The organism is Thalassovita mediterranea (assembly GCF_001458435.1).
Taxonomy (GTDB): Bacteria; Pseudomonadota; Alphaproteobacteria; order Rhodobacterales; family Rhodobacteraceae; genus Thalassobius; species Thalassobius mediterraneus.
The window spans coordinates 112,138-227,480 of sequence record NZ_CYSF01000017.1 but is presented as its reverse complement, the minus strand read 5'-3'; the positions used below and the strand labels follow the sequence as shown (position 1 = coordinate 227,480).

88 protein-coding genes, 4 tRNA genes, 2 pseudogenes and 1 riboswitch (1 of these 95 running past the window's edge) are annotated in these 115,343 nt (G+C 59.8%); of the genes and pseudogenes, 52 read left to right on the top strand and 42 right to left on the bottom strand.

The window, feature by feature from the left end; genetic code table 11:
- Positions 1-86 precede the first annotated feature (86 nt).
- Positions 87-272: riboswitch (cobalamin riboswitch) on the bottom strand.
- Between the two features lie 142 nt (positions 273-414).
- The 10 genes and pseudogenes from TM5383_RS14635 to TM5383_RS14590 form a co-directional block, all read right to left on the bottom strand.
- Positions 415-1,320 (bottom strand): bestrophin family protein, encoded by a 906-nt coding sequence (locus tag TM5383_RS14635; protein ID WP_058319780.1) that lies wholly within the window; start codon positions 1,318-1,320, stop codon positions 415-417.
- A gap of 236 nt (positions 1,321-1,556) precedes the next feature.
- Positions 1,557-1,632: transfer RNA gene (locus TM5383_RS14630), tRNA-Thr, on the bottom strand.
- A gap of 154 nt (positions 1,633-1,786) precedes the next feature.
- A tRNA-Gly gene (locus TM5383_RS14625) sits at positions 1,787-1,861 on the bottom strand.
- Between the two features lie 48 nt (positions 1,862-1,909).
- Positions 1,910-1,984 (bottom strand) — tRNA-Gly (locus TM5383_RS14620).
- Between the two features lie 41 nt (positions 1,985-2,025).
- Positions 2,026-2,100 (bottom strand) — tRNA-Gly (locus tag TM5383_RS14615).
- Positions 2,101-2,288: 188 nt separating this feature from the next.
- On the bottom strand, positions 2,289-2,693 hold the full coding sequence (locus tag TM5383_RS14610) for an MAPEG family protein (RefSeq protein ID WP_058319779.1): 405 nt from the start codon (positions 2,691-2,693) through the stop codon (positions 2,289-2,291).
- A 91-nt stretch (positions 2,694-2,784) separates the two neighbouring features.
- On the bottom strand, positions 2,785-3,228 hold the full coding sequence (locus TM5383_RS14605) for a DUF2314 domain-containing protein (protein ID WP_159438563.1): 444 nt from the start codon (positions 3,226-3,228) through the stop codon (positions 2,785-2,787).
- A 169-nt stretch (positions 3,229-3,397) separates the two neighbouring features.
- Positions 3,398-6,836 (bottom strand): annotated as a pseudogene (locus tag TM5383_RS14600) (pyruvate carboxylase).
- Between the two features lie 217 nt (positions 6,837-7,053).
- On the bottom strand, positions 7,054-8,187 hold the full coding sequence (locus tag TM5383_RS14595) for an alpha-hydroxy acid oxidase (protein WP_058319777.1): 1,134 nt from the start codon (positions 8,185-8,187) through the stop codon (positions 7,054-7,056).
- 56 nt (positions 8,188-8,243) lie between these two features.
- Positions 8,244-10,295: a sensor domain-containing diguanylate cyclase gene (locus tag TM5383_RS14590; RefSeq protein ID WP_231725168.1), complete on the bottom strand. Its 2,052-nt coding sequence runs from the start codon at positions 10,293-10,295 to the stop codon at positions 8,244-8,246.
- Between the two features lie 224 nt (positions 10,296-10,519).
- Here TM5383_RS14590 and TM5383_RS14585 point away from each other — a divergent pair, with 224 nt between their 5' ends.
- Both TM5383_RS14585 and TM5383_RS14580 read left to right on the top strand, forming a co-directional pair.
- On the top strand, positions 10,520-13,012 hold the full coding sequence (locus tag TM5383_RS14585; RefSeq protein ID WP_058319776.1) for an ATP-dependent helicase: 2,493 nt from the start codon (positions 10,520-10,522) through the stop codon (positions 13,010-13,012).
- A gap of 12 nt (positions 13,013-13,024) precedes the next feature.
- A complete protein-coding gene (locus TM5383_RS14580) occupies positions 13,025-13,909 on the top strand; it encodes a homocysteine S-methyltransferase family protein (RefSeq protein ID WP_058319775.1) in 885 nt (294 codons plus the stop codon).
- A gap of 528 nt (positions 13,910-14,437) precedes the next feature.
- On the opposite strand, the gene TM5383_RS14575 is transcribed toward TM5383_RS14580, so the two are convergent.
- Positions 14,438-14,656, bottom strand: a complete 219-nt coding sequence (locus tag TM5383_RS14575; protein ID WP_058319774.1) for a DUF1127 domain-containing protein — start codon at positions 14,654-14,656, stop codon at positions 14,438-14,440.
- Positions 14,657-14,976: 320 nt separating this feature from the next.
- Between TM5383_RS14575 and TM5383_RS14570 the strand changes: the two genes are divergently transcribed.
- Positions 14,977-16,050 carry an Mrp/NBP35 family ATP-binding protein gene (locus TM5383_RS14570; RefSeq protein WP_058319773.1) on the top strand — a complete coding sequence of 358 codons (1,074 nt, stop codon included), beginning with the start codon at positions 14,977-14,979 and terminating at the stop codon, positions 16,048-16,050.
- 84 nt (positions 16,051-16,134) lie between these two features.
- Here the strand turns inward: TM5383_RS14570 and TM5383_RS14565 are convergent, their stop codons facing one another.
- Positions 16,135-18,414 carry a DEAD/DEAH box helicase gene (locus TM5383_RS14565; RefSeq protein WP_058319772.1) on the bottom strand — a complete coding sequence of 760 codons (2,280 nt, stop codon included), beginning with the start codon at positions 18,412-18,414 and terminating at the stop codon, positions 16,135-16,137.
- 880 nt (positions 18,415-19,294) lie between these two features.
- Between TM5383_RS14565 and mraZ the strand changes: the two genes are divergently transcribed.
- From mraZ to TM5383_RS14515, 10 genes are all read left to right on the top strand, one after another.
- Entirely contained in the window at positions 19,295-19,798 is a 504-nt protein-coding gene (mraZ, locus tag TM5383_RS14560; protein ID WP_076400043.1) for a division/cell wall cluster transcriptional repressor MraZ, read from the top strand.
- A gap of 3 nt (positions 19,799-19,801) precedes the next feature.
- Positions 19,802-20,794, top strand: coding sequence for a 16S rRNA (cytosine(1402)-N(4))-methyltransferase RsmH (gene rsmH / locus TM5383_RS14555; protein WP_058319770.1), 993 nt, complete (start codon positions 19,802-19,804; stop codon positions 20,792-20,794).
- Positions 20,794-21,141 carry a cell division protein FtsL gene (gene ftsL, locus TM5383_RS14550; protein WP_058319769.1) on the top strand — a complete coding sequence of 116 codons (348 nt, stop codon included), beginning with the start codon at positions 20,794-20,796 and terminating at the stop codon, positions 21,139-21,141. The genes rsmH and ftsL overlap by 1 nt, the downstream gene beginning before the upstream one ends.
- A complete protein-coding gene (locus TM5383_RS14545; RefSeq protein WP_058319768.1) occupies positions 21,138-22,922 on the top strand; it encodes a peptidoglycan D,D-transpeptidase FtsI family protein in 1,785 nt (594 codons plus the stop codon). The genes ftsL and TM5383_RS14545 overlap by 4 nt, the downstream gene beginning before the upstream one ends.
- Before the next feature lie 58 nt (positions 22,923-22,980).
- On the top strand, positions 22,981-24,465 hold the full coding sequence (locus TM5383_RS14540; RefSeq protein WP_058319767.1) for a UDP-N-acetylmuramoyl-L-alanyl-D-glutamate--2,6-diaminopimelate ligase: 1,485 nt from the start codon (positions 22,981-22,983) through the stop codon (positions 24,463-24,465).
- Positions 24,462-25,895, top strand: coding sequence for a UDP-N-acetylmuramoyl-tripeptide--D-alanyl-D-alanine ligase (locus TM5383_RS14535; protein WP_058319766.1), 1,434 nt, complete (start codon positions 24,462-24,464; stop codon positions 25,893-25,895). Before TM5383_RS14540 ends, TM5383_RS14535 begins: the two co-directional genes overlap by 4 nt.
- An 11-nt stretch (positions 25,896-25,906) precedes the next feature.
- On the top strand, positions 25,907-26,989 hold the full coding sequence (gene mraY / locus TM5383_RS14530; RefSeq protein ID WP_058319765.1) for a phospho-N-acetylmuramoyl-pentapeptide-transferase: 1,083 nt from the start codon (positions 25,907-25,909) through the stop codon (positions 26,987-26,989).
- A 193-nt stretch (positions 26,990-27,182) separates the two neighbouring features.
- Positions 27,183-28,583, top strand: a complete 1,401-nt coding sequence (gene murD, locus TM5383_RS14525; RefSeq protein ID WP_058319764.1) for a UDP-N-acetylmuramoyl-L-alanine--D-glutamate ligase — start codon at positions 27,183-27,185, stop codon at positions 28,581-28,583.
- 85 nt (positions 28,584-28,668) lie between these two features.
- Complete coding sequence (locus TM5383_RS14520) at positions 28,669-29,319, top strand: hypothetical protein (RefSeq protein ID WP_058319763.1); 651 nt, start codon at positions 28,669-28,671, stop codon at positions 29,317-29,319.
- Positions 29,316-30,044 carry a hypothetical protein gene (locus tag TM5383_RS14515; protein WP_058319762.1) on the top strand — a complete coding sequence of 243 codons (729 nt, stop codon included), beginning with the start codon at positions 29,316-29,318 and terminating at the stop codon, positions 30,042-30,044. The genes TM5383_RS14520 and TM5383_RS14515 overlap by 4 nt, the downstream gene beginning before the upstream one ends.
- A gap of 29 nt (positions 30,045-30,073) precedes the next feature.
- Here the strand turns inward: TM5383_RS14515 and TM5383_RS14510 are convergent, their stop codons facing one another.
- A complete protein-coding gene (locus TM5383_RS14510; protein WP_058319761.1) occupies positions 30,074-31,267 on the bottom strand; it encodes a BaiN/RdsA family NAD(P)/FAD-dependent oxidoreductase in 1,194 nt (397 codons plus the stop codon).
- Positions 31,268-31,488: 221 nt separating this feature from the next.
- Between TM5383_RS14510 and ftsW the strand changes: the two genes are divergently transcribed.
- The 13 genes from ftsW (at position 31,489) to recN (ending at position 47,402) form a co-directional block, all read left to right on the top strand.
- Entirely contained in the window at positions 31,489-32,655 is a 1,167-nt protein-coding gene (gene ftsW / locus TM5383_RS14505) for a putative lipid II flippase FtsW (protein ID WP_058319760.1), read from the top strand.
- Positions 32,656-32,795: 140 nt separating this feature from the next.
- On the top strand, positions 32,796-33,893 hold the full coding sequence (locus tag TM5383_RS14500; protein ID WP_058319759.1) for a UDP-N-acetylglucosamine--N-acetylmuramyl-(pentapeptide) pyrophosphoryl-undecaprenol N-acetylglucosamine transferase: 1,098 nt from the start codon (positions 32,796-32,798) through the stop codon (positions 33,891-33,893).
- Positions 33,894-33,920: 27 nt separating this feature from the next.
- Complete coding sequence (gene murC, locus TM5383_RS14495; protein WP_058319758.1) at positions 33,921-35,318, top strand: UDP-N-acetylmuramate--L-alanine ligase; 1,398 nt, start codon at positions 33,921-33,923, stop codon at positions 35,316-35,318.
- Positions 35,319-35,514: 196 nt separating this feature from the next.
- On the top strand, positions 35,515-36,735 hold the full coding sequence (locus tag TM5383_RS14490) for an APC family permease (protein WP_058319757.1): 1,221 nt from the start codon (positions 35,515-35,517) through the stop codon (positions 36,733-36,735).
- Positions 36,732-36,995 carry a DUF2484 family protein gene (locus TM5383_RS14485; protein WP_058319756.1) on the top strand — a complete coding sequence of 88 codons (264 nt, stop codon included), beginning with the start codon at positions 36,732-36,734 and terminating at the stop codon, positions 36,993-36,995. The genes TM5383_RS14490 and TM5383_RS14485 overlap by 4 nt, the downstream gene beginning before the upstream one ends.
- A complete protein-coding gene (murB, locus tag TM5383_RS14480; protein ID WP_058319755.1) occupies positions 36,982-37,917 on the top strand; it encodes a UDP-N-acetylmuramate dehydrogenase in 936 nt (311 codons plus the stop codon). Before TM5383_RS14485 ends, murB begins: the two co-directional genes overlap by 14 nt.
- A gap of 97 nt (positions 37,918-38,014) precedes the next feature.
- The gene (locus TM5383_RS14475) at positions 38,015-38,935 is read left to right on the top strand and encodes a D-alanine--D-alanine ligase (protein ID WP_143570227.1); all 921 of its coding nucleotides are present in this window, start codon (positions 38,015-38,017) and stop codon (positions 38,933-38,935) included.
- Positions 38,923-40,005 (top strand): cell division protein FtsQ/DivIB, encoded by a 1,083-nt coding sequence (locus TM5383_RS14470; protein WP_082645499.1) that lies wholly within the window; start codon positions 38,923-38,925, stop codon positions 40,003-40,005. Before TM5383_RS14475 ends, TM5383_RS14470 begins: the two co-directional genes overlap by 13 nt.
- Positions 40,006-40,009: 4 nt before the next feature.
- Positions 40,010-41,344, top strand: coding sequence for a cell division protein FtsA (gene ftsA, locus TM5383_RS14465; protein ID WP_197407416.1), 1,335 nt, complete (start codon positions 40,010-40,012; stop codon positions 41,342-41,344).
- A 399-nt stretch (positions 41,345-41,743) separates the two neighbouring features.
- A complete protein-coding gene (gene ftsZ, locus TM5383_RS14460; RefSeq protein ID WP_058319753.1) occupies positions 41,744-43,501 on the top strand; it encodes a cell division protein FtsZ in 1,758 nt (585 codons plus the stop codon).
- 225 nt (positions 43,502-43,726) lie between these two features.
- Positions 43,727-44,653, top strand: a complete 927-nt coding sequence (gene lpxC, locus TM5383_RS14455; RefSeq protein ID WP_058319868.1) for a UDP-3-O-acyl-N-acetylglucosamine deacetylase — start codon at positions 43,727-43,729, stop codon at positions 44,651-44,653.
- A gap of 200 nt (positions 44,654-44,853) precedes the next feature.
- Positions 44,854-45,702, top strand: coding sequence for an outer membrane protein assembly factor BamD (locus tag TM5383_RS14450; RefSeq protein ID WP_058319752.1), 849 nt, complete (start codon positions 44,854-44,856; stop codon positions 45,700-45,702).
- Between the two features lie 44 nt (positions 45,703-45,746).
- Entirely contained in the window at positions 45,747-47,402 is a 1,656-nt protein-coding gene (gene recN / locus TM5383_RS14445) for a DNA repair protein RecN (RefSeq protein WP_058319751.1), read from the top strand.
- 72 nt (positions 47,403-47,474) lie between these two features.
- On the opposite strand, the gene TM5383_RS14440 is transcribed toward recN, so the two are convergent.
- On the bottom strand, positions 47,475-48,848 hold the full coding sequence (locus TM5383_RS14440; RefSeq protein WP_058319750.1) for an FAD-binding oxidoreductase: 1,374 nt from the start codon (positions 48,846-48,848) through the stop codon (positions 47,475-47,477).
- Positions 48,849-48,983: 135 nt separating this feature from the next.
- Between TM5383_RS14440 and TM5383_RS14435 the strand changes: the two genes are divergently transcribed.
- On the top strand, positions 48,984-50,672 hold the full coding sequence (locus TM5383_RS14435) for a chloride channel protein (protein ID WP_058319749.1): 1,689 nt from the start codon (positions 48,984-48,986) through the stop codon (positions 50,670-50,672).
- Between the two features lie 58 nt (positions 50,673-50,730).
- Here TM5383_RS14435 and TM5383_RS14430 read toward each other — a convergent pair whose 3' ends face one another.
- The 13 genes from TM5383_RS14430 to pepN all read right to left on the bottom strand — a co-directional run bounded on the left by TM5383_RS14430 (position 50,731) and on the right by pepN (position 67,310).
- Complete coding sequence (locus tag TM5383_RS14430; RefSeq protein ID WP_058319748.1) at positions 50,731-51,204, bottom strand: DUF2269 family protein; 474 nt, start codon at positions 51,202-51,204, stop codon at positions 50,731-50,733.
- On the bottom strand, positions 51,201-52,493 hold the full coding sequence (locus tag TM5383_RS14425) for an SDR family oxidoreductase (RefSeq protein ID WP_058319747.1): 1,293 nt from the start codon (positions 52,491-52,493) through the stop codon (positions 51,201-51,203). The genes TM5383_RS14430 and TM5383_RS14425 overlap by 4 nt, the downstream gene beginning before the upstream one ends.
- A gap of 75 nt (positions 52,494-52,568) precedes the next feature.
- Positions 52,569-52,910, bottom strand: coding sequence for a DUF427 domain-containing protein (locus tag TM5383_RS14420; RefSeq protein WP_058319746.1), 342 nt, complete (start codon positions 52,908-52,910; stop codon positions 52,569-52,571).
- A gap of 199 nt (positions 52,911-53,109) precedes the next feature.
- The gene (locus tag TM5383_RS14415; RefSeq protein WP_058319745.1) at positions 53,110-54,912 is read right to left on the bottom strand and encodes an aminopeptidase P family protein; all 1,803 of its coding nucleotides are present in this window, start codon (positions 54,910-54,912) and stop codon (positions 53,110-53,112) included.
- A 131-nt stretch (positions 54,913-55,043) separates the two neighbouring features.
- Complete coding sequence (gene cobT, locus TM5383_RS14410) at positions 55,044-56,936, bottom strand: cobaltochelatase subunit CobT (protein WP_058319744.1); 1,893 nt, start codon at positions 56,934-56,936, stop codon at positions 55,044-55,046.
- A 174-nt stretch (positions 56,937-57,110) separates the two neighbouring features.
- Complete coding sequence (cobS, locus tag TM5383_RS14405; RefSeq protein ID WP_058319743.1) at positions 57,111-58,097, bottom strand: cobaltochelatase subunit CobS; 987 nt, start codon at positions 58,095-58,097, stop codon at positions 57,111-57,113.
- A 152-nt stretch (positions 58,098-58,249) separates the two neighbouring features.
- Positions 58,250-59,311, bottom strand: coding sequence for an NAD(P)H-dependent flavin oxidoreductase (locus TM5383_RS14400; RefSeq protein WP_058319742.1), 1,062 nt, complete (start codon positions 59,309-59,311; stop codon positions 58,250-58,252).
- Positions 59,312-59,495: 184 nt separating this feature from the next.
- Complete coding sequence (locus tag TM5383_RS14395; RefSeq protein WP_058319741.1) at positions 59,496-60,119, bottom strand: J domain-containing protein; 624 nt, start codon at positions 60,117-60,119, stop codon at positions 59,496-59,498.
- Between the two features lie 151 nt (positions 60,120-60,270).
- Entirely contained in the window at positions 60,271-60,621 is a 351-nt protein-coding gene (locus TM5383_RS14390) for a DUF4177 domain-containing protein (protein ID WP_370695974.1), read from the bottom strand.
- 10 nt (positions 60,622-60,631) lie between these two features.
- Positions 60,632-61,117 (bottom strand): thioesterase family protein, encoded by a 486-nt coding sequence (locus TM5383_RS14385; protein ID WP_058319740.1) that lies wholly within the window; start codon positions 61,115-61,117, stop codon positions 60,632-60,634.
- 176 nt (positions 61,118-61,293) lie between these two features.
- Entirely contained in the window at positions 61,294-62,805 is a 1,512-nt protein-coding gene (gene gatB / locus TM5383_RS14380; RefSeq protein WP_058319739.1) for an Asp-tRNA(Asn)/Glu-tRNA(Gln) amidotransferase subunit GatB, read from the bottom strand.
- A 351-nt stretch (positions 62,806-63,156) separates the two neighbouring features.
- A complete protein-coding gene (locus TM5383_RS14375; protein WP_058319738.1) occupies positions 63,157-64,395 on the bottom strand; it encodes a hypothetical protein in 1,239 nt (412 codons plus the stop codon).
- A 353-nt stretch (positions 64,396-64,748) separates the two neighbouring features.
- On the bottom strand, positions 64,749-67,310 hold the full coding sequence (gene pepN, locus TM5383_RS14370; protein WP_058319737.1) for an aminopeptidase N: 2,562 nt from the start codon (positions 67,308-67,310) through the stop codon (positions 64,749-64,751).
- 229 nt (positions 67,311-67,539) lie between these two features.
- Between pepN and TM5383_RS14365 the strand changes: the two genes are divergently transcribed.
- Positions 67,540-68,319 carry a gamma-glutamyl-gamma-aminobutyrate hydrolase family protein gene (locus tag TM5383_RS14365; protein WP_058319736.1) on the top strand — a complete coding sequence of 260 codons (780 nt, stop codon included), beginning with the start codon at positions 67,540-67,542 and terminating at the stop codon, positions 68,317-68,319.
- Here the strand turns inward: TM5383_RS14365 and TM5383_RS14360 are convergent, their stop codons facing one another.
- Positions 68,320-68,928, bottom strand: a complete 609-nt coding sequence (locus TM5383_RS14360) for a LysE family translocator (RefSeq protein ID WP_058319735.1) — start codon at positions 68,926-68,928, stop codon at positions 68,320-68,322.
- Positions 68,929-69,029: 101 nt separating this feature from the next.
- Between TM5383_RS14360 and TM5383_RS14355 the strand changes: the two genes are divergently transcribed.
- On the top strand, positions 69,030-69,914 hold the full coding sequence (locus TM5383_RS14355; RefSeq protein ID WP_058319734.1) for a LysR family transcriptional regulator: 885 nt from the start codon (positions 69,030-69,032) through the stop codon (positions 69,912-69,914).
- Between the two features lie 5 nt (positions 69,915-69,919).
- Here the strand turns inward: TM5383_RS14355 and TM5383_RS17110 are convergent, their stop codons facing one another.
- From TM5383_RS17110 to TM5383_RS14335, 4 genes are all read right to left on the bottom strand, one after another.
- The gene (locus TM5383_RS17110; protein ID WP_058319733.1) at positions 69,920-72,376 is read right to left on the bottom strand and encodes a Hint domain-containing protein; all 2,457 of its coding nucleotides are present in this window, start codon (positions 72,374-72,376) and stop codon (positions 69,920-69,922) included.
- Positions 72,377-72,783: 407 nt separating this feature from the next.
- Complete coding sequence (kynA, locus tag TM5383_RS14345; RefSeq protein ID WP_058319732.1) at positions 72,784-73,638, bottom strand: tryptophan 2,3-dioxygenase; 855 nt, start codon at positions 73,636-73,638, stop codon at positions 72,784-72,786.
- Positions 73,639-73,823: 185 nt separating this feature from the next.
- Positions 73,824-75,050, bottom strand: a complete 1,227-nt coding sequence (kynU, locus tag TM5383_RS14340; RefSeq protein ID WP_058319731.1) for a kynureninase — start codon at positions 75,048-75,050, stop codon at positions 73,824-73,826.
- 154 nt (positions 75,051-75,204) lie between these two features.
- The gene (locus tag TM5383_RS14335; RefSeq protein WP_058319730.1) at positions 75,205-75,957 is read right to left on the bottom strand and encodes an SDR family NAD(P)-dependent oxidoreductase; all 753 of its coding nucleotides are present in this window, start codon (positions 75,955-75,957) and stop codon (positions 75,205-75,207) included.
- Between the two features lie 313 nt (positions 75,958-76,270).
- On the opposite strand from TM5383_RS14335, the gene TM5383_RS14330 reads away from it, so the two are divergent.
- The 5 genes from TM5383_RS14330 (at position 76,271) to TM5383_RS14310 (ending at position 82,000) form a co-directional block, all read left to right on the top strand.
- Positions 76,271-76,723 (top strand): methyltransferase family protein, encoded by a 453-nt coding sequence (locus tag TM5383_RS14330; protein ID WP_058319729.1) that lies wholly within the window; start codon positions 76,271-76,273, stop codon positions 76,721-76,723.
- 146 nt (positions 76,724-76,869) lie between these two features.
- Positions 76,870-78,441 carry a Re/Si-specific NAD(P)(+) transhydrogenase subunit alpha gene (locus TM5383_RS14325; protein WP_058319728.1) on the top strand — a complete coding sequence of 524 codons (1,572 nt, stop codon included), beginning with the start codon at positions 76,870-76,872 and terminating at the stop codon, positions 78,439-78,441.
- 13 nt (positions 78,442-78,454) lie between these two features.
- On the top strand, positions 78,455-79,888 hold the full coding sequence (locus TM5383_RS14320; RefSeq protein ID WP_058319727.1) for an NAD(P)(+) transhydrogenase (Re/Si-specific) subunit beta: 1,434 nt from the start codon (positions 78,455-78,457) through the stop codon (positions 79,886-79,888).
- A gap of 327 nt (positions 79,889-80,215) precedes the next feature.
- On the top strand, positions 80,216-81,493 hold the full coding sequence (locus tag TM5383_RS14315; RefSeq protein ID WP_058319726.1) for a DUF3422 family protein: 1,278 nt from the start codon (positions 80,216-80,218) through the stop codon (positions 81,491-81,493).
- Positions 81,494-81,598: 105 nt separating this feature from the next.
- The gene (locus TM5383_RS14310; protein ID WP_197407415.1) at positions 81,599-82,000 is read left to right on the top strand and encodes a PaaI family thioesterase; all 402 of its coding nucleotides are present in this window, start codon (positions 81,599-81,601) and stop codon (positions 81,998-82,000) included.
- Between the two features lie 67 nt (positions 82,001-82,067).
- Here the strand turns inward: TM5383_RS14310 and TM5383_RS14305 are convergent, their stop codons facing one another.
- The 3 genes from TM5383_RS14305 to TM5383_RS14295 form a co-directional block, all read right to left on the bottom strand.
- The gene (locus TM5383_RS14305) at positions 82,068-83,006 is read right to left on the bottom strand and encodes an ABC transporter permease (RefSeq protein ID WP_058319725.1); all 939 of its coding nucleotides are present in this window, start codon (positions 83,004-83,006) and stop codon (positions 82,068-82,070) included.
- Entirely contained in the window at positions 82,999-84,006 is a 1,008-nt protein-coding gene (locus TM5383_RS14300) for an ABC transporter permease (RefSeq protein ID WP_058319724.1), read from the bottom strand. The genes TM5383_RS14305 and TM5383_RS14300 overlap by 8 nt, the downstream gene beginning before the upstream one ends.
- 107 nt (positions 84,007-84,113) lie before the next feature.
- Complete coding sequence (locus TM5383_RS14295; protein ID WP_058319723.1) at positions 84,114-85,814, bottom strand: peptide ABC transporter substrate-binding protein; 1,701 nt, start codon at positions 85,812-85,814, stop codon at positions 84,114-84,116.
- Between the two features lie 440 nt (positions 85,815-86,254).
- On the opposite strand from TM5383_RS14295, the gene TM5383_RS14290 reads away from it, so the two are divergent.
- From TM5383_RS14290 to TM5383_RS14265, 6 genes are all read left to right on the top strand, one after another.
- Positions 86,255-88,075: an ABC transporter ATP-binding protein gene (locus TM5383_RS14290; RefSeq protein WP_058319722.1), complete on the top strand. Its 1,821-nt coding sequence runs from the start codon at positions 86,255-86,257 to the stop codon at positions 88,073-88,075.
- A 241-nt stretch (positions 88,076-88,316) separates the two neighbouring features.
- Positions 88,317-89,480 carry an acetylornithine deacetylase gene (gene argE, locus TM5383_RS14285; RefSeq protein WP_058319721.1) on the top strand — a complete coding sequence of 388 codons (1,164 nt, stop codon included), beginning with the start codon at positions 88,317-88,319 and terminating at the stop codon, positions 89,478-89,480.
- On the top strand, positions 89,477-90,820 hold the full coding sequence (locus TM5383_RS14280) for an NAD(P)/FAD-dependent oxidoreductase (RefSeq protein WP_058319720.1): 1,344 nt from the start codon (positions 89,477-89,479) through the stop codon (positions 90,818-90,820). The genes argE and TM5383_RS14280 overlap by 4 nt, the downstream gene beginning before the upstream one ends.
- Before the next feature lie 50 nt (positions 90,821-90,870).
- Positions 90,871-92,031 carry a M20 aminoacylase family protein gene (locus TM5383_RS14275; RefSeq protein WP_058319719.1) on the top strand — a complete coding sequence of 387 codons (1,161 nt, stop codon included), beginning with the start codon at positions 90,871-90,873 and terminating at the stop codon, positions 92,029-92,031.
- 22 nt (positions 92,032-92,053) lie between these two features.
- On the top strand, positions 92,054-93,217 hold the full coding sequence (locus tag TM5383_RS14270; protein ID WP_058319718.1) for a M20 aminoacylase family protein: 1,164 nt from the start codon (positions 92,054-92,056) through the stop codon (positions 93,215-93,217).
- 34 nt (positions 93,218-93,251) lie between these two features.
- Positions 93,252-94,415 (top strand): M20 aminoacylase family protein, encoded by a 1,164-nt coding sequence (locus TM5383_RS14265; protein WP_058319717.1) that lies wholly within the window; start codon positions 93,252-93,254, stop codon positions 94,413-94,415.
- Between the two features lie 101 nt (positions 94,416-94,516).
- On the opposite strand, the gene TM5383_RS14260 is transcribed toward TM5383_RS14265, so the two are convergent.
- Genes TM5383_RS14260 through moaA form a run of 3 tightly spaced genes read right to left on the bottom strand, consistent with a single transcriptional unit; the run spans position 94,517 to position 97,949 of the window.
- Positions 94,517-95,569 carry a glycosyltransferase family 4 protein gene (locus tag TM5383_RS14260; RefSeq protein WP_058319716.1) on the bottom strand — a complete coding sequence of 351 codons (1,053 nt, stop codon included), beginning with the start codon at positions 95,567-95,569 and terminating at the stop codon, positions 94,517-94,519.
- Between the two features lie 49 nt (positions 95,570-95,618).
- Entirely contained in the window at positions 95,619-96,920 is a 1,302-nt protein-coding gene (locus tag TM5383_RS14255) for a 3-deoxy-D-manno-octulosonic acid transferase (RefSeq protein WP_058319715.1), read from the bottom strand.
- Between the two features lie 9 nt (positions 96,921-96,929).
- Positions 96,930-97,949 carry a GTP 3',8-cyclase MoaA gene (moaA, locus tag TM5383_RS14250; protein WP_058319714.1) on the bottom strand — a complete coding sequence of 340 codons (1,020 nt, stop codon included), beginning with the start codon at positions 97,947-97,949 and terminating at the stop codon, positions 96,930-96,932.
- A 114-nt stretch (positions 97,950-98,063) separates the two neighbouring features.
- Between moaA and TM5383_RS14245 the strand changes: the two genes are divergently transcribed.
- Positions 98,064-98,540, top strand: a complete 477-nt coding sequence (locus TM5383_RS14245) for a hypothetical protein (RefSeq protein ID WP_058319713.1) — start codon at positions 98,064-98,066, stop codon at positions 98,538-98,540.
- A gap of 47 nt (positions 98,541-98,587) precedes the next feature.
- The gene (locus TM5383_RS14240) at positions 98,588-99,328 is read left to right on the top strand and encodes a VOC family protein (protein WP_058319712.1); all 741 of its coding nucleotides are present in this window, start codon (positions 98,588-98,590) and stop codon (positions 99,326-99,328) included.
- A gap of 47 nt (positions 99,329-99,375) precedes the next feature.
- Here the strand turns inward: TM5383_RS14240 and TM5383_RS14235 are convergent, their stop codons facing one another.
- Positions 99,376-100,875, bottom strand: a complete 1,500-nt coding sequence (locus TM5383_RS14235; RefSeq protein WP_058319711.1) for a tetratricopeptide repeat protein — start codon at positions 100,873-100,875, stop codon at positions 99,376-99,378.
- Positions 100,876-101,094: 219 nt separating this feature from the next.
- Between TM5383_RS14235 and TM5383_RS14230 the strand changes: the two genes are divergently transcribed.
- Entirely contained in the window at positions 101,095-101,508 is a 414-nt protein-coding gene (locus tag TM5383_RS14230; RefSeq protein WP_058319710.1) for a hypothetical protein, read from the top strand.
- 64 nt (positions 101,509-101,572) lie between these two features.
- Here the strand turns inward: TM5383_RS14230 and TM5383_RS14225 are convergent, their stop codons facing one another.
- Genes TM5383_RS14225 through glmU form a run of 3 tightly spaced genes read right to left on the bottom strand, consistent with a single transcriptional unit; the run spans position 101,573 to position 105,544 of the window.
- Positions 101,573-102,358 carry a DNA alkylation repair protein gene (locus tag TM5383_RS14225; protein WP_082645497.1) on the bottom strand — a complete coding sequence of 262 codons (786 nt, stop codon included), beginning with the start codon at positions 102,356-102,358 and terminating at the stop codon, positions 101,573-101,575.
- Positions 102,355-104,175 (bottom strand): glutamine--fructose-6-phosphate transaminase (isomerizing), encoded by a 1,821-nt coding sequence (glmS, locus tag TM5383_RS14220; RefSeq protein WP_058319709.1) that lies wholly within the window; start codon positions 104,173-104,175, stop codon positions 102,355-102,357. The genes TM5383_RS14225 and glmS overlap by 4 nt, the downstream gene beginning before the upstream one ends.
- 1 nt (position 104,176) lies before the next feature.
- Positions 104,177-105,544, bottom strand: coding sequence for a bifunctional UDP-N-acetylglucosamine diphosphorylase/glucosamine-1-phosphate N-acetyltransferase GlmU (glmU, locus tag TM5383_RS14215; protein WP_058319708.1), 1,368 nt, complete (start codon positions 105,542-105,544; stop codon positions 104,177-104,179).
- Positions 105,545-105,705: 161 nt separating this feature from the next.
- On the opposite strand from glmU, the gene TM5383_RS14210 reads away from it, so the two are divergent.
- The 9 genes and pseudogenes from TM5383_RS14210 to TM5383_RS14170 all read left to right on the top strand — a co-directional run.
- Positions 105,706-106,389 (top strand): HAD-IA family hydrolase, encoded by a 684-nt coding sequence (locus TM5383_RS14210; protein WP_058319866.1) that lies wholly within the window; start codon positions 105,706-105,708, stop codon positions 106,387-106,389.
- The gene (locus TM5383_RS14205) at positions 106,386-107,600 is read left to right on the top strand and encodes a DegT/DnrJ/EryC1/StrS family aminotransferase (RefSeq protein WP_058319707.1); all 1,215 of its coding nucleotides are present in this window, start codon (positions 106,386-106,388) and stop codon (positions 107,598-107,600) included. Before TM5383_RS14210 ends, TM5383_RS14205 begins: the two co-directional genes overlap by 4 nt.
- A 218-nt stretch (positions 107,601-107,818) precedes the next feature.
- Positions 107,819-108,706, top strand: coding sequence for a CREC-EF hand family protein (locus TM5383_RS14200; protein ID WP_058319706.1), 888 nt, complete (start codon positions 107,819-107,821; stop codon positions 108,704-108,706).
- A 177-nt stretch (positions 108,707-108,883) separates the two neighbouring features.
- Positions 108,884-110,047: an isovaleryl-CoA dehydrogenase gene (locus TM5383_RS14195; protein ID WP_058319705.1), complete on the top strand. Its 1,164-nt coding sequence runs from the start codon at positions 108,884-108,886 to the stop codon at positions 110,045-110,047.
- Between the two features lie 4 nt (positions 110,048-110,051).
- Positions 110,052-111,688: pseudogene (locus tag TM5383_RS14190) on the top strand (AMP-binding protein).
- A gap of 131 nt (positions 111,689-111,819) precedes the next feature.
- Positions 111,820-112,215 (top strand): hypothetical protein, encoded by a 396-nt coding sequence (locus tag TM5383_RS14185; RefSeq protein ID WP_143570229.1) that lies wholly within the window; start codon positions 111,820-111,822, stop codon positions 112,213-112,215.
- Positions 112,212-113,816: a carboxyl transferase domain-containing protein gene (locus TM5383_RS14180; protein ID WP_058319703.1), complete on the top strand. Its 1,605-nt coding sequence runs from the start codon at positions 112,212-112,214 to the stop codon at positions 113,814-113,816. The genes TM5383_RS14185 and TM5383_RS14180 overlap by 4 nt, the downstream gene beginning before the upstream one ends.
- A gap of 102 nt (positions 113,817-113,918) precedes the next feature.
- Positions 113,919-114,110 (top strand): hypothetical protein, encoded by a 192-nt coding sequence (locus TM5383_RS14175; protein ID WP_143570230.1) that lies wholly within the window; start codon positions 113,919-113,921, stop codon positions 114,108-114,110.
- 97 nt (positions 114,111-114,207) lie between these two features.
- Positions 114,208-115,343 carry the 5' portion of an acetyl/propionyl/methylcrotonyl-CoA carboxylase subunit alpha gene (locus tag TM5383_RS14170; protein ID WP_058319701.1) on the top strand. The gene runs 799 nt beyond the window's last position, so only the first 1,136 of its 1,935 coding nucleotides appear in the window; the start codon lies at positions 114,208-114,210; the stop codon falls past the right edge of the window.

Below are 115,343 nucleotides of genomic sequence, written 5' to 3'. Positions count from 1 at the left end.
GGCGTTGCTGTTGCAGGAGACAAGGGGGTAGCCACAGCACACCGGGAGGAGGGTGCAGTGCAAAACCAGCCCCCACCGCCACCCGCGGTTTGACGTATCTGCAAGGCTGGTTTCCGGACTTGAAAGAGGGCGAGGCCACACGCTGACACCTTCCCGGGATCCTCCTCCCAGTGGTTTTAGGTCAACGCTTCTCTTCTATACCGTTGCGGGGGCAGTACCGGACTTGCACCGGTTTCCCAATTCTCTACCAGACCGTCTGGCGCGCATGAAATACGCGCATCTGGCCCAGCAGCACCTTACGGGGCCACTCTATTCACAGGCGAATGGGGCGTATAAACACAAGCGACATTTTCCGCGCCAAAACAGACAAAGTGGATTTTGCGCGCGTGGCCTATAGTAAATCCGTGGTGCGGATCAGCTGAGGATGTGGTTCTGTGCGGCCATTGGATCGGGGGTTTCCTGCTCCAACGCCTCAGCCACAGAAATTTCAATGGTGCGGCACATTGCGTCCAGTGGCAGGCCGTTTTGCACATTGCGAAATGGGCGCTCTAGTTCATTGGTGACGGCCTGCAACCCAAAGAAAACATAGGCCACAACTGCAGCAAAGACGGGGGCGAACCAATGCGTTGCCTCGATCAAGGCGAAGGGCAGTAGCCAGCAGTAAAGGTAGGTCGTGCGCCGCACCAATAGCGAATAGACAAAGGGCAGCGGTGTGGTGAAGATCCGTTCGCACCCCGCCTGTGCCAGTGCCAGCGAGGATAGGGATTGTGAAATGGTCATTTTACCAAATCCATCCAGTTCGCCCTGATCCGCTAGCGCACTGATCTGATCAGCCATATCCCGCAGGGCTGCATCCGCAGGGTTTTTGCAGGCCAGCATGGCGTCTGCCTTGTCTGCGCCAATCCAGTTCAGGATGTCCGACCGTACATTGACACCGCGTAGAAAACCGCGGTGCAAATGGGCAAAGGCCACAACCGACGACAGGATCTGCGCGCGCGCTGCACCATTGCCGACAAACACAGACATGTGCCGCCCCAAGGTGCGCACATCCGCAATCATCGCCCCCCACAGTTTGCGCGCTTCCCACCAACGGTCATAGGCAGCGTTGTTGCGAAAGCCCAAAAACAGCGACAGCGCAATCCCGAACACGCCCATTGCGGCAATCGAAATATGCGGCAACGTCACGACAAATCGATCAACCAGCAACACCGCAACAGTCAACAGCGCGATGCCTATGATCTTGCCGATGATCTTGGGGACGACAGAGCCCTGCATAACAAAAAACAGCTGTAGCGACGAAGGTTGCTCACGAACGATCATAAGAGGTGCCTTTGCGATGCGAAGAGTGGGAGGTGGGCTGGCTAGCGACATGCGGGCGTGGGGCAATTAACAACAGACCCCGCAGATATGAAAGGGGCGAAAGCGTTTGGCACATGGCGCGACGGCTAGCACGGTTGTGTATGCGACCGCGCGTTTGGGGGAAATTTGGCGCCGGTTTGGCAAGTCGCATGGTTGTCCATGGAGCGACGTGAAATTCCGGTACTTTCGGGAAATACTGGTGCCCCCACACGGACTCGAACCGCGGACCTACTGATTACAAATCAGTTGCTCTACCAGCTGAGCTATAGGGGCACGGCCAGCGTGCTGGCCTGCGCCTTGGATTAGCCGACAGGGCGGTGGGGTGCAAGGGGGCAAATGCTGGTAGGTGCGGGAAAAATGACAGATTGCTGCATGCGAACGATAAGTCCCACCGATGCAGATATGGTTGGTGTTGTGGGTAGTAAATTGGAGCGGGCGAGGCGATTCGAACGCCCGACCCTAACCTTGGCAAGGTTATGCTCTACCCCTGAGCTACGCCCGCTCCGTTGTGAACACTGACGCAGTTCTGACGCCTCCGGCTGGAGGAAGTTGGAGCGGGCGAGGCGATTCGAACGCCCGACCCTAACCTTGGCAAGGTTATGCTCTACCCCTGAGCTACGCCCGCTTCCTTTTGGTGGTTGGGTGACCACCGTGGGTATACCTAATTGGAGCGGGCGAGGCGATTCGAACGCCCGACCCTAACCTTGGCAAGGTTATGCTCTACCCCTGAGCTACGCCCGCTTCATTAGGTGAGGCGTGGAATACAAACACTGGCGGGGGGCCGCAAGTGGAAAATGTGTGGTTGGTGTAAAAAAGTGTAGCGGCTGAATTGCTCGCCGCGTTCTCAGCTACGCGACGCACTGGCCAGAACGCAAACAGGCCCAGCCGGGGCTGGACCTGATCGGATCATGACAGCTGTGGGGGCTGGGTCAAAGCAGGGTATGCGCCACCAGCCCAAGGCCCGACAGCAACAGCATCACAAAGGTCAGAATCATCCCGCCCTGACGCATGGGGATGATTTGTGGGTGGCGGCCAAATCCAACCGCGTGCAGCACGCGACCTGCGATGAACATGATGCCGAGTGTATGAACTGCCCACAGCGGTGCGCCCTGGAGTTCGACCACCAGCAGTAGGATCAGCGATATGGGCATGTATTCGCCGCAGTTGGCGTGGGTGCGCATGGCCTTCATCATCACCTTGTCGCCGCCATCGCCCTGCATCACCCGCTGGCGGATGCGCACGCGAATGACATGCACACTGAGCGCCAGATACAGCAGGGCAGCGAGGCCCGCATAAAGCGGGGTGGCAGAGAGGGCGGTCAGGTCGGTGGGCATCAGTTTTGTCCTGTTATGGCGGTTTCACCCCCAAGCTGCGAAAGCCGTACAGCCATTGCCAGAGTGAAACCGCTTGGGTGACGTAGGGGCGTTATTGGGGCAGCCTAGGATCTTCAGACAGCAATTGACGCAACTGGGCGGCCTGCGCGGCGTCTAAATGCGGCAGCATTGTGCGGGTGGTGTAGTTCCCATAAAGCGACTGGCCGTCGTAATAGGACCAATCCACGACCTCGGCGCGAGCAAATGTGACGGGGCTGCCCAGACTCGCATCGGGGATGGCGTTAGGGGCATTGGCAAATTGGCCGTGCATCTGGCCGTCCCCTAAATCTCTGAGGCTGTCGATCCAGATCACCTCGGTATTGATGTCGGGGTGTTCGATGGGGAAGCCGACCTTGACCGACAGGTTGGCAGGATAGCTGCCGTCGCTGTAGCGCAGGTAATCTAGCGCCGCGTTTAGACTGGCACGGGCGTCTGCGGTTGCGCGGTTCATTGCTTCATCATCGGTGGCGAATTCGACCACATCATCGCCTGCCAAAGCGGGGAGGGCGGGCAATAGAGCAGTGGGAAGCGCCAGAGATACCACCAGAGAAAGGGCGCGGGCAGATCTGGGAAACATTTGAAAACTCCAAAGAAAAATCGCGGACACAGTGGCCCGCGATTTATTTGGTGTCAACGCACGCTGTGCGTGCGGTGGGTGTGGGGGATCAGCCCAGTTCGACCAACAGGTCTTTGGCGTCGATCTGACCGCCCGGTTGTACGTGAACCGCCTTTACCACGGCCTTGCGTTCGGCGTGGATGCCGGTTTCCATCTTCATCGCCTCGATGGTCAGCAAGAGGTCACCTTCGTTCACCTCTTGGCCGACAGTGACCCCGACAGAGGCAACAACACCCGGCATCGGCGCGCCGATGTGATCAGGGTTGCCCAGCTCTGCCTTAGGACGGGCCGCGGTCGATGCTTTGACCAGACGGTTCGGCACGCGGATCACACGCGGCTGGCCGTTCAGCTCAAAGAACACCTTCACTTCGCCATTTTCGTCGGTTTCACCAATGGCCTGCAGGCGGATTTCCAGTGTCTTGCCGGGATCAATCTCTGCCGTGATCTCATCACCGGGTTCCATCCCGTAGAAGAAGGTCTGCGTCGGCAGGGTCCGTACGGGGCCGTATTGATCGTGGCGCTGCATGTAATCCATGAAGACCTTGGGGTACATCAGGTAGCCGTTCAGATCTTCATCGTCGATCTCGATACCACCCAGATCGGCGCTCAGCTTCGCACGGGTTTCTTCCAGATCAACAGGTGCCAGATGCGCGCCGGGGCGATCGGTGTTCGGTGCCTCACCCTTCAGGGCTTTGGCAACGATGCCTTCGGGGAAGCCACCCGGAGGCTGACCCAGGTTACCGCGCATCATGTCCACGACCGAGTCGGGGAAGGCCACGTCTTTGGCAGGATCTTCAACATCCGCACGGCTCAGACCTTGGGACACCATCATCAGCGCCATGTCACCTACAACCTTGGACGACGGGGTCACCTTCACGATGTCACCGAACATCTGGTTGGCGTCAGCATACATCTGCGCCACCTCGTGCCAGCGATCCTCCAACCCCAGCGAGCGCGCCTGCGCCTTGAGGTTGGTGAACTGCCCGCCGGGCATTTCGTGCAGGTACACCTCGGAGGCAGGGGCCGCCAGACCGCTTTCAAAGGCGGTGTACTGCGCGCGGACCTGTTCCCAGTAGTTGCTGATTTCACGCACACGGGCGATGTCGATGCCGGTGTCACGGTCGGTGTTTGCCAGTGCCTCGACAATGGACCCCAGGCAGGGCTGCGAGGTGCCGCCGGAGAAGGCGTCCATCGCCGCATCCACGGCGTCCACACCTGCATCAGCGGCGGCCAGAATGGTCGCGCCAGCGATTCCGGATGTGTCGTGGGTGTGGAAATGCACTGGAATGGACAGTTCCTCTTTCAGCGCCTTGACCAGCACACGGGCCGATGCGGGTTTGAGCAGACCCGCCATGTCCTTCAGGCCCAGCACATGTGCGCCTGCGGCTTCCAGCTCTTTACCCATGTTGACGTAGTACTGCAGGTCATATTTGGACCGGTTCGGGTCCAGAATATCGCCGGTGTAGCAGATGGTGCCTTCGCAGATTTTGCCTGCCTCGTTCACCGCATCCATCGCCACGCGCATGTTTTCCACCCAGTTCAGGCTGTCAAACACGCGGAACACGTCGATGCCCTTGGCGGCCTCTGCCACGAAGGATTGCACCACGTTGTCGGGGTAGTTGGTGTAGCCCACACCGTTTGATGCACGCAGCAGCATCTGGGTCATCAGGTTTGGCATACGCTCGCGCAGGTCGCGCAGACGCTGCCACGGACATTCCTGCAAGAAGCGGTAAGCCACATCAAAGGTCGCACCGCCCCAGCATTCTACCGAGAACAGCTCCGGCAGGTTGCTGGCATAGCTGGGCGCCGCGCGCACCATATCGATCGACCGCATACGGGTCGCCAGCAGCGATTGGTGACCGTCACGCATGGTGGTGTCGGTTAGCAAGAGTTTCTGCTGCGCCAGCATCCAATCGGCAACGGCCTTCGGCCCCTCAGCCTCCAACAGGTTGCGGGTGCCTGCGGGGATATCAACGCTGTGCTCCGGCGCCTTGGGCAGTTTCAGATCAGCGGCAGGGGCAGGGCGGTCGGTGGTTTCAGGGTGCCCGTTGACCGAGATATCGGCGATATAGGTCAGAACTTTGGTGCCACGGTCGCGGCGCTTGGCAAAGTTGAACAGGTCGGTCGATTCATCAATGAACTTGGTCGTGTATTCATTGCTGAGGAAGGTCGGATGCTTCAGCAGGTTTTCCACAAACGCGATGTTGGTCGAAACCCCACGGATACGGAATTCACGCAGGGCGCGGTCCATCCGGTGAATCGCCGCCTCTGGCGTCGGGGCCCATGCGGTTACCTTGACTAGCAGCGAGTCATAGTACCGCGTGATCACCCCGCCCGAATAGGCCGTGCCGCCGTCCAGACGGATGCCCATGCCGGTGGCCGAACGGTAGGCGGTGATGCGGCCATAGTCGGGGATGAAGTTGTTTTGCGGATCCTCGGTGGTGATCCGCGTCTGCAGCGCGTGGCCGTTCAGGCGGATGTCGTCTTGGGACGCCTTGCCGGTCGCCTCCGCCAGGGTCTTACCCTCTGCGATCTTGATTTGCGCCTGTACGATGTCGATACCGGTCACTTCTTCGGTGACGGTGTGTTCCACCTGAACGCGCGGGTTCACCTCGATGAAGTAGAACTTGCCGGTTTCCATATCCATCAGGAACTCAACAGTACCTGCGCATTCGTAGTTCACATGCGAACAGATGCGGCGGCCCAGCTCGCAGATTTCGGCGCGCTGTTCGTCGGACAGGTAGGGGGCAGGGGCGCGTTCAACTACCTTTTGGTTGCGGCGCTGAACGGAACAGTCGCGTTCCCACAGGTGGTAGATCTCACCGTGGCTGTCGCCAAGGATCTGCACCTCAACGTGGCGGGCGCGGGTGATCATCTTTTCCAGATAGCCTTCGCCGTTGCCAAAGGCGGCTTCGGCTTCGCGGCGGCCTTCCAGCACCTTCTCTTCCAGCTCATCTTCACCGTAGATCGGGCGCATGCCACGACCGCCGCCGCCCCAGCTGGCTTTCAGCATCAGGGGGTAGCCGATTTTGGCCGCTTCGGCTTTGATCGCGGCCATATCGTCGCCCAGAACCTCGGTCGCGGGGATCACGGGAACGTCTGCTGCGATGGCAACCTTACGGGCGCTGGCCTTGTCACCAAGGGCGCGCATGGTTTCGGCCTTGGGACCGATGAAGGTGATGCCGTTTGCGGCACAGGCGTCGACGAAATCGGGGTTTTCCGACAACAGGCCATAGCCCGGGTGGATCGCGTCAGCGCCGCATTCCTTGGCCACGCGGATGATTTCGTCGATCGACAGATAGGCCGCGACCGGCCCCAGACCTTCACCGATGCGGTAGGCTTCGTCCGCCTTGAAGCGGTGCAGGCCCAGTTTGTCCTCTTCGGCAAAGACTGCAACGGTGGTTTTGCCCAGCTCGTTCGCCGCCCGCATAATGCGAATGGCAATCTCACCCCCGGTTGGCAATCAGGATTTTGTTGAACTCAGACATGGTGCGCCCTCCCGCGTTCCGTGAAAATTCTGTGACAGTGCTTGGCACGATGCTGCATCGCAGCGCAACGGTTTTGATCCATATCGGTCACAAAAAGTGACCAAAGATCATTGTTGTGCTGCAAATTTGCATTAAAGGCGCCTCAATGCGAGAATTGTGCGCATTTTTGCACACCAAATTTAGCAATGAGCCGAGTCACCTCACACTGTTGTCGCGCTCACTCTAAGCGGCGGGAGGCCAGTTCGTTTGGTCTGCGCACGCCCATCTGTCCCATATTCGCGACAAGATCGCGGCGTAATATATCCACCAGATGGTCCGGCCCGCAGCGCCCCAGCGCGCCGAGTGCATAATGCCACGCGCGGCCCATCATGACAAAATCCGCCCCCAGTGCCAGCGCACGGCAGATGTCGAGCCCCCCCTCAATCCCGCTGTCAAAGATGACCGGCAGGCGGGTTTGCGCGCGGATCTTTGGCAGGACATCGATGCTGGCAGGGGCGGCATCAAACTGCCGTCCAGCGTGGTTGGAGACCCAGATCCCGTCCACGCCTGCCGCCTCCAGCGGTTTGACATCGCGGGCATCCATCACGCCCTTGACCACCAATGGCCCGTCCCAGGCATCGCGCAGCGCCTGTAGATAGGACCAATCCGGCGAGGTGCGCAGTAGGTAGCCGGCATGTTCGGTTGAACTTAGGCCCGTCACCGCATCCGCGTAGCTGTCGATCAGACGCATGCGCGGCATGCCCATCCGCGCCATGCCCATGGCCCAGACCGGGCATCGTGCTACCTGCGTCATCAGGCGGGGGGTTAAGCGCGGTGGGCTGGTCAGGCCAGATCGCACCTGCCGTTCACGGCGGCTGGCCACTGGCACGTCAACCGTTAGCACCAGTGTGGTAAACCCCGCATCGCGGGCCCGTTTCAGCATATCGGCGCGAATATCAGGATCGCGTGGCGGATAGACCTGAAACCAGCCATTGCCGTCGATGCAGTCGCTCACATCTTCTGGTGTGCGGCTGGCGACGGTGGACAAGCCATAGGGAATGCAGTGCTGGGTGGCGGCGCGGGCCAGGATTCGTTCGGCATTTGGCCAAAACAAACCCGACATGCCCACAGGTGAAACACCAAAAGGCAGTGCATACTGCTTCCCGAATAGATCCACTGACAGATCCACGTCCTGTTCCCCGTGCAGGATTGACGGCATCAGTTGCACGGCATCCAGCTGACTGCGGTTTCTGACCTGTGTGCGTTCATCACCTGTCGCGCTGTCCAAGTATTCAAAAACAAACCAAGGCATACGCTTGCGGGCCTTGGCGCGCAGGTCGGAAAGGGCGGGGTAACGTTGATGCAAATCCATTCCGCATAGTTTTCCCCTGCGCTCGGATTGTCCAGTGCTGAACCGGCGCTTTGTGGTTACTGTGCTGCAATCACTGGCGGGGTGTCTTTGTCGTCGTCATCGGGGCGTTGTTGATCCGCGTTCAGATCGTTTTGCCATGTGGTGATTGCATCAGCCTCGCTTCGCTGAGGGCTTGGGTTGGCTGTGGCGTCACGTGGTTCGGGGGCGGCGCCGGTGGCCTGTTGCACCTGATTGCGGCCGCGCGCCTTGGCTTCATAGAGAGCTTCATCAGCGCTGCGCATCAGATCCTGCGGCATGGTGCCGTGCTGTGGGTAGTGCGATACGCCCAGCGAAATCGTGACTGTTGGCAACGTTTTGTCCCCATAACGCAGCGCGATCGCCTCCACCGCTTGCCGCAGCGCTTCGGCTTTGATCAGGGCATCTTCATCGTAAACGCCGGGCAGGATCAGCGTGAACTCTTCGCCACCGGGACGGCAGGCAACCTGATCGCCATCGCAGGCCTTTTCAAGGGCAGAGCCGACCGCGCGCAGGATCATGTCACCTGCATCATGTCCGTGGTTGTCGTTGAATTTTTTGAAGTGATCTACATCTACCGCAATCAGGCTAAGTGGCGCGCCCGTGTTCTGGCTTTGGCCGATGGCCTTGCGCAGGGTTTCGGTCATGTGGCGGCGGTTGAACAGGCCGGTCAGCGGGTCGCGTACCGACTGATCCTGCAGTTGGTCGCGCATCCGAACGTTGGCAATCGCCATGGAAATTTGTTCCGCACACATGCGCGCCAATTTCTTGTTCTGGCGAAAGTTTGCTTCGTGTCCCTCTGCCGCGCGTAGGTGCATCAGTCCGACGGTTTCACCATGCGCCAGAATGGGGAAGCAGTAGTAAGGGCGGCCGTCATGGGGTTCGGCGTGGTCGCAGACAAAATCAACCTCGGACGCGCCATATTCATAGGTGCGCCCACGTCGCAGGCCCCAGCATTCCTCGGGGTGGATATGCGGCTTCACCGTTCCGCCGTTCCATTTAGCCGACCCATCCAGCACATCGCGAGAATTGGAATAGACATAAACACTGCCCTCTGCGTTGGGCAGAATATGGGTCATGAAACGGGCGACCATTTGAAACAGCTCCTCCAGCGAGTGACTGGATTGTAGCCATTCATTCAGCTCGCCTAGCAGCTGAACTTCGCGGGCAAGCTGCAGTTGCTGATCAATGATTTCGCGCTCTTTGGTGTTGCGCCGGTTCAGCTGGGCAACATGGCGGGAATTGTTCCGGTGCAGCATCCAACCGGCAGATATCATTGTGATCAGGACCGCCCCCACAATCACAGACAACAACAGACGGACACGGTTCATGACGCTTGCGCGCATGTCGGTGACATCGGTGTAGAATTCGATGGCACCATCAAAATGGCCATTGTGCATGAAGGGCACATAAATTTCCGCCACATGCCGCGTGTCGCTGGAGGCCCCTTGAGACAGATAGGCTGGGTCAATTGGGGCGGAAGGTGGGGGAGGACTGTGGTCCTTGCCCTCATCCACATGATCTGCCTCATGGTCATGATGACCAGGTGCTGCATGACCATTTCCGTGATCCGCCGCCTCATGTTGTGCCGGATCCTGCGGAGAGGCAATGCCGTGGTCATGGGGGGCATCAATGTCATGTTCCAATGCGCTGGAGGCCGCGATTTCCCAGGCCGCTTTTTCCTCGGTCTTGTAGAATATCTGACCTTTGGCGACCTTTTGGTGAAAATACTCCCCCTCTTCGACATACCCAACCTTGCCGCCATCGGTGGACCAGAACACCAGACCCTGGCCATTAAACAGATGAAATCGGTAGACATCGGTGGCCTGCACCAGCAGGTGCAGGAACCGTTGATCGTGATCGCTGACGATGGAATTGGTGAAACTGTGTTCGGCATCATCCAGCTGCAGGATCACCTGTCGTTTCCACAGTTCGGCCTGCGCGTGAATGTCATCGCGCACCAGCCGTTCCGCAATTGGGGCCGGCGCCCAGACCACTGCGGCCATAGCCGACAGCAACATTGCGGTTAACAGGGTGATCAATCCCGCCCCGCGTTGCAGTGATTTCAGAAATTCGGTGAATTTGGTGGTCATTGGCCGCCTCTCTTTCTCAACCCCGCTGGCAGCCTGACAGAGAACACTTGCCAAAGAGTTAAGGGCGCTGGACCTTGTCCCTGTATCAACCGCTAAGTTTTCTAGAATTTGATGTTTCCGCGCGCGGCGGCGGGGATCGGAACCATCATTTTTTACCCTTTGTTGGGGTGAACATTGTGCGAACGTCCCTTTTCGTGGCGACTGAATCAGTCTAGGGTCGCGCCATGAACGATTTTGACGAATTCGACGCTTTCGAGGGCGCATCGGCGGGTGGTTCCCTGTCCCAGCGCGCCATGGCAGCGCGTCCCGCCCCGTATTTGGAAGACCTCAATGACGCCCAACGCGCCGCGGTTGAGGCGCTGGATGGCCCCGTTCTGATGTTGGCGGGCGCTGGCACCGGCAAGACCAAGGCGCTGACCACGCGCATTGTGCATCTGTTGAACCAAGGCCGCGCCCATCCGGGACAGATCCTGTCGGTGACCTTCACCAACAAGGCCGCGCGCGAGATGAAGGAACGTGTGGGGCGCCTCTTGGGCCAACAGGTGGAGGGGATGCCGTGGCTGGGCACCTTCCATTCGATTTGTGTGAAAATCCTGCGCCGTCACGCCGAACTGGTCACGCTGGATCTGGCGCTGGGCCGTGCTGAGGATCCGATTGCGCAGCTGCACAATGATGATGCGGTGATCGAGGATCTGGGCGGTCGTCCAATCCCCGGTGCGCAGGGCCCGCTGGGACATCTGAAAAGCAACTTCACCATTCTGGACACCGACGATCAGAACCGCCTGCTGAAACAGTTGATCGAGGCGTCGGGGATGGACGTCAAACGCTGGCCCGCGCGGCAGCTTTCGGGGATCATCGATCACTGGAAAAACCGCGCCTGGACGCCGGAACAGGTGCCCACGGACGAGGCGGCGGCGTTCAACAATCGTGGCATTGAGCTATACGCGCAGTACCAGCGCCGCCTGATTGAGCTGAACGCCTGCGATTTCGGCGATCTGCTGTTGCATGTGGTGTCGATCTACCAGCGCTATCCTGACCTGTTGGAGCAATACCGCCGCCGCTTCCGCTATATTTTGGTGGACGAATATCAGGATACCAACGTCGCGCAGTACCTGTGGCTGCGTCTGCTGGCCGGTGGGCACAAAAACATCTGCTGTGTTGGCGATGATGATCAGTCGATCTACGGCTGGCGCGGTGCCGAGGTGGGCAATATCCTGCGGTTTGAAAAAGATTTTCCGGGGGCGGAGGTGATCCGTCTGGAACAGAACTATCGTTCGACCCCGCATATTCTGGCGGCTGCCTCAGCGGTGATTGCCAATAACTCCAATCGCTTGGGAAAAACGCTGCACACAGACCGCGACACGGGCGAAAAGGTGCGTCTGATCGGCCATTGGGACGGCGAGGAAGAGGCGCGCTGGATCGGCGAAGAGATCGAGGCCGCCCAAAAGGGCAGCCGTGGGATGAAACCTTACAGTTTGGACGATATGGCCATCCTTGTGCGTGCGTCACATCAGATGCGGGCGTTTGAAGATCGGTTTCTGACTATCGGCTTGCCCTACCGCGTCATCGGCGGCCCGCGTTTTTATGAACGGATGGAGATCCGCGATGCCATGGCCTATTTCCGGCTGGTCACATCGCCCAGTGATGATCTGGCGTTCGAGCGGATTGTGAACACGCCCAAACGCGGTTTGGGGGACAAGGCGCAGCAGAAAATCCAGATGAGTGCCCGCCAGAACGGTGTGTCACTGATCGAAGGGGCACGGCTGCTGTTGCAGGACAAGGGGCTGGGTGGCAAAGGCGCCAAGGAACTGGCGCGGCTGATCGACAATCTGGACCGCTGGGGCCGTCTGACAGGGGATGAGGATCTGAGCCATATTGAACTGGCCGAAATGATCCTCGACGAATCCGGCTACACCACCATGTGGCAGAACGACAAAACGCCCGAAGCGCCGGGGCGTTTGGAAAACCTCAAGGAATTGGTTAAGGCGCTGGAACAGTTTGAAAACCTGTCTGGTTTCCTCGAACACGTCGCGTTGATTATGGACAACGACAGTCAGGATGCGGATCAAAAGGTCACGATCATGACCCTGCACGCCGCCAAAGGTCTGGAATTTCCCGTCGTCTTCCTGCCTGGGTGGGAGGATGGCCTGTTCCCCTCGCAGCGTTCGATGGATGAAAGCGGCACCAAAGGCCTCGAGGAAGAGCGGCGGCTGGCCTATGTGGGCATCACCCGTGCCGAGGAGCTGTGCACCATTTCCTTTGCCAGCAACCGCCGCGTTTACGGCCAGTGGCAGGCGCAGATGGCGTCGCGCTTTATTGATGAACTGCCAGAAGAACATGTAGAGGTGCTGACCGGGTCGGGCTATGCGGGCGGCGGTTATGGCGGTGTCAGCCATGACTATGGTGCCTCTTCCATCGATCGGCGGGTGGCGGATGCGGATGCCTATAACTCGCCCGGTTGGAAACGCATGCAGGCCCGCAGCCAGCAGCGCCCGATGTGTCAGCCGAAGGAAAGCCGAAACACCATCATCGACCTGCAAGCGGTCAGCGCCTACACGCTGGGCGATCGGGTGTTTCACCAGAAATTCGGCTACGGCAGCATCACCGGCATCGAAGGTGACAAGCTGGAGATTGATTTTGAAAAGGCAGGGCCCAAGAAGGTGGTTGCCAAATTTGTCACCAGCGCCGATAGCGCCGGTGGGGATGTGCCGTTTTAAGGATCTGAAACCATGACGAACATTACTCTACTTGATGGCGGGATGAGCCGCGAACTGACCGCTTGTGGTGCAGAGCTGAAGCAACCTGAATGGTCCGCAGGCGCGGTGATCGACACGCCCGCGGCGGTGGTTGCAGCGCACTGCAATTTCATCAATGCAGGTGCGCAAGTGATCACCGTAAACGCCTATGCGCTGGTGCCCTTTCATATTGGCGAAGATCGCTTTGCCACCATCGGCGCTGAATTGGCAGACCGTGCCGGACGACTGGCACGTGAGGCGGCTGGTGACAGCGGTGCGCGCGTTGCGGGATGCCTGCCGCCGCTGTTTGGATCCTATGAGCCGCAACGCTTTGACGCGGATCGCGCGCCAGCGATGTTGGATCAATTGATCGCTGCGCAGTCGCCTTATGTGGATATGTGGCTGGCGGAAACAACCTCTAGCCTTGAGGAAGCGCAGGCGGCTGCAATGGCGCTGGCTGGGGATGATCGCCCACTATGGATATCCTTTACCCTGCGCGATGATACGGTCGATGCACCACTGTTGCGGTCCGGTGAAACCGTGGCTGACGCGGCCAAACTGGCGCGCGATGTGGGGGCAGAGGCGATCCTGTTCAACTGTTCCCAGCCCGAGGTGATGGAGCGTGCCATAGCCATCGCGGCAGAGGTGGCAGGTACCGCGCTGCGCGTGGGTGTCTATGCCAATGCGTTTGATGATCACAAGGATGACGGCGATCAGGGTGCAAACGACAAAATCACCGAATTGCGCAAGGATCTGAGCCCGACTGCCTATGTTGACTGGGCCAATATTTGGGTCAAGGCAGGCGCGACCATTGTCGGCGGGTGCTGTGGCATCGGATCCACCCATATCGCTGCGCTGCGGGAACATTTCGCGGATTAAGCCGTAGGGCGATCGCACGGCTCCAAGGGAATTTAAGGGCGCGACATTGTCGTGCCCTTTTTCGCGTCTGCTGCGCGCGTCGTTTTGTGGGGATGCCAACTGTTCCAACCGCCAGACATGAAAAAACGGCGGCACCCAGGGAGGAGGAGGGGCGCCGCCGTCTTCTTCGCGGCATCTTCTAGGGAGGAGGAGGAAGATGCCGTATCCAAATCTGGTCCCAGTCAAAGATGCGGCGACCTCAGGGAGGAGGAGAGAGGTCGCCGCTCTTGACAACGATCCGGGGCAAGGGAGGAGGAGAAGCCCCAGTCGTATTCTGTTGTCCCCGCGGCGGTTTGCCGGGCCGGGGCTGTCAGGTGCGGCACCTCCAGGGAGGAGGAGAGGAGGTGCCGCTCTTGACAACGAAAGACCTCAGGGAGGAGGAGAGAGGTCTGTCGTATCTGAGTGCGGCGCCCTCAGGGAGGAGGAGAGAGGACGCCGCTGATTTCAGACACTTAAGGGAGGAGGAGAAAAGTGTCTGGAACCTGTAACTTACTTGTTGCCGTAGGCCGCTTCCCAAGCGATGGAGCGCAGCTGGCTACGGTTGAAACCCAGATCAGCCAGTTCACGGTTCGACAGAACCGACATCTCGTTGATGGTTTCGCGGTACACCTTGCGGCGTGCCAGACGATCGCGCAGGTCCTGGATCAGCACCGCGGCGCGGTCTGCGATACCAAAGGAGTGGCTGCGATGTGTAACTGCGTGTGCCATTTCAGTGTCTCTTTCTAGCGTGTCAGCGCCGCGTATCGGCACCGTGTTCGTCTCGATGACCTGAATATGGGGGTGTCGCTGCGGATGCACAATCGCTGATGCCGCAACGCAGCTATGCAGTTGATGCATACGCATTGCTGACCTATTTTCCCCTGCGTCATTATTCGGCAATTTATCATCTAAGCCGCTGAAATATATGACTTAGGTCAAATTTCATGTAGGTGCTGGGCGTTTTCCGGGTTTTATGTCCGCCTTGAAACTGGCGTAGTCTACGGCACTTTTGCTGCAAGAATCAGCGATTAGAAAATGAGGGAACGCGCATGGCTCTGGCCAAAACTGATATTGAAACCGCGCTGAAGCAGATCGAGCTGCCCGGCGGTGGCACCTTGGTGAGTCGTGATATGCTGCGCGCAGTGCAGATCGACGGCGGCGAGGTGCGCTTTGTAATCGAAGCGGCCAGCCCCGAAGAGGCGCGCCATATGGAACCGTTACGCGCGGCGGCCGAACGCTGTGTCGCGGCACTGCCTGGGGTGGACAAGGTGACAGCGGCTTTGACGGCGCATGGACCGGCTGCGCCCGCGAAACCCGCCCCTAGTCTCAAGGTGGGTGGTCACCCGCAGCCGCAGGCCGGCCCAATGAAGCCCTCGGGCGTGGACCGCATCCTTGTGGTTGGCTCTGGCAAAGGTGGGGTTGGGAAATCCACCGTGTCTGCCAACCTTGCGGTGGCGCTGGTAAAGCAGGGGCGGCGTGTGGGTTTGTTGGATGCTGACATCTACGGTCCCTCGCAGCCGCGGATGATGGGCGTGTCGAAACGCCCCGCCAGCCCTGATGGCAAAACAATCGAACCACTCACGGCACATGGCGTTACTGTGATGTCCATTGGCTTGATGCTGGACCCAGACAAGGCCGTGGTCTGGCGTGGTCCGATGCTGATGGGGGCGCTGCAACAGATGCTGGGGCAGGTGAACTGGGGCGAGCTGGACGTGCTGATCGTCGATCTGCCGCCGGGCACCGGTGATGTGCAGCTGACCCTGTGTCAGCGCGCGGTTCTGACCGGTGCCATTATCGTATCGACCCCGCAGGATGTGGCGCTGATTGATGCGCGCAAGGCGATTGATATGTTCAACACGCTGAAAACGCCGATCCTTGGCATGGTGGAAAACATGTCGATGTTCCATTGCCCCGAATGTGGTCACGAAACCCACATCTTCGGTCATGGCGGCGTGGCGAAAGAGGCCGCTGATATGGGCGTGCCGCTGCTGGCGCAGTTGCCGATTGATCTGGACACCCGACTGGGCGGCGATGGTGGCGCACCTGTGGCCCTTGGTGATGGTCCGGTGGCAGACGCCTACGCCAAGCTGGCAAGCGGTCTGGTGAAGGGCGGCATGGCCTAAATCTGACACCGTTGCAGAATAGAAAAGGGGCCGAGTGATCGGCCCCTTTTTCATGTCCTTTAGTACGTGTGTGTTAGCCGCGACTTACTTCTTGCGGCGCGGCATGGCGTCGGGGCCGCGCGAGGGACCGCTGGACTTCGGCTTGCCACCGAACTTGCCTGCGGGTTTGCCGCCCGGCTTACCGCTAGGTTTTCCCTCAAACTTGCCGCCGGGTTTGCCAAAGCTCTTGCCGCCCGGTTTGCCCTTGCCTTTGAAATCGCCTTTGCGCTCTTCTCGCGGGCCATCGCGGAAATCGCGTTTGCCCTTGAAATCACCCTTGGGGCCTTTGCCGCCGGGTTTGCCGTCGAACTTGCGCTCACCTTTGTGATCCGGCTTGCCCTCATAGCCGCCCTTTTTGTGGCGCGGTTTGCGGTCGCCGTCGCCGTCGGCCTTGCGGAAGGGTTTCTTGGCGTGGTCATGCACCTCGGGGTCGCGCTTGGGCTTTTCAAAGCGCGGTTTGTCCGATTTCGGCTTATCAAACTTGGGCTTGTCGTACTTAGGCTTATCGCGCTTGCCTTCGTCGTCGCGGCGATCTTCCCAGTCTTTGGCCATCTGCTTGGGGTTCTTGCCCTTGCCCCAACCGTCGCGATCCTCGCGCGGTTTGCGCTCACGGCGCTCGCCACCACGATCACCGCCGCGATCACCACGGTCATCATCACGGCGCGGGCCTTTGCGGTGCGGTTTGCGGTCATCGTCAAAACGCTTGCGCGGTTCGGGCTTCGGCAGGTCGGGCAGCTCATCCACCGCGGCAACACGCACGCCTTTTTCCATTTCGCCGCCATCCCCGATCTTGTCGAGGAAACGCGCGCGGGCCTTTTCGCCCAGCTCTACATAGGTCAGATCGCGGGCGACGCGAATTGCACCAATCTCATCCTTGGTCAGATCGCCAGAGCGCAGCAGCATCGGCAGCAGCCAGCGCGCTTCTGCCCGTTCCTTGCGACCGACCGAGAGACTGACCCAGCCCGACGGGCCCAGTTCCACGCGCGGCTCGCGCTTGCGATCCTTGCCCATGGTGGCGTTTTCCAGCTCTTCGGGAGCGGAATGGCGTTCCTCATGCAGGGCCAGATAGGCCTGCGCCAGCTGTTCTGCGCTGAATTTGTCGGTCAGCAGCGCGACGTCTTCGTGACGTGCCTCTTCTGCCACGTACCAAACGGGATCGGTCAGCATACGGTCACGGTCAGCAGCGCGCACAGCCTCAGCTGAGGGCGCATCGCCCCATTCGGCGCTGAGTTTCGCCCAGCCCAGCAGACGCTCTGCCTTTTTGCGCACCTTGGGGGGCGCGATCAGGACCGAAACACCCTTGCGGCCCGCGCGGCCTGTCCGGCCAGAGCGGTGCAGCAGCGTTTCCGAGTTGCTGGGCAGTTCCGCATGCACAACCAGATCCAGCTTCGGCAGGTCGATGCCACGGGCGGCCACATCGGTCGCCACACAAACGCGGGCGCGGCCATCACGCATTGCCTGCAGTGCGTTGGTGCGTTCCTGCTGGGTCAATTCGCCGGACAGGGCCACAACCTGGAACCCACGGTTCGACAGGCGGGCGGTCAGGCGGGCGACCATGACGCGGGTGTTGCAGAAGACGATGGCATTCTCTGCCTCATGCAGACGCAGGGTGTTGATCACCGCCGCATCCACATGGTGGGGCATCACGCTGAAGCCTTTATAAGTGATGTCGGCGTGCTGCGGCGTATTCGAAATGGTGCGCACACGTTCGGCGTCATCCTTGAGGAAGTTTTTCGCCAGACGTTCGATCCCCTTGGGCACAGTGGCCGAGAACATCAGCGTGCGGCGATCTTCGGGGGCGGAGGACAGGATCAGTTCCAGATCCTCGGCAAAGCCCATGTCCAGCATTTCGTCCGCTTCATCCAGAACCACGGCGCGGATCTGGCTAAGGTCGATGCTGCCGCGTTCAATATGGTCGCGCAGGCGACCCGGGGTGCCGACAACAATATGGGTGCCGCGTTCCAGCGTGCGCCGTTCGGTGCGCATATCCATGCCGCCCACGCAGGATCCCATGCGCGCGTTGCATTCACGATACAGCCATTCAAATTCGCGGCGCACCTGCAACGCCAACTCGCGCGTTGGCGCAATGATCAGCGCCAGCGGCGCACCTGCGGGAGGCAGTTCATCGCCATCTTCCAGCAGGGTGGGGGCCATCGCTACGCCGAAACCCACGGTTTTGCCCGAACCGGTTTGCGCAGACACCAGCATGTCCTTGGTGGCGCGTTCAGCCACGGTCATTTCCTGCTGCACTTGGGTCAGGGTTTCGTAGCCACGTGCGGTCAGCGCACGCGCTAGGGCCGGATGGAGGTCGGAGGGCAAGGTCATAAAGGTCATCCTTTGGCCCGCATCCGGGCAGATCGGGCGCCATTGGCGCAGGTGAAGGTCCGGCAGTTAGCGGGTTTTGCCCCGCTGGGAAAGGAGTTTCTGGGCATTTCAGCTATGCAAATGGGCGGTTGGTCCCGTTTCGACGGCAAATTCTGGGTTCGGTTGGTCGCGGACGAGGAGCGAAGCAGGCGTGGCTGGGAATTTCTGGAACCTCTGGCACGCATCGAAAATAGTCGCTGGGTGTGTCATGGGAAATCATGCCACCGGTTTGGGAATTGTGGGGAGTCCGGCGGGAAATGCGGTGCGAATCACCTGTCGTCCACGGGAATTCATCATCTTGGCGCGCGAAAACGGGACGCTGGAAATGTCGTATGGAAAAATTTGGGTCAGAATGGGAAAAAAATTAGGCACTGAGAATTTGCTGAATATAGGCCATATATAGTGTTTGATTGGTGTGTCTGGCCATATTTGTGGTAACAAAGCGCTCACATTCCGGTGAGGCGATTCTTAAAAAGAGTCAATAGTCCCCTGTGATGAATGAAAAAAACTATTGCGCCCCATAAATTCCCATGCGATCCATGTCTCACACGATGAGAACGGGATCAGGGGCGACAGACCCCGCTAAAATAAAAAGATCCGAGTCAGGTTTCATACAGGCACCCGCTTTCATCGAGATAAGAGATCCGGCGCGCGGGCGAGCAGACATCCCCCCAGGTGGCGCGCGCAGCTGGACACACCCGCAAAGCGGGACGAGGGCGGCGAATTGGGCAGTGGCAGCAGCTCAATTCGCCGTTTCGCTTTCACCCACGGGGACGGGTGACGGCACAACGCCAAGCGGCAAGACGCCGTGCGGCCACAGTTATGAGGACGGGCCAGGACAGTGGGTCTGAGTTTCAGAGGCGAGTTCAACCAGAAGGTTGACAGCAAGGGTCGGATGTCGATCCCTGCTGATTTTCGTCGTGTGCTCGAATCCGGTGATCCGAACCATCCTGAAAACCCCAATCCGCGCATGGTGGTCCTTTATGGTCCGCATTTGAAAAACAAACTCGAAGCGTACACGATCGAAGCGATGGCCGAGATCGAAGCCGAGATCAAAGCGATGCCGCGCGGGTCCAAAAAACGCCAGATGGTCAGCCGGATGATCCTCGGGAAATCTTGGGAAACCGAGATTGACCGCGATGGTCGGATTGTTCTGCCCAAAGAGCGCCGCGCCCAGATCGGGCTTGATGGCGAAGCGGTGATGGTCGCAATGGGCGAGCATTTCGAAATTTGGAACGCAGCCACCTACGACGAACTTGAAACTGCCGAAATTGAGGCCTTCCTTGAGGAAATGCCGGACGATTTCGATCCCATGTCCCTGTTGGATGATACTGGAGGGGAATAAACCATGACCGATGCGGTCCACCCCTCTGATGATGCACCACATATCCCGGTACTGATCCGCCCGTTGATCGCGGCGGTCACGCCCGTTTCGGGGCGTTGGTTGGACGGCACCTTTGGCGCTGGCGGCTATACGCGCGAACTGCTGCAGGCGGGCGCAGATAAGGTTTATGGCGTTGACCGTGACCCGCTGGCGTTTGAGTTGGCGGCGCCATGGGTTGGCGAATACGGCGATCGTATTGAATTGGTGCAGGGCGTGTTTTCGCGTCTTGATGAGTATGCGGGCGATCTGGACGGGGTGGTGCTGGACCTTGGGGTCAGCTCTATGCAACTGGATCTGGCCGAGCGTGGCTTTTCCTTCATGAAAGATGGTCCGCTGGATATGCGCATGTCGCAATCGGGTCGGTCCGCAGCGGATATCGTGAACGAGGCAACTGAGACCGAACTGGCCGATATCCTCTTCCTCTACGGCGAAGAGCGTGCCAGCCGTCGCATTGCCAAGGCGATCCTGCGCGAACGTGCAATTGCTCCGATCACCACCACGCTGAAACTGGCCGAGATTATCGAAGGTTGCCTGCCGCGCAAGAAGCCGGGGCAGAGCCATCCGGCCACCCGGTCGTTCCAGGCGCTGCGCATTGCGGTGAATGATGAATACGGTGAGCTGATCAAAGGTCTGGAGGCTGCAGAGCGCGCGCTGAAACCCGGCGGGCAGTTGGCGGTGGTGACTTTCCACTCGGTCGAGGATCGGATGGTCAAGCGGTTCTTTCAGCAGCGTTCGGGTGGGGCCAAAACGACCAACCGCTACGCCCCGATGGCCGAGGCGGAACCTGCACAGTTTACGGTGAAATCCAAGAAAGCCATTGGCCCTGACGATCAGGAACTGGCTGAAAACCCACGCTCGCGTTCGGCGAAGCTTCGGGTAGGGATCAGAACGGATGCGCCTGCCGGTCCTTGTGATCGTAAAGGATTGGGCATGCCGATGTTAAAGGGGGATCGTTGATGCGTTCATTCTTTTTCATTCTGACCGCGCTGGCGGTGATTGGCACGGCGTTTTGGGGATACCGTGAAAACTATCGCACGCACGCGGCCTTGGATCACAACGAGGATATGCAGCGCGCAATCGGGCAGGCGCGTGCTCGCCTGACTGTGCTGCGCGCAGAATGGGCCTATCTGAACCGCCCCGACCGTTTGCGCGATCTGGCCGATATCAACTTTGACAAACTGGGCCTGTTGCCGCTGGCGCCGGAACAGTTTGGTCGCGCCGATCAGGTTAGCTACCCCGAAGAGAAAGCTCCGCTCAGCTTGTCTGACGCCATCGAGGTCTCCAACATGGAGGCTCTGAGATGATCCGTACCCCGCTGCGCCCATTGGCCCAAATCCTCGAAGCGCGCCGTTTGGGTGAAAACCCGGACGCGATTGAGCGTGAAAACATCCGTCAACGCCATGAGGATATGCGCGACAAGGCCCGCAGCCGTGCTGAGGGGCGGCTGATTGTTCTTGGGCTGTTTTTCGCCGTGGCCTTTGTCGCGGTCGGTGGTCGCATGGCTTCGCTGGCCGCAACTGACCCGACAGAACCGCGTGCCAATGCGGCAGGGGCGTCGATTGTGGCGCAACGGGCCGACATCGTGGACCGCGAAGGTCGCATTCTGGCGACGAACATGGAAACCTTTTCGCTGTATGCTGTGCCGCCGCAGATGATCGAACCGGATCATGCTGCAACGGAACTGGTGCGCATTTTCCCGGATCTGGACCGCGAAAAACTGCTGAAGGATTTCACAGGTAAGCGTAAATTCCTGTGGATCCGCAAGAAGCTTAGCCCTGAACAGAAACAGGCGGTGCATGACATCGGCGAACCGGGGCTGTTGTTTGGACCGCGTGAAATGCGGCTTTATCCCAACGGCCGCTTGGCTGCGCATGTGATGGGCGGGGCCAGTTTCGGCCGAGAAGGCGTTCACGCGGCTGAGGTGGTTGGTGTCGCAGGTGTGGAGCGCCTGTTTGACAATGCATTGCGCGATCCTGCCAATGCCGGTCGTCCGCTGCAACTGTCGCTGGATCTGTCGGTGCAGGCCGCATCCGAACGGGTTCTTTATGGCGGCATGAAACTGATGAACGCCAAAGGTGCGGCATCGATCCTGTTGGACGTGCATACGGGCGAAATCATTTCGATGGTGTCGCTGCCTGATTTTGATCCCAACAACCGCCCGCGTGTCCTGACCGAAGGGGATGCCAGTGACAGCCCGTTGTTTAACCGCGCTGTGCAGGGTGTTTACGAACTGGGCTCGACCTACAAGATTTTTGCCGCTGCTCAAGCGATGGAGCTGGGATTGGCCAATCCCGGTACGATCTATGACACCCGCGGGCCGTTGCGCTGGGGTAAGCATAAGATCCGTGATTTCCGCAATTACGGTAACGAGATGTCGTTGACCAAAATCATTGTGAAATCCTCGAACATCGGTTCGGCGCGGGTGGCGCAGCAGATCGGGATCGAACGTCAGCGCGATTTTCTGGCAAGTCTTGGCCTTCTGGAGGCTACGCCGGTTGAACTGACCGAAGCGTCAGGCGGCAAGCCGCTGCTGCCGAAAAATTGGTCGGAACTGTCGACTATGACAATTTCCTATGGTCACGGTATTTCCGCGACTCCGATGCACCTTGCAGCGGCCTATGCGGCCATTGCCAATGGTGGCACCGTGGTGCGTCCGACGCTGTTGAAGCAAAAGGGCCCGCAAAGCGGTGATCGTGTTTTGTCGCCCGCTGTTGCTGCCGCCAGCCGCGAGATGCTGCGCAAGGTTGTGACCGAAGGTACCGCATCATTTGGTGAGGTGAAGGGCTACGCTGTGGCGGGCAAAACCGGTACCGCTGACAAACCCAAGGAAAACGGCCCCGGTTATTATGATGACAAGGTGATCAACACTTTTGCGTCGATGTTTCCGGCCCATGATCCGAAGTATGTGCTGATTGTGACGCTTGATGAACCGGTGGAAACCTCGGGCGACGAACCGCGCCGCACGGCGGGGTGGACCGTGGTTCCCGTTGCTGCCGAAATGATCCGCCGGATCGCGCCTATGCTGGGTATGCGGCCGTCGATTGAACCTGCGCCGGTGGCTGGTATAACCCTGACATCGAACTAAGCCGGGCCAGTGCCCGGTATGGCCCTTGACCGGGCCGCATAGCCACAAAGGGCAACACATGGCAGAGCAGGGCAAAACCCTTAGCGATCTGGGATTGACCGCGATTGGCGGACTTAATCCCGTCATTTCAGATATTTGCGTCGACAGTCGTTCGGTCGCGGAGGGCGCGCTGTTTGCCGCGCTGCCTGGCACGCAGGTGCATGGCGCGCGCTTCATTCCGATGGCGCTGGAACAGGGCGCGGCGGCGGTGCTGACCGATGCCGAAGGCGCTGCACTGGCCCGTGATGCGCTGGAAACCGCCGATGCCGCCGTCGTGGTGGCAGAGGATCCGCGCCAAACGCTGTCCTACACATCCGCGCTGTGGTTCGGTGCTCAGCCGCGCACCATGATCGCGGTCACCGGGACCAACGGCAAAACCTCGGTTTCGACCTTCGCGCGTCAGATTTGGATGGAACTGGGCGAGGCTGCGGTCAACCTTGGCACCACGGGGGTTGAGGGCGCATGGACCGCGCCGCTCAATCACACCACGCCGGAACCGATCACCCTGCACCGCACATTGGCCGCCGCGGCGGCAGAGGGCATCACCCATGCCGCGATGGAGGCGTCGAGCCACGGTCTGGCCCAGCGTCGCCTTGATGGGGTGCATTTGAAGGCAGCGGGGTTTACGAACTTCACCCAAGATCACCTCGACTATCACGAAACCTTCGAGGAATACTTTAACGCCAAGGCGGGTCTGTTCACCCGCGTGCTGCCCGATGAGGGCACGGTGGTGGTGAACATCGACGACCCGCGCGGGCAGGATGTGGTGGCCTTGGCCGAGGAGCGGGGGCAGAAACTGATCCGCGTTGGCCGCACGCCGGATGCGGATTTGCAACTGCAGGGCCAACGTTTCGACGCCACCGCGCAGGAATTGCGCTTTGCCTATCGTGGCAAGGTTCAGCATTGCCGCCTGCCGCTGATCGGCGGCTTTCAGGCGGAAAACGTGTTGTTGGCGGCGGGGCTGGTGATTGCTTGTGGTGCCGATCCGCAGGCGGTCTTCGACACGCTGCCACATCTGGGCACCGTACGGGGGCGTATGCAGCTGGCGGCAACCCGTCAAAACGGCGCGGCGGTGTTTGTTGATTACGCGCACACACCTGATGCGGTGGAAACCGCGCTAAAGGCGCTGCGCCCGCATGTGATGGGCCGTCTGGTGGTGATTGTCGGCGCTGGTGGGGATCGTGATCGCACCAAACGTCCGCTGATGGGGCAGGCGGCGGCGGAAAACGCCGATCTGGTGATCGTCAGCGATGACAACCCCCGCAGCGAGGATCCGGCGGTCATCCGTCAAGAGGTCCTGCTGGGCTGCCCCGGCGCGCTGGAGGTTGGCGATCGGGCCGAAGCGATCCTGCGCGGCGTCGATGCGCTGGGTGCAGGGGATGCGCTGTTGGTCGCGGGTAAAGGCCATGAAAGCGGCCAAACCGTTGGCGATGTGATCTATCCCTTTGATGATGTGGAACAGGCCAGCCTTGCCGTGGCGGCACTGGATGGAGGTGTGACGTGACCCTTTGGACAGCGCAGGAGGCCGCTGCCGCAACTGGCGGTCAGGCGATTGGCGATTGGTCGGTGAACGGCGTGTCGATTGACACGCGCACCCTTCAGACAGGTGATTTGTTCGTGGCGCTGAAGGCCGCACGCGATGGCCATGATTTCGTCGTGCAGGCCCTGGCCAAGGGCGCAGGCGCGGCGCTGGTCACGCATCGTCCCGAAGGCGTGGCAGAGGATGCGCCGCTGTTGATCGTGGACGATGTTCTGCCCGCGCTAGAGGATCTGGGACGTGCCGCCCGTGCCCGAACAGGGGCGAAGGTTGTGGCGGTGACCGGATCGGTTGGAAAAACATCGACCAAGGAAATGCTGCGCGATGTTCTGTCGGCGCAGGGCAAAACCCATGTTGCAGAGGCCAGTTATAACAACCATTGGGGCGTGCCGCTGACACTGGCGCGGATGCCTGAGGATACAGAATTTGCGGTGATCGAAATTGGCATGAACCACCCCGGTGAGATTGCCCCGCTGGCGCAGATGGCGAGGCCCCATGTGGCGATGATCACCACCGTCGCCGCCGCCCACTTGGAAGCGTTTGAAAACATCGACGGCATCGCGCATGAAAAGGCCGCGATTTTTGATGGGCTGGAGCCGGACGGCGTGGCGGTCACCAATGGCGATCTAGACACCGCCCCGATCCTAGAGGCAAAGGCGTGCGAGAAGGCGGCACAAACCCTGCTGTTTGGCGAGGCTGCGCGCAACAGCTACCGGATCAAGGATCTGAAACTGATTGATACCGTCACCGTGGCCGAAGGGCAGGCGGGCGATCTGGCCGTTCTGTATAAGGTGATGGCAGCTGGCCGCCACTTCGCCGTAAACGGCATGGGCGTTTTGGCAGTGGTGGATGCGCTGGGGCTGGACGTGGCGCTGGCCGCGACCGATCTGGCCCGCTGGCTGCCCCCTGCAGGACGTGGTGCGCGCGAACAGGTGGTGCTGGATCCGGTAATGCGGGAACAGGTGGTTGAGTTGATTGATGACGCCTTCAACGCCAACCCCACGTCGATGGTCGCAGCGCTAGAGGTGCTGGCCGCCGCCAAACCCACCGACGGTCTGGGCCGTATCAACAAGGGACGGCGCATTGCGGTTCTGGGTGATATGCTGGAACTGGGGCCGGATGAAATGACACTTCACGCCGCCATCGCCGATCTGCCGTTTCTGGACCAGCTGGACCTGATCCACTGCGTCGGGCCGCGGATGAACCTCCTGTGGGCTGCCTTGCCTGATGGCTTGCGCGGTGACTGGGTCGAAGAGGCTGACGCAATGGCCGAAAACGCCCACCGGCTGATCGACGCAGGCGATGTTGTGCTGATCAAAGGCTCCAAAGGGTCAAAAGTGTCCAAGGTTGTTGACGCGATCCGAAAACTGGGCCATGCCGCCCCCCATTCTGAATAAAGGGCCTGAGAATGCTATTTTGGTTGACCGAACTGTCAGACGGCGGCGACTTTTTTAACCTGTTCCGCTACATCACCTTCCGTGCGGGCGGGGCGTTTATGACCGCGCTGATCTTTGGCTTCCTCTTTGGCAAGCCACTGATCAACGTGCTGCGCCGCAAACAGGGCAAGGGTCAGCCGATCCGCGATGACGGTCCCGAAGGGCATTTCGTCAAGGCGGGCACGCCGACGATGGGCGGATTGCTGATTGTGGGGGCGCTGTTGACCTCGACCTTCCTTTGGGCGCGTCTGGATAACCCGTTTGTCTGGCTGGTGTTGTTTGTCACCATGAGCTTTGCCGCCATCGGTTTTGCCGATGATTATGCGAAAGTGTCCAAGCAAAACACCGCCGGTGTGCCGGGTAAGGTGCGGCTGCTCTTGGGCTTCCTCATTTCTGGCATCGCGGGATTCTGGGCCACCTGCTATCACCCTGAGGCGCTGCAAAACCAACTGGCGCTGCCGGTGTTCAAGGACACGCTGGTTTATCTGGGCTACTTCTTCATCCCCTTTGCGATGATCGTCATCGTTGGGTCCGCAAATGCGGTGAACCTGACCGATGGTTTGGACGGGCTGGCGATCATGCCGGTGATGATCGCCGCTGGCACGCTGGGTGTGATTGCCTACGCGGTGGGCCGCGTCGACTTTACCACTTACCTTGATGTGCATTATGTGCCGGGCACCGGTGAGATCCTGATTTTCGTTGCCGGTCTGATCGGCGGCGGTCTTGGCTTTCTGTGGTACAACGCCCCGCCTGCGGCTGTGTTCATGGGCGACACGGGATCGTTGGCCCTGGGCGGCGCATTGGGCGCCATCGCGGTTGCCACCAAGCACGAGATCGTCTGGGCCGTAATCGGTGGTCTGTTCGTGGTTGAGGCGCTGAGTGTGATCATTCAGGTGCTCTACTTCAAACGCACCGGCAAACGCGTGTTCCTGATGGCGCCGATCCACCACCACTATGAGAAAAAGGGCTGGGCCGAACCGCAGATCGTGATCCGGTTCTGGATCATCGCCCTGATCCTCGCCATGATCGGTCTGGCAACGCTGAAGATCCGGTAAGATCGGGTTGAGAGTGAGAGTTTGAAAGGGCGCGTCCGGTACGGGGCGCGCCTTTTTCTTTGGCGGCGGGACGTGTGGAAGCCGCGTGCAGTTTGAGTATTTTTTGAACATTGAAAGGGGCGCGCGGTGCGGGGTCTGGTCTTTGATCAAATCGCGCCGCATAGTGCGGACAAAGATCAAGGAGGGCGGTGCAATGATTCCAGTTTCAGGGTTTGAGGGACAATCCGTAGCCATTCTGGGCCTTGGCCGTTCGGGCCTGTCCGCCGCACGCGCGCTGGAGGCTGGGGGCGCCACGCCGGTCTGTTGGGATGACAACGCCAGTGCGCGGGAACGGGCCGAGGCGGAGGGGTTTGAGGTGCGTGACCTTGCCCGTGCTGGTGCGTTCGAAGGCATTGCGTGGCTGGTGGTCAGCCCCGGCATCCCGCACCTGTACCCAACCCCGAACAAGGTTGTCGCCGCCGCGTGGGAAGCAGGGGTTCCGGTGGACAACGATATTGGGTTGTTCTTCCGCTCCTTCGGGTCAGGGGAATGGGACATGTATGACCAGCCGCCGCGCGTGGTGGCGGTCACTGGGTCGAACGGCAAATCGACCACCTCTGCGCTGATCCACCATGTGCTGAGCGAGGCAGGGAAATCTGTGCAGCTGGCTGGCAACATCGGGCGCGGGGTCTTGGACATTGACCCGCCCAAAGATGGCGGCGTGGTTGTGTTGGAGCTGTCCAGCTATCAGACCGATCTGGCCCGCGCCCTGACGCCGGATATCGCCGTTTTCACCAACCTCAGCCCCGATCATCTGGATCGTCATGCGGGCATGGGCGGCTACTTCGCTGCCAAGCGTCGCTTGTTTGCTGAGGGCGGGCCTGATCGCGCCATCATCGGCGTGGATGAGGATGAGGGGCGTTATATGGTCAACCAACTGACGCACGGGGCAGCGGATGATCGGGTGATCCGTATCTCTGCCGCAGGCAAGCTGTCGGGGCCGGGGTGGAATGTGTTTGCGCGCAAGGGGTTCCTCAGCGAATACCGCAAGGGACGGCAGGCGGGGTCCATCGACCTGCGCCAGATCGCCGGACTGCCGGGCGCCCACAACCACCAGAACGCCTGTGCCGCCTATGCAGCCTGTCGTGCGCTGGGGTTGGCGCCACGGATGATCGAGGATGCGTTCCACACCTTCGCCGGTCTGCCGCACCGCAGTCAGCGGGTGGGCGAAAAGGACGGTGTTTCCTTTGTGAACGATTCCAAGGCCACCAATGTCGATGCGGCGTTGAAGGCGTTGATGGCGTTCGACAACATTCGTTGGATCTGTGGCGGGTTGGAGAAAGAGGGCGGGCTGGACGCCCTGCGCCCCGCGCTGGACCGCGTGGCCAAGGCCTATGTCATCGGCCGCGAAGCCGCGCAGTTTGCCCTGCAGCTCGACGGGTGCGCGGGTGAGGTTTGCACCACAATGGCCGAGGCCGTCGCGCGTGCGAGTGCGGAGGCAGAGGCAGGGGATACCGTCCTTCTGGCCCCTGCTGCGGCGAGTTTCGATCAATACGATAGTTTCGAAAAACGCGGCGATGATTTCATCGCAGAGGTGCGGAAGGTGTTGGGCTAGAAGCACATTCAATTTGACGGTTTGTGTGCTGTATATTTAGGGTCATTTTTTCTGGAACATAACTTTGAGAGAATTCAGTTTTTAAATGTCAAATTCTAAAACCGCTGAGTTGTTGCGCGAGGTGGAAACTCTGCTGATTGCAACGGTTGCACGTATTACGCAGACAACTGACAAAAAGGTGAAAGTCGTGATGGGGGCAGCAACTAACGCCGCGACTGGCGCGGCTGCCGGTGCTGGCATCATGGGCTTGGTTGGTGCGTTGGGGACGGCTTCGACTGGTGCTGCAATCGCCGGTCTGTCCGGCGCGGCTCAGACTACCGCAACACTTTATTGGATCGGTGCCCTGGTGGGGGGTGGAGTTGCCGCTGGTGGGGTGATGGTTGGCGGTGTCGCTCTGGGGGCAGGATACTGGGGGGCGACGAAGATAAAGAAATTGCTGTTTGGGAAAGCACGTGACCAAACCGTTTTACTTGAGGAAGAGATACGTTTGTTGGCGGCAATACATTCTTTGCTGGAGGCAATTCGGGCTTCGCTGGAGGGGAGTGATGGTCGCCCGTTTGTGTCATATGACGATCTGCGCGCTTTTTCTGTCATTGGGCTAAGCCCTGTACTGGACGAAATAGGTAAGGCTCTGGAGGCTGGTGTGTTTCGTCAGTTGACCACCGTCCAACGCGTGCGGCTCAGAGGAAATCTGTATAGCATGCAGCGCTGGATAAAGAAGGTAGCTATGGCATGATCCGACGTAGCAGCGCCGCCGCTATCGCAGTGACATTTCAACATCTTATGTCTAGTGCAAAGGCAGAATGGACGTTGGAGCAACGTTTGGTCTGTGACGCCTTGCGTCGATCTAAGGCGTCTCTGAATGACGCGACAGATGGGCAGCTCGCGGCGTATTTATGTGAATTGGAGCCTGCGCAACTTCAGGGCGTTGCAAGTAATGTGAAAGGGATTTTTCACGAGTTGCTGGTTGCCCACATGGAAAACACTGATGGTGATGCTGTCTCTGCGCGATTGTTCGAACAGACTAATCAGCCGGGCGCAGACCTTGAGTTTGAAGTAGATGGTGAAGTTGTGCGGGCATTGCAACTGAAGGCAGTTCAGGACCCTGCCGCTCTTGCTGCTCACTTTGAGGCTTATCCTGATATTGAGGTTCTGGCCACAGAGGAAGTGGTCTCAGCTTCCGGGGGGATATTTGGAGAGGCTGTAGCAAGTTCTGAGCTTCGCAATGAGGACTTGAGTCGGATAACGCATGAAACATTTGATGCGTTGAGTTCATCTCAGGTTGAGGATGCATTTTCTGAAGCCGCAGTGGGGTCTGCTTTAATTGCTGGCGCTATTCAGGCACGTGCCGTATTGACTGGACAGCACGTTGATAAGGCGGATTTTAAAGATACGCTGGAAACGATGGGAATTGCGACAGGTGCTGCATTGACCGTTGAGGCTGTGCTGGGATTGTTGTGAGGCCCTCACCCTCACCCTCACCCTCACCCTCACCCCCGCGCTTTGATCGCTGTGCCTGCGGCGTATCCGGACGACCATGCCCATTGGAAATTGAACCCGCCCAGCCAGCCGGTGACGTCAGCGGCTTCGCCAATGACGTAGAGGCCGGGGACGGTTTTGGCCTCCATCGTCTTGGAGGACAGGCCGTCAGTGTCGATACCGCCCAACGTGACCTCGGCGGTGCGGTAGCCTTCGGACCCTGAAGGGCGCAGGCGCCAGTTGGTGAGGTGTTCGCACAACTCAGTAAGGGCGGCGTCGGATTGATCGGCAAGGCGGGCCTTTAGACCCAATTCGTCACTTAGATGATCGACCAAGCGGGCGGGCAACAGCGTGGATAGCGCACTGCTGATCTGTTTGCGGCCCGCCTTTTGGCGTTCTGCGCGCAGTAGGCCAAAGGGATCGGCATTGGGGAAGAGGTTCAGCGTGATCTCTTCGCCCTCGTGCCAATAGGACGACGCTTGCAGGATCGCGGGGCCAGATAGGCCACGATGGGTGAACAGCACCGCCTCTTCAAAGCTCTTGCCGTCAGCACTCACGATGGAGGGTAGGGAAACGCCGGAAATCGGCGCGAACCGCTTGTCGCTAAACGTAAGGGGTACGAGGCCAGCGCGAGTGTCTGTCACCGCCAGCCCGAACTGGCGCGCGATGTCGTAGGCCAAACCCGTGGCCCCCATTTTCGGGATCGACTTGCCGCCCGTGGCCAGCACCAGCGCGTCGCAGGTCAGCACCTTGCGCTTGCCCGCGCCTTCGACAACCAGACGATAGCCGCTGTCAGCCTTCGCCACCTCGATGATTGAGGTTTGCAGCCACAGTGTCGCGCCCGCGCGCGCCATTTCATCCAGCAGCATGGCAACGATCTGTTTGGCGCTGTCATCGCAGAACAGCTGGCCAAGTGTTTTCTCATGATAAGCGATGCCGTGGCGCGCCACCATGTCGATGAAATCCCACTGGGTGTAGCGCGCCAATGCGGATTTGTGAAAATGCGGATTACCGCCCAGATAGTTTTCGGGGCCTGCATACATGTTGGTGAAATTACACCGCCCACCGCCGGAAATGCGGATCTTTTCCCCAGCCGCTTTGGCATGGTCCAGCACCAGCACATCCTCACCGGCGTGAATCGCGCACATCATGCCAGCTGCACCGGCGCCAAGGATGATGGTTTTATAGTGGGTGGTTTTCTGCATGTAGGCGGCGTGCCTGAGAGTGGCGCGAAATGCAAGAGGGTGGTGTGTGGCTGCGCGGTTGGAGGGGAGTATTTGCAGATCATTGAAAGGGGGGTATCGAGGGCGGCGAGGGGCCCACCAGCCTAGGCCGCATTACCGCTGGCCTGAAAATGGGATTCGCGTTATCATTCGGCCCAGATCCCGCAAAGGGACAGTGATTGAGGCAGTATTGGTAGGTTCCCATGACAGCAATGGTTCATGGCTCGGTCCCCGTGCGGGATGTGGAGCCGGTTCTCCCCAAATGGTGGCGTACGCTGGATAAGGTCACGGTGACCTGTATCTTGGCGCTGTTCGGCATCGGGTTGCTGCTTGGGTTTGCGGCTTCTCCTCCGTTGGCTGAAAAGAATGGACTGGATCCGTTTCACTATGTCGAACGGCAGCTGATCTTTGGCGGTATGGCGCTGGTTGCGATGTTTGCGACCTCTATGATGCCGCCGCAGTTGGTGCGGCGTCTGGCAGTGCTAGGATTTTTGGCGGCTTTGATCGCTGTGCTGGCGTTGCCGGTGTTTGGCACTGATTTCGGCAAGGGGGCCGTGCGGTGGTATCGCCTGGGCTTTGCGTCGCTACAGCCGTCCGAATTTCTGAAGCCTGGTTTTGTTGTGGTGACGGCCTGGCTGTTGGCGGCCAGTCAGGAAATCAACGGTCCACCGGGGCGCCTGTGGGCGTTTGTTCTGACGGGATTCATCGTTGTCGTGCTGGCGTTGCAGCCGGATTTCGGGCAGGCATCGCTGGTGTTTTTCGGTTGGGCGGTGATGTACTTCGTCGCTGGTGCGCCGATCTTGCTGTTGATGGGGGCATTGTTCGTTGTGATGTTGGGCGGCACTTTTGCCTATCACAATTCGGAACACGTCGCGCGCCGGATCGATGGGTTTTTAAACCCTGAGGTCGATCCAACCACCCAGATTGGCTATGCCACCAACGCCATCCGCGAAGGCGGTTTTTTCGGTGTTGGTCTGGGTGAGGGTGAGGTGAAATGGTCACTGCCCGATGCGCATACAGATTTCATTATCGCAGTGGCGGCTGAAGAGTACGGTCTTGTGATGGTGCTGGTCGTCATCGCACTTTACGCCACGATTGCACTGCGCTCTTTCTATCGGTTGATCAAAGAACGCGACGTGTTCATTCGACTGGCTGGCACCGGGCTGGCGGCAATCTTTGCGGTGCAGGCTCTGATCAACATGGGGGTGGCAGTGCGTATGCTACCATCCAAGGGGATGACCCTGCCTTTCGTGAGCTATGGCGGCTCTTCGTTGATTGCGGGTGGGATCGCAGTGGGGATGCTCTTGGCCTTTACCCGCACGCGGCCACAGGGGCAGATCGGCGATATCTTGCGAGGACACCGCCGCTAAATCAGGGAACGTAACGCACCGCCTTTCACGGCGGTGTGTTTTCTTTTAGGAACAGGGAAGGGGCGGCGCGGCATCGCGGCCTCTGATCCAGATAGAACAACGATCCGGCGGCTCAGGCGCGCAGGGCAGGAGGCAGAGAAATGGCGGCACCGCTTTTGGTGATTGCGGCAGGGGGCACCGGCGGACATATGTTCCCGGCGCAGGCACTGGCAGAGGTGATGCTGCGCAAGGGGTGGCGGGTAAAGCTATCCACCGACGCGCGTGGCGCGCGCTACACCGGCGGCTTCCCCCACACGGTTGAGATCGAAGAGGTATCATCGGCCACCTTTGCCCGTGGCGGCATTCTGGCCAAGGCACTGGTGCCGTTTCGCATCTTGGGCGGCGTTCTGGGCATGAGCGCACGGATGCTGCGCGATAAGCCTGACGTTGTTGTGGGTTTTGGCGGCTACCCGTCGATCCCCGCGCTGGCGGCAGCGACCTTGCTGCGTCGTCCGCGAATGATCCATGAACAAAACGGCGTCCTTGGTCGGGTGAACCAGATTTTTGCCAAGCGCGTCGATGCAGTGGCCTGCGGCACATGGCCCACCACCTTGCCAGAGGGGGTCGAGGGGCATCACACCGGCAATCCCGTGCGCGGCGCCGTGCTGGAACGCGCCGGTGCAGGCTATATCACCCCCGGTGATTACCCGATGGAGGTGCTGGTCATTGGCGGCAGTCAGGGCGCGCGTATCCTGTCGGATATGGTGCCCGCCGCCATTGCTGAACTGCCGCTGGAGATTTTGGGCAATATCCGTGTCGCCCATCAGGCCCGCGCCGAGGATCATGACCGCGTCAGCGCCTTTTATGCAGACCACGGGATTGCGGCGGATGTGCAGCCCTTCTTCAACGATGTGCCGCGCCGGATGAGTGAGGCACAGCTGGTCATCTCGCGCTCTGGCGCGTCGTCTGTGGCGGATATCAGCGTCATTGGGCGCCCGTCGATCCTGATCCCCTTTGCTGCGGCGACGGGCGATCACCAAACCGCCAACGCCCGTGGGCTGGTGGATGCAGGCGCAGCGATCCTGTTGCCGGAAAATCGACTTGCAGTTGCGACGCTTTCTGAGCAGATAGCGCTGGTCCTTGGCAATGCGCGTGGTGCATCCCTGATGGCGCAGGCGGCGTTGTCGCAGGGCAAGCCCGATGCGGCCCGGGAATTGAGTGAAATGGTCGAGGCATTGGCGCAGAAAGGCCGGAGCTGAGATGATCCGGCGCAGAAAGGGTAAGTCATGAACGCAGCAACCAAACTCCCCGTTGATGTGGGCGCGATCCATTTTGTCGGGATCGGCGGCATCGGCATGTCGGGCATTGCTGAGGTGCTGCTGAATCACGGCTATACCGTTCAGGGCAGCGACCTGAAGGCGTCGAAAATCACCGACCGTCTGGCGGGCATGGGCGCCAAGATCTTTGTTGGTCAGGCCGCCGCGAACCTCGAAGGCGCTGAGGTGATTGTCATCTCCTCCGCCATCAAACCGGGCAACCCCGAATTGGATGAGGCGCGTCGTCTGGGCCTGCCCGTTGTGCGCCGCGCTGAAATGCTGGCGGAACTGATGCGTTTGAAATCCAACGTTGCGGTTGCGGGCACCCATGGCAAGACCACCACAACCACGATGGTCGCCACCCTGCTGGATGCAGGCGGTGTGGACCCGACGGTGATCAACGGCGGTATCATTCACGCCTATGGCTCCAACGCCCGTGTCGGCACATCCGACTGGATGGTGGTTGAGGCTGATGAAAGCGACGGCACTTTCAACCGACTGCCTGCGACCATTGCCATCGTCACCAACATCGACCCCGAACATATGGAACACTGGGGCACCGAAGAGGCGCTGCATCAGGGGTTCTACGAATTTGTCTCCGGCATTCCCTTCTACGGGCTGGCGATCTGCTGCACCGATGATGCGGATGTGCAGGCGTTGGTGGGCAAAATCACCGACCGTCGCGTTGTGACCTACGGCTTTAACGCGCAGGCCGATGTGCGCGCGATCAACCTGCGCTATGAACAGGGCGCCGCATTGTTTGATGTTGCCCTGCAGGCCGAAGATATGGTGATTGAGGGCTGCAAACTGCCAATGCCAGGTGATCACAACGTTTCTAACGCTTTGTCGGCCATTGCGGTGGCGCGTCATCTGGGCATGAAGGCCGATGAAATCCGTGATGCGCTGGCAGGTTTCAAGGGCGTGAACCGCCGCTTTACCCGCGTGGGTGAGGTGAACGGTGTCACCATCATCGACGACTACGGCCACCACCCGACCGAAATTGCCGCGGTGCTGAAAGCCGCGCGTCAAGCGACCGAAGGCCGCGTGATTGCCGTGCACCAGCCGCACCGCTATTCGCGGCTGAGCCACCATTTCGAGGACTTCTGTTCCTGCTTTAACGAGGCAGACGTTGTCGGCATCGCCGAGGTGTTTGCCGCTGGCGAAGACCCGATTGAGGGGGCCAGCCACGACGACCTGGTCGCAGGTCTGATCCGTCACGGTCATCGTCACGCCCGCGCGGTGCTGTCAGAGGCGGATCTGGAACGTCTGGTGCGCGAACAGACACAGCCCGGCGATATGGTTGTCTGCCTTGGGGCGGGCACGATTTCAGCATGGGCCAATGCCTTGCCGTCACGTCTGGGCGGCTGAGGTGCCACTGCCCCTTGCGTCAGCGTTGACAGGACGCGGGGCAGGGGGCGTATTCGTCTAACCGATGGGTCGGCCACTTTTCGGCAGCACGGCCTCTTGCGCTCTTGAGCTATCTCAAGGGCGCGGTTCTTATTTTGACATATGACTTAACCCATCGGTCGTGGGGCATTACGGCCAAAGGGTAAGGGGATTTAGAATGGCAGATGCACTGAAACGGCGCATTGGACTGCCACTGCTGACGGCCTATGGCGTCGGCGTGATGGTGGGCGCAGGGATCTACGTGCTGGTCGGCGCGGTGGCCGCCGAGGCGGGGATCTGGGCGCCACTGGCCTTCCTTCTGGCAGGGATGATCGCGGCCCCTACGGCGCTGAGTTACGCCGAATTTTCCACCCGTCTGCCCGAAGCCGGCGGGGAAGCAGTTTATGTGTCCGAGGGATTGGGCATTCCCAGCCTTGGCGCGTTGATCGGGCTGGCGATTGTGATCACCGGCTCCATCTCTGGCGCGGCGGTGCTGCGTGGTGGCGCTGGTTATCTGACGGCAATCACCCCCATTCCCGCCGAAGTGGCGATTGTGGTGATGGGTGGCTTGCTTATCGCGGTGGCGCTGGTTGGTGTGTTAGAAAGTCTGGCTTTGGCCGCTTTGTTCACCGCGGTTGAGCTGATCGGTCTGGGGATCGTTGTCTGGGTCGGCCTCAGCACCGCGCCTGTGGCGGATCTGAGTGCCGCGGCCCCGCCTGTTTGGACGGGTGTAGGTGCGGCGGCTGTGCTGGCATTTTTCGCCTTCATCGGGTTTGAGGACATCGTCAACATGGCCGAAGAGGTCAAACGCCCTGAAAAGACCCTGCCGCGCGCGATCTTGTTGTCGCTGATGATCACCTCAATCATCTATGCGGTGGTGTCTTATGCGGCGGTGCGGGCGGTGCCTTTGGCGGATCTGACCGTTAGCGAACAGCCCTTGTTGCTGGTTTGGCATCAGGGTGACACGTCGGGCGCGGCAGCGCCAGCGGCCTTCCTGTCGGCCATCGCAGTGGCAGCAGCGCTGAACGGGGTGCTGGCGCAGATCGTCATGGCGGCGCGGGTGCTGTTCGGCATCGGGCGGCGCACGCCCGCGCTGGCCGTGTTCCACCACACCAGTGCGCGTTTTGGTACACCAACGCTGGCAACTGTGTTGATCGGTGGCTTGGTCACGGTCGCGGCGCTGGTATTGCCAGTATCTTCCTTGGCTGAGGGGGCGTCGACACTGCTGCTAAGCATCTTTGTCATCGTCAATTTGGCCCTGATCGCGATGAAACGCAAACAGCCAGAGGCGCCATTCCGCGTGCCGATGCTGGTGCCTGTTCTGGGGCTGCTGGCAGCCCTTGGTGCATTGGCGGTGAATTTCGGGATTTTGGACCTGCTACAGGGCGGCGCGGCATGAGCTTTGCACTGACGCTGACATGTATATGGTTTCTGGTCGCAAACGTGCTGGCGATGTTACCGTCGCAGCGGCGCCACTGGCCGCAGGCGTGGGGATTGATCACATGTGGAATTCCCATTCTGGGCTTTGTGGTCTATGAGCATGGTCCTTGGCTGGGCCTGTTGGTTTTGGCAGGTGCGATGTCTGTGCTGCGCTGGCCGGTGATCTTTCTGCTGCGGCGAATGAAACGAATGATGAGAAGACACGATGAAACTGCCTGAAGCACTGCCAGAGGTTCGTGGCAAGCTGACCCACGACAAACCGATGAGCGATCTAACCTGGCTGCGTGTGGGCGGTCCGGCGGATGTGTTGTTCCAACCTGCTGACGTGGCGGACTTGCAGGCGTTTCTGGCGGCTTTGCCTGCGGAGGTGCCGGTGTTCCCGATGGGGGTTGGCAGCAACCTGATCGTCCGTGACGGCGGCATGCGCGCTGTTGTCATCCGGCTGGGGCGCGGCTTTAACGAGATTGCGATTGACGGCAATCGCGTCACCGCAGGGGCCGCGGCGCTGGATGCGCATGTGGCGCGCAAGGCGGCAAGCGCCGGGCTGGATCTGACGTTTCTTCGCACAATCCCCGGCGGTATCGGCGGTGCGGTGCGGATGAATGCGGGGTGTTATGGGTCCTATGTGGCAGATGTGCTGATCAGTGTCCGCGCAGTCACGCTCAGTGGCGAACTGGTGACGCTCACCCCAGAGGATCTGCAATTTGGCTACCGTCAGTCCACCCTGCCAGAAGGCTGGGTGCTGGTTGACGCGACCTTTGAGGCGCCCACAGGCGACGCCGCAGAGCTGGAGGCGCGGATGGCCGATCAGCTGGCCAAACGTGACGCCACTCAGCCAACCAAAGATCGCAGTGCTGGCAGTACTTTCCGCAATCCGGCAGGGTTTTCGTCCACAGGCAAGGCGGATGATGTGCATGACCTGAAAGCGTGGAAGGTCATTGATGATGCTGGCATGCGCGGGGCCCGAAAAGGCGGCGCGCAGATGAGTGAGAAGCATTCAAACTTCCTCATCAACGCGGATAACGCCACTGCCGCCGACCTCGAGGGCCTAGGCGAAGAGGTTATAAAAAAGGTTTACGAAAATAGCGGCATCACGCTACACTGGGAAATTATGCGGGTCGGGGAATCGACACCGCAATAAGAGCGCCAAACGCGCCAATACGCGGGGCAATATCCCCGTGATAAAAATAAAAATGCAGTAAAAACGATCGCTTAAGTGATCGAAAGTTGAGGCAATAGTGGGTATGTCGAGCAGGACAGCCCCTCTGATCGTCGTCCTGAAAGGGGGCACTTCGGCTGAACGCGAAGTGTCGCTGAGCACAGGGCACGAGTGCGCGAAGGCGCTGGAGGGTGAAGGTTTTCAAGTCATAGAGGTCGACGCCGGCCCTGATCTGGCTGCGCGACTGGCAGAGATTGCGCCCGACGTGGTGTTCAACGCGCTGCATGGCCGCTGGGGCGAAGATGGCTGCGTGCAGGGCATTCTTGAATGGATGCGCATTCCCTACACCCATTCCGGCGTTCTAGCCTCGGCCCTTGCGATGGACAAAGAACGTTCCAAACAGACCTACGTAGCCGCAGGCCTGCCCGTTGCCGCCAGTGTGCTGGCCACGAAAGCAGAGGTGGAGGCCGACCATGTGCTGACGCCACCCTATGTGGTGAAACCCTATAACGAAGGGTCTTCCGTCGGGGTGTATCTGGTGAATGAGGCGGCCAATGGCCCGCCGAAGCTGTCGGATGATATGCCTGATGTGGTGATGGTTGAGGCATTCGTTCCGGGCCGCGAACTGACAGCGACCGTGATGGGCGACCGTTGCCTTGGGGTGACCGATATCCTGACTGATGGCTGGTATGATTACGACGCCAAATACAAGACTGGCGGATCGCGTCACGTCCTGCCCGCCGAAGTCCCTGCCGAGATTTATGCAGCGTGTGAAGACTACGCCCTGCGCGCCCATCAGGCGCTGGGGTGCCGTGGTGTCAGCCGCACCGATTTCCGCTGGGATGAAGACAAGGGCCTGTCCGGCCTGATCCTGCTGGAAACTAACACGCAGCCTGGGATGACGCCGACGTCGCTTAGCCCGGAACAGGCGGCGCTGCAGGGGATGACATTCGGTCAGTTCTGCAAATGGATGGTGGAGGATGCCTCATGCGACAGGTGACCCCACCGCAGCCGCCGCATCTGCGTGCCCAACAGCAACAGCAGCACGCACGGACGCCTGTTTATGGCGCGGGGCAGGGGCACGGTCAGGCGGGTGAGGCGCGTGCTGGCGCGGCCCATGCGCCGCATCCTGATCCGGCGCCGCCGCAGGAATACCTGCCGGGGGCTGCACCCAGTTTTCTGAATGACCGCCTGCAGGCTGCACAACCCAAACGTCCTTCTGTTGATCCAGCGCCGTCGCGCTGGTCTTATCGTTTGCAGCGTTTGATGTTGACGCCGCTGTTTCGCTTCACCCTGCGCGTTGGCTTGCCTATGGGCGCGGCCTTTGCTGCGGGGATGCTGTATTTCAGCGATCAGGATCGGCGCGACGAATTCCGCTTGTTTGTGGCTGGGATCAAGAACGACATTCAGACGCGACCCGAATTTATGGTCGATGAAATGCAGGTCGCTGGCGCCAGCGCATCCGTGACCGACGATATCACAGAGATCGTGCCAATCGATTTCCCTGTCAGCTCCTTCGAGTTGGACCTGGACCAAATGCGTCAGAGCATTGCAGGCCTGCCAGCTGTGAAGGATGTGTCGATCCGTGTGCGTACGGGCGGTGTATTGCAAGTGGATGTGACCGAGCGCCTGCCGGTGGTTTTGTGGCGTACCCGCGAAGGTCTGGCTCTGCTGGATGGGCAGGGGAACTATGTGGGGCAGGCCGAAGGCGGCCGTGCGGCCCATCGAGATCTGCCTTTGATCGTCGGCGACGCGGCAGATCTGGCGGTGCCAGAGGCGCTGGAGTTGATTTCTGTTTTGGGGCCTTTGGCGCCCCGCACCCGGGGGGTTGTTCGTATGGGGCAGCGCCGCTGGGATATCGTGCTGGATCGTGACCAGCGCATCCTTTTGCCCGAAGAGGGCGCGGTTCAGGCGCTACAGCGTGTGATCGCCCTCAATCAGGTGCAAGACGTGATGCAGCGGGATCTGGCGCAGGTGGATGTGCGTCTGGGCAGTCGCCCAACCATCCGCATGAATGAGGCCGCCGTACAAGAGTGGTGGCGCATCAATAAGATCGGGTTCGAGGATTAAGAGTATGTTTGATCTTTATGACAGCCAACGGGCCATGCGGAACATGCGCAAAGCTGCGATGCAACGCGGTGTCGTCGCCATTCTGGATGTGGGCAGCTCGAAAATCGCCTGTCTGGTGCTGCGCTTTGACGGCACCTCTGGCGGGTTTGAGGCAGAGGGCGTTGGCTCTTTGGCGGGGCAGGCCGGGTTCCGGGTGATTGGCGCCGCCACCACGCGGTCGCGCGGGGTGAAATTTGGCGAAATCACCGCCATGGGCGAAACCGAACGTGCCATCCGAACCGCGCTTCAGGCTGCGCAGAAGATGGCGAATATTCGTGTGGATCACGTCATTGCGTGTTTTTCAGGGGCGGAGCCGCGCAGTTATGGCCTGACCGGTGCGATTGACCTGCAGGGGCAGGTGGTCAGCGAACAGGACATTTCGCAGGTGCTGGCCGCCTGTGATGTGCCCGAGTACGGCCATGGCCGTGAGGTGCTGCATGCCCATCCGGTGAACTTTGCCCTAGACCATCGCTCTGGCCTTTCGGACCCGCGTGGACAGTTGGGCAACCGTTTGTCGACTGATTTGCACATGCTGACCGTGGATGCTGCCGCCGTGCAGCATCTGGCGCATTGCATCAAGCGTTGTGATATGGAATTGGCCGGTGTTGCCTCCTCTGCATATGTCAGCGGCATTTCTGCGCTGGTCGAGGATGAACAGGAACTGGGCGCGGCCTGTGTGGACATGGGCGGCGGTGCGACCTCGATCTCGATCTTCATGAAGAAGCACATGATCTACGCCGATGCGGTGCGGATGGGCGGTGACCATGTGACTAGTGATATTTCCATGGGCCTGTCGGTGCCCCATGCCACAGCGGAACGGATCAAGACCTTCTACGGCGGTGTTGTTGCCACGGGAATGGATGATCGTGAGATGATCGAAACCGGTGGGGACACGGGCGATTGGGAACACGACCGTCGCTCTGTCAGCCGGGCTGAACTGATCGGCATCATGCGTCCGCGTGTCGAAGAGATCCTCGAAGAGGTGCGCGAACGTCTGGATGCGGCGGGGTTCGACCACATGCCCAGCCAGCAGATCGTGCTGACCGGCGGCGGTAGCCAGATCCCTGGCCTTGACGGGTTGGCCAGCCGCATTCTGGGGCAGCAGGTCCGTTTGGGTCGTCCGTTGCGCGTGCATGGCCTGCCACAGGCGGCGACCGGTCCGGGGTTCGCCTCGGCCGTGGGGATGTGCCTGTTTGCAGCCAATCCGCAGGATGAATGGTGGGACTTCGAGGCTCCGATTGACCGCACATCGAACCGCACGTTCAAGCGCGCGATGCGCTGGTTCAAAGAGAACTGGTAAAGGAAAAATCCCCACGGTCGCGCTGATTTTCGGATGACAGACGCGCAGGCTGGGGATAACATGTGGATAACCGTTGGGCGCGCCCACTGAGAAGGGTGTGCAACACAACGGATAATTTGAGGACGACCGCAGGCCTTTTGGTCAAATTGATGCACGAATTTTCCGGTGCAGCCGCCCCAAGCAGGGTCGGTTTGCGTGCTGCTGGCGTCTGGCTGTCAAAAAAACGCTAGATCTCTGCCAGTCGGCAAGATCCCGCAGATCAAGGCGGGTGATACCCCATATTTCGTGGCTTTTTTGCGTTTTTTTCGTGACGCATGGGTTGGTTCTCGTTACCATCGGCGGTAATAGGCAGAAAAACACCTGCGAAATGCGGGTAAGCGATATCAGGCGGACAGATCCATGACATTGAACCTCTCGGTGCCCGGGCACGACGATTTGAAACCCCGTATCACTGTCTTTGGCGTCGGTGGGGCCGGCGGCAACGCTGTGAATAACATGATCGAAAAAGACCTTTCGGGCGTCGATTTCGTAGTTGCAAACACCGATGCGCAGGCGCTGCAACAGTCCAGCGCGCAGGCGCGTATCCAACTGGGCGTGAAGGTCACCGAAGGTCTGGGTGCAGGCGCGCGTGCCACCGTTGGCGCCGCCGCAGCTGAAGAGAGCATTGAACAAATTGTTGATCATCTGGCGGGCGCACACATGTGCTTCATCACCGCTGGTATGGGCGGCGGCACCGGCACTGGTGCAGCCCCGATCATCGCACAGGCGGCCCGTGAACTGGGTGTGCTGACCGTAGGTGTTGTCACCAAACCCTTCCAGTTCGAAGGCGCCAAGCGTATGCGCCAAGCGGAAGAGGGCGTTGAGACCCTGCAGAAGATGGTCGATACCCTGATCATCATTCCGAACCAGAACCTGTTCCGTCTGGCCAACGAAAAAACAACCTTCACCGAAGCGTTCTCGATGGCAGACGATGTGCTGTATCAGGGTGTTAAAGGTGTGACCGATCTGATGGTTCGCCCGGGCCTGATCAACCTCGACTTTGCGGACGTGCGCGCCGTGATGGATGAGATGGGCAAAGCGATGATGGGCACCGGCGAAGCGTCGGGCGAAGATCGCGCTATTCAGGCCGCCGAGAAAGCCATCGCCAACCCGCTGCTGGACGAGATCTCGCTGCGCGGTGCGAAGGGCGTTCTGATCAACATCACCGGTGGTCACGATCTGACCCTGTTCGAACTGGACGAAGCCGCCAACCGTATCCGCGAAGAGGTGGATCCAGAGGCGAACATCATTGTTGGCTCGACTCTCGACACCGATCTGGACGGTGGCATGCGTGTATCGGTTGTTGCGACCGGTATCGATGCGTCGGAGATGGTTCAGGACATTCCGGTTCCGCGCCGTTCTATGGCTGCGCCGCTGACCCAAACCACCAGCGTCGAAGAGGCGAAAGCCGCCGCTGCTCCCGCACCTGCACCGGCCCCTGTTGCTGCAGCACCTGTTGCACCGACCATCGAAACCGTGCAGCCGGTTCAGCAGACCCAGATTTCCGCAGAAGGTCCGGCAGAGCCCAGCCTGTTTGTCGATCTGGACGCCCAGCAGGCCGCCGTGCAGGACCAGATGGAGGATATCTTCGAAGAAGATCACGCGCCGCAGCAGGTTCAGCAACCAGTGCAGCAACAACCTGTGCAGCAGCAGTCCTTTGCGCCGCAGGGTAACGACCTGCCGCCGCCGGCCTATCAGCCGCAGGCCACGCAGTTCCATCCGCAGGCCGACGCGATCGAAGCCCGCCCTGAAGATGTCGCTGGTCAGTTTGTTGCCCCGAAGCCTGCACCTGCTGGTCAACCCTCGCCCGAGGCGCTGGCCCGCCTGCAAGCCGCTGTTCAGAACCAGCCCAAGGTTCAGCCGCAGCAGCATCAGCAGCCCGTGCAACAGCATGCCCCGGTTGAGCAGGAGCGCCCGCGCTTTGGTCTGAACTCGTTGATCAACCGCATGACTGGTCACGGTCAGGAACAGGCTCAGCCCGCGCCGCGCGCGCAGCCACAGATGGGTGCACCTGCCCAACAGGCTCAGCAAATGCAGCAGGCACAGCCTGAATATGAAGATGAGGTCGATCAGGACCGTATTGAAATCCCCGCGTTCCTGCGTCGTCAGGCCAACTAACGGGGAAATCTTGCAAAGATTGCAAGGTTTGTTACATGGATTTGAGCCGCCTTCGGGCGGCTCTTTCTTTTGGTAAACAGTGAGTTAAGTAAGAATGAGCGGATTTCGGCGCATATGTTTCAGCCATGTTTCAACCCGTTACAAAGATTGAGTTGAGGCTAATCGAACGGGCAGGTACCAAGTTGCTGCACCTGCATGACAGGGGCCAAGCATCTGGGGACGATCTTGCAAAATACTGTAAACAGCCCGGTCCAGTTTACCGGCGTAGGACTGCATTCTGGTAAACCTGTACGCATGACGGTGCATCCGGCCTTGCCGGACCATGGCATCGTGTTCCGCCGTACCGATGTTACCGATGTCGATGCGCTGATCCCGGCCCGTTTTGATGCAGTAAATCAGTCCCCCCTCTGCACCCGTCTGGAAAACGCCGCTGGTACTGCCATTTCGACTGTTGAACATATCATGGCCGCATTGGCGGGCTGTGGCGTTCATAACGCCTTGATTGATGTCGACAGCCTTGAGGTGCCGATCCTTGATGGCAGCTCAGCGCAGTTCGTGCGCGGTTTGCTGACCGCAGGGTTGCGTGCACAGGGGCAGGCTGTTCAGGCAATCGAAATTCTGAAACCCGTCGAAGTGCGCAAAGACGATGCTTGGGCACGTCTGACGCCTGCCGATGAGCTGCGCATCGATTTCCACATTGATTTCGACGAAGCCGCCATTGGTGTGCAGGAAAAACAGCTGCAAATGGCCAACGGTGCCTTTGTGCGCGAATTGAGCGATTGCCGCACCTTCTGCATGCGTTCTGATGTGGAATGGATGCAGAAAAACGGATTGGCGCTTGGCGGTGTACCCGGTGAAAATGCTGTGGTGTTCGATGGCGCCATCGTCGAAAGCGGCAAGGGCGGCCTGCGTCATGCAGACGAACCCGTGCGCCACAAGATGCTGGACGCACTGGGGGATCTGGCACTGGCTGGCGCGCCTCTGCTGGCGCATTACACTGGCCATCGCGCCGGACATGGCATCACCAACGATCTGCTGCACGCGCTGTTTGCCGATCCGTCCAATTACCGCATTGTCACATGCGACAGTGCGATGATGGCCCGCCTGCCGGGCGTCGGCGTGCATCTGGATGAAATCCCTGCCGTGGCCTAAGCGTAAGCGGCCTGTCCGGTATGACAATTTCGTTAGAGAGGGCGCTGCGGCGCCTTTCTTTTTGGGTTTCTGCCATTCCAGCAAAAGAGGACGGGCGAAAACCTGCCAAAGACGTTTTGCCTGCGATTATTCTGTGCTAGGACCACAGGACGCACCACGATAACAATGTGGGGCAAGTCCAGATAAAGGTGAGACAGATCATGACAGGCATCGGGTCGCGCAAACGGGGCATCGCGGTTCTTCTGCTGGTAACAGCTTTGGCAGGGTGTGGCACCAACGCGGCGCTGGATCGCAATGAGGTCAATCTGGAAACCTTCACCGCCGAACAGATCTTTGGCCGTGCTGAATACGAATTGGAACGTCGTAAACCCGATCGTGCTGCCTTCTATTTCTCTGAGATTGAGCGTCTTTACCCCTATTCCGAATGGGCGAAACGCGGCCTGATCATGCAGGCGTTTTCGTATCACAAGGACAAGGACTACGAAAACAGCCGCACCGCTGCGCAGCGCTACATCGATTTCTACCCGTTGGAAGAGGACGCAGCCTATGCGCAATACCTCTTGGCGCTTAGCCATTATGACCAGATCGACGAGGTTGGCCGCGACCAGAAGGTGACGTTCGAAGCGCTGCAGGCGCTGCGCGTCGTTATCGAGCGCTATCCCGATAGCGAATATGCCCGTTCGGCAATTCTGAAGTTCGATCTGGCCTTTGACCATTTGGCTGGCAAAGAAATGGAAGTGGGACGCTATTACCTGCGCCGCGAACATTATCCGGCTGCTGTAAACCGTTTCCGTGTGGTTCTGGAAGAGTTCCAAACCACCAGTCACACCCCCGAGGCGCTGCACCGTTTGGTCGAAGCCTATCTGTCGCTGGGTCTGACGGACGAAGCGCAGACCGCAGGCGCTATCTTGGGTCACAACTTCCGCTCCAGCGATTGGTATGAGGAAAGCTATGCCTTGCTGACTGGGCAGGGGCTGGAACCCAAGGCCAAAGGCGACAACTGGCTGCGCCAGATTTATCGTCAGACCCTGCAGGGCAAATGGATCTGATCGGCGGCTCGCGCTCTTGGTCGCGCTTCAATAGGACATAAAATATGCTGCGTGCGCTCGAAATTCGCGACATGCTGATCATCGACCGGCTGGATCTGGATTTCCAGCCAGGCCTCAACGTGCTGACCGGTGAAACCGGCGCCGGTAAATCCATTCTGCTTGATTCGCTTGGCTTCGTGCTGGGCTGGCGTGGGCGCGCCGAACTGGTGCGCGCGGGGGCTGAACAGGGTGAGGTGGTCGCCGTTTTTGACCTGCCCGAAGGCCATGCCGCCCATGCGGTGCTGGAAGAGGCAGGCATGCCCTCCGAAGGGGATGAGCTGATCCTGCGCCGCATCAACCGCAAGGATGGACGCAAAACAGCATGGGTCAACGACCGCCGCTGTTCCGGTGAGGTGCTGCGCCAACTGTCGGAAACCCTGATCGAATTGCACGGCCAGCATGATGATCGTGGTTTGCTGGATCAAAAGGGCCACCGCAGCCTGCTGGATGCTTTTGGCGCTTATGAGGCCAAGCAGAGCAAGGTGCGTAAAACATGGCGCGATCTGTCCGCCGCGCGCAAGGCACTGGCGACTGCCGAAGCGGCGATTGCCGATATCCGCGCCGAAGAAGAATTTCTGCGCCATGCGGTCGCCGAATTTGACGCATTGGATCCGCAACCGGGCGAAGAGGCCGCGCTGGACGCGCAACGCCGCCAGATGCAAGCGGCTGAAAAAGTGCGCGAAGATGTGGCGCGGGCCTTTCAGGCGCTGTCCGGTGACGGGGCAGAGGGCGCGATGGGCGACGCCATGCGCTGGCTGGAGGATGCGGCGCAACAGGTCGACGGATTGCTGGATAGCCCGATTGATGCACTGGGGCGCGCCTTTGCCGAATTGGGTGAGGCTGCGCAGGGGGTCGAAGGCGCGCTGGACCAGCTGCGCTTTGACCCGCACGAATTGGAAGTCTGCGAGGAACGCCTGTTCGCCATGCGTGGACTGGCCCGTAAGCACAGCATTGTGCCTGATGATCTGGCCAAATTTGGCGATGATCTGCGCACCCGCCTGAAAACCCTTGATCAGGGTGAGGGCGATCTGGCCGATCTGACATTGGCGGTGCGCGAAGCAGATGCTGCGTATGACATCGCCGCCACCACCCTGACAGAGGCGCGGGTGAAAGCCGCCGCCAAACTGGATAAGGCCGTGTCCGCTGAACTGGCCCCTCTGAAAATGGAACGCGCGGTGTTCACCACTGGCGTGAGTTTGACCGACGCGGGCCCCGAGGGTCGTGATGAGGTGGCCTTTACCGTCGCCACCAACCCGGGCGCACCGGCAGGACCGCTGGGCAAGATCGCATCGGGCGGTGAACTTAGCCGCTTCCTACTGGCGCTGAAGGTGTGCCTCAGCCAGACGCAATCGGGCGTCACCATGATCTTTGACGAGATCGACCGCGGCGTTGGCGGTGCCACTGCGGATGCGGTCGGGCGGCGTCTATCGGCGCTGGCGGATGGTGGTCAGGTTCTGGTTGTCACCCACTCGCCCCAGGTGGCTGCATTGGGCGCGCACCATTGGCGGGTGGAGAAGCAGGTGAAAAACAACGTCACCACCTCACGCGTTGTGCCCTTGGATGACGGCGAGCGGGTGGACGAGATCGCGCGCATGGTTTCCGGCGATCGCATCACTGAAGAAGCCCGCGCTGCCGCAAAATCCCTGCTGGCCGCACGCTAACCTTTTGCAAATCAGGTGGCCGGAATTTGGTGCCAAATTCCGACCCGCTTTCTGGCACCAGACAGCGCGACCTTACCCGTCGCGCAGCAGTTTTCCGGGGTTCATCAGGTTCTTGGGATCAAGTGCGCGTTTAATATCCCCCATCACGTCCCAAGCGTCACCATGTTCGGCCTGCATATAGGCCTTCTTGCCCAGACCGATCCCGTGTTCCCCCGTCGCCGTCCCCCCCAGCGCCAGTGCACGTTCGACCAGACGGTGGGACAGATCCTTGGCCGCCTTTGCCTCTTCCTCGTTGCCGGGATCAAACAACAGGATTGCGTGGAAATTCCCGTCCCCCACATGGCCCAAAATAGGTCCAGTGATGGGCGAGGCTGCGATGTCAGCGCGCGTATCCTCCACCGCCTCAGCGAGGCGAGAGATGGGCACACAGATATCAGTGACTAGCGCGGTGCAATCGGGACGTGATTGCAGGATCGCCCAGTAGGCGTGATGCCGCATGGTCCACAGCGCGCTGCGATCCTCAGGCTTTGCCGCCCATTCAAACCCTTTGCCGCCCATGTCAGTGACCACCTCGCCAAAGACCTCGGCCTGTTCTTTCACCCCCGCCTCTGACCCGTGAAATTCGACCAGCAAATGGGGGCAGAGCGGTAGGTCGGTTTTTGAATAAGCGTTGACCGCAGCCACGCTGGCGGCGTCCAGAAATTCGATCCGCGCCATTGGCACGCCCATTTGGATTGTGGCCTGCACCGCCTGCACCGCGGCAGCCATATCGTCAAAGGCGCAGACCGCCGCTGTCACGGCCTCTGGCTGGCCATGCAGGCGCAGGGTCAGGGCGGTGATTAGGCCAAGCGTGCCCTCAGCCCCCACAAACAACCCCGTCAGGTCATATCCGGCAGATGATTTGCGCGCCCGTGTCCCGGTCTGGATCACGCGGCCATCGGCCAACACCACCTCCAGCCCCAGCACATTGTCGCGCATGGTGCCGTAACGCACTGCCGTTGTCCCACTGGCGCGGGTCGAGGCCATGCCGCCGATCGACGCATTGGCGCCGGGGTCCACCGGAAACATCAGGCCAGTGGCGCGCAGTTCTTCATTCAGCGCCTCGCGGGTGATGCCGGGTTGAACGGTGACGTCCATATCCTCCGCCCCCAGATGCAGCACCGCGGCCATGTCACGGAAATCCACTGCCACGCCACCGCGTACTGCCAGCGTCTGCCCTTCGAGCGAGGTGCCTGCGCCATAACCGATCACCGGACAGTCATGGGCCGCACAGATTTTCACGATCTCCGCCACCTCCTCGGTGCTGCGCGGATAGGCGACAGCATCAGGCGGTGTCATAGGGAAATGGGTTTCCGAGCCGCCATGTTGTTCAAGATCGGGCTTGGACCGGCTAAGCCGTTGTCCTAAAAAGGTGGAAAGCGCGTCTAGGGCTGTTTCGATGCTCATCTGGATCCTCCGTCACTTGGCGGCAGACTAGGGGATCGACAGGGCAGGGGCCAGATCTAGGCCGCGTGATTGACGCATCGCCGTAGTTGCACGGTAGAAGACGCGCGGTAGAAGGCGTACCGCAAAGGAGGCGACATGCCCGACGGAATTCGCACCTCTGTGATCCGGTTGACCGGCGATCTCTTACGCTCCTTTGTCGAGGCGTATCGCCTGATGCGCCGCCAAGGCCCCAGTCAGGTGCAATTCTGGCTGATCGCTGCCTGCATCGGCACCTTTGCCGGATTTGCCGCGCTAAGCTTTCGCAAGGGGATCGAAACGCTACAGGCCTTCCTCTACGGGACCGAGGATGTGGCCCGCCTGCACAGTTTTGCCGAAACACTGCCGTGGTATTGGATCCTGCTCTTGCCCATCGCGGGCGGGTTTATCACCGGCTGGATCCTGCACCTGTTTACACCAGATGGGCGCGTACGGTCGGTGGCCGATGTGATCGAAGGCGCCGCAATGCATGAGGGGCGGGTGGAATACCGCGCAGGTGTTGCTTCGCTCTTTGCCTCGCTGATCACGCTGTCTTCCGGCGGCTCCACGGGACGCGAAGGGCCGGTGGTGCATATCGCTGGCATGGTGTCGAGCCGTGTGAGCGACTGGATCCGCGCTGATGGGATCACTGGTCGCGACCTCTTGGGCTGTGCGGTGGCGGCGGCAGTCTCTGCCTCGTTCAACGCGCCCATCGCAGGGGCGCTCTTTGCGCTGGAGGTGGTGCTGCGCCACTTCGCTGTGCATGCCTTTGCGCCCATTGTGATTGCCTCGGTCGCGGGCACGATCATCAACCGGCTGGAATATGGCGGCGTGACCGAATTTCTGCTGCCAGAGGCCAACGTGCTGGAGTTCTACGTTGAACTGCCCGCCTTTATCCTGCTTGGCCTTCTGTGTGGGCTGGTGGCGACCGTCCTGATGCGTTCGGTATTTTACGCCGAGGATGTGGGCAACCTGATCCAAGACCGCACCGGCATGCCACGCTGGCTGCGCCCGACGCTGGCAGGGGCAATGCTGGGCGTGATTGCGATTGCCTTCCCCCATATCATCGGGGTCGGCTATGAGACGATGTCGGCCACGCTGACCGGCCAGATCCTCTTGTGGCAGGCGATTGTGTTTACTGTGGTCAAGGTGGTGGCCGTGGCGATCACCATGGCGGGGCGGATGGGGGGCGGCATGTTCTCCCCCTCGCTGATGGTGGGGGCGCTGACGGGGTTGGCCTTTGGCCTTATCGCCACCAGCGTGTTCCCCGAAGTGTCCGGCGCGCATACGCTCTACGCGCTTGCAGGCATGGGTGCGGTGGCGGCGGCGGTGCTGGGCGCGCCGATTTCGACCACGATGATTGTGTTTGAAATGACGGGGGATTGGCAAACGGGGCTGGCGGTGATGGTGGCTGTGTCGCTGTCCACGGCACTGGCATCCCGCCTTGTGGATCGGTCCTTCTTCCTCAGCCAGCTGGAACGGCGCGGCACCAGCGTGGCGGCAGGCCCGCAATCCTACCTATTGTCGATGTTCAACGCCGCCGCCGTCATGCGCGCGCCCGAAGATCCCGGCGCCGCAGATATGCAGCGGTGCCGCGAAATGGTCGAAGATGGGATTTCACTGACCCCCGACACCACCTTCCGCGAGGCGATGCCGCTGTTTGACAAGGCGGGCGTGCCCTTCATCCCTGTCGCCATACCCCAAGAAGGTGAGGCAGAGCCGATCATTCTCGGCGCGCTGTTCTATGTGGACGCATTGAAAACCTACAACCGCGCACTGGCGGCCACGGCGGCAGAGGAACACAGTTAATTCGCCGCCCTTTCAATGTTCTAAAAATACTCCCGCCGGAGGCATGGCGCGGTCTGTGTCAAAAGGTTGGTCGGGTGAGCATCAGCCACAAAATCGCAAGCACCGCGAAAAACGCGGGAAATCCGCAGGCAAACCAGATGCGGAATAGGCGATGATAGCGATCTGGTAAGGCGGCCCCCATTTCCGCCGCCCCGCGCGCCAGATTGCGCATCTGGATCTGAATCCATACCACTGGCAGCCAGAACATCCCGACAAAGACATACAGCACTAGCGACAGAACAATCCACGGCTCCATCAGATCGTAACCCAATTCGCGGATCAGCAGATAGCCGGTGATCGGCTGAAAAAGCGCAGCGGTTGCGGTGAAAACCGTATCCGCCAGAACCACAATGCCTGCCACATGCGCGATAAGTTTTGGGTCGCGACTTTGGTGGGACACGACCATGAAAAACGCGATGCCCGCGCCCGTGCCCAGCAGAACGGTGGCGCCTGTTACGTGAAAAAAACGCAGGATTTCATATGTTGTGATCATCTGTTTTCCGTCAGTGCCAGTGGGACCAGAGCCAGCACCGCCGCCGGAATTACCTTTACAAAGGCACCAAGTGGATCAAGCCACAGATCGGGTGTCATCACGGTACCCGCCGCCAGATATCCGAGGGTGAGAGCAATCATACCGATGCAGGCACGGCGCACATGGCGGCGCCATAGCACCAAAATGCCCAGTGTTATGTCCAGTAGGCTGCCTAGGCCTACAGCGACAATAGAGATGCTTTCGGGGACCTCACGACTGGTCAGAACCGCAACCGCCGCCGAATATTGCGACAACCCGATCAGACCAGAGGCCAGCCAGAACAGGGATAATGCGCCGATGATCAATGGCAACAGCAGGTAACAGCGGGCAAACCAGCGTTCTTGCACGGTTGCGGGATGATCCAGAAATGTCTGATGCAGGGAACGGCAAGGTGCGCCGCCTGCGGCGTGCCATGTTGTCGAGTCGCCTGATATCCCATCTGCCAGCGTCCGGATTGCGGTGCTGCGCAGGGGGGATTGCCACCCCAGTGGGGCCATTAGATCAGCGCCCTTTGCCAGCATACGTAGCTGTGTTTGTGGCATAGGCAGTTTGATCTGTGGGACAGGCAGACCCATCCATTGCCGCATTTGTGCGACCAATTCGGGGAAGGGGCGGGCCTGATCTTCGGTTAGGTCAGCTATTGTACCGTTGGCAATGTCACCCTGCGCACAGGCGACAATAGCAGCGCTTAGGTCAGGTAGTGCCACGGTTTGTACCTGACTGTCGGCCATCATCTGCCAGTCCACCAGAGGCAGCGCAGCCGCCGCGCGCAATAGGGCAGTGCCCCCATAGGCTGCATGTCCCAACACCAAGGTCGGGCGCAGAACAACGTGATCTATACCAGAGGCGATCAGCGCGGCATCGCCCCGCGCCTTGCTGCGGAAAAACTCGGTGCTGGCTTCAGTACTGACGCCAGCAGCGGATATTTGTACGACCCTTACCTCTGAGCCCGCCAGTGCAGCGCAGAGTGCACGCGGCATGTCTTCGTGGATGGCCGATAGGTTCGTGCCGCCGCCATCTTGCAGGGCGCCGGCAGCATTGATCACCACATCGACGTCTTTGGTTAGGGCCTGCCATTGGGCATGGTCAAGCTTCGTCAGATCGCAGATATGCCAATCAACTTGCGGCAGAACCCGCATGGCAATCGCCCGATCCCGCCCCACACCCGAAACGTCAAAGCCCGCGCGCAAGAGCGCACGGGCTGCATCGGCACCAATCAATCCATAGGCCCCAAGAACCAGCGCACGCATTGCTTGTCGCGAGGGTGTGCTGGATATATGGGGCGTAATCGGACTGCCGGTTATGGCGTCATCGGGCATTGGCTATTAAACCCGCTCCACCGCCAGTTTTTCGCCGGTGGAAAAGGCAAGGTGGCCTTTGATCCGCGCGGCTGTTTCGCTGGGGGCGTCGTAGGACCAGGCAGCGTTTTCCAATGTGGTGGATTTCGTCACGATGGAGAAGAAGTTGGCGGTGCCCTTCGCGGTATCTTCGGCCTGTTTGTCGCTTTCATCGAGAAAGGCCATAGCGATGTCTTCGCGGGGGAAGTAGATCACCGGCTCTGCGTCGCCTTCGCTCAACTCCAGCACGTTCTGGCTTTCGCCCAATACGGCGCCGCCTGCGCGGACAACCCAGGTGCCTTCGGCCTTGCGAATGGTGATGTTGGTCATGGTCTTCTCCCCTAATTTCTGCGCACCGCTTTGCCCTGCGATTGTTACACCAATATGTCAGCATTCCCTGTGCAGGGCCGACAGTTTGCTGCAAAAATACGCACATTCAGACACCGGCAGGCGTCCGTTTTGCAAAAACGGTGGCGAAAGCGGCCCTATGCCGCTGTCTCTTTGCGTTTGCGTCCTGTGCAGCCGCCGCCTAGAGCGGGGCCGTCATCGTCGCCAACCATAGTCTAGCTTCGGCGCTAAGCCGAGGGCTGATTTTGTCGCGGCACGCAACGTGATAGGCGTTGATCCAATCGCGTTCTTCGGGGCTGAGCATATCTGCCGCAATCAGGCGACGATCAATCGGCACATAGGTCAGCGTTTCAAACTGCAACATCGGGCGCGGATCACCGCCGGGCAGGTTTGCTGCCTCCTCAACCACAATCAGGTTTTCGATACGGATGCCAAAGGCCCCTTCGCGGTAATAGCCCGGCTCATTCGACAGGATCATACCGGGACGCAGCACTTCAGTATTGCGGCGGCTGATGCCCTGCGGCCCTTCATGCACACAAAGGTAGGATCCGACGCCGTGGCCGGTCCCGTGATCGTAATCAAGGCCTGCCGCCCACAACGGCGCACGGGCAAAGCCGTCAATGTCGCGCCCGCTAAGGCCACGGGGAAAGCGCAGCTGTGAAATGGCGATCATGCCTTGCAACACGCGGGTGAAACAGGCCTTCTCCTCCGCGCCGACGCTGCCCACGGGCAGGGTGCGGGTGATGTCTGTGGTGCCATCGACGTATTGCCCGCCACTGTCCAGCACCACCAAATGCCCGTCCTGTAGCTGCGCATTCGTCGCCTCGGTCACGCGGTAATGGATCACAGCGCCATTGGGACCAGTGCCGGAGATGGTGTCAAAACTGATCTCTTCCAGCGCGTTTGTGGCGGCGCGGTAGCCTTCCAATTGGCGCACCAAGTCTATTTCGCTCAGCGTGCCAACCGGCTGGGCGTCATACCAACTTAGGAACTCGCACATCGCTGCGCCATCTCGCAGGTGCGCCTCGCGGCTGCCGGCGATTTCAACGGCGGTCTTGCACGCTTTGGGCAGGATTGCGGGATCACGGCCAAGGGTGATTTGTGCTTTACCTGCCTCCAGCGCCCGTTGCACAGCCAGCGGCACGCTGTTTTTGTCCAGCCGCACGGTGCCTGTCAGCTGCCCCAAGGCAGCGGCAAAGCTATCCGGCGCCTGCACGCTCACCTCATCGCCCAGATGTGTCCGCACGGCGGGTGTCAGTTTTGCTGCCTCGATAAACAGGTCCACCCGCGCATCGCTGTGCAAGACGGCAAAGCCATGCGCCACAGGATTGCGGGGAATATCACTGCCACGGATATTCAGCAGCCAGGCGAGTGAATCCGGCAGGGTGATCACGGCCGCATCCTCGCCCGCACGGCGCAATTCAGTCGCCAGCGCTTGCCGCTTTTCCGCATGGGACAGGCCCGTCAGCGCAACATCCTGCACCCGCACTGGACCTAGCGGTGCCTCTGGCTGATCCGCCCAAATGCGATCCACCAGATTGCCCACCTCGCTTAGCGCAATCCCGCTGCTTGCCAATGCGGCCTGCAGCGCCGCAATCTCACCCACCGTGTGCAGCCATGGATCCAAGCCGAGCACACCACCCTCAGGCAACTGCTCGCCCAGCCATGCCGCCAGTGCGGTTTCTGGCCACGGCACGGGGGTGAAGTGACCCAGATCCACCTGCGCCTTCACCTGGGTGCGGTAGCGCCCATCAATGAACACCCCCGACACATCACGCAGCGCCGCACAGAACCCTGCCGATCCGGTAAAGCCGGTCAGCCACGCCAGCCGGTCATCGCGCGGCGCCACATATTCACCCTGATGCACATCCGCGCGCGGCACCAGAAAGCCATCCAGCCCCTCACGGTCCAAAACCTCGCGCAGGTCAGCCAGACGGGCAGGGCCCTGTTCGGGGCGGGCGGTTTCATGAAAGCTCTGGAACATGGGCGCGGCGCCTTCCTTTTCACTGTTCTAAAAATATCCCCGCTGGAGGCACCAAAATCATGCTCAGCGGTCAAAGCCAAAACGCGCGCCTGAGAGGGCGCGCGATTGAAACTTGCAATATTCTGGTCCGTTTAGCGACCCTTTTTGAAACCCGCAGACTTCATGCCCATAGTGCGGGCACGGGCGCGGGGATCCTGGTCAAACAGCCCTGCCAACTGTTCGGTCATCGCACCGGCCAGCTGTTCGGCGTCCGTAATCGTCACCGCGTGCTGATAATAACGGGTCACATCGTGGCCGATGCCAATGGCGATCAGTTCCACCTGTTTGCGCTTCTCCACCATGTCGATCACATCGCGCAGGTGCTTTTCGAGGAAGTTCTGCGGGTTCATCGCCAGCGTGGAATCATCCACGGGCGCGCCGTCGGAAATCACCATCAGGATTTTACGCGCCTCGGGCCGGGCCAGCATCCGGCGGTGGGCCCATTCCAGCGCCTCACCGTCGATGTTTTCCTTCAAGAGGCCCTCTTTCATCATCAGACCAAGGTTGTCCTTGGTCCGGCGCATCGGCGCGTCGGCTTTCTTGTAGATGATGTGGCGCAGGTCGTTCAGACGGCCCGGTTGCTGCGGGCGGCCATCGGCCAGCCATTTTTCACGGCTCTGGCCACCTTTCCACTGACGGGTGGTGAAGCCCAGAACCTCGACCTTCACATCACACCGCTCAAGGGTGGAGGCCAGAACATCCGCGCAGATTGCCGCGATCGAAATCGGACGTCCCCGCATGGAGCCAGAGTTGTCCAGCAGCAGCGTCACCACGGTGTCGCGAAACTCGGTATCCTTCTCCACCTTGAACGACAGGGGCGTTGTCGGGTTGGCAACCACACGGGCCAGACGGCCTGCGTCCAGAATGCCCTCTTCCATATCAAACAGCCAAGAGCGGTTCTGCTGCGCCTGCAGACGGCGTTGCAGTTTGTTGGCCAGACGGCTGACCGCGCCTTTCAGCGGTTCCAGCTGTTGATCCAGATAGGCGCGCAGGCGCTCCAGCTCTGCAGGTTCGGCCAGCTCTTCGGCCAGCACTTCTTCGTCGAAGCTGTTGTCGAAAACCGTGTAGTTCGGATCTGCCTCGGACGCCGGGGCAGGGGCGGGCGGTTCTAGCGGCGCCTCGCCATCAGGCAGTTCGGTTTCGTCGTCCAGCTCTTCGTCGGCCAGATCATCCATGCTGACCTGTGCTTCAGAACTGTCCTGCTGTTCTTCCTGACTGCGTTCGGGATCTGCTTCGGCCTCTTGATCGTCCTGATCATCTTGACCTTCGCTGTCCTGATCCTGCTGTTCGTCCTGATCCTCTTCGGCTTCATCCTCGGGATCGTCGTTGTCTTCGTCTGGATCATCGCCCAGCTGGTCGCCGTACCCCAGATCTTCGATCATCTGGCGGGCCAGTTTGGCAAATTGCGACTGATCGGCCAGACGCTCTTGCAGGTTTTCAAGCGTATCTGTCGCGCGCTGTTCAATGAAATCGCGCCACATCCCCATCACATTGTCCGCAGCAGGCGGCAGATCGCGGCCGGTGGCCAGATGGCGGATCAGATAGCCCGCAGCGACGGGCAGGGGGGCGTCAGCCGGCACCTTGATCTGATCGTAACCTGCGCGGCGGGATTCCGCGTCGATCTTGGCATCAATGTTTCCGGCGGTGCCGGGCATGTCACGCGCGCCCATTGCCTCGCAACGGGCGGTTTCCATCGCTTCGTAGATCGAGCGCGCCATGTCACCGGGGGGCGCATAGCGGGCGTGGGTGGCGTTGTCGTGATACTTGCGCTGCATCGCCAGCGCATCGGCGGTGCCGCGTGCCAGCAGCACCTCATCGCGGGTCATGCGGCGGCTGACCTGCGGCAGGCGGATGGTGTCACCCGCCATGCCTGCCGGATCGACCGTGTAGGCGACGTTCAGGTCGGGATCATCGGCCATGACCTTTGTGGCCTCGGCGAGGGCCTTTTTGAACGGATCGGCTGGGTTGTCGGTCGGTTTTTTCATGTCGTCTTCGCCTGCGGTTTTACGCGCGGTTGAACGCGGTATTGCGTCGTCCCGTCCCCAAATTGCACCGCCCGCAATCGGGCTGGTGCAGAGCGCCCGACCTCAGGGGGTGGGGCGGGCGCTGCCCGGCGGTGGCGCGCCGGGCGGTCAGTCGTTAGCCACGCTTAGCCAGTTTTAGCCGAGGCTCATGCTGGCTGCGCTTTCGGGCAGCTCTTCGTCAAAGCAGCGCTGGTAGAACTCTGCCACAGTTTGACGTTCGAGCTCATCACATTTGTTGAGGAAGCTCAGGCGGAACGCATAGCCCACATCGCGGAAGATCTCAGCATTCTGCGCCCAGTTGATCACGGTCCGCGGGCTCATCACGGTCGACAGGTCGCCGTTCATGAATGCGGTACGGGTCAGATCCGCCAGTGTCACCATGTGGCCGATGGTCTTGCGCCCGGCTTCGGTGTTGTAGTGCGGGTTCTTCGACAGGATGATGTTGGTTTCCGCGTCATGGCTGAGGTAGTTCAGCGTTGCGACCAGCGACCAACGGTCCATCTGCGCTTGGTTGATCTGCTGCACGCCGTGGTACAGACCCGTGGTGTCGCCCAGACCGACGGTGTTTGCGGTGGCAAACAGGCGGAAGTAGGGGTTCGGGGTGATCACTTCGTTCTGGTCCAGCAGGGTCAGTTTACCGTCTGCTTCCAGAATACGCTGGATCACGAACATAACGTCGGCGCGGCCTGCGTCGTATTCATCAAACACAATCGCGGTCGGGTTGCGCAGCGCCCAGGGCAGGATGCCTTCGTGGAATTCGGTGACCTGCTTGCCGTCGCGCAGTTTGATGGCGTCCTTACCGATCAGGTCGATCCGGCTGATGTGGCTATCCAGGTTCACACGCACACAGGGCCAGTTCAGACGCGCGGCGACCTGTTCAATGTGGGTCGATTTACCGGTGCCGTGGTAGCCCTGCACCATCACACGACGGTTGCGCGAAAAACCCGCCAGAATGGCCAGCGTGGTTTCAGGGTCGAACTTGTAGGTCGGATCCACCTCAGGCACGCGGTCGGTGCGTTCGGCAAAACCCTTTACGGTCATGTCGGTGTCGATGCCGAAGACATCACGAACCGAGATATCTTCGGTGGGTTTTGCGTTCTGATCCATCATGCCGTCGGCCATCGGGTGTCCTTCTCGTACCTGTTCGGGTTGGGCAGGTTTGTTGCCCTAAATAAGTATCTCAGCAGCAACATATCGACGAAGTGGCGAAGGGAAAGGATAAAAGCGACAACAGTTGGTGAAAAGTGACTGTCGGCGCTAATTTCCTAGCGGCACTAGCCTTGCGCCACAGTGATTTCGCAGGTCAGAGCTGCCATCAATTCACTGGCTGGCATCGCACGGGCGCGGGCCGCACCTTGGCCTGCCCAATGGGCGCTGTAGCTGTGATCACCCTTGGCTTTGGCGGCGGCCATCAGCGCCTTGCCTGCATCATAGGTGTGCGGATAGCCCGGTGTTTTCAACCCATTGTCTGCGCCCCATGCGGTAAAGGCATTGGGCAATGCCCGTGCGGGACGACCGGATAGGGCGGTGGTGAAATTGGTGTTGTGCGCTGCCGCCGAGGTGAGGGCGGTGCGGTAGCCCGCATCGGCCGAGGTTTCAGGACACAGAATAAAGGCGGTGCCCAGCTGTACCAGATCGGCGCCAGCGTTCAGCGCACGGGCGCAATCCGCCCCATCCATCATCCCGCCTGCCGCGACCAGCGGCAGATCGGTCAGCGGCCTGACCTGTGCCAACAGATCCAGCGTGGACAGGTGATCATCTGCGGCCTCTGGATCAAAACAGCCACGATGACCGCCTGCCTCTGTTCCCTGCAATACAATCGCGTCTATCCCAGCTGCTTCACAGGCGCGGGCCTCTGCCGCGTTGGTGGCGCTGGCAAACAGTGTGATGTCTGCGTCTTTCAGCGCCTTGATCACTGACGCCTCTGGCAGACCGAAGTGGAGGGAGACGACGTCGGGCCGTTCCCGCAACAACATGTCGATCCGCGCGGGATCCGTCAGGAAGGATTGATAAATCTCGTGCAGTTCCGTCGGCGGTTCGGCATCGAAACGGGCAAACTCCGGCGCCATGGCCGCCAGCCATGCCTGTGTCACCGTTTGATCCGGCACCTCCGGCTGATGGCAGAAGAAATTGGCGTTGAGGCAAGTCGCCCCCAGATCCCGTGCTTTGCGGATAGCCGCGCGCGCCCCTTCAGCATCAACAGAGCCAAGGCCAAGCGATCCCATGCCCCCCGCGTGACAGACCGCCGCGGCGAGTTCGGGGGTGGCCACACCAGCCATTGGCGCCTGAATGATCGGGCAGGTCAGTCCCAGACGCTGTGCAAATGTGGTTGTCATGATCGTTCCCCCAAGTCCGTTATCGTCAGCGTTGCAAGGCGTTGGACGATCTGCAACGGAAAAAATACGCCTGCGTATTTTTAACATTCGTCATCATGGTGAGGCCTTATCCGTGTTCCCTGTCGTCCGAACATAAAAAAACCGCGCCTCGATGGGCGCGGTTTGATCTGCATTTTCTGACAACTTACAGGAAGTTGCGGCTGTCTTTCAGCTGATCCCAGGCCCACATGACCTCTTGCAGCTGATCTTCCTGAGAACGGTCGCCGCCGTTCATATCGGGGTGCAGCACCTTGATCAGTTTCTTGTAGGCCTTGCGGATCTCGGCCTTGGACATAGTGTCCTGCACGGCGAGGATTTCCACCGCCTTGCGCTCTACCGCAGGCAGACGACGCGCGGCACCGGCGTTGCGGCCGGGGTTCTGCGTGGCATTGCCGCCCAGCACTTGATGCGGGTCCTCAATACCCAGACGCGCCCATGCGCGGGCTTCGGGATCGGTGGCCTTCTTCGTTTCACGCTCCCAGACTTTGTCGCTGGAACGTTGCGCGTTCATCTCGGCTTCGGTCTTGCCGTCAAAGAAGCTCCACTGTGCGTTATATTCCTTTACGTGGTCTTTGCAGAACCAGCGGAATTCATCCAGCACGTCAGGTGCTTTCGGCGCGCGGAATGCGCCCGCTTCGGTGCAGCCATCGTGTTCACACTGACGCGTGGACGTCTCGGACGCGCCGGACATGGTGCGGCGTCCACGGGGGTTCTTTTTCTTTGCCGATTTGACCGACATATCGAACCCGAAGGGATCAGATTTATCCATGAAATCACCTTTTCGACTCGGACTGCCGATAATAGACCAAATCGACTTGAGGTGAAGGACAATCTGCCCTTCGTCATGACAATTTTACCTGACGCCACCCGTGCATTGCGCGGCGCGCAGAATGAAAGCGGATCGCGCCGCAAACGCTGCCTTAGTCGTCCCGCGCGGCCTGCTGTTCGGCGATGTCTGGTTGATCCATCAACTGCGCAACACGATCCCGCAAAGCATCAGTTTGCTGCGTATCCGAGGGGGATGTTTGACCCAGTTCCGGCATGGCACGGCGAAAGATCAGCAAGGCGCGGTCGTTCACTTGGGTCGAGGTCAGGCCAGAGCGTTCCTCGCTGGGCAGGGTTTCTGCGCGCAGGTATTCCCAGCCCTCGGCCGCCAGTGTGTTCAGCGCGCTTTCGATGGCGAGGGCAAACCGCGCAGGTGCGGTTTTCACGCCCTTGGCCTTTTGGCCTTTGTTGGGGGCGGGGACGACTTTGTATTCATATAGGGGCATGGTGTGCCTTTCAGGCTTTGTTGCGGCGCACGCCCATCGGCAGGCCAACAAAATCAGGGATCGCAAAGCTGCGGTGCTGGTCCAGCATTGCCGCAACCTTGGCGGCCACATCTTCGGGGAAGGGCGCAACGCGGGGGCCGGACATATCCACATGCAGTCCAACACCTTCGCCCGTTGCTGACAGCCAACCATCGGAATGGATCAGCCACTGGCAGAAGTGAAAGCTCTTGTCGGTGCTGTCGAGCAGTTGAAATCCAACCCGAACCTTATCGCCCTCATGCACCTCGCGCAGATAGCGCAGGCGGAAATCGGCGGAATAGGTGGTCATCTTGCGCGTCGCTGCATAGTCGGGGCCAAAGCCCATTTCGGCAAACACCTCATCAGCGCCACGGTCAAACAGCACGTTGTAATAGGCCATATTCAGATGGCCGTTGTAGTCGATCCATTCCGGCAGGACGGTCATTTCAGAGGACAGGAATGGAAACTGATCGTGCATCTTTGGACCTTTCTAAAATCAATCGCTGCGCAGGGTGCCAAGGTGTGGGGCAAAAGGAAAGGGCGGGATGCCTCCGGCGAGAGTATTTGTGGAAACAGTGAAAGAGGCGGGGGTTGCGGGGCGGGCAACAAAAAACGCGCCCGAAGGCGCGTTTTGTATCAGTTAAGGCGGGTGGCTTATTCGCCCAGTTTTTGCGCGACCAGTTGGTTCACCGCTTTGGGGTTGGCCTTGCCGCCGGTGGCTTTCATCACCTGACCGACGAACCAGCCTGCCAGTTTCGGGTTCACCTTGGCCTTTTCCACCTGCGCGGGGTTAGCGGCGATGATTTCATCCAGTGCGGCCTCGATGGCGCCGGTGTCGGTCACCTGTTTCATGCCACGCTCTTCGACGATCTGCGCTGGGTCACCACCTTCGGTGTAGACAATCTCAAACAGATCCTTGGCGATCTTGCCCGAAATCGCGTCCGAGGTGATCAGATCAATGATCCCACCCAGCTGCGCCGGTGAAACGGGGCTGTCGGTGATGTCGTGATCTTCTTTCTTCAGGCGGCCAAACAGTTCGTTGATCACCCAGTTCGCGGCCAGTTTGCCGTCGCGGCCTTTGGCGACCTCTTCGAAATAGGTGGCGGATTCCACTTCGGCGGTGAGAACCGAGGCGTCGTAATCCGTCAGGCCGAAATCCCCCATGAAGCGTGATTTCTTGTCATCGGGCAGTTCAGGCAGGTTGGCGGCGATGTCGTCCACCCATGCCTGTTCAATTTCCAGCGGCAAGAGGTCGGGATCGGGGAAGTAGCGGTAATCATGCGCCTCTTCCTTCGAGCGCATGGAGCGGGTTTCGCCCTTGTCCGGGTCATACAGACGGGTTTCCTGCTCAACCTCACCACCGGCTTCGACGATGGCGATCTGGCGGCGTGCCTCGACCTCGATCGCTTGCTGGATGAAGCGCATGGAGTTCATGTTCTTGATCTCACAGCGGGTGCCGAGGTGCGAGAAATCCTGCGTTTCCTGATACTTCTCATACTGGCCGGGGCGGCAGATCGACACGTTCACGTCTGCACGCAGGTTGCCGTTCTGCATGTTGCCGTCACAGGTGCCCAGATACTGCATGATCTGGCGCAGCTTGGCGATATAGGCGGCGGCCTCTTCGGGGCTGCGGATGTCGGGGCGCGACACGATTTCCATCAGGCAAACGCCGGTCCGGTTCAGGTCAACGAAGGACATGTTGGGATCCATGTCGTGGATCGATTTGCCCGCGTCCTGTTCCATGTGGATGCGTTCCACACGCACGTTGCGCGCCAGACCGTTGCCCAGTTCCACCAGAACCTCACCTTCGCCCACGATGGGGTGGTAAAGCTGCGAAATCTGATAGCCCTGCGGCAGGTCAGGGTAGAAGTAGTTTTTGCGGTCAAAGGCAGAAAACAGGTTGATCTCTGCCTTGAGGCCCAGACCGGTGCGCACAGCCTGTTCAACGCAGTATTCGTTGATCACGGGCAGCATGCCGGGCATCGCTGCGTCCACGAAAGCCACGTTGGAGTTCGGTTCCGCCCCGAATTTAGTCGACGCACCGGAAAACAGTTTCGCGTTCGAGCTGACCTGCGCATGGACCTCCATGCCGATCACAAGTTCCCAGTCATGTTTGGCCCCGGCAATCACCTTGGGTTTCGGGGTTTCATAGGTCAGGTCCAGCATGGTCTCATGTCCTTGGAAATGGTTAGTCTGCCTTCTAGGACAGGGGCGGTTGAGGGGCAAGGGGGTTTGGAGGGTGATGAACAAGAGAGGTGTATTTCTGGGAGGATTAGACTGAAAGCGACTTGGTTTTCCCCCGCACTGCCAAATCAAAGATTTGGCAGTGCTCGAACCGGCCCGTTTTGTCGAAGACAAACCTTCTCTGTGAGGGGGCGGGCGCTTCGCTTTTCCGCCCCTCGGTTCGGGCGCGGTGCTTTTGTTGGATGAATGCGCCCCCCCAAAAAAAACGCCCCCAAGTTGGGGGCGCAGTCAGGCAGTTGGGCACTCGTTACGAAAACTAAACTTTAAACTGGCTCAGGTTGGTTGGGTCTGCAGGCTACCGGAGCCGAGGGCGTTCGCAGCGGCGGTGCGTCCCATTTCTGCCAGCTCCTCGATAGAGGGCAGTTGCGCATAGGCACCAAGGCCCATTTTGGCCTGTCCCCAGATCAGCGGGTGCAGTTCCTGCAGGTGGTCGCGCAGGATCCAGTCCAGTGCGGCGCGGATGCGGCGCAGCACATCGCGGCTGCTGCGTTGCGAGGTGGGCAGCGACGGCAGGGTCACCGCGCAGAACGCGGCCCAGGTGTTCACCACATGCTGATCGGTGGCGCGGTCCAGAATATCGCGCATGCCCTCTAGGAACATGTCGCCATCAAGAAGGTCCAGCGCCTGCGGGTCCACGGACAGGGCGTCCAGATAGACCCAGGCGTAGCCACCGGTGCCCCACAGATCCTCGGTCATCATCGCGACGCGGCGCGCCTCAACCTCTAGCATCTGGTAAGAGCCGAACCACCGTGGCAGCAGGTGGTTGCCGAAGGCCCGCATATGGCGCGGATTGGCCGGGTCCAGATCAATCAGGTCCTCATAGTCATCGGCCATGCGGCTGGTCGGTGTCTCAGCTGCGGCGAGCAGGGCGCAGCGACAGGCGGCCAGCGAAGGGCTGTCATGTTCAAAGGGGCTGAAACGATCAAGAAGTTCGGCCGCGCGCGCCATATGGCGCTGGAATGTCTGTTGCCGGATCTGGGGCAGGGCGGCTTCCCACCCTTCGCCGCGCCAGGCCCAGGCGATGTCGATATGGGCGCCGATGATGACCAGCGCAACGCCGAAATCATCGGGGTATTCCTCCAGCACCTCCTCAAGGGCTTTGATGCCGTCGCGGGGGGCGTGTTGGGGCAGCAGGCCCGGATCGCCGAGGATCTGTTCGATCGGTTGCACCACATCAAGGCGGGCGCCACGGGCCAGTAGATCCGCCACGGCCATGCCGCCGGGGGTGTGGTCGCGCTGGTGATCTGCGGCGCGGATTTCCTCGCCCAGATCATCCCAGCGATCCTGACGGGCCAGAAACTGACCGCGCGCCTCAATCTCTTGGCGCAGGCTGTCTTCTGCGCTGGTGGGGCGTTCGGGCAGGGTCAGCCGGGCAATGTTATCCTGACGATGGTCCTGACGGGCACAGGGGGGCGTTTGGGATTTGGCAGGGCGTCCCTTGGTTTGCTGTGGCAGACGCATGGATGCGATTTTCTGCATCATACGGGCAGGGGTGAGCTTGGCTTTGATCATTGGGGTCTTCTTCACCATACACAGGGCAACTACGTTACATCTTGGTGCTAAGACTGCTGTCGGTTTGGGGCGGAAAGAAGGCACGGCCAAGGTGGTTTCGGGCAGAAACTACGGTCGGTCTGGGCGGAATTGGTGCGTTTGCAGAAACAACTACCGGTGAGCGGAACGATTGGTTGAAAAACACCAGTAAAGCGTCGGTAATCTGACACTATTGCCGTCATTTTTGACGGAAAAGTCAGAGTTCTGGGCTGTTTGAGTGCTGCCTGTTGTCTCCCTCAGATATGGCGCTGGGAATCGCTGCAGGCGCATCGCGGCCCCGGGGCGGTTCCCGGGGCGCGCGTATTTGTATGGGATCAGCTGGCGCGGATGCGGCTGACCATTTCCGTGGTGTCTCGGCTGAGGTCTGGGGTGGCCAGAATGCGATCCAGCTGTGCGGCAATCAGCGCCTGACGATCGCTGTCGTAGCGTTTCCACGTTTCAAATGCCGAACACATACGTGCAGTGGTCTGCGGGTTCAGCGGGTCCAGTTGGATCAGCCAATCCGCCAGCAGCGCGTAGCCCGCGCCATCTGCGCGGTGGAACCCTGCCGGAGACATCGCCAGCGCGCCCAGTGTGGCGCGGAACCGGTTGGGGTTCTTCATGGTGAAGTCTACATGCTGTGTCAGGTCTGCGGCCACCTCTGCCGCACGTTCCGGCGCGGCATGGCTGATTTGCAGGGCAAACCATTTGTCGATGACCAGACGGTCCTCTTTCCATTGATCATAAAATTCTGCAGTGGCCGCATCGCCCTTGCCCGCCATGATCAGACAGCCAAGCGCGGCCAACTGCTGGGTCATATTATCCGCACTGTCATATTGCGCCTGCGCCGCTGCGCCACCATCGGTGCGTGAAATCAGCGCCAGGGCGGCATTGGCCAGCGATCGCGCGCCGGATTGCTCGGCATCGGGCTGATAGGCCTCATTCACCTGATACTGCGCATAGATACGGGGCAAGACGTCCTGCATATGGGTGGCCATCGCCATTTTCAGCGTTTCCAGCGCCTGATAGATTGCTGTCGGGTCCGGCGTATGGCCCAGATCTACCAGTGTTTGTGCCAGATCGTCCTGGCTGGGCAGTGCCAGCGTCAGCGCGCGGAAGGCTGGATCCAGATCGTCATTGCGCAGCACCTGTAGCACGGCATCCAGATAGTCCCCATCCGGAGCCGCGTTGTTCAGCACCATCTCCACCAGACCGGCGCGGGCGAGGGCGCGGCCTGCCTCCCACTTGTTGAAGGGATCGGTGTCATGGGCCAAGAGGAAAGCGCGTTCCGCGTTGTCGCTATCGCGTTCCAGGATCACCGGCGCCGAAAACCCGCGCAGGATCGACGGGACGGGTTTGGCGGATAGGCCATCGAAGGCGAAGCTTTGCGTCGCCTCGGTCATTTCCAGCACGGTGGTTGGCACCACCTCATTGCCATCTGCGCCCAAGAGGCCCACTGCGATTGGGATCACCCGCGGGTCTTTGTGGTCCTGACCAGGGGTGGCGGGCGTGGATTGGCTAAAGGTCAGCGTGTAGGTGCCATCCGCAAATGCCTCGTCCACCGACAGGCGCGGGGTGCCGGCCTGTTCGTACCAGCGTTTGAACTGGGATAGGTCACGGCCTGTCACATCCTCAAACACCTGCAACCAGTCCTCAATCGTGGCGGCATCGCCATCGTGGCGGTCAAAGTAGAGGTCCAGCGCCTTATAATAGTCAGCGTCGCCCACCAGTGTTTTCAGTATGCCGATCAGCTCGGCACCCTTTTCATAGACGGTGGCGGTGTAGAAATTGTTGATCTCGACAAAGCTGTCAGGACGCACCGGATGGGCCAGCGGTCCGTTGTCTTCGCGGAACTGACGGGCGCGCAGGGCAATCACATCCTCAATCCGCTTCACCGGTTCGGAGCGCATATCGGCGGTGAACTGGGCATCGCGGTAGACGGTCAGCCCTTCCTTCAGGCACAATTGGAACCAATCGCGGCAGGTGATGCGGTTGCCAGTCCAGTTGTGGAAGTATTCATGGGCGATAATCGCCTCAATCCGTTCAAAGTTCATATCGGTCGAGGTTTCAGGCGATGCCAGAACACAGGAGGAGTTGAAGATGTTCAGCCCCTTGTTTTCCATCGCGCCCATGTTGAAATCGTCCACCGCCACGATGTTGAAGATGTCGAGGTCGTATTCACGTCCATAAACCTCTTCATCCCATGTCATCGATTTTTTCAGCGCCTCCATGCCGAAGGCGCATTTGCCTTCATCGCCGGGGCGCACGTAGATGTTCAACTCTACATCCTTGCCGGATTTGGTGGTGAAGCGGTCTGGGTGTGCGATCAGATCGCCGCCCACCAGCGCAAAGAGGTAGGCCGGTTTCGGCCATGGATCATGCCATTCTGCAAAGCCATCGCCAGAGGTGACGGGGTTGCCGTTCGACAACAGCACCGGCAGGTCGCTTTCGATGCGCACGGTAAAGACGGCCATCACATCGGGGCGGTCGGGGTAGTAGGTGATCTTGCGGAACCCTTCCGCCTCGCACTGGGTGCAGTACATGCCGTTTGACATATACAGCCCTTCCAGCGCGGTGTTGGTGGCGGGGCTGATCTCAACCTCTGCTTCCCAGACAAACGGCGCGCTGGGCACGTCGCAGGTCAGGCCGCCGTTGACATGCGTGGGCGTCACAGGTGCACCGTCGATCTGGGCGCTGATCAGGGTCAGCTGTTCGCCGTACAGAAAGAAGTCGGCGCTGGTGGCATCCGGGTTTGGACGAAACGTAATGCGCGAACGCACGCGCGTTGCCTCTGGTGCCAGTTGGAAGGTCAGGTGAACCTCATCAATCAGATAGTTCGGAACCTGATAATCGCTGAGGTAGATTTTCTGCGGGGCAGTAGGGCTTGCGTCTTTCATTGACCTTCTCCGAGGTTGCGCATGTCATTTGAGGTGAAGGTAGGGGCGAAGGGCAGGGGCTGCAATGGGGGATTGGCTGGGATCTTACGGTGTCGCCATGCCTGATGAAAAATGCACCAACTCTCGCTTCGCACAGTGACTTGCGCGCTGGTGCGCAGCAAAACGCTTTTGGTTGTTGGCTTACGTCGATAAGGTGAGACAGCTGCGCAATTCAATTTACAGGCCGTTCATGTCCCGCCCCATCGTTGGTATCATTGGCAATCCGCATATTTTGGATGATGACTATCCTATCCATGCCGTTGGTCACATGAATTCAGAGGCAGTGGCCACTGTGGCCGGATGTCTGCCAATGATGATTGCACCGGACCCGCGACTGGTATCGGTGGAGGAGCTGCTGGAAGCCTGCGATGGTTTCCTGCTGACGGGCGGTCGTCCCAACATCCATCCAGAAGAATACGGTGAACCCGAAACAGAGGCACACGGCGCCTTTGACCGTTGCCGTGATGCGATCACCCTGCCGTTGGTGCGCGCCTGTGTGGAACGCGGCCAGCCCTTCCTAGGGATTTGTCGCGGGTTCCAAGAAGTGAATGTGGCGATGGGCGGATCGCTCTACCCAGAGATCCGCGATCTGCCGGGGCGGATGAATCACCGCATGCCTCCGGATGGTACTTTGGAAGAGAAGTTTGCCCTGCGCCATACGGTGAAGTTTTCCGCCGCTGGTCCCTTCCACCAGATGATGGGCGCGCAGGAGGTGATGACAAACACATTGCACGGGCAGGGGATCAAGGAACCGGGCGCGCGGATTGTGATTGATGGTTACGCCCCTGACGGCACGCCCGAAGCGATCTATGTCAAGGACGCGCCGGGCTTTACCTATTCGGTGCAATGGCATCCCGAATGGGACAGCGCCAACGATCCCGTATCCCGCCCACTGTTTGAAGCGTTTGGCGAGGCGACCCGCGCCTTTGCTGCCGCACGTCGCGGCCAGCCCCTGCGTCAAAGCGCCTGATCAGGACAGTCCTAGCAGGCGCGCCACGGCTGGCGCGCTGAGGCTGAGTGCCAATGCGATCAGACACAGGCCCAGCGTTATGGTGAACATACGTTGGCGTAGGGGCGTGTTCAGCTCCTTTGAGAGCCATTCTCCCAACGGGGCCCAAAGGCCGATCCCGACAAAACACACCGCGAAATACAGCGCGGCAAACTGCATCAGCCCCCATGTGTCGCCCTGCAATCCGAACATCGCCACCCCGCTGAGGCTGGCAATCCACGCCTTGGGGTTCATCCATTGCAGTGCGGCACCTTGCCAGAAACCGGGGATCGGCACCGCGTGACTGGCAAAACCACCCCGTGCGCGGATCAGCTGCACGCCGAAATAGCAGATCACCAGCGCGCCAAGGCAGCTGATCATATCCACCACCCATTCCGGAAAGGCGCGCGTCGCGCTGAGGCCAAGGCCAGTCAGCACTAGTAGCGCGGTAAACCCGACAGTGGCCCCGACCACAAACCGCAGCGCCGCGCGGGCGCCGTGGGTCACACCGGTGGATAGAATGATCAGGTTCACAGGCCCCGGCGCCAGTGACAGCGCGGCAGCAAAGAGCGTCATAGATAGGAAGGGCATGTCGGGGGGATCCTTTGGTCGTGGTTCTGTTAGGGGTAATCCCGATCCCATGTGCGCAAAAGGCTGGTATAACTGCATTCATTGTGCAAAAAATCGTATCAATGTTGATTGATCGTTTGAAATCACTGGGTATTTTTGTGGAATGCGTCCGCCAGAGTTCCTTTCGCGGTGCGGCGCGCGCGCTGGATATGACACCATCCGCCGTTGGCTATCACATCAAGCAGCTAGAGGCGGAACTGGGCCAGCCGTTGTTTTACCGTTCTACCCGCAAACTGGGGCTGACGGATGCGGGCGAACGCCTGTTCGCAAGCGCAGAGGCGATGCTGGGGCTGGCGGAAACCGGATTGCGTCAGGCGGCCGATCCAGATGCGGCGTTGCAGGGGCGGTTGCGGATCACGCTCACCTCGGCCATGGCGCAGTCGCCCTTGGCAGTTGGCATTGCGCAATTCCATCGTGACCATCCACAGGTGGCGCTCGATCTGCACTATTCAGACACATGGGAAGACCTGATCGTAGGGCGATTTGATCTGGCGTTGCGGTCTGGCGGGATGGAAGATTCCGGTCTGAAATGCCGCAAACTATGGGATATGCCGCGTGTGTTGGTGGCCAGCCCATCCATGCTGAACGAAAGGGCACCGTTGCACCGTCCTGAGCAGCTGTGTGACATCCCGTGGATCCGTTTCGCCAAGATGGCAGGCCACCGTGTTCTAGTTGGCCCTGATGGTGATGAGGTCCACATCCCGCAGGCGGGCAACATTACGGTAAATAATATCGAGGCGATGGCTGACTTCGCGCGCGTCGGTATCGCGCTGGCCTCGCCCCCGACCCACGTGGTTGCGCATGATCTGGCGGCGGGGCGGTTGGTAGAGGTCTTGCCAGAATGGCAGGTGGCGCCCATTCCGGTCTATGCTGTTTGGCCCGGCGGTGCGGTGGAAAATCCACTGACACAACGCGTATTGCAGGCGCTGGTTGCACAGTTGAGTTAGGCGCGTCAGGCCGCCTGCAGCAGTTCCGCCTCGAACCGGCGCAGACACAGGCGGGCGGTGTCGCCATAGCCGTTGGGATTACTGCGCAATTCGGGGAACAGGGAAAACAGCTCTTCGCGGGCGGCATCATCAATCGCGCTCAGGCCCATTTGACCGGGGTGAGAACTTTCGCTGGCGATCCCTTCGGCAAAGACCATTTCGTGTTCGTCAAACATCATATGCACATAGGTGACTTCCGGCGTTTCGATCTGCTGGATGGTGTCACCATTGACCATGTGCTTGGCGGGGATCAGCACTTCGCTGTCGTTAAAATAGAGGGTCGCTGCCACCGATTGATGCAGCATCCGGTGTTGGGGCGATACCAGCAGTTCGCGCTCATTGCCGATGGCGCCCGCATCAAAGCGGATCGGCGCAAAGCGGTCCTTGCCCGCGACGGTGCGGGTGCCGATCCAGCGAATGGGTTGCGGGCCATGGTCGCGGGTCAGGACCAGATCACCGGGCTTCAGCGTTTCGATCAGCCGCGCGCCGTAGGGCGTCAGAATGTGGGTGCCGGTGGTGAAACAGATGACCAAGCTTTCGATATTCGAAAAGTTGACAACCGTGCCGTCGTTCAGTGTCGCGGTGCCTGACAGGGCGTCGGGGTTCGGATCAATTAGGGTGATGTCATCCCATGACAGCAGGCCGGAAAAGTCGATCGTGTCGCCGCCGGGCTCATCTGTTTCACCGCCATCAATCGTAATGACACCACCACCAAGGGCCGTATCGTCGATCACAAAAACATCGTCGCCTGCGCCCCCGGTGGCCACATCGCCCGATCCGACCAGCAGGCGGTCGTTGCCATCGCCGCCGTCCAGCGTATCCGCACCGGCGCCGCCGATCAGCGTGTCATTGTCGGCCCCGCCATAAAGCGCATCGTCACCGCCCGCACCGTCCAAGAGGTCATCGCCGTCGTTGCCATAAAAGATGTTGGTCCACGGCACCCCGTTGTCGATGCCCTGTACATCATAGCCCGTTAGCGTATCGTTGAAATCAGACCCAAAGATCCCATCCATTCCCCCCGCCAAGGTGTCGCCGGTTGCGTGGCCACCTGTTGCGGTATTGGTGGACAGATCCACCGTTACACCTGCATCAGAGGCGGTGTAGTCCAGGTAATCCATGCCAGCGCCGCCGGTCAGGCGATCACCGCCCGCACCGCCCGCCAGGGCGTCATTGCCTGCCCCCCCTGTCAGCGTGTCTGTACCCGCGCCCCCCTGCAGCAGGTCATCGCCTGTGCCACCGTCCAGACTGTCGTTGCCATTGTCCCCTGTCAGGGTGTCATCACCATCCTGACCGAAAATCGTGTCATTGCCATCACCGCCCGACAGGCTGTCGTCACCGGGAACAGCAGGTAGTGTGGTGAAATGCAGATCTGACACCCAGACAGCCTGTGTGCCACCTTGCGCGTTGCCATAGATGATCTCGAAGGACGCGACAGGGCCGGCGATATTAACCAGAACCGAACCGCCCAGATCTTCGGGGTTTTCGCTGACAAATTCGGCGTTGATCGTGTTGCCAACCACTGTGTCGCCTGCACCGGGGGTTAGGGTGACGGAGATCAGGTTCCCGTCCGCGTCATAGGCGTTCACCGTCAGGACGTCGGTATGGTTGTTGTTGCCCCAGTCCACATCATTGATGCGGAACGTGAGGTCTTGCACCTCATCTTGCATCTGCGATCCGCTGGTCGCGGCAAAGCTGAAGCTGGCGCGCAGTGTGTCGCCATCGCCGTTGCCACGTAGTTGCAGCAGGCTGTCAGCGTCAAAAGGTTCGCCGGCACCCACATAGCCGGTGTCGTTGGTATCAATCCGAAAACGCGGGTTGTTATCGCCGGTATCAACGAATGTGGCGGTCACCTGTATTTCACCGGTGACGGCGGTCAGACCAGCGGCAACGTTTTGGTTATTGCTCCCAAGGCTGGTCCAACTCAGGACCTCATTTGTGGCTGTGGCCGGGCTGGACTGGCTGTCGCCATAGATCTCATCCGCGCCGTCGCCGCCAGCGACTGTATCATCGCCCATGCCTGCGGTAACGGTGTCGTCGCCTGCGCCCGCTTCGATGCTGTCATCGCCTGCGCCGGCGCTTTCGCCTTCGGCGTCGGTGAACCCATCGTCAATCAAATCATCGCCGCTGGTGCCCTTTACGATGCCATCTGGCAGCACAAAGGTCGGGGCCGAGGTCACAGTGGCGCTGGTGATGACATCAACTGGGCCCGGGCCGGGGACGAAATAGACATTGTTGTCTGTGGCTAGGAAATAGGTGCCTGCTTCTAGCAGGTTGTTGTAATTGAACCCGCCCGCGCTGCCGGTCCATGTCCATTGTCCAGTGCCAAGCGACTGCTGGGTGGTGAAGTTCACCGATCCACCACTGATCACATCGCCCGCGTCGAGCGTGTTATCGCCAAGAGTGACCAGATATCCGATAGGCATGTCGTGTTCCAAAAGGCAGTGGTTGTGTCCAATTGTTGTAAAATTAGACACAAGCCAAGGCCGTGATGGGGGCGAAGTAGGGCGATCTTACGGCTGCACTGGCAGCGAACTGGTGCAATTAAGGCAGCCAGTTTTGCTGATCAGAACCAGATGGGTTTGCCACGATCACCTGTGTGGGCGCTACAAGTCGCCTTTGTTCATTGGGGGCGTGTAGCTGTGGCGCACATTCGGCTGTTCGCAATGGGCAGCACGGCGGGCTTTGGCGCTGACCCAGTTGTGCCACAATCTTGCCCAAATCCGTTGTCGGCAGGTGGGGTAATCTGGGGGGCAAGCGGCGTATTGTTATCGTAATGGAAACGAAACTGACTGCGTTGCGCCGACGATGCGGCGCAACGCGTGGCCGTGTTTTACAAGTCTGTGCGCATGTTCCACAGTTCGGGGAACAGCTCTACCTCCAGCATTCGACGCAGGTAGCTGACTCCGCCCGTGCCACCTGTGCCGCGCTTGAAGCCGATGACACGCTCTACCGTGGTGACGTGGTTGAAACGCCAGCGGCGGAAGTAGTCCTCTAGATCTACCAGTTTTTCGGCCAGCTCATACAGTTCCCAATGCGCTTCGGGGTCTTGGTAGACCTTCAGCCAGGCTTCGGTCACGGCGTCGCTTTTCTGGTAGGGGGCATCATAGCTGCTGCGCAGCACGTCCTGCGGCAGGCCAACCGCGCGATCCAGCGCCATGAGCGCCACATCATAGAGGGAGGGCTGCGCCAGCTCATCGGTCAGCAGCTTGGTCAGATCCTCGCGATGCGCATGGGGGCGCAGCATGGCGAGGTTACGGTTGCCCAGCATATATTCGATCTGGCGGTTCTGATAACTCTGGAAGCCCGAGCTTTGGCCCAGATCTTCGCGAAAACGGGTATAGTCCGACGGCGTCATGGTGCGCAGCACATCCCATGCGGAATTCAGCTGTTCAAAGATGCGGCTGACACGGGCCAGCATTTTGAAGGCAGGGCGGTACTGCCCGTCGATCAGTAGGCTGCGGGCGGCCTGCAATTCATGCACGGCCAGTTTCATCCACAGTTCCGACGTCTGGTGCTGGATGATGAACAGCAGCTCATCATGAGCGCTGGATTTCGGCGCCTGCGCGCCAAGGATCGCATCAAGGCCCAGATAGTCGCCATAGGACATGCGGCCGTCAAATTCCATCTGGGCGCCATCTTTGGCAGGGTCAAAGGGGGTGTTTGTGGTCTGGGGTTCGTTGGTCATGTTACGTCACCTGAAAAAGCAATGCGCGCGGGGTGGTCCCCTCGGCATCGTGTGGTCTTGTCTTAGATATAGGGGAAAACCCGCCTTAGGACGTGACGCAGCTCAGCCGGGCCTTGGCCCGCCAGTAGGCCGCCCAAAAACACGGGCGGCACAGGGGAATATGTTGGGTAGGGGCGCGCATTCGATCAGGTGACGCGGTTGCGCACCTTGTATTCGGGCGTGTCCCAGAGGGCGTTGACCATCACGTCTTCAATGATTTCGGCGGCTTTCACCACCTCTTCCGGCGTGACGTAGAGCGGGGTGAAGCCAAAACGCATGATGTCAGGGGCGCGGAAATCGCCGATCACGCCACGGGCAATCACCGCCTGCATAGCCGCGTAGCCTTCGTGGAAACGGAAGGACACCTGACTGCCGCGCTGATCTGCATCACGGGGCGAGGCCAGTTCCAGCATTGGGCAACGGGCCTCGACCTCTTTGATGAACAACTCGCACAGCTCAATCGAACGGGCGCGCACGTCCTGCATGTCGGTCATGTCCCAAACATCCAGCGCGGCGGCCAGTGCGGCGTTGGCCAGGACCGGCGGCGTGCCAACGCGCATACGCTCCACACCGGGGCCAGCGCGGTAGTTTTGTTCAAAGGCGAAAGGTGCATCATGACCCAGCCAGCCGGACAGTGCGGGTTCCGCCACATCGGCGTGCGCGGGGTTCACATAGATAAAGGCAGGCGCGCCGGGGCCGCCGTTGAGATACTTATAAGTGCAGCCCACCGCGAAACCGGCCTGACAACCGGCCAGATCGACGGGCACCGCACCGGCGGAATGCGCCAGATCCCAGACCGCAACGATCCCGTTTGCATGGGCTTTGGCGGTCAGGGCGGCCATGTCGTGTTTGCGGCCGGTGCGATAGTCCACTTCGGTGATCATCATCACAGCGACCTCATCCGTCAGGTTGTCAGCCACCTCTTCAGGTGCAACAACGCGCAGTTCCAGTCCCAGTGTGCCATCACGGTCCAGCGTCTTGATCAGACCTTCGGCCATATAGAGGTCTGAGGGGAAGTTGCCGCTATCACTCAGGATCACCTTGCGCGCGGCCGCTGCGCCGCCTTTGGCGTGTTGCAGCGACATGGCGGCGGCGACGGCCTGATACACCTTGATCGACAGGGTGTCGCCGACCATCACATGGTTTTCCTCAGCGCCGATCAGGCGGGCGATGCGGTTTCCGATCGCAGTCGGGCGCGCCATCCAGCCTGCTTTGTTCCAGCCGGTGATCAGATAGTCGCCCCATTCCTTTTCCATTACCTCCGCCATTTTGGCGGGCGCAGCCTTTGGTAGCGGCCCGAGGGAGTTCCCGTCGAGGTAAATCATTCCCTCCGGCAGGTGGAACATCTCTTTGGTGGCGTTGAAATCTGTCATGGTGTCCTCCTGCCTGTGGTCAAGCGCGTTCTGTGGTTCGCGCATTTGCTTAGCCGAAGGATTTTTATGATGCACCAGCAATTCTTGTGGTGTTTGATATCACGTTTCGTGATGATTTGACGGGGCTAATCACCCCGCCAACTAAGGCGCGCGATTACATTTCGCCGCCCGAAATCTGAATAGCCTGACCGTTCATCGAGGCAGAGTGTTCACCGCACAGGAACATTGCGGCCTCTGCCACCTCATCGACGGTGATTAGCCGGCCATGTGGGTTGGCGCCGACCATCAGGTTCTTGGCTGCGGCGTCATCCAGCCCGGTGCGCTTTTTGATGCTTTCGACATTGCGGGTGATGATGTCGGTTTCAACATAGGCCGGGCATAGTGCGTTAAACGTGTATGGCTTGCCTGCGTGATCGGCTGCCAGCGACTTGATCATGCCGATCATTGCATGCTTGCTGGCGCTGTAACAGGCTGCGCCGGGCAGGCCGCGCAGACCCGCGATAGAGCTGATTGCGATAACACGGCCCCAATCTGTACTGTGCATAGTTTTTATGCATTCCCGAATGGTAAGGAAGGCGCCGTCCACATTGATGCCCATCATATGGCGCCAGAAATCCATATCCGTCTTGTGCAGCGCGCGCCCTTCGGCAACGCCTGCATTGGGCACACAGATCTGTACCGGGCCGCGCGCGGCAACCGCAGCGGCGACGCCGTCGACCACGGATGTTTCATCGGCCACATCCATCTGCAATGCGTGCAATCCGTTGCCTGCCTGTGCCTCCAGCACATCCAACCGACGGCCGGTGATTGTCACCTCTGCGCCCTTGGCGGCCAGCGCTTTGGCGATTGCCAGACCGATGCCTGTTCCACCGCCGGTGACCAAAGCATGTTTGCCTGTAAGATCCATTGTGTTTCCTCCCGTTCTGGCCGCGCAGCATTGGCGCTTGGCGGCTCTTCTCCCACGGGCAGGTTAGCAGTGGTTTTGCACGGTGCAAGCGTACCGTGCACAGGTAACGTAAGGTTCGCGGCCATATGACAATGGCATTGGCGCGGGCTTGGCGGAGAAATGGGCAGGTGGCGGAAAACGCGCCAGAACAGACCAAAGCGGGACAGTAAGACGCGGCTAGAGCGCGCGAAAGCGCTTTTCCCGACGATGCGGAACAGGCATCTTGGTGGTGGCTCGCTTCACGTTTTGGCGAGCGATAGAAGGACCTTTTCCAATGTTGAAATCCTACGATTTGCCGCCTGTTTGGTTTGTGTTGACGCTGGCACTTGGTCTGTGGTTGCCGCGCCTTACAGGTCTGGACCTGAGCCTCGAAAGCGGGTTGGTCGATTTCATCAGTGCCGTTTTCATTGGCGGTGCGGTGATATTGATGGCGTTGGCCATCGCGGAAATGCGCAGGCAGCGCACCACTATGACCCCGCACCAAGAGGCGGACCGGCTTGTCACCAGCGGCATTTTCAAGCGCAGCCGCAATCCGATGTATCTGGCTTATGTGATGATGCTGACCGGATTACTACTGTGTTTCGATACAATTTTGTCCTTGCCATTGGTGCCTATTTTTCTTTGGTTCATCGAGAGACGGTTCGTGATCCCCGAAGAGAATGCATTGCGGCGCAAGTTTCGCATGGATTTCGCGCGCTACTGCGAGAAGACTAGGCGTTGGTTGTGAGATTTTGCACAACGTCACATTTGACTCGGGGCGAAATACGTATCAATGAAGGGGCCAGTTAGACGCAATAAAATTGCGCGGCCAGTAAAGGTCACACTTCGTGTCAAACGAAGCAACGACCACAGTTCTGAAGGGGGACGTGAAAGTTGAAAATCGGAACGCCAAAGGAAATCTTTGACGGCGAAAATCGGGTCGCAATGACACCGGATTCGGCGCGTCAATTGCAAAAGCTCGGGTATGAATGTGCCATCGAGTCCGGGGCCGGTCTGGCTGCGGGTTTTTCGGATGCCACATATGAAGAAGCCGGTGTTGAAGTGATCAAAACCGCAGCTGCGCTGTGGAAAGAGGTCGACATCATCGCCAAGGTGCGTCAGCCCAACGAAACCGAGCTGAAGCGCCTGAACAGCGAAAAAACGCTGATCTCTTTCTTCAATCCCGGTGGGAACGAAGACGGCATGGAATTGGCCAAGGCCAAGGGCGCCAACGTGATCGCGATGGAAATGGTGCCGCGTATTTCGCGCGCGCAGAAAATGGACGCCCTGTCGTCCATGGCCAACATCGCCGGTTACCGTGCCGTGATCGAAGCGGGCAACAACTTCGGCCGGTTCTTCACCGGTCAGGTGACCGCCGCCGGTAAAGTACCGCCAGCCAAAGTGCTGGTTGTAGGCGCAGGTGTTGCGGGTCTGGCCGCAATCGGCACCTCGACCTCGCTGGGTGCGATCACTCTGGCGTTTGACGTTCGTCCCGAAGTGGCCGAACAGGTTGAATCCATGGGCGCCGAGTTCGTCTATCTGGACTTCGAAGAAGAAGGCGGCGACGGCGCTGCGACCGGCGGCTACGCATCGGTTCAGTCCGACGAGTTCCGCGAAGCGCAGCTGGCGAAGTTCCGTGAACTGGCCCCCGAGGTGGACATCGTGATCACCACCGCGCTGATCCCGAACCGCGAAGCGCCGGAACTGTGGACCAAAGACATGGTCGAGGCGATGAAACCGGGTTCGGTTATCGTTGACCTCGCGGCCGAAAAGGGCGGCAACTGCAAGCTGACCGTCGCGGACGAAAAGATCGTGACCGACAATGGCGTGACCATCATCGGCTACACCGACTTCCCGTCGCGCATGGCTGCACAGGCCTCGTCGCTTTACGCCACCAACATCCGTCACATGATGGCTGACCTGACCCCTGAAAAAGACGGTCAGATCAACCACGACATGGAAGATGACGTGATCCGTGGCGCCACCGTGACGTTTGAGGGTGAAATCACCTTCCCGCCGCCGCCGCCGAAAGTGCAGGCGATCGCCGCACAGCCCAAGAAAGAGGTCAAGGAACTGACCCCGGAAGAGATCCGGGCGCAGGAAGTTGCCGAATTCAAAAAGCAGACCAAAAATCAGGTCACCCTGCTGACCGTTGGTGCGGTTCTGCTCTTGGGTGTTGGTCTGGTCGCTCCGGCCAGTTTCATGCAGCACTTCATCGTGTTTGTTCTGTCGGTGTTCGTCGGCTTCCAGGTGATCTGGAACGTGGCGCACTCGCTGCACACCCCGCTGATGGCTGTGACCAACGCAATCTCCTCGATCATCATTCTGGGCGCGCTGATGCAAATCGGTTCGGGCTCGTTCCTGGTGATCCTCCTTGCCGCCCTGTCGGTCTTTATGACTGGCATCAACATCTTCGGTGGCTTCCTCGTGACACGGCGCATGCTCGCCATGTTCCAGAAATCCTAAGGAGTAAGGACTTATGGACTTTGGTTTCACGACTGCCGCTTACGTTGTTGCGGCTGTTCTCTTCATCCTGTCGCTGGGCGGTCTGTCCGGTCAGGAAAGCGCCAAACGCGCCGTTTGGTACGGTATCGTCGGTATGGCTCTGGCGGTGTTCGCAACCCTGATCGGCCCCGGTGCCGGTCTGTGGTGGCTGTCGATCCTGCTGATCCCGGCAGGTGGTATCATTGGCTACCAACTGGCCAACCGCGTTCAGATGACCCAGATGCCGGAACTGGTTGCTGCGATGCACTCGCTCGTTGGTCTGGCGGCTGTGTTTGTGGGCTTCATCGCGCACATCGAACTGGGCCGTGTGATGGTGATGGGCGCTGAGGAAAAGAAAGCGCTGGAAGGCTTCGCAAAACTGCTGGCCAAGAAGGACGCCGTGGAAATCGGCATCCTGCGGGTTGAGCTGTTCCTCGGCATCTTCATCGGTGCGGTGACCTTCACCGGTTCGGTTGTTGCCTATGGCAAACTGGCGGGCAAGCTGACGTCTGCGGCGACCAAACTGCCTGGCGGTCACGCGCTGAACGCGGGTGCGGCGATCCTGTCGCTGATCACCCTGATCTGGTACTGCAACACCGGTGGTTTCCTGCCACTGGCGATCATGACCATCGCAGCACTTTTCATCGGCTATCACCTGATCATGGGCATCGGCGGCGCCGACATGCCGGTGGTTGTGTCGATGCTGAACAGCTACTCTGGCTGGGCGGCTGCAGCGATCGGTTTCTCCCTTGGCAACGACCTTCTGATCGTTGTGGGTGCGCTGGTTGGCTCCTCGGGTGCGATCCTGTCCTACATCATGTGTAAGGCGATGAACCGTTCGTTCATCTCGGTCATCTTGGGCGGCTTCGGCGGCGCAGCGGGTCCGGCGATGGAAGTTGAGGGCGAACAAGTCGCCATCGACGCCGACGGTGTGGCCACCGCACTGGAAGAGGCCGACAGCATCGTGATCATCCCGGGCTACGGTATGGCGGTTGCACAGGCACAGCAGAACGTGGCGGAACTGACCCGTCGTCTGCGCGCCAAAGGCAAGACCGTGCGTTTCGCGATCCACCCCGTTGCGGGGCGTCTGCCGGGTCATATGAACGTTCTGCTGGCCGAGGCAAAAGTGCCCTACGACATCGTGCTGGAAATGGACGAGATCAACGACGACTTCCCCGAAACCGATGTATCCATCGTGATCGGTTCGAACGACATCGTGAACCCCGCCGCACAAGAAGACCCCAACAGCCCCATCGCCGGCATGCCGGTTCTGGAATGCTGGAAATCCAAGCAGGTCTTCGTGTCCAAGCGTGGTCAGGGTACCGGTTACTCGGGCATCGAGAACCCGCTGTTCTTCAAAGAGAACACCCGCATGTTCTATGGTGACGCGAAGAAGTCGCTGGATGACCTGCTGACCCGCATCAGCTGATCCGGTCAGAGTGTTGAGAGATAAGAAGCCCCGCCGATCTGGCGGGGCTTTTTTGTTGTGGCGATATCCAGCGACCGAACCGAGGGGCGAAGCGAAGCGCCCGCCCCGTGGGGGCGGTTCGGGCGCTGCCCGGCAAAGCCGGGCTAGTTGCGAAACATTGGCTGATGGCAGGGAACGCAACCTTTTGGCAAACCAATCATTTTTCGATTTCTCACGGATTTACCCGCCTCTGTATACCACGGCATTCCGTTAACTTATTGAAAATGCTTTGATTTTCCTGCCTATCTTATGCCATCACTCTCGGAATCAATCCCGTGAGGCCCCGAAATGACCATCACCGATCACCCCTTGCGCTATGAATTGGCGAATGAACTGCACGCGCGGCCTTTTCCGTCGTTGGAGGTGCCCTGCACGGCGACCTATCTGGCGATCAAACATCCCGACCGTGCGGTTGGGCGGGACCGTCAGGCGGACCGCGCGCACCTGATCGCACTTCTTGATCGTCATGGCGCGCCGCACCCGCAACCGGGGGCCACGCATTATTCCGCCCGGATCGGTCGCCACGAGCTGAAGTGGGAAAGCCACACGGAGTTTGTGACCTACACCGCCTTTACACCCACACTGTCTGCCCGCGCCTTTGATCCCACGGATTTTGAGGTGTTTCCGGCGGATTGGCTGGCGCAGGCACCGGGGGTGCGCGTCGCATCAGCCCATATCCGCGTGCAGCCGCGCCCTGATGATACGGCTGTGCGCGATCTCTTGGCGGATTGGTTCGTACCAGAGAGTCTTGCTGTCAGTCGGGTGCTGGATGATGGGGCCATTCTGGCGGGCGATTTCCGCATTGATCCTGCCGGACACACGCGCTTTGCGGTCTTTGTGAACGATGAAACCGGTGCGCGTCGGGTGGGGCGCATCGTGCAGCGCCTGTGCGAGGTGGAGACGTACAAAAGCATGTCGATGCTGGGCTTTGCGCGGGTGAAGCAGATCGGCGCGGATCTGGGCCAGCTAGAACAGACGCTGGCACATCTGGTGGATCATATGGGCGACACAGGACTGGACGCTGAATTGACGCTGACGCAGCTTTTGACCACATCGGCGACGCTGGAACAGCAGATGGCGCGCAACAGTTTCCGCTTTGGCGCGACGGGAGCCTATGAGGCGTTGGTTAATCAGCGCATCAAGGTCCTGCGCGAAGAGCGGTTTCAGGGCCGACAGACCTTTGCCGAATTCATGATGCGACGCTATGATCCTGCCATGCGAACGGTAAAATCGACCGAGGCGCGGCTGGCTGCGCTGTCCGATCGGGCACGCCGGGCAGGGGAGTTGTTGCGGACGCGGGTAGACGTGGAACGCTCGGCGCAGAACCAATCCCTACTCTCCAGCATGGATCAACGGGCCGATACGCAGCTCAAGCTACAGAAAACGGTCGAAGGCCTGTCGGTCGTGGCGATCAGTTATTATGCGGTCTCTCTGGCGTCTTATGCAGGCTATCCGCTGGCCAAGTGGCTTGGCCTCAGCAAGGGAGAGCTTACCGCCGCGCTGACCTTGCCTGTGGTTGCGATCGTGTGGTGGTCGCTTAGACGTATTCAGTCGAAACTGCATTAGGGCAGGGTGGCTATCTATCCGCCCTCGCAGCGGCCGCGTTGACGCGCGGTCGCTTTTGACAGTTGACGCGCTACAGCCTTCTTTACGCGGTAGAGGAGACTAGACATGGATATTCTGGACTACGGTCGTGGCATTCTGGATCAACAGCCTTTCAGTCAGCTGTTGGGCGCGGAACTGGAAAAATTCGAACAGGGTTTTGCTGAACTGCATCTGCCGGTGAAGGACGAACTGAAACAACAGCATGGGTTTGTGCATGGGGGTGCGGTCAGCTATCTGGCGGACAATGCGCTGACCTATGCGGGGGCGTCTGTACTTGGGGCTGTTTTGACGCTGGAGATGAAGATCAACTATTCCCGCCCCGCTGTTGGTGAACGCCTGATCGCGCGCGCGGTGGTGGAAAGCAGTGGCAAACGTCAAGCGGTGTGTAGCTGCAAGGTCTATGCGGTCAACGATGGTGAGGAAAAGCTTTGTGCGATTGCTCAGGGCACAGTGCTGACGATGAAGTAAGAGACGACAGCCCTAGTAATGAAAACGGCCCGCTGCATCTGCAACGGGCCGTTTTGTTTTTATCGCCTTAGCGGCCGCGGATCCGGGGATCCAGTGCGTCGCGCAGACCGTCGCCGAGGTAGTTCACACTCAGCACCGTCAGCGAAATGGCCAGACCGGGCCAGAACACCCGTTCGGGGTACTGCTGCAGGTAGTCGGTGGCATCAAACAGCAGACGGCCCCAGGTGGGGAAGTCCGGCGGGAAACCAAGGCCGAGGAAGGACAGCGCTGATTCCGTGATGATCGCATTGGCGATCCCCAGCGTGGCCGACACCATGATCGGCGACAGCACGTTGGGCAGGATGTGGCGGGTGATCATCTTGGTGTTCTTGGTGCCGATGGAACGGGCGGCCAGTACGAACTCGCGCTCTTTCAGTGCCAGAACGTCACCACGCACGATCCGTGCGGTGGGCATCCAGCTGGTCACACCAATGGCGCAGACGATCAGGATAAAGATCCCCGTTTCCGGCCCGAAGGCTGCGTTCAGCGGGTCGCGGAACAATAGCACCATCACCAGCAAGAGCGGCAACAGCGGCAGCGCCAGAAACAGATCGGTCAGGCGCATCAGCGGCCCGTCAAGGCGTTTGAAGAACCCGGCCAGAACGCCAATGAACGATCCCAACACCAGCGCCAGCAGCATCGCGGTGATGCCAACGGCGACCGAAACCTGACCACCGGCCATCATCCGCGCCAGCGTATCGCGGCCCAGTTGGTCGGTGCCCAAGGGGTGGGCAAAACTCGGGCCCTGGTTACGGGCGCGAATGTCGATGTAGGTCGGGTCATAGGGCCAGACCCACGGGCCGATGGTGACCGCCAAGAGGATGATCAGGAAGATGATCCCGCCCAACAGGGCGCCTTTGTGGGTCTTGAACTGTTCCCAGACCGCAACCCACTGGCTGCGGGGCGGGGCCGACGGCATCGGGTCGCTCAGCGCGCCGATGGGGTTTACGTTTGTGTCATCAGTCATAGCGAATCCTCGGATCCAGAATGCCGTAGAGGACATCAGCGATGATGTTGAACAGCACGATCAGCAGCGCAAAAATAAAGGTCAGCGTCTGCACGGTGGGCAGGTCGTTTGCCTCAATCGCGCCGATCAGCAGATGGCCCAGACCGTTTACCTTGAACACCTGTTCGGTGATGATCGCACCAGCAAACACCTGCGGCGCGCCGAGGGCGATTACGGTCACAACAGGGATCATCGAGTTGCGCAGCACATGCACCAGCACCACAGCGCGTTCGCCCAGGCCCTTAGCCCGTGCGGTGCGCACATAGTCCTGGTTCAGGTTATCCAACATGGATGCGCGCATAAACCGGCTGATCTGCGCTGCGTTATACAGCGCCAGAACGAACACCGGCATTGCCAGCTGTCGCATCTGGAAAACAAAGCTATCCCAATCGGTGACCTTGTGGGTGGTGTCATAGATCGACGGGAACCAGCCAAGGTTCACCGAGAAGATCACAATCAACAACACGCCGGTAAAGAAGGTCGGAACCGAAAAACCGATCATCGAAATGAACGTACCAACCTGATCAAAGATCGAATACTGGCGGTAGGCGGAATAGATGCCGATGGGCAGTGCGATCAGTACACCGATCACGTAAGACAGGCCCACAACCCACAGGGTCTGCGGGATACGCTGGACAACGATATCCATAACGGGCGAACGGGTCTGCCAGCTGAGGACGCGCAGTTTGCCTTCGGCAAAACCGGTGCCAAAGATGTGGTCGAACAGCACCTGCGGTTCAACCCAGAAGAATTGCACCAGCCATTTGAGGAAACGCACGTGCATCGGTTGGCCAAGGCCAAGCGCTTCGCGCATCTTTTCTTTTACCTCTGGGGGTACGGTGAGCGGGACCTGTGCCATCGGGTCGCCCGGCGCTAGCTCGAGCAACAGGAAGATGACCAGGCTGATGAACAACAGGGTTGGCACGGCCAACACCAATCGTCGAACAGTAAAAGTCAGCATATACGGAGGCCTTTTGCGGCTATTCTTGTTTCAAGCGCGCGTCATACACACAAGCGCGACCAAGAAAAAGCCCCGGCCAGCAAAGGCCGGGGCAAATGGGGCATCACTTATTTGATGCGGTACCAGTCAGCTGCGTTCCACAGCTCGGAGTCCCAGGTGTTCAGCACAACGCCGCCCAGGGTGTTGGCGTGAGCCGATACACGACCACGATCAACCAGCGGAACAACGGTGTAGCTGTCTTTGGTCAGCATGTCGTTCATCTTGCGCGCCAGCTCACCGCGTTTTTCCAGCGAACCGGTGCGGCCCAGCTCTGCAACCAGCTCGTCGTAGGCGGGGTCACAGAAACGGTTGATGTTCTCACCCTGCCACTGCGACGAAGGCTTCGGCGCTTTGTCACAGGTGTACTGAGCCAGATAGGCTTCGGGGTCGGTGCCGTCGAAGTTGTTGGCGTACATTTCTACGTCTGCGTAGAACTTCTGGAAGGTGTCAGGCGAACCCGGGTCACCACCGAAGAAGACAGAGGCAGAGATGTTGCGCAGTTCGGTTTCAACACCGATTTCGCTCCACCACTGTTTGATCAGCGCCTGGAAGTCCTGACGCACAGCGTTGGTCGAGGTCTGGTAGAGGATCGACAGTTTTACGCCGTCCTTGGCACGGATGCCGTCAGCACCTTTAACCCAGCCAGCATCGTCCAGCATTTTGTTGGCGCCAGCGATGTCCTGAACCAGACAGTCGGTGTTGTCGGATGCGTAGATCGCCGGTGCAGGCACCAGGTTACAGGTCGCACGACCCGCTTTGCCGTAGCCGATTTCGACCAGCAGTTCACGGTCGATCGCCATGGACAGTGCTTTACGCACAGCCAGATCCGACAGGAACGGGTGCGGCTGCGCTGCGGTCGAACGCTCGCCCTCGGGCAGGTCGGACGACGGGTTGGTCATGTTCATTTCGATACGCTCAACCAGCGAACCGAAGGCTGCAACGGTTTTACCCTTGCCGCCTTTTTCCATGTTGGCGATCACTTCGGGCGCCAGCTGCAGGTTCCAGGCGTAGTCAAATTCGCCGGTTTCCAGAACTGCACGACCAGCTGCAGTCGCGTCGCCGCCACCTTTGAAGGTCAGGGTCGCAAACGCCGGTTTCGACGCGTCGCGGTACATGGAGTTTGCTTCCATCGAGATCACGTCGTTCGGTTTGAACTCGGTTACAGCAAACGGGCCGGTGCCGATCGGGCCAAAGTTGGCCTCGGTGCACTCAGGCGCTTTGGCGCCGGTGCAGTTTTCGAACTGCGCTTTCTGCAGGATCGGGGACTGGCCGCCCATGAAGGGGCCGTAGGGGTTCGGCTTGGCTTCGCCAAAGGTCACTTTGACGGTCAGCTCGTCCATCACGTCAACAGACTGTACGCCTTCGAACTTCGCCAGCTGTGCGCAGCCACCTTCGGGGTGCATGCAGTAATCAGCGGTGAATTTCACGTCTTCGGCGGTCACGGCGGAACCGTCCGACCATTTCAGGCCCGACTTCAGCTTCCAAGTGATGGTTTTCAGATCTTCGGATACGCCACCGTTTTCCAGCGTAGGGATCTCTTCGGCCAGGTAGGGGATCAGCGCGCCGGTCGGGTCGTAACGGCCCAGAGGTTCGATCACCAGCGATGCCGCTTCGATCTCTTTGGTGCCGCTCGACAGATACGGGTTCAGGATCGAAGGCGCCTGCCAATAAATGATGTTTACGTGGCCGTCTGCGCCGCGTTCTGCGATCGCTGCCGGCGCCAAGGTCGTTGCTGCAACGGCCCCCAGCATAAGAGTTTTGATTTTCATTTTTCACTCCATGTTGGACACTAAAAATCGGTGTCACACATTCCCCATACGGGGGGATTCCAGACCCTTCGCCGGGCCATGATTCTATCCGCAAGCGCAACCTGATCGTTCGATTCCGGTTATTTTTCGATGATTTATGTCCCCGAATGCCTCGCGGCTGAGGTCATCACAAACATATTACCGACAAAAAGCAAGGGGTAGAACGAGGGGGTGTTGGTGCGCGGCACAGTAAACATACGGTAAATTCACCGTAACGACGTAAGGTCGACCTTTGTGATCGCTAACTGATTGAGCAACTGCGCGTTGGTGGCCCCTGGAGGGGTAGCGCTATGGTGGTTCCCTGTGCCGCGTCGTCGCGTAATTGGATACGGATTTGACACCGCCTTGGCGACGTCTATAGCGTCACGCCAAATAAGTGATACCAAAAATGGATCAGGGGAATGCTGGATCAACCGATTGCAAAAATCGAAAACCTGCGGGTTGAATTTCAAACCAAGGACGGCCCTGTCGTGGGGGTCGAGGACGTTTCGTTCGACGTAAACCCCGGTGAAACCGTTTGTATTGTTGGCGAATCCGGTTCTGGCAAATCGGTTTCCAGCCTGTCGCTGATGCGTCTGGTAGAGTTTGGCGGCGGCGAAATCGCCGGTGGTAAACTGCTGTTTGATCGCAAAGAAGGCGACGCTGTAGATCTGGCAAATACCGAACAGGATTTGATGCGGACGATTCGCGGCAATGAGATCGGAATGATCTTTCAGGAGCCGATGACCGCGCTGAACCCCGTATTTACCGTAGGTCGCCAATTGACCGAAGGCCTGCGCCTGCACAAAGGTCTGTCCAAGGCCGAGGCAGAAGCGCGTGCGCTGGAACTGTTGAAACAGGTCCGCATCCCCGAACCGGAACGCCGCCTGAAGCAGTATCCGCACGAACTGTCCGGCGGTATGCGCCAGCGTGTGGTGATCGCGATGGCACTGGCCTGCGAACCGCGCCTGTTGATCGCGGATGAACCGACCACCGCATTGGATGTGACCATTCAGGCGGAAATTCTGGCACTGATGGATCGTTTGAAACGTGAAACCGGCACGGCGGTGATGTTCATCACCCACGACATGGCGGTTGTGGCGCAGATGGCGGACCGCGTTGTGGTCATGTTCCGCGGTAACAAGGTCGAAGAGGGCACGGTTCAGGAAATTTTTGAGAACCCGCAGCACGACTATACCAAGGCGCTGTTGGCGGCTGTTCCCAAACTGGGTGAGATGACCGGCAAACCGCTGCCCGAACCGATGAAACTGCTGGGCCGTGAAAATCAGAACCTTGATCCGATCAAGGGCACGGATGAACCGCTGCTGGAGGTCAAGAACCTGATCACCCGCTTCCCGGTCAAAGGTGGCTTCTTCCGCCGTACGGTGGCGAATGTTCATGCGGTGGAGGATGTGAGCTTCACCCTGAACAAGGGCCGCACCCTGTCGCTGGTGGGTGAATCGGGTTGTGGTAAATCCACCGCTGGCCGGTCGATCCTGCGTCTGGTGGAACCGCAGTCGGGTCAGGTTAATCTGGATGGCACAGACATCATGGCACTGGATCAAGGTGATCTGCGCGCCGCGCGTCTGGACATGCAGATGATCTTTCAGGATCCTTTTGCCTCGCTCAACCCGCAGATGATGCTGGGTGATCAGGTGGCAGAACCGATGCGCAACTACGCCACCCATTCGCGTGCCGAGATGCAGGCGCGGGTGGAAATGCTGTTTGATCGTGTGGAACTGCCGCGCAGCTTCCTGCGCCGTTTCCCGCACGAACTGTCGGGTGGTCAGCGTCAGCGTGTGGCAATCGCCCGTGCCTTGGCCCTGAACCCGAAGTTGATCATCGCGGATGAGGCGGTATCAGCGCTGGACGTATCGGTGCAGGCGCAGGTGCTGAACCTGATGATGGAACTGCAGGCCGAACTGGGCCTGTCCTTCCTGTTCATCAGTCACGATATGGCGGTTGTTGAACGGGTCAGCCACGACGTTGGCGTGATGTATTTGGGCCGCATCGTGGAACTGGGCCCGCGTCAGGCGGTCTTTGAAAACCCGCAGCACCCCTACACGCAGGCATTGATGAAGGCGGTGCCCATCGCCGATCCGCACAAACGCAAGTCTGAGCGCGAGCTGAACTTCAAACCGATCCCTTCACCGATCCACCCCGTTGGTTACGAACCAGGCCCGTCGGTTTACGATGAGGTGAGTCCAGGCCACTTTGTCCTGACCTCGGAGAGCGGGTATTGATCCCATGACATGGCGGCCTTCGGGTCGCCATTTTCATTTTGTAGCGGTGCCAACAGCGGCGCCATCAGTGCCCGTAGATTCACTTGATTGACCTTTCCGCCCGCATGTGGTGACCTTATCTGTCTGCACCTACCGGCGTCGTTTTCTGGACCTGTTATGACAGGGCAACAGATTGCTGTTGCATGACTTTATCGCGCCGGTCATGGTATGACACTGACCGCCAAAAAACAAAGGCCCCCCGATGACTGCCCTGTTAAGCCCACGTGAAATTCTGGACCAGCTGGTGTCCTTTCCGACTGTCAGCCGCGACACGAACCTGCCGCTGATCGACTGGGTTGAGGGGTATCTGAACAGCCACGGGATCACCTGTGGGCGTCAGTATAGCGCCGATGGGACCAAGGCGGGGCTTTATGCCCATGTCGGGCCAGAGGTTGCGGGCGGTGTTGTGCTGTCCGGCCACACCGATGTGGTGCCGGTTGATGGCCAGCCGTGGACGACCGATCCCTTCACTGTGGTCGAGAAAGACGGCAAACTGTACGGGCGCGGCACCTGCGACATGAAAGGGTTTGATGCACTGGCGATCTGGGCGCTGGTTGAGGCGCATCGTCGGGGCGTCAGTCGCCCGCTGCAAATCGCACTGTCCTATGACGAAGAGGTCGGTTGCGAAGAGGTTGTGCCGCTGATTGAGGAGATGGGCAAACACCTGCCCAAGGCCGCGACCGTGATCGTTGGGGAGCCCTCGATGATGAAAACCGTGACCGCACACAAGGGCGGGCGGGCGTTCAAGGTGCATGTAAAGGGATTTGAGGTGCATTCCTCTCTCATCCACACTGGCGTGAATGCGATCATGTTCGGTGCCAAGCTGATTGAATGGGCGAACCAAAACAACGCCGCGGCGGCGGCTGCCACTCCGTCTGAGACCGCTGCGCTGTTTGTGCCGCCGTGGACCTCCACCCATGTGGGTGTGATCGAAGGTGGCACTGCGGGCAACATCACCGCCAAGGATTGCGTGTTTGAACTGGATTTCCGCAATGTGCCGGATGAAAGCAATGATGACTGGGAGGCGCGCCTGCGCGCCAAGGTCGCTGAGGTTGAGGCCGAAATGCAGGCGATTGTGCCTGAAACCTCGATCGAGTTGACGCAGGTTTTCGACCTCAACGGTCTGGCGCCAGAGGAAAACGGCGAGGCCGAGGCGCTGGTGCGCCGACTAACCGGTGACAATTCCGAAAACGTGGTCAGCTATGGCACCGAAGCTGGGCATTTTCAGGCGGCGCGGTATTCCACCGTGGTGTGCGGTCCGGGCGACATCGCACAGGCGCATCAACCGGATGAATTCCTATCTGTGGCGCAGTTTGAGGCAGGGCAGGTGTTCCTGCGCAAACTGATTGATGAGGTGCTGGCGTGACCGGCTTTCCCATTGGCCTGCATCAGCCTGTCGAACATGACGGCCCACTGCCAGAAGCAGCGGATGTCGTCATCATCGGCGGTGGCGTCATTGGGGTGATGAGCGCGCTGTTTCTGGCCCGTAAGGGGCAGAAGGTTGTGCTGTTGGAAAAGGGCCGGATTGCCGGTGAACAATCCTCGCGCAACTGGGGCTGGATCCGTCAGACGGGCCGCGACATTGACGAACTGCCCATCGCGATGGAAGCAAACAGTCTGTGGCCACAGTTGCAGGCTGAATTGGGCGAAGATCTGGGGCTGGCGCGTCTCGGGGTGGCCTATCTGGCGGAAAAACCGCAATCGATTGAACGCTATGAGACGTGGCTCAACCTTGCCAAGCCGTATGGGGTGGACAGTCGGATCCTAACACCGGATCAGACACAGGCGCTGTTGCCCGGTGCGACCAAACGCTATCATGGTGCGCTGCATACCCCATCGGATATGAAGGCCGAGCCGTGGGTCGCAGTGCCCGCCTTTGCCCGCGCGGCGGTAGCTGCTGGGGTCGAGATCCGCGAAAATTGCGCGGTGCGGGCGCTGGATTTGACCGCAGGGCGTGTTGGCGGTGTGATCTCTGAGAGGGGGCGCATTCGGGCCGATCAGGTCTTGGTGTCCGGTGGCGCGTGGTCGTCGCTGTTTCTGCGCCAGCATGGGGTGAACATACCGCAGCTTTCGGTGCAGGCGCAGGTCTTGGCAACCGATCCGTTGCCCGCGTTGGATTTGCCCGCAGCGGGCAATGACCGTCTGGCGTTTCGCCGCCGCGCGGATGGCGGGTTCACATTGGCCGAAGGCGGCTGGCATCGTTTGTTCATCGGACCGGATGCCTTCCGCCATCTGTGGCCTTACCGCGAACAGATCAAAGCGCATCCGTTTGGCGCGTCATACCATCCGGCGGCGCCTGCGGGCTTCCCCGACGCATGGGGCACCAAACGCCGCTGGTCGCCCGATGAGGAAACGCCGTTTGAACGTATGCGCGTGTTGGACCCGAAACCGGTGGAGGCGCGTCAGCGCCGCACGCTGGCCGAATTTGCCAAGCTGTTTCCGGCCCTTGGCACACCACGGATCAAGGCATCTTGGTCAGGGATGATTGACGCGATGCCGGATATCGTTCCGGTGGTGGATCACGCCCCGATTGATGGCCTGAGCATCTGCACAGGGATGTGCGGCCATGGCTTTGGCATCGGGCCTGCCTTTGGCCGGATCATGGCGGATCTGATGACTGGGGGGGATGTGGGCCATGACCTGACCCGTTTCCGCCTGTCGCGGTTCAGTGATGGATCGAAAATGGACATGGGGCCGGGGCTGTGAGGCCTCGGGCGCGAACCATACGCCACCGTATTGAGCGAGGTGAATGAACAATGCCGATCAAGAACCGTATTGCCGAATTGCACGGTGACATCACCGCATGGCGCCGTGATTTTCACCAACACCCAGAGGTGATGTTTGACGTACACCGCACCGCTGGTGTGGTGGCGGAGAAACTGCGTGAATTTGGCTGTGATGAAGTTGTCGAAGGGATCGGCATCACCGGTGTTGTCGGCACGATCAAGGCTGGCACATCGGATCGGGTAATCGCCCTGCGCGCCGATATGGATGCGCTGCCGATGGAGGAAATCACCGGCCTTGACTATGCGTCCAAAACCCCCGGTGCGATGCATGCCTGCGGCCATGATGGCCACACCGCCATGTTGCTGGGGGCCGCGAAATATCTGTGTGAAACCCGTAACTTTGACGGCACAGTTGTGCTGCTGTTCCAGCCGGCCGAAGAGGGCGGCGCAGGTGGGCTGAAGATGGTCGAAGACGGCTGTATGGACCGCTGGAACGTGGATGAGGTCTACGGCCTGCACAACGCGCCGGGCATTCCGGTGGGCGAATTTGCCATTTGTCCGGGGCCACTGCTGGCCTCTGCCGATGAGATAGAGATTGTGGTGGAGGGCAAGGGCGGACATGCGGCTGAACCGCATATGGCTGTGGACACCACGCTGGCCGCTGCGCATGTGGTTGTGGCGCTGAACTCAATCGTGGCCCGCAATGTGGATCCGCTGAAACAGGCGGTGCTGACCGTGGCGACCTTCATCACCGAAAGTGACACCCAGAACGTCATTCCCCAGACCGCCAAACTGCGCGGAACCGTGCGGTGTTTCGAACCCGAGGTGCGCGATCTGATGGAGGAACGGGTCAGGGCGGTCGCCACCGCCACCGCCGCCGCCTATGGCGCCACCGCGCATATCGAATATGTCCGTGGTTACCCGCCCACCGTCAACAGCGCGGCAGAGACAGTGCATGCGATCAAAGCGGCCGAAGCTGTGGGCACCAAGGTGGATCCCAATACCAACCCCATCATGCCTGCCGAAGATTTTGCCTATATGCTGGAATCCCGTCCAGGCGCCTATATCTTCCTTGGCAATGGTGACAGCGCCGCCTGCCATCACCCCGCCTATGATTTTGATGATGAGGCTGCGCCTTATGGCACCAGCTTCTTTGCCGAATTGATCGAACAACGCCTACCTCGACGATAACTGCCAGATTTGACCTATTCAGATGCCCAGTAAGAACCGATTTGCCGAACTGCTGCCCGAGATCACCGCGTGGCGCCGTGACATCCACACCCACCCTGAGGTGATGTATGACACCCACCGCACCGCTGCATTGGTGGCCGACAAACTGCGCGCTTTTGGTTGTGATGAGGTGGTTGAGGGGATCGGTCAGACCGGCGTTGTCGGCATCATCAAAGGGGTCAGCGATACCTCGGGCCGGGTCATCGGGTTGCGCGCCGATATGGACGCGCTGCCGATGCAGGAACACACGGGGCTTGAGTATGCCTCAAGTGTGCCCAATGCCATGCACGCCTGTGGGCATGACGGTCATACAGCAATGCTGTTGGGGGCGGCGCAATATCTGGCGGAAACGCGCAATTTCGACGGTCAGGTCGCGCTGATCTTCCAACCCGCCGAAGAGGGCGGCAATGGCGCCCTTGCCATGGTTCAGGATGGTATGATGGACCGTTGGGGCATTGATGAGGTCTACGCGCTGCACAACGACCCCAACCTGCCCACCGGACAGTTCGCCACCCGCAAAGGACCGATGCTGGCCGCGGTTGATTTCTTTACTATTGAGATTGAGGGCAAGGGCGGTCACGCCGCCAAGCCGCAGAAAACCATCGATCCGACCTTGATGGGCTGTCAGCTGCATCAGTCGCTGCAAACGTTGGTCAGCCGTAATGTTGATCCCGTCGACCGCGCGGTGGTTTCGGTCACCGCGTTCCATACGGGATCGGATGTTTATAACGTCATCCCCCACACGGCGACGCTGAAGGGCACGGTGCGCAGTTTCAATCCCGCCACCCGCGACATGCTGGAACAGCGCATGCAGGCGATGTGCGATGCGGTGGCGGCCACCCATGGCGGGCAGATCAAGCTCAACTATGACCGCATCACCCCCGCCACCATCAATTCCGACCAGCAGGCGGAATTTGCCGCAGAGGTGGCGACGTCCGTTGCAGGCAGCTGCGCTGAGGCTGCGCTGTCGCTGGGCGGTGAAGATTTTTCCTATATGCTAGAGGTTCGCCCCGGCGCCTTTGTCATGGTTGGCAATGGTGACAGTGCACCGCTGCATCACCCTGAATACGACTTCAACGATGAGGCGATCCCGAACGGGTGCAGCTTCTTTGCTGAGTTGGTTGAACAACGTCTGCCGCGCAGCTAGGCGTGGCCAAAACCTGAAAACAAGAGGATCCGTAATGCCGACGAAAAACCGTTTTGCAGAACTGCTGCCCGAAATCACCGCATGGCGTCGTGACCTGCACGAAAACCCCGAAATCCTGTTCGAAACCCACCGCACTTCGGCCATCGTGGCCGAGAAGCTGAAGGAATTTGGCTGTGATGAGATCGTGACCGGTCTTGGCCGCACCGGCGTTGTGGGTGTGATCAAGGGGAACAAAACTTCCTCGGGCAAGGTCATCGGTCTGCGCGCGGATATGGACGCACTGCCGATCCACGAACAGACCGGTCTGGAATACGCGTCGAAAACCGATGGCGCGATGCATGCCTGTGGTCACGATGGTCACACTGCGATGCTGCTGGGGGCCGCGAAATATCTGGCCGAGACCCGTAATTTCGACGGCACCGTTGTGGTGATCTTCCAGCCCGCCGAAGAGGGCGGCGGCGGTGGCCGTGAAATGTGCGAAGATGGCATGATGGACCGCTGGAACATCCAAGAGGTCTACGGCATGCACAACTGGCCGGGTCATGCGCTGGGCACATTTGCGATCCGTCCGGGGGCCTTCTTTGCCTCCACCGATACCTATGAAGTGGTGTTTGAAGGCAAGGGCGGTCATGCGGCTAAACCCCATGAAACCGTAGACACCAACGTGATGACCGCCACGGCTGTGACCACGCTGCAATCCATCGCGTCGCGCAATGCAGATCCGGTGGATCAGATCGTGGTTTCCGTCACCTCGATGGAAAGCTCGTCCAAGGCGTTCAACGTGATCCCGCAGCGTGTGACCATTCGCGGCACCGTGCGCACCATGTCCAAGGAGATGCGCGATCTGGCCGAAAAGCGGATCAATGAAATCTGTAGCGGCGTCGCAGCGACCTTTGGCGGCACTGCAGATGTGAACTACATGCGCGGCTATCCGGTGATGGTGAACCACGAGGAGCAAACGCAGTTTGCCGCCGATGTGGCCCGTTCGATCACCGGTCAATGTGACGATGCCCCGCTGGTCATGGGCGGCGAAGATTTCGCCTACATGCTAGAAGAACGCCCCGGCGCCTATATCTTGGTCGGCAACGGCGACACCGCCGCTGTGCACCACCCGGAATACAACTTCGACGACGAAGCGATCCCCGCAGGCTGCAGCTGGTGGGCCGAGATCGTCGAACAACGTATGCCTGCCGCGTAAGGCGCTGGCATAGTTGGACAATAAGAAAGCCGGGCAGGGAAACCTGTCCGGCTTTTACTTTGGCGGCGGGGGATCGGTCGGCGTGTTACAACGCGGCCGGTTTAGCTGTTTAGCAGATCCCGATAGATGCCGATCAGCGTGTTGGCTTCTTGGCTAAGCTGGAAATGGTCTGTGATGTGCTGGCGGGCGTTCTGGGACCAAGCGCTTAGTTTCGCAGGATCGCTTAACAGGGCACGGGTGGCGTCGATCATTTCTGCGACCTCGCCCGCGTTGATCAGGGTGCCGGTTTGGCCATCGGCGATCAGCTCTTCAAACGCACCGACGCGGGTGGCGATGCAGGGCGCGCCGCAGGCCATGGCCTCCAGCGGGGTCAGGCCAAAACCCTCCCAGCGTTGCGGTGCAATATAAAGGTCGAGCACCTGATAGTATTTCGCCACCTCCCAGACTGGGACCTCTGGCAGAAACAGAATGCGGTCGCTGAGGCCAGCGGCGGCAACTTTGTCTTTCAGGCCTTGCTCAAACTCTTTGTGTTGATCGGTGGCACGGCCCATGACCAGACCGTAGGCGTCTGGGTGATCGGGCAGGGTGGCGATCATTGCATCGACAAAAACATCGGTGCCCTTTTGCGCGCGAATGCGGCCATAGCAGCCAATCAGGGTGCCGTTTTCAGGCAGGCCCAGTTCGGCGCGCAGGGCGGTCTTATCGGTGCTGGGGCTGAACTGTTCGATGTCGATCCCATGGTGTACAACCGTGGCAGGACGTTCCAGATAAGCCGCAGTTTTGGCCGAGGTGGCAACCACCGCATCCATCTGTCGGATCAACCATTTGGTCAGGCCAGTATGGTGACGTTGCGAGGCAGAGGTGAACAACAGTTTCAGATCCTTGCGCAGGATGTGCTTCAACACCAGTCCGCCCAGCATTTCGACATTGCGTCGTGCATGCCAGACCCGCGCGCCAGAGGGACCGCGCCGCGACATCGTCAGCAGCGACGCCAGCGGCACATGCGGCACATGATCGGGCATCACTGGACCTGTGGCGGCAATGGCGATCTGTTGCGCTTGCAATGGCACCAACCGCATCACGGTCGACGTCACACCGGACAGCCGCTTTTTGAAATTGGGGGCAATCACGTCGAGATCGGCAGTGTTCGGCATCGGTATCACATCCAAAAAACTGCGCTGTCGTGCAGCGCGTATATGGGTCTTATCGCGGTTTCAACAGCGCCGAAAGCTCAGATATCATCTGATCCAGCCCCTGCATCTGATCTAGGGCAAACTGGCGGGCGGCTGCGCTGTGGCGCTGCTGTTGTTCGGGGGCGTCCAGCAAAGACTGCACCGCCTGTGCCAGAGCAGCACGATCCTGCACTTCGACTGCGCCACCTGCCTGCTGCAGGGCTGGGTAATCCTCGGCAAAGTTTGCATATAGGGGGCCATGAATGACCACTGCGCCTGCATGGGCCGGTTCATAGGGGTTGTGGCCACCGACCGGGGTCAATGATCCGCCAAGAAAGACCAGCGGCGACAGGTTGTAAAACAGCCCCATCTCGCCCAGCGTGTCAGCCAGATAGACCTGACCACGCGGCGGTTCACCGCGACTGCGACGGCTATGGCTAAGGCCCGCATTGGTGATCATCTGTTCGATGCCGTCCGCGCGTTCGGGATGGCGGGGCACCAGCACCAGCAACAGATCCGGCGTTTGTTCCAACAGGCGGCGGTGGGCCTCTAGGGCGGGGCCTTCTTCACCGGGATGGGTCGAGGCGGCGATCCAGACAGGTCGGTTGCCGATCTGGCGGTTCAGCTGTTCTAAAGTGTCCAGCGGCACTGGCAATGGTCCTGCTGCCGACTTCAGGTTCTGCCCACGCGCGCAGCGTTCCGCCCGCGCGCCCAGCGATAGGATGCCGTCCAGTGTTGCCTGATCCTGTGTGCGGATCAAAGAGAACCGATCCAAAAGCTGCTGCGCCGTTTTGCCAAACCGCGCCCAATTGCGCAGCGATCCTTTGGATATGCGCGCATTCAACAGGGTGACGGGGCACATGGCAGCGGTGCGCATGACCATTTGCGGCCACAGTTCGCTTTCAACGAAACAGGCCAGATCAGGTTGCCAGTGATTTAGGAAACGACGCATGGCGCCGCCGCTGTCCAGCGGCGCAAATTGGTGCAGGCAGCGTGGTGGCAGGCGGGTTGCTACAATCTGCGCGGATGTTGCTGTGCCGGACGTCAGCAAAAACTGCATCTCAGGGTGGCGTTCGCCCATCGCGTGGATCAGCGTCAGGGCGGATAGGCTTTCCCCCACCGAAGCGGCGTGGCACCAGACCAGTTGCCCGTCAGGGCGGGGCAGGCTGGCATAGCCCATCCGTTCCCGTTGACGGTCGGCAGAAAACCCAGCCTCGTCCAGTTTGCGCGCGATCTTGCGATAGGCCAGAGGCACAAGTGCAGCGGCCAGCCCACGATAGAGCTGATAGGTCAGGGTCGGCCGCGGTTGCGGCGCGATGATGTGTGAAGGCATAAAGCGTCCTTAGCCGCCTGTGTGACTCATGTGCCGGGACATTTTACCAGCCACATCCTGACGGGAGTAGTCGAAATCGTGCCCTTTGGGTTTTAGCCCGATCGCTGCGCGGATTGCGTCATGCAGCGGCGCGTCATCATCGGGATGATTGCGCAGCGGTGGGCGCAGATCCTGCCAGCCCTCTTGGCCCAGACAGGTGTATATTTCCCCAGTGCAGGTCAGGCGTACACGGTTGCAGCTTTCGCAGAAATTATGGGTCATCGGGGTGATGAAGCCGATTTTCTGCCCGCTTTCCTCTAGCCGCACATAACGCGCCGGCCCGCCGGATCGTTCGGCCAGATCGGTCAGTTGATAGCGCGTCGCCAGTTGATCACGCAGATCGGTCAGCGGCCAATATTGGTCCAGCCGGTCCTCATTGCCGATGTCGCCCATCGGCATCACCTCGATAAAGGTCAGGTCCATATCGCGGCTAGCACACCATTCGACGATGTCGAACAGTTCCACATCGTTGAAGCCTTTCAGCGCGACCGCGTTGATCTTGACCCGCAGTCCAGCGCGTTGGGCGGCATCAATACCGTTCAGCACCTGTTTCAGGCGCCCCCAGCGCGTGATGTCGGCAAATTTCTGATCATCCAGCGTATCGAGTGAGATGTTCACCCGTCGCACACCCGCCGCATAGAGGTCATCCGCGTATTTCGCCAGTTGCGACCCGTTGGTGGTCAGCGTCAGCTCTTTGAGCGCGCCGCTTTCCAGATGGCGCGACATGGAATTGAAAAACGTCATAATGCCACGACGCACCAGAGGTTCGCCGCCCGTGATGCGCAGCTTTTCCACCCCCATGTTGATGAAGGCGCTGCACATGCGATCCAGCTCCTCCAGCGTCAGAAGGTCCTTTTTGGGTAGGAACTTCATGTCTTCGGACATGCAGTAAACGCAGCGGAAATCGCAGCGATCCGTGACCGAAATCCGCAGGTAGGTGATCGCTCGTGCAAAGGGATCGATCAGGGGGGGCAACGTGGCGTGTGTCATGCGCTAAACCTATGTCGCAGTAGGGGGCGCGACAAGGGTTAGAATGAACGGCGCAAAACAGCCGAGAATTGCGGGCTGGTTGCCTGTACGCGGTTTTGATCCTAGGCTGTCGATATGAACAAGATTTTACCGCTTACTTTCGTCGCCCTGTCTGTTGCTGCCTGTGATCAGGTGCCAGCCTTATCTAACCTGACGGATCGGCCCTGGCTTCGTGATGCCTCCGGCGGGCAGCAGGCAACGGCGAACCGTTTGCCATCCAGCGCCTCGGTCGAAGTGGCGGCATTGCCGGATGCGGGGTCACAGACGACTGTTCAGGATACGCGCCCAACAGCATCGGCAAGCGGATTGCTAGGCACGACGGTCGCCTCTCTTGGGGATGCAACGCGGCAGGGGTTCTGGATCGAAACGCCGTTGGTTTCAGCCCCACAAAAAGGCAAAGTGCGCTACCCTAAGACCGGGCGCGAGGTAAAGGTGGACCTGATCCCGCGCGCAGGCGCGTCGTCGGGTGGCAGTTCGCTGTCACTGGGCGCGATGCGGTTGCTCGACGTGCCGCTGACCGCTTTGGCAGAGGTTGAGGTTTTCGTGCAATAACTGCGCCCACCCGATCTGGCACCCACGTTATTTAATAAAGGAGCGCGATGCTTAGGCTGGACACACTCACGCTGCGTGTGAATGATATCGACGCTCAGCGACAGTTTTATTGCGATGTTCTGGGGATGCACCGTTTGCCCGATGGGCGCGTTGGCTATGGCGGGGCCGAATGTGGGCTGCAATTTGAACAAGCTGCGACGGCCTATGATCCACACCCCAGTGACACCTACTGGAAAATCGCGCTGTCCGTGCCTGATATCGAACTGGCAGTGCGCCAGCTGCGCGAGCAAGGCATCGCCGTCTCTGACCCGCGGCAGTTTCGCGATGTGGGGTATTTGGCGCATTTTGCTGATCCCGAAGGATTTGCGATAGAGCTGATTGATCACTGGTTTCAGGGCGAACGACCTGCTGATCATGCTGTGGGTGAAGGATTGGGTGGTGGCGCCCATTTGTCGCTGATTACGCTACGCTGTGCCGATATCGCGACGTTGGAGCCGCAGGTTCTGGCGCTGGGGCTACGGCCCTATTCGGTGCAGCCGGTGGCGCCTTATGGTTTCACCCTCTATTTCTATGGCAGCCCTGACCATACGCCCCCGTCTGCGGATTTGAACGCGATCGAAAATCGTCCCTGGACCTATCAACGCCGTGAAACCGTGTTGGAGCTACAACATCGCGCGGACGGACAGGTTGCTGGCAGGGTTGCGGATGACGCGGGCTATGGCGGTTTGCAGGTGACGGGGGCGGCACCGGGTGAGGATATTCCTGACCTTGGGATCACCCTGACCTGATCGCAGGGGCAGGCAGGGCAATGCGATGATTGCCCTGCACTTTTTGCTTATTTCTTCTTTTTCTTGCCAAGACGCAGGCCGTTTTCGTCCAAGACCTCACAAGAGGTCTGAGCGCCGTTTTCGCAGGCGTATTCCAACAGGCGGGTGCCTTCGTCACGATCCCGTTCAACCCCTTCGCCGAGGCGGTACATCGTGCCCAGATGACCGCAGGATTCATAGATGTGGCCGTCACAGGCCTTGTGGAACAGGTCTGCCGCTTTGGCATAGTCCTTGTCGACGAATTCACCGTTGTAGAACATCAGCCCAAGGTTATCGCAGCCCTGTGGCGCGCCCAAATCGCAGGCTTTGGTGTAATAACTGTGGGCTTTGGTCAGATCGACGTCGACGCCTTTGCCCAATTTGTGGGCATAGCCAGCGTTTACGCAGGCATCAGCGTCATCTGCGTCACAGACCCGTTCAAACAGGTTCAGGGCCTTGATCAGGTCCGCCTCAATGCCGCTGCCGTCGCGGTAGGAAAGGCCGAGGTTATAGCAGCCCGCATTGCTGCCCTTTTCACAGGCTTTGGCATAAAGCCCTGTCGCTTTCATTGGATCTTGGTCTACGCCCTGACCAATTTCATGTGCATAGCCAAGCGCGTTACAGGCGCTGCCTTGGTTGTAATCGCAGGCCTTCTTGAAGGCCTTTGTTGCGGCGGCGAAGTCTTGCGCTGCTCCTTCACCACGACGTAGGCGGAACCCGTATTCCGAACAGCTGAACGCGTAATCCAGATCGCAGCTTTTGCCGTAATGCGTGGTGGCCAGTGCCTGATCCTCTTCTACGCCCTTGCCGTGTTCGTACATATAGGCGAGGAATTTGCAGCCGCGTCCGTCGTTTTGGTCACAGGCGTAAGCGTAGATCGACGCGGCCTGCGCGTGGTCTTGCTCCACGCCGCGTCCACCTTCGAACATCAGACCAATCGCGGTGCAGCCGTTCATTGACCCGTATTGGCAGCCGATATCGTAAAATTGAAGCGCCTTGCCGTAATCGCGTTCTGTACCTTTGCCGTTTTCGTGCATCCAGCCAAGGTTGGTGCAGCTGCCGCCAGCGCCCAGCTCGCAGCCTTTGACGTAGTATTCTACCGCCAGCGCCGCATCACGTGGTGCATCGTCAGAGTTGTCCAAGGAATAACCAATGCGCTGACAGGCCCAGCCAAGGCCGCCGGTGCAGCCGGTGTCCAGATAGGGGCGTGCCGCGACCGGATCATAGGTGCCGGCCCAGCCTGCATCCAGAAACAGGCCGGTTTTGGCACAGCCATAGGCATCGCCCGCATCACAACCCTGCAGGTAGTATTGCGCAGCTGTTGGGTAGTCCTGCGGCAGGATTTCATTGTAGCTGAACACATCCCCCAGCTCCGCACAGGCGGCACCATCCGCTGCGGCGCATTGTTGTTGCAGGGTTTTCACCGCGTCGGGCAGGTCGGTGGCAGCTTGGCTGGATTGCGGCGCAGCCCAAAGCAGGCTGAGGGCAAGGGCACCCGTCATCAGGTTGTGGATCTGAAATGTCTTCATTGAATGCTCATTCGTCTTGTTGTGGCAATCTGTTGAAAGGTGGCGATGCACTGCAAAACTGTGCGGCTGATCGCCTACAACAGCAGTTTATTAGCTGTGTCAACCGTGTGGCGAACGGATGGGGCGAGTTTATCGCTCCCTTTATTTCTCTCTTGGATTGAAAGGCTTGGGTCGCGATAATAACTGGGTTTCATCGCATTCATCCGCCGGAGGCTGACCATGCCTGATGCCCTACTTGGGACCCAAACAATCGCTCTGATCTACGCCATGCTGTGCGTGTTGGTGATCGGATTTCAGATTGCGCTGATCCTCGGCGCGCCGTGGGGGCGGATTACCCAAGGTGGTCAGGTTGAGGGCTCCTTGCCGCTGGCCGGTCGACTGGCGGCCTTTGTGTCCATCTTTATCCTTGCAGCCATGGCGCTGGCAGCGCTGTCAGCGGCAGGGATGTCTGGGTCGCTTGGACCTGTGCAGGTTCCCGATTGGCCGCGCTGGTCTGGCTGGGCCGCCTTTGGCGCGCAGTGTGTGGTGGCGTTTTTTAACTGGATTACGCCGTCTGCGCCCGAACGTCGGTTGTGGGGGCCGATCACCACGCTGAAGGCCAGTTGCGTTGGCTATGTGATGGTGATGACCTAAGCGCGACACGTGGCGCGACAAACGAAAGCCCCACCAGATCTGGCGGGGCTTTGTTGTATCTCGGTTAGCTCAGCGGCTCATCCGGCAGGTCGGTGACGTCTGGCCCGTCCTCCTCTGGGCCCTGTTCCACCCACTCGGGACGCGGCTGTTTGGCGGCGGCGCCTTCGGGTTTGGGGGGCAGCAGCTTGCCCGCCTCTTTGCGGGCAAAAGGCTTCATCATCTTGCCGTGTTCGCGCAGGAAGGCGATGACGCGGTCGGCGTCGTGTTTGCTGAGGTCACGCAACCACCAAGCGACGGATTTCTGGATGAACCATTCGGGATCGTTCACATAACCTGCGGCCCATGTCAGCACCCGCTCGCGGACTTCTAGGTCCTGCGGTTTGGGATTGTTCTGCTTGGTCCACGGTAGCGTGATCACCATCGCGGCACGACGGGTCCAGTGATCGGGGGAGGATGTCCAAACCTCGACCTCATCCAGACGGGAGGGATCGGCAACCACACGTTTCTGACCAGCCATCATCGCGTGATCCGCAATCGCCCAGCTGTCGAAGTCCGCGACCCATGATTTGATCAGATCCCACACCAGCTGATCGCCCTTGATACGTGCCTGTGTCAGCAGTTTCGCTGCCACCACGCGGCATTCAAAGATGTTGCTGTCCCACAGCGCACGCGCCAGTTCAACGCGGCCCTCAACATCCAGACCTTTGCGCCATTCCTTGGCCAGATCATTCAGCACAGGGTTCGGCACCCCAAGGTATTCGCGCGGCACCTTGTGATACTCCGCCATGCCTTCGGCGCGGCCGGGTTCAATATGGGATTTCAGCGCGGCCAGCGCCTCGTCATAGGTCATTCAACAGTCACCGATTTAGCTAGGTTACGCGGCTGGTCCACGTCGGTGCCTTTGGCGACCGCTGTGTGATAGGCCAGCTGCTGTGCAGGCACTGCGTATAGGATGGGGGCCAGTACGGGGTCAATGGCTGGCATGGCAATCGATTGCCACGCGTCTGCGCCGGCCTCGGCCACGCCGTCGGTGTCACTGATCAACATCACCTTGCCCGCACGCGCCATAACTTCCTGCATGTTCGACACGGTTTTATCAAACAGGCCGTCGCGCGGTGCCAGAACCACCACTGGCAGGTTTTTGTCGATCAGTGCAATGGGGCCATGTTTCAATTCGCCGGACGCGTAGGCTTCGGCGTGGATGTAGCTGATTTCCTTGAGTTTCAGTGCGCCTTCCAGCGCCAGTGGGTACATCAACCCGCGGCCAAGGAACAGGACATCGCTGGCCTCTGCCAGTTTGCGCGCAGCCGCTTCGACCTGTGGCTCCTGTTCCAAAGCAGCGTTCAGCGTGCTGGGCAGGGCGCGCAACCCGGACAAGAGATCTGCGATCCGTTCAGCGCTGAGCGTGCCGCGTTGCTCGGCGGCCTTTAGCGCCATCAACAGCAAAACAGTCAGCTGGCAGGTGAACGCCTTGGTCGAGGCAACACCAATTTCGGTGCCTGCCAGAATCGGCAGAGCCAGATCGCTTTCGCGCGCGATGGAGCTTTCGGGGACGTTCACAACGGACAGGATCTTGTCTGCTTTGCCCTCACAATAGCGCAGCGCGGCCAGCGTGTCGGCGGTTTCGCCGGATTGGCTGACAAACAGCGCGACGGAACGGGCCGGGATCGGCGGTTCACGGTAGCGGAATTCCGAGGCGATATCGACCTCAACCGGCATCTGCGCCAGCTGTTCAAACCAGTATTTCGCCGTCAGACAGGCGTAATAGGCGGTGCCGCAGGCCACCATGGTCATGCGGTCAATCTGGGTAAAGTCCAGATCATCCGGCAGCGTGACCGATGCACCGTCGTCGCTGAGGTAGTGGCGCACCGCCTCACCGATCACACGGGGCTGTTCGGCGATTTCTTTGGACATGAAGTGCTTGTGACCACCTTTGTCGACGCGGGCATCTTCCAGTTGGATGGTGCGCATCTCGCGGTTGGCCAATTCACCCTGTGCATCGCGGATCACCAGCGACGTGCGGGTCAGAACCGCCCAGTCACCTTCTTCCAGATAGGTGATTTTGTTGGTCATTGGCGCCAGCGCAATAGCGTCAGAGCCGACGAACATTTCGCCTTCACCGTGACCGATGGCCAAGGGCGATCCTTTGCGGGCGGCGACCATCAGGTCTTCTTCGCCCTCAAACAGGAAGGCCAGCGCGAAAGCGCCGTCAAGCTTTGCCAGCGTCGCCTCTGCCGCATCCACGGGCGCAAGGCCGTCGGCCATGAAACCTTGGGTCAGCAGCGCAATGGTTTCGGTGTCGGTTTCGGTGACAAACCCGATCCCCTTGGCGGCCAATTCTTCGCGCAACTCGCGGAAGTTTTCGATAATCCCGTTATGGACCACGGCAACAGGGCCAGCCTGATGCGGGTGCGCGTTGGTGATCGAAGGTGCCCCGTGGGTGGCCCATCGGGTGTGACCGATGCCGGATTTTCCCGCCAGCGGTTCATGGACCAAGAGGTCTGACAGGTTCACCAGCTTGCCCATTGCACGACGACGATCCAGCGCGCCGTCATGTACTGTGGCGATACCCGCGCTGTCATAGCCGCGATATTCCAGACGTTTCAGCGCATCCACCAGAATGGGGGCTGCTTCGTGATTGCCGAGGACTCCAACAATGCCGCACATATTACAGGTTTTCCTTGTTTTTTTCTGCGTCGCGCTTGGCCTTTTTGGCGACCAGCATGTCGTAGAGTTTGCTGGCAAAGCCGGCTTTGTTTTCCTGACGGGCGCGCGAAACGGCCAGCGCGTCTGCTTCGACGTCTTTGGTGATCACCGATCCTGAGCCGGTCATCGCACGGTTGCCGACCTTCACCGGCGCAACCAGCATGGTGTTCGACCCGATGAAGGCGTGGTTGCCAATCTCCGTCCGATGTTTCATCACGCCATCATAGTTGCAGGTGATGGTGCCCGCGCCAATGTTGGTCGCCGCGCCCACGGTGGCATCCCCAATGTAGCTGAGGTGATTGACCTTGGCGCCTTCGTCCAGAATAGCGTTCTTCACCTCGACAAAGTTGCCGATGCGCACCTTTTCGGCCAGTTCGGCACCGGGGCGCAGGCGGGCGTAGGGGCCGACCTGTGCGCCCTGGCTGACGTGGCAGCCTTCAAGGTGAGAAAAGGCGCGAATTTCTGCGCCGGACTCAACGGTCACACCGGGGCCGAAGACCACGTTGGGTTCAACCACCGTATCGCGGCCCACGTAGGTGTCATGGGCAAAGAACACGGTTTCCGGTGCCTGCAGCGTCACGCCGTTTTCCAACGCCTCTGCACGGGCGCGGGCCTGAAACAGGGCCTCTGCCTGTGCCAGTTCTGTGCGCGAGTTGACGCCCAGCGTCTCGGACGGATCGCAGGTCACAGCGGTGGCGCTGAGATTGCGGTCTTTGGCGATGGCCACAATGTCGGGCAGGTAGTATTCGCCCGCCGCATTGTCGTTGCCCACCTGATCCAGCAGGTCAAACAGCACCGTAGCATCCGCCGCCACAAGGCCGGAGTTGCACAGCGTGATCGCACGTTCAGCTTCAGACGCGTCTTTGTATTCGACGATGCGCTGCAGCTGGTCGCCATCCATTACCAGACGGCCATAGCGGGCGGGATCTTCGGGTTCGAACCCCAGAACAACCACGTCATGTTGTTGGCGTGCCTCAACCATGCGGGCGATGGTATCGGGTTGAATGAAGGGGGTGTCGCCGTACAGGACGATGACGTCACCTTCAAACCCCTCGAGCGCCTCACGCGCCTGTAAAACCGCATGGCCGGTGCCCAGCTGTTCGGCCTGAATGACAACCTCTGCCTCGGGCGCCCAATCCTCGACCGCGCTGCGCACCTGATCGGCGCCATGCCCTGCGACAACAACCAGTCGCGACGGGTTCACTGCGGCACCAGAGGTGATCGCGTGGACCAGCAGGGGGGCACCTGCGATCTTGTGCAGCACCTTTGGCAAGTCAGAATTCATGCGGCTGCCCATGCCTGCGGCCAAAATGACAAGTGCTGTGCTCATGCGGTCCTCGATTTCCGGATATTCTTATAATTCGTGTTGCGCTGGTTTTATCGGGTTCTACAACTGGTGCAACCAGCCAATGGTCACTTGTCATTGCGTGCTGCAACATGACATGGCACGACTTGCGCGGATATTTGCCAGAATTTGAGGGGATGGTGTTCATGAAAACGGTTATTTTTGATCTGGATGGCACCCTTGCCGACACCAGTGGCGATCTGATTGCTGCGGCAAATGCTTGTTTTCGGGATATGGGGCACGGTGATCTGCTGGATCCGGTGGCAGATGCGGCGACCGCGGTGAATGGCGGACGCGCGATGCTGACGCTCGGGCTGACCCGTGTGGGCCATGCGGACATAACGGCTGAGGTGGATCGTTGGTATCCCTCGCTGTTGGTTCACTACGAAGGTGCGATTGACCGGTACACAACGCTGTATCCCGGCACAATGGCGGCTGTTCGGACGCTCAAGGCGGCTGGCTATAAGGTGGGTATTTGCACCAACAAGCCTGTCCATCTGGCCGAGATATTGATGACACGCCTTGGGGTGCGGTCGGAATTTGCCTCCCTTGTTGGTGCGGACACGTTGCCTGTGCGCAAACCCGATCCCGCCCCTTTGGTTGAGGCGGTGAAACTGGCACAGGGGGATCCGGCCCATTGCGTATTGATCGGGGACACAGTGACCGACCGCAAAACCGCTGCTGCGCTGGGGGTGCCGTGTATCCTTGTGACCTTCGGGCCAGCTGGGCGCGAAGTGGTTGATTTGCAGCCCGAAGGGTTGGTTGATCACTATGATGATTTGCTGGATGAGGTGGCACGCTTGATCGGTCATCCAGAGGTGCCTGCATGAGCGTTGACGCGTCCGAGGTTTTTACCGGCAACTTCACCCAGCAGGAGCCAATTCCTGAACAGGCGATAGAAGCTGCGGTCGCCGTGATGCGGTCAGGTCGGCTGCACCGCTATAACGTCGCAGAGGGTGAGGCGGGCGAAGTTGCCCTGCTGGAGCAGGAATTTGCCGCCGCGATGGGCAGCAAATACGCGCTCGCCTTGGCATCAGGTGGCTATGCGCTGGGCTGTGCGCTGAGGGCGCTGGATGTAAAACCCGGTGACAGGGTGCTGACCAATGCCTTCACCCTGGCCCCTGTGCCCGGCGCGATTGCTGCCGTGGGCGCTGTGCCAGTGTTTGTCGGCGTGAGTGAGGATCTGACAATTGATCTGGAGGATCTGGTGGCCAAGGCAGATCAGGCAGATGTGCTGATGCTGAGCCACATGCGCGGGCATCTGTGTGACATGGACCGGCTGATGGCGATCTGTAACGCCCACAGTATCCGCGTGATTGAGGATTGCGCGCACACGATGGGCGCGCGCTGGAACGGGCGGTTGAGCGGTACGGATGGGATCATCGGTTGCTATTCCACGCAGACCTACAAGCATATGAATTCTGGCGAGGGCGGATTGCTGATCAGTGACGATCCGCAGGTGATGGCGCGCGCGGTGATGTTGTCGGGGTCTTACATGCTCTACGATCGCCACCTTGCGGCGCCCGATCCGGCGTTGTTTGAGGGGGTGAAATATAACACACCCAACGTCTCGGGTCGGATGGATCACCTGCGCGCGGCGATCTTGCGGCCACAACTGCGCGACCTGAACCGACAGATTGATCGCTGGAACGAACGCTACCGTATGGTGGAGGCGGGCCTGAAGGGCACGCCCGGCCTGACGGTGATCCAGCGCCCAGAGGCAGAGGTTTACGTCGGCTCCTCCATCCAGTTTCTGCTGCTGGATTGGTCGGATGATGCGATCAACACGGTTCTGCAACGCTGCGCTGCCCGTGGGGTCGAGCTGAAGTGGTTCGGCGGGGCGGAGCCGACGGGTTTCACCAGCCGCTATGACAGTTGGCGTTATGTGGACAGCGCGCCGATGCCCGCCAGTGATCGCGTGTTGCGCGGCATTCTGGATATGCGCCTACCGTTGACTTTCTCTGTTGAGGATTGCGCGCTCTTGGCACGGATCATTCGCCAAGAGGTGTCGGTGGTCTTTCAGCAGACACAGGCGGATTAACGCCACCGCCAGAAAATAGGCGCCATAAACTGTCCGGACATCTTTAATTGCGGTTGTCCGGACACGAAATGCCTTTTGCCGGACACGGATTTATTGGAAAATTTGGGACGGGATTGTCAGGTGATTTGGCAGACACCCCGGCAGTCTATCCGCAGTCCCATATCCTCTTGAACGATATGACGAACGACAGGCGCCGCATAAAGAAAGGTTCTGATAGCATGAGCAAGAAAACCGAAAGCATCGAATTTCGCCTCTCGCCCGAGCAGAAACAGGATCTGGCGCGTCGTGTGGCCCAAGATGGTCAAACGATGAGCGGCTATCTGCGTGACCTTGTGGCCCAGGATATTGGGATGCAGGATCAGGCAGATGCGTCTGTGGCAGCTGGTGGGGTGTCCTTTGCAAAAGGAGACACCAGAATGAAAACCCTACTGTCAAACACCACCACCCGCGTTTCCATCATGGCTTTGCCCGCGCTTTTGCTGGCAGGCGGCTATCTGGCCAGCGCCAGTATGCCAGCGCAGGCCTCGTCCGATGCTCGCGTGGCGTTTGCCGAACTGGACATCAATGGTGACGGTCAGGTGACTGAAACCGAATATCTGGCATTCAACTATGGCGATGAACCCGCAATGCCGCCTGTGCCTGAGGTCTGTGCTGGCAGTGAAGTGGCCGCTGAAATGTCGCGCCCGGTTAAGGATATGCTGCGCGAAGATATGGCGCACATGGATGCCAACGCCGACAAGGTTATCACCTACGACGAACTAGAGGCGGTGATGCAGCGCGAGGCGGTGGAAACCTTCCTTGAGGCAGATGAGGACGGCAATGGTCTGGTCACGGTGGATGAGGTGATCGCTTATGAAAACGCCGCGGAACAACTGGTGCCCGAAGAACTGACGCAGGATCTGGGTGCCAGTGTCGACTGTATCGTCGCCCTCAAGGCGACTCTGGAAAAGTGGGAGGCCGATTGGGACGCCGATACGGCCGCTATGGGCCATGATGACGGCGAAGACTTGGATTTGACCACGTTGCAAGGTGCCCGTGTGTTTATCGCGGAATACGATGAAAACCGCGATGGCCGGTTGAGCCTGAGCGAAGTGGTTCACAACTGATCCCATCTGAAGAATGAAGGCTCTGAAAGGGGATGGTGCTGGCCGTCCCCTTTTTTGTGTTGTCGCGACGCTATGGGGCGTCGAATGGACCACAAATGAACGGGCGGCTTGACGCGACTCGTTTTTCGCGCCATTTATTGAACAACTGTTCATTAATCGCCGGGGAGGGGCGGGATCATGTTCAATGCCGTGATGAATTTCGATCTGGGTGAAGACGTTAACGCGCTGCGCGATATGGTGCATCGGTTTGCGCAGGACCGGATCAAGCCGCTGGCGGCTGAGGTGGATGCCAAGAACGAATTTCCCAACGAACTCTGGCGCGAAATGGGTGATCTGGGCCTATTGGGCGTCACCGTGCCGGAACAATTCGGCGGCGCTGGCATGTCCTATCTGGCCCATGTGATAGTGGTTGAGGAACTGGCGCGCGCCTCTGCCTCTGTGTCTTTGTCCTACGGCGCGCACTCGAACCTTTGTGTGAACCAGATCAAGCTGAACGGCACTGACGAACAGCGGCAGAAATACCTGCCCGGTCTGATCAGCGGTGAACATGTGGGTGCGCTGGCGATGTCCGAACCTTCAGCCGGCTCTGACGTGGTGTCGATGAAGCTGAAGGCGGAAAAGCGCAACGGCTACTATGTGCTGAACGGCAACAAATACTGGATCACCAATGGCCCAGACGCGGATACACTGGTGGTTTATGCCAAAACTGATCCCGATGCAGGGTCCAAAGGCATCACCGCCTTTATCGTCGAAAAATCCATGACTGGTTTTTCCACCAGCCCGCATTTTGACAAGCTGGGGATGCGTGGGTCCAACACGGCCGAGCTGATCTTTGACAATGTCGAGGTGCCGTTTGAAAACGTGCTGGGCGAAGAAGGCAAAGGTGTGCGCGTGCTGATGTCCGGTCTGGATTATGAACGTGTGGTGCTGGCCGGTATCGGCACCGGTATCATGGCCGCCTGTCTGGATGAGGTGATGCCCTACATGGTCGAACGCAAACAGTTCGGTCAGTCGATCGGGGATTTCCAGCTGATGCAGGGCAAGATCGCCGATATGTATACCAAGATGAATTCCGCCCGCGCCTATGTCTATGAGGTGGCCAAGGCCTGTGATCGTGGCGAAGTGACCCGTCAGGATGCGGCGGCGTGCTGTCTCTATGCCTCCGAAGAGGCGATGGTTGTGGCACATCAGGCGGTGCAGGCCTTTGGCGGTGCGGGCTTCCTGTCCGACAGCCCGGTGGCCCGCATCTTCCGCGATGCAAAACTGATGGAGATCGGCGCTGGCACCTCGGAAATCCGTCGGATGTTGGTGGGCCGCGAACTGATGAATGCGATGCGCTAAGCCGATGTTGCCGCGTGTTGACAGCTATGGCGTTCTATATCGGGGGTTCCAGTGGGAAGTCCCCGAGCGCCTGAATATGGCCGCGCAGGTGTGTGATGACTGGGCGGCCCGTAGTCCTGATCGGGTGGCGATCCGTGACGTATCATCGGGCGCGGCAGAGGCGATCACCTACGGTCGTTTGCGCCAAATGGCGGACAGTCTGGCGCATCAACTGGTGGCACGTGGCGTGTCGCGTGGGGACCGCGTAGGCGTGTTGCGCACCCAATCGGGATGGACCGCAGCGGCGCATATTGCGTGCTGGAAAATCGGTGCCATTTCGATCCCGCTGTTCAAACTGTTCGGGGTTGAGGCGCTGCTGACCCGCCTAGAGGATGCAGGCGTTGCCGTGGTTGTTGCGGATCCAGAAGGCACCGAGGGTCTGGCGGAATGGCTAAAGGACGCGGATCGTCAGGCGCTGGTTGCCGAGGACGTCACGCTGTCTGATCAGCCCTTTGAAACCGTTGACACAGGGGCTGAAGATCCCGCCGTGCTGATCTACACCTCGGGCACCACAGGGTCGCCCAAGGGGGCATTGCACGCGCATCGGATGCTGATTGGCCACCTGCCCGGTGTCGAGATGAGCCATGATTTTCTAGGCGCCGAGGGCGATTGCATCTGGACGCCTGCTGATTGGGCGTGGATCGGCGGGCTGTTTGATGTGCTGATGCCGGGATTGGCGCTGGGCGTGCCCGTGGCCGCCGCACGTATGGCCAAGTTTTCGACCGATGAATGCCAGCGCATCATCGCCGAAGGATCGGTGCGCAATGTCTTCTTCCCCCCAACCGCGCTGCGCATGCTGAAGGCAGAGGGGGCCGTGATCGCGGGCCTACGCACGGTTGCTAGCGGGGGTGAACCACTTGGTGCAGAAAGGCAGAGGGGGCCGTGATCGCGGGCCTACGCACGGTTGCTAGCGGGGGTGAACCACTTGGTGCAGAAATGCTCGACTGGGGGCAGGGGGCCTTTGGCGTCGCAATCAATGAATTTTACGGCCAGACCGAATGCAATATGGTAGCCTCATCCGCCGATAGTCTATTTGAAGCGCGACCGGGCTGCATCGGTAAACCCGCACCGGGGTTCGACATTGCCATCCTTGATGATCAGGGACAGGTGACAGATGGCGAAGGTGAGGTGGCGATCAAACGCGGCGCGGCCTCGATGATGCTGGGCTATTGGAACCGTCCAGATGAAACAGCGGCCAAGTTCTGCGGCGACTGGATGCTGACCGGCGATCGCGGCATCTGGGACGGGGATTTCCTGCGCTTCGTGGGGCGGGAAGATGATGTGATCACCTCCGCCGGTTACCGGATCGGCCCCAGTGAGATTGAGGATGGCCTGCTGAAACACCCCGCTGTTGCGACGGTCGGGGTGGTTGGGAAACCGGATGAGCTGCGCACCGAGATCGTGAAAGCCTATGTCGTGCTGAAACCGGATTTCGTGCCCTCTGATGCGCTGGCGCGTGAACTGCAGGATTTTGCCAAGGCCCGCATCGCCAAACATGCCTACCCGCGAGAGATTGCCTTCCTCGACGAACTGCCGATGACTGTCACGGGCAAGGTGATCCGTAAGGAACTGAAAGCGCGTGCGGCGGGGGAGTTGGGATGAGGAGCCTGGTGACCATAGGCGCAATTCGCAATCTCTTGGGGCCGCGGAACCACCCGTGCCGGTCAATGCTGGGTTGGGTTATTCTGGCATGCGGTCTTGGCAGCGCGTCTGATGCGATTGCGGAGACTCAGGTGTTCGACGTCGAAGGATATCTTGCCGAATGCACTGCTCGTGTCCCTTCTGTACCAACTCACGTCCCGATGGATGCACTATGTGTTTCCACATCTCAGCGCCTTTGCGACATTGCATATGAGTTGCGCCAGACAGAGGCATGTTTGCTGCGCGTCAGCGCTTGGCTGGAAGGTGATTTGCAAACCTATGCGGACCTGACGGTGCCAGAGTCTATAAATCCGCCACTGATGGAGCTGCCTTCGCCCCAAGAACTGTGCATCACGCAAAGGCTGCCCAATGTGTCACAGGCTGTCCTGTGCCGATACGCAGAGGCGCTAGCGGATTGGAACAAAAGACGTGTCGTTTTCCACATTCAACGTGGGCTGAACCCCAATGAGCAATGGAGCTTGCAATGAAACTGAAATCCAACGCTTTGCCATCCTCCGACGGGTTCAAAGCCAATGTCGCCGCCCATGAGGCTGCACTTGCCCAGATCACCTCTGCCGCTGATGCGGCGCGTTTGGGTGGCGGGGAGAAGGCGCGCGAACGCCATGAGGCGCGTGGCAAGATGCTGCCGCGCCGCCGTGTTGCGGACCTGCTCGATCCCGGCTCACCCTTCCTAGAGGTCGGCGCGACAGCTGCATATGGCATGTACGACAATGCGGCCCCTGCGGCGGGCGTGATCGCGGGCATTGGGCGGGTCAGCGGTGTGGACTGCATGATCGTCTGCAACGACGCCACCGTCAAAGGCGGCACGTATTTCCCGATGACGGTGAAAAAACACCTGCGCGCGCAAGAGATTGCCGAGGAAAACAACCTCCCCTGTATCTATCTGGTGGACAGCGGCGGCGCCAACCTGCCGCAACAGGATGAGGTGTTTCCTGATCGCGACCACTTTGGCCGGATTTTCTACAATCAGGCCAATATGTCGGCCAAGGGCATCCCCCAGATCGCCGTGGTGATGGGCAGCTGCACCGCAGGCGGCGCCTATGTGCCCGCGATGTCGGATGTGACCATCATCGTCAAAGAGCAAGGCACCATCTTCCTCGCCGGTCCGCCATTGGTGAAGGCCGCAACAGGTGAAGTGGTCAGTGCCGAGGATCTGGGCGGCGGTGATGTTCACACGCGCCTTTCCGGTGTGGCGGATTACTTGGCCGAAGATGACGCACATGCACTGGCGCTGGCGCGCCGCGCCGTCAGCCACCTGAACCGCCGCCGCCCCGCCACCGTGGATTGGGCCACGCCCGAAGAACCCGCCTATGACCCGTCGGAAATCTTCGGCGTTGTCCCCGGCGATCTGCGCACCCCCTATGACATCCGCGAGGTGATCGCGCGCACCGTCGATGGATCACGCTTTGACGAATTCAAACCGCGTTTTGGTGAAACGCTGGTCACCGGCTTTGCCCATATCAAAGGCTGCCCGGTCGGCATCATCGCCAACAACGGCGTCTTGTTCTCCGAGGCCGCCCAAAAAGGTGCGCATTTTGTTGAACTGTGCAGCCAGCGTAAGATCCCGTTGGTGTTCTTGCAAAACATCACCGGTTTCATGGTGGGCCGGAAGTATGAAAACGAAGGCATCGCCCGTCACGGCGCGAAAATGGTGACCGCGGTGGCCTCGACCAAAGTGCCGAAAATCACCATGCTGGTTGGCGGCTCTTTCGGGGCTGGCAACTACGGCATGGCAGGCCGCGCCTATTCCCCGCGCTTCCTGTGGACATGGCCCAATTCCCGCATCTCGGTCATGGGCGGCGAACAGGCGGCGGGCGTTTTGGCGACGGTCAAACGCGATGGCATCGAACGTCAGGGCGGCACGTGGTCAGCCGAGGAAGAAGCTGCCTTCAAACAGCCCACCATCGACATGTTCGAAGAGCAGAGCCACCCGCTCTACGCCTCGGCGCGTCTGTGGGATGACGGCATCATCGACCCGCGCAAAACCCGCGAGGTGCTGGCGCTTTCCCTCTCCGCCGCACTGAACGCCCCGATCGAAGAGACACGCTTCGGCGTGTTCCGGATGTAAGCGATGCGGTTTCGCGGACAAATATCAGATCACTTTCAGGTCACTGGAGTAGACGGCCTTGTTGTGATGCTGACGCAGATAACAGGGATGCCTGAGGAGGGTATGACGATCAAGATCAATGGCCGCCAAAGCCGTATCTTGGGGTTGAGCAACAACTCGACAGATGGACAACCTGTTTCGACCCGAAGCTGCCTGACAGGCAAGGAAGTCCCTGCCTATGGGGCCATTTTGATTGATTGGCCTAATACTGGCGACAAGCCTGTATTGAAGTCATGGGTCGAAGAGGCGCCATGATGACAGCTTGTTTCCTCTTTCACTGTTCCAGAAATATCCCCGGGGGTCCGGGGGCAGGCAGCCCCCGCTCCGACCTTTGCCAAAAAGGACGCCGTATATGTTTACCAAAATCCTGATCGCCAACCGGGGCGAAATTGCCTGTCGCGTCATGGAAACCGCCCGCTCTCTGGGGGTGCAGACCGTCGCCGTTTATTCCACCGCGGATGCCGCGGCCAAACATGTGGCCATGGCGGATGAGGCGGTGCTGATCGGCACCGGCCCGGCACCTGCAGACAGTTATCTGCTGGGCGACGAAATCATTGCCGTCGCGCAGGCAACGGGCGCGCAGGCGATCCATCCGGGCTATGGCTTCCTCAGCGAGAACCCCGAATTTGTTGACGCGGTCGAGGCGGCGGGTCTGACCTTCATCGGCCCCTCAGCCTCAGCCATTCGCGCGATGGGGCTGAAGGACGCGGCCAAAGCCCTGATGGAAGAGGCGGGCGTTCCCGTTGTGCCCGGCTATCACGGCGCCAATCAGGATGCGGATTTCCTTGCCCAGCAAGCGGCGGAGATCGGCTATCCCGTGCTGATCAAGGCTGTTGCTGGCGGCGGTGGTAAAGGCATGCGTTTGGTTGAGGATGCCGCCGATTTCGCCGATGCCTTGGCCAGTGCGCAGGGCGAGGCGCAGACCGCCTTTGGCAATCCTGACTGCCTGATCGAGAAATACATCCAGAAACCCCGCCATATCGAGGTGCAGGTGTTTGGCGATGGCACCAGCGCCGTGCATTTGTATGAACGCGACTGCTCCCTCCAGCGCCGCCACCAGAAGGTGATCGAAGAAGCCCCCGCGCCGGGCATGACCGAAGAGATGCGCGCCGCGATGGGGAATGCCGCTGTCCGCGCGGCAGAGGCAATCGGGTACAAGGGCGCCGGAACGGTCGAGTTTATCGTTGATGGTTCCAACGGCCTGCGCCCGGATGGGTTCTGGTTTATGGAAATGAACACCCGCTTGCAGGTGGAACACCCCGTGACCGAACTGGTCACCGGTGTTGATCTGGTCGACTGGCAGCTGCGTGTCGCTGCGGGCGAGGCTTTGCCAATGACGCAGGAACAGATCCCGTTGATTGGTCACGCGTTTGAAGCCCGTCTTTATGCTGAGGATGTGCCAAAGGGCTTCCTGCCCGCCACAGGCACGCTCAGCCACCTGAGCTTCCCTGCGATGGCGCGGGCAGACAGTGGCGTGCGGGCAGGGGA

Excerpts from the sequence above, each read along its gene's own strand:
- TM5383_RS14330 (WP_058319729.1), top strand. The coding sequence starts at position 76,271 with ATGTTGAAATCCTACGATTTGCCGCCTGTTTGGTTTGTGTTGACGCTG.
- TM5383_RS14395 (WP_058319741.1), bottom strand. The coding sequence starts at position 60,119 with ATGGATAAATCTGATCCCTTCGGGTTCGATATGTCGGTCAAATCGGCA.
- pepN (WP_058319737.1), bottom strand. The coding sequence starts at position 67,310 with ATGAAAGACGCAAGCCCTACTGCCCCGCAGAAAATCTACCTCAGCGAT.
- TM5383_RS14320 (WP_058319727.1), top strand. The coding sequence starts at position 78,455 with ATGGACTTTGGTTTCACGACTGCCGCTTACGTTGTTGCGGCTGTTCTC.
- TM5383_RS14310 (WP_197407415.1), top strand. The coding sequence starts at position 81,599 with ATGGATATTCTGGACTACGGTCGTGGCATTCTGGATCAACAGCCTTTC.
- ftsW (WP_058319760.1), top strand. The coding sequence starts at position 31,489 with ATGACAGCAATGGTTCATGGCTCGGTCCCCGTGCGGGATGTGGAGCCG.
- TM5383_RS14430 (WP_058319748.1), bottom strand. The coding sequence starts at position 51,204 with ATGATCACAACATATGAAATCCTGCGTTTTTTTCACGTAACAGGCGCC.
- cobS (WP_058319743.1), bottom strand. The coding sequence starts at position 58,097 with ATGGCCGACGGCATGATGGATCAGAACGCAAAACCCACCGAAGATATC.
- TM5383_RS14355 (WP_058319734.1), top strand. The coding sequence starts at position 69,030 with ATGTTGATTGATCGTTTGAAATCACTGGGTATTTTTGTGGAATGCGTC.
- kynU (WP_058319731.1), bottom strand. The coding sequence starts at position 75,050 with ATGACAGATTTCAACGCCACCAAAGAGATGTTCCACCTGCCGGAGGGA.
- TM5383_RS14200 (WP_058319706.1), top strand. The coding sequence starts at position 107,819 with ATGAGCAAGAAAACCGAAAGCATCGAATTTCGCCTCTCGCCCGAGCAG.
- murD (WP_058319764.1), top strand. The coding sequence starts at position 27,183 with ATGATTCCAGTTTCAGGGTTTGAGGGACAATCCGTAGCCATTCTGGGC.
- TM5383_RS14295 (WP_058319723.1), bottom strand. The coding sequence starts at position 85,814 with ATGAAAATCAAAACTCTTATGCTGGGGGCCGTTGCAGCAACGACCTTG.
- TM5383_RS17110 (WP_058319733.1), bottom strand. The coding sequence starts at position 72,376 with ATGCCTATCGGATATCTGGTCACTCTTGGCGATAACACGCTCGACGCG.
- TM5383_RS14510 (WP_058319761.1), bottom strand. The coding sequence starts at position 31,267 with ATGCAGAAAACCACCCACTATAAAACCATCATCCTTGGCGCCGGTGCA.
- TM5383_RS14365 (WP_058319736.1), top strand. The coding sequence starts at position 67,540 with ATGTCCCGCCCCATCGTTGGTATCATTGGCAATCCGCATATTTTGGAT.
- TM5383_RS14275 (WP_058319719.1), top strand. The coding sequence starts at position 90,871 with ATGCCGATCAAGAACCGTATTGCCGAATTGCACGGTGACATCACCGCA.
- TM5383_RS14300 (WP_058319724.1), bottom strand. The coding sequence starts at position 84,006 with ATGCTGACTTTTACTGTTCGACGATTGGTGTTGGCCGTGCCAACCCTG.
- TM5383_RS14260 (WP_058319716.1), bottom strand. The coding sequence starts at position 95,569 with ATGCCGAACACTGCCGATCTCGACGTGATTGCCCCCAATTTCAAAAAG.
- TM5383_RS14440 (WP_058319750.1), bottom strand. The coding sequence starts at position 48,848 with ATGAGCATCGAAACAGCCCTAGACGCGCTTTCCACCTTTTTAGGACAA.
- TM5383_RS14415 (WP_058319745.1), bottom strand. The coding sequence starts at position 54,912 with ATGTTCCAGAGCTTTCATGAAACCGCCCGCCCCGAACAGGGCCCTGCC.
- TM5383_RS14195 (WP_058319705.1), top strand. The coding sequence starts at position 108,884 with ATGTTCAATGCCGTGATGAATTTCGATCTGGGTGAAGACGTTAACGCG.
- TM5383_RS14335 (WP_058319730.1), bottom strand. The coding sequence starts at position 75,957 with ATGGATCTTACAGGCAAACATGCTTTGGTCACCGGCGGTGGAACAGGC.
- glmS (WP_058319709.1), bottom strand. The coding sequence starts at position 104,175 with ATGTGCGGCATTGTTGGAGTCCTCGGCAATCACGAAGCAGCCCCCATT.
- rsmH (WP_058319770.1), top strand. The coding sequence starts at position 19,802 with ATGACCGATGCGGTCCACCCCTCTGATGATGCACCACATATCCCGGTA.
- TM5383_RS14565 (WP_058319772.1), bottom strand. The coding sequence starts at position 18,414 with ATGACCTTGCCCTCCGACCTCCATCCGGCCCTAGCGCGTGCGCTGACC.
- glmU (WP_058319708.1), bottom strand. The coding sequence starts at position 105,544 with ATGAGCACAGCACTTGTCATTTTGGCCGCAGGCATGGGCAGCCGCATG.
- TM5383_RS14470 (WP_082645499.1), top strand. The coding sequence starts at position 38,923 with ATGCGACAGGTGACCCCACCGCAGCCGCCGCATCTGCGTGCCCAACAG.
- murC (WP_058319758.1), top strand. The coding sequence starts at position 33,921 with ATGAACGCAGCAACCAAACTCCCCGTTGATGTGGGCGCGATCCATTTT.
- TM5383_RS14225 (WP_082645497.1), bottom strand. The coding sequence starts at position 102,358 with ATGACCTATGACGAGGCGCTGGCCGCGCTGAAATCCCATATTGAACCC.
- TM5383_RS14375 (WP_058319738.1), bottom strand. The coding sequence starts at position 64,395 with ATGATCAAAGCCAAGCTCACCCCTGCCCGTATGATGCAGAAAATCGCA.
- TM5383_RS14435 (WP_058319749.1), top strand. The coding sequence starts at position 48,984 with ATGCCCGACGGAATTCGCACCTCTGTGATCCGGTTGACCGGCGATCTC.
- TM5383_RS14595 (WP_058319777.1), bottom strand. The coding sequence starts at position 8,187 with ATGGATTTGCATCAACGTTACCCCGCCCTTTCCGACCTGCGCGCCAAG.
- cobT (WP_058319744.1), bottom strand. The coding sequence starts at position 56,936 with ATGAAAAAACCGACCGACAACCCAGCCGATCCGTTCAAAAAGGCCCTC.
- TM5383_RS14515 (WP_058319762.1), top strand. The coding sequence starts at position 29,316 with ATGATCCGACGTAGCAGCGCCGCCGCTATCGCAGTGACATTTCAACAT.
- TM5383_RS14485 (WP_058319756.1), top strand. The coding sequence starts at position 36,732 with ATGAGCTTTGCACTGACGCTGACATGTATATGGTTTCTGGTCGCAAAC.
- TM5383_RS14400 (WP_058319742.1), bottom strand. The coding sequence starts at position 59,311 with ATGACAACCACATTTGCACAGCGTCTGGGACTGACCTGCCCGATCATT.
- murB (WP_058319755.1), top strand. The coding sequence starts at position 36,982 with ATGAAACTGCCTGAAGCACTGCCAGAGGTTCGTGGCAAGCTGACCCAC.
- moaA (WP_058319714.1), bottom strand. The coding sequence starts at position 97,949 with ATGACACACGCCACGTTGCCCCCCCTGATCGATCCCTTTGCACGAGCG.
- gatB (WP_058319739.1), bottom strand. The coding sequence starts at position 62,805 with ATGCTGGACCTGACCTATGAAACCCCGAAACCCAAGGTGATTGCCGGG.
- mraY (WP_058319765.1), top strand. The coding sequence starts at position 25,907 with ATGCTATTTTGGTTGACCGAACTGTCAGACGGCGGCGACTTTTTTAAC.
- TM5383_RS14425 (WP_058319747.1), bottom strand. The coding sequence starts at position 52,493 with ATGCGTGCGCTGGTTCTTGGGGCCTATGGATTGATTGGTGCCGATGCA.
- TM5383_RS14385 (WP_058319740.1), bottom strand. The coding sequence starts at position 61,117 with ATGCACGATCAGTTTCCATTCCTGTCCTCTGAAATGACCGTCCTGCCG.
- argE (WP_058319721.1), top strand. The coding sequence starts at position 88,317 with ATGACTGCCCTGTTAAGCCCACGTGAAATTCTGGACCAGCTGGTGTCC.
- TM5383_RS14270 (WP_058319718.1), top strand. The coding sequence starts at position 92,054 with ATGCCCAGTAAGAACCGATTTGCCGAACTGCTGCCCGAGATCACCGCG.
- TM5383_RS14245 (WP_058319713.1), top strand. The coding sequence starts at position 98,064 with ATGAACAAGATTTTACCGCTTACTTTCGTCGCCCTGTCTGTTGCTGCC.
- TM5383_RS14230 (WP_058319710.1), top strand. The coding sequence starts at position 101,095 with ATGCCTGATGCCCTACTTGGGACCCAAACAATCGCTCTGATCTACGCC.
- TM5383_RS14540 (WP_058319767.1), top strand. The coding sequence starts at position 22,981 with ATGGCAGAGCAGGGCAAAACCCTTAGCGATCTGGGATTGACCGCGATT.
- kynA (WP_058319732.1), bottom strand. The coding sequence starts at position 73,638 with ATGACCAACGAACCCCAGACCACAAACACCCCCTTTGACCCTGCCAAA.
- TM5383_RS14585 (WP_058319776.1), top strand. The coding sequence starts at position 10,520 with ATGAACGATTTTGACGAATTCGACGCTTTCGAGGGCGCATCGGCGGGT.
- TM5383_RS14580 (WP_058319775.1), top strand. The coding sequence starts at position 13,025 with ATGACGAACATTACTCTACTTGATGGCGGGATGAGCCGCGAACTGACC.
- TM5383_RS14450 (WP_058319752.1), top strand. The coding sequence starts at position 44,854 with ATGACAGGCATCGGGTCGCGCAAACGGGGCATCGCGGTTCTTCTGCTG.
- ftsZ (WP_058319753.1), top strand. The coding sequence starts at position 41,744 with ATGACATTGAACCTCTCGGTGCCCGGGCACGACGATTTGAAACCCCGT.
- TM5383_RS14290 (WP_058319722.1), top strand. The coding sequence starts at position 86,255 with ATGCTGGATCAACCGATTGCAAAAATCGAAAACCTGCGGGTTGAATTT.
- recN (WP_058319751.1), top strand. The coding sequence starts at position 45,747 with ATGCTGCGTGCGCTCGAAATTCGCGACATGCTGATCATCGACCGGCTG.
- TM5383_RS14520 (WP_058319763.1), top strand. The coding sequence starts at position 28,669 with ATGTCAAATTCTAAAACCGCTGAGTTGTTGCGCGAGGTGGAAACTCTG.
- TM5383_RS14610 (WP_058319779.1), bottom strand. The coding sequence starts at position 2,693 with ATGCCCACCGACCTGACCGCCCTCTCTGCCACCCCGCTTTATGCGGGC.
- TM5383_RS14205 (WP_058319707.1), top strand. The coding sequence starts at position 106,386 with ATGAGCGTTGACGCGTCCGAGGTTTTTACCGGCAACTTCACCCAGCAG.
- ftsL (WP_058319769.1), top strand. The coding sequence starts at position 20,794 with ATGCGTTCATTCTTTTTCATTCTGACCGCGCTGGCGGTGATTGGCACG.
- TM5383_RS14265 (WP_058319717.1), top strand. The coding sequence starts at position 93,252 with ATGCCGACGAAAAACCGTTTTGCAGAACTGCTGCCCGAAATCACCGCA.
- ftsA (WP_197407416.1), top strand. The coding sequence starts at position 40,010 with ATGTTTGATCTTTATGACAGCCAACGGGCCATGCGGAACATGCGCAAA.
- TM5383_RS14545 (WP_058319768.1), top strand. The coding sequence starts at position 21,138 with ATGATCCGTACCCCGCTGCGCCCATTGGCCCAAATCCTCGAAGCGCGC.
- TM5383_RS14360 (WP_058319735.1), bottom strand. The coding sequence starts at position 68,928 with ATGCCCTTCCTATCTATGACGCTCTTTGCTGCCGCGCTGTCACTGGCG.
- TM5383_RS14420 (WP_058319746.1), bottom strand. The coding sequence starts at position 52,910 with ATGACCAACATCACCATTCGCAAGGCCGAAGGCACCTGGGTTGTCCGC.
- TM5383_RS14180 (WP_058319703.1), top strand. The coding sequence starts at position 112,212 with ATGAAACTGAAATCCAACGCTTTGCCATCCTCCGACGGGTTCAAAGCC.
- TM5383_RS14315 (WP_058319726.1), top strand. The coding sequence starts at position 80,216 with ATGACCATCACCGATCACCCCTTGCGCTATGAATTGGCGAATGAACTG.
- TM5383_RS14500 (WP_058319759.1), top strand. The coding sequence starts at position 32,796 with ATGGCGGCACCGCTTTTGGTGATTGCGGCAGGGGGCACCGGCGGACAT.
- TM5383_RS14570 (WP_058319773.1), top strand. The coding sequence starts at position 14,977 with ATGGCTCTGGCCAAAACTGATATTGAAACCGCGCTGAAGCAGATCGAG.
- TM5383_RS14390 (WP_370695974.1), bottom strand. The coding sequence starts at position 60,621 with ATGCCCCTATATGAATACAAAGTCGTCCCCGCCCCCAACAAAGGCCAA.
- TM5383_RS14305 (WP_058319725.1), bottom strand. The coding sequence starts at position 83,006 with ATGACTGATGACACAAACGTAAACCCCATCGGCGCGCTGAGCGACCCG.
- TM5383_RS14255 (WP_058319715.1), bottom strand. The coding sequence starts at position 96,920 with ATGCCTTCACACATCATCGCGCCGCAACCGCGGCCGACCCTGACCTAT.
- TM5383_RS14175 (WP_143570230.1), top strand. The coding sequence starts at position 113,919 with ATGACGATCAAGATCAATGGCCGCCAAAGCCGTATCTTGGGGTTGAGC.
- TM5383_RS14490 (WP_058319757.1), top strand. The coding sequence starts at position 35,515 with ATGGCAGATGCACTGAAACGGCGCATTGGACTGCCACTGCTGACGGCC.
- TM5383_RS14590 (WP_231725168.1), bottom strand. The coding sequence starts at position 10,295 with ATGACCACCAAATTCACCGAATTTCTGAAATCACTGCAACGCGGGGCG.
- TM5383_RS14240 (WP_058319712.1), top strand. The coding sequence starts at position 98,588 with ATGCTTAGGCTGGACACACTCACGCTGCGTGTGAATGATATCGACGCT.
- TM5383_RS14575 (WP_058319774.1), bottom strand. The coding sequence starts at position 14,656 with ATGGCACACGCAGTTACACATCGCAGCCACTCCTTTGGTATCGCAGAC.
- TM5383_RS14235 (WP_058319711.1), bottom strand. The coding sequence starts at position 100,875 with ATGAAGACATTTCAGATCCACAACCTGATGACGGGTGCCCTTGCCCTC.
- TM5383_RS14210 (WP_058319866.1), top strand. The coding sequence starts at position 105,706 with ATGAAAACGGTTATTTTTGATCTGGATGGCACCCTTGCCGACACCAGT.
- TM5383_RS14635 (WP_058319780.1), bottom strand. The coding sequence starts at position 1,320 with ATGATCGTTCGTGAGCAACCTTCGTCGCTACAGCTGTTTTTTGTTATG.